General features: G+C 72.0%; 84 protein-coding genes and 1 tRNA gene (1 of these 85 running past the window's edge). 51 read left to right on the top strand and 34 right to left on the bottom strand.

Going from position 1 to position 115,343, the window contains the following annotated elements; all coding sequences use genetic code 11:
* Positions 1–121: the 5' end (the start) of a sensor histidine kinase gene (locus ACZ3KP_RS35505; RefSeq protein WP_358981945.1), read on the bottom strand. The gene continues 1,085 nt to the left of window position 1, outside the view; the window shows 121 of its 1,206 coding nt (coding positions 1–121); its start codon is at positions 119–121; its stop codon lies beyond the left edge, outside the window.
* A 118-nt stretch (positions 122–239) separates the two neighbouring features.
* On the opposite strand from ACZ3KP_RS35505, the gene ACZ3KP_RS35500 reads away from it, so the two are divergent.
* Positions 240–1,262 carry an SAM-dependent methyltransferase gene (locus tag ACZ3KP_RS35500; protein ID WP_467504660.1) on the top strand — a complete coding sequence of 341 codons (1,023 nt, stop codon included), beginning with the start codon at positions 240–242 and terminating at the stop codon, positions 1,260–1,262.
* A gap of 4 nt (positions 1,263–1,266) precedes the next feature.
* Here ACZ3KP_RS35500 and ACZ3KP_RS35495 read toward each other — a convergent pair whose 3' ends face one another.
* On the bottom strand, positions 1,267–2,418 hold the full coding sequence (locus ACZ3KP_RS35495) for an NADH-quinone oxidoreductase subunit D (RefSeq protein ID WP_467504658.1): 1,152 nt from the start codon (positions 2,416–2,418) through the stop codon (positions 1,267–1,269).
* Between the two features lie 31 nt (positions 2,419–2,449).
* Between ACZ3KP_RS35495 and ACZ3KP_RS35490 the strand changes: the two genes are divergently transcribed.
* On the top strand, positions 2,450–2,953 hold the full coding sequence (locus ACZ3KP_RS35490; protein ID WP_467504656.1) for a PH domain-containing protein: 504 nt from the start codon (positions 2,450–2,452) through the stop codon (positions 2,951–2,953).
* Entirely contained in the window at positions 2,950–4,278 is a 1,329-nt protein-coding gene (locus tag ACZ3KP_RS35485) for a PH domain-containing protein (protein WP_467504655.1), read from the top strand. The genes ACZ3KP_RS35490 and ACZ3KP_RS35485 overlap by 4 nt, the downstream gene beginning before the upstream one ends.
* A gap of 275 nt (positions 4,279–4,553) precedes the next feature.
* Here the strand turns inward: ACZ3KP_RS35485 and ACZ3KP_RS35480 are convergent, their stop codons facing one another.
* A complete protein-coding gene (locus ACZ3KP_RS35480) occupies positions 4,554–5,774 on the bottom strand; it encodes a hypothetical protein (RefSeq protein WP_467504653.1) in 1,221 nt (406 codons plus the stop codon).
* 97 nt (positions 5,775–5,871) lie between these two features.
* Positions 5,872–6,996 carry an alpha/beta hydrolase gene (locus ACZ3KP_RS35475; protein WP_467504651.1) on the bottom strand — a complete coding sequence of 375 codons (1,125 nt, stop codon included), beginning with the start codon at positions 6,994–6,996 and terminating at the stop codon, positions 5,872–5,874.
* Positions 6,997–7,220: 224 nt separating this feature from the next.
* Between ACZ3KP_RS35475 and ACZ3KP_RS35470 the strand changes: the two genes are divergently transcribed.
* The 6 genes from ACZ3KP_RS35470 to ACZ3KP_RS35445 all read left to right on the top strand — a co-directional run bounded on the left by ACZ3KP_RS35470 (position 7,221) and on the right by ACZ3KP_RS35445 (position 12,354).
* On the top strand, positions 7,221–9,032 hold the full coding sequence (locus ACZ3KP_RS35470; RefSeq protein WP_467504650.1) for a phosphatidylglycerol lysyltransferase domain-containing protein: 1,812 nt from the start codon (positions 7,221–7,223) through the stop codon (positions 9,030–9,032).
* Positions 9,033–9,150: 118 nt separating this feature from the next.
* Entirely contained in the window at positions 9,151–10,068 is a 918-nt protein-coding gene (gene folP / locus ACZ3KP_RS35465; protein ID WP_467504648.1) for a dihydropteroate synthase, read from the top strand.
* On the top strand, positions 10,065–10,568 hold the full coding sequence (locus ACZ3KP_RS35460; protein ID WP_132889409.1) for a nuclear transport factor 2 family protein: 504 nt from the start codon (positions 10,065–10,067) through the stop codon (positions 10,566–10,568). Before folP ends, ACZ3KP_RS35460 begins: the two co-directional genes overlap by 4 nt.
* A 279-nt stretch (positions 10,569–10,847) precedes the next feature.
* Positions 10,848–11,207: a dihydroneopterin aldolase gene (gene folB, locus ACZ3KP_RS35455; protein ID WP_046730900.1), complete on the top strand. Its 360-nt coding sequence runs from the start codon at positions 10,848–10,850 to the stop codon at positions 11,205–11,207.
* On the top strand, positions 11,204–11,815 hold the full coding sequence (gene folK / locus ACZ3KP_RS35450; protein WP_358981936.1) for a 2-amino-4-hydroxy-6-hydroxymethyldihydropteridine diphosphokinase: 612 nt from the start codon (positions 11,204–11,206) through the stop codon (positions 11,813–11,815). The genes folB and folK overlap by 4 nt, the downstream gene beginning before the upstream one ends.
* A gap of 50 nt (positions 11,816–11,865) precedes the next feature.
* Positions 11,866–12,354, top strand: coding sequence for a DUF3180 domain-containing protein (locus tag ACZ3KP_RS35445; RefSeq protein WP_358981935.1), 489 nt, complete (start codon positions 11,866–11,868; stop codon positions 12,352–12,354).
* Positions 12,355–12,366: 12 nt separating this feature from the next.
* Here ACZ3KP_RS35445 and folE read toward each other — a convergent pair whose 3' ends face one another.
* From folE to dacB, 6 genes are all read right to left on the bottom strand, one after another.
* Positions 12,367–12,972 (bottom strand): GTP cyclohydrolase I FolE, encoded by a 606-nt coding sequence (folE, locus tag ACZ3KP_RS35440; protein WP_132889415.1) that lies wholly within the window; start codon positions 12,970–12,972, stop codon positions 12,367–12,369.
* Positions 12,973–13,104: 132 nt separating this feature from the next.
* Entirely contained in the window at positions 13,105–15,144 is a 2,040-nt protein-coding gene (ftsH, locus tag ACZ3KP_RS35435; protein ID WP_132889417.1) for an ATP-dependent zinc metalloprotease FtsH, read from the bottom strand.
* Positions 15,145–15,353: 209 nt separating this feature from the next.
* The gene (hpt, locus tag ACZ3KP_RS35430; RefSeq protein ID WP_046730905.1) at positions 15,354–15,914 is read right to left on the bottom strand and encodes a hypoxanthine phosphoribosyltransferase; all 561 of its coding nucleotides are present in this window, start codon (positions 15,912–15,914) and stop codon (positions 15,354–15,356) included.
* Between the two features lie 65 nt (positions 15,915–15,979).
* Positions 15,980–17,074: a tRNA lysidine(34) synthetase TilS gene (gene tilS / locus ACZ3KP_RS35425; RefSeq protein WP_132889419.1), complete on the bottom strand. Its 1,095-nt coding sequence runs from the start codon at positions 17,072–17,074 to the stop codon at positions 15,980–15,982.
* Between the two features lie 184 nt (positions 17,075–17,258).
* Positions 17,259–18,392: a zinc-dependent metalloprotease gene (locus ACZ3KP_RS35420; RefSeq protein ID WP_467504645.1), complete on the bottom strand. Its 1,134-nt coding sequence runs from the start codon at positions 18,390–18,392 to the stop codon at positions 17,259–17,261.
* Between the two features lie 76 nt (positions 18,393–18,468).
* Complete coding sequence (gene dacB, locus ACZ3KP_RS35415; RefSeq protein ID WP_467504710.1) at positions 18,469–20,085, bottom strand: D-alanyl-D-alanine carboxypeptidase/D-alanyl-D-alanine endopeptidase; 1,617 nt, start codon at positions 20,083–20,085, stop codon at positions 18,469–18,471.
* Between the two features lie 124 nt (positions 20,086–20,209).
* On the opposite strand from dacB, the gene ACZ3KP_RS35410 reads away from it, so the two are divergent.
* Both ACZ3KP_RS35410 and ACZ3KP_RS35405 read left to right on the top strand, forming a co-directional pair.
* Positions 20,210–20,701: an inorganic diphosphatase gene (locus ACZ3KP_RS35410; protein WP_046730908.1), complete on the top strand. Its 492-nt coding sequence runs from the start codon at positions 20,210–20,212 to the stop codon at positions 20,699–20,701.
* A gap of 129 nt (positions 20,702–20,830) precedes the next feature.
* Complete coding sequence (locus ACZ3KP_RS35405; protein WP_467504642.1) at positions 20,831–22,486, top strand: threonine/serine exporter family protein; 1,656 nt, start codon at positions 20,831–20,833, stop codon at positions 22,484–22,486.
* A 122-nt stretch (positions 22,487–22,608) separates the two neighbouring features.
* Here ACZ3KP_RS35405 and ACZ3KP_RS35400 read toward each other — a convergent pair whose 3' ends face one another.
* Together ACZ3KP_RS35400 and ACZ3KP_RS35395 are read right to left on the bottom strand one after the other, a co-directional pair.
* Positions 22,609–23,481: a DedA family protein gene (locus tag ACZ3KP_RS35400; protein ID WP_467504640.1), complete on the bottom strand. Its 873-nt coding sequence runs from the start codon at positions 23,479–23,481 to the stop codon at positions 22,609–22,611.
* Positions 23,482–23,642: 161 nt separating this feature from the next.
* Positions 23,643–24,404, bottom strand: coding sequence for a MerR family transcriptional regulator (locus tag ACZ3KP_RS35395; RefSeq protein WP_467504638.1), 762 nt, complete (start codon positions 24,402–24,404; stop codon positions 23,643–23,645).
* 104 nt (positions 24,405–24,508) lie between these two features.
* On the opposite strand from ACZ3KP_RS35395, the gene ACZ3KP_RS35390 reads away from it, so the two are divergent.
* The gene (locus ACZ3KP_RS35390; protein ID WP_467504637.1) at positions 24,509–25,795 is read left to right on the top strand and encodes an ion channel protein; all 1,287 of its coding nucleotides are present in this window, start codon (positions 24,509–24,511) and stop codon (positions 25,793–25,795) included.
* 45 nt (positions 25,796–25,840) lie between these two features.
* The gene (locus ACZ3KP_RS35385; RefSeq protein WP_467504635.1) at positions 25,841–27,250 is read left to right on the top strand and encodes a glutamate decarboxylase; all 1,410 of its coding nucleotides are present in this window, start codon (positions 25,841–25,843) and stop codon (positions 27,248–27,250) included.
* A 10-nt stretch (positions 27,251–27,260) separates the two neighbouring features.
* On the opposite strand, the gene ACZ3KP_RS35380 is transcribed toward ACZ3KP_RS35385, so the two are convergent.
* The 3 genes from ACZ3KP_RS35380 to ACZ3KP_RS35370 form a co-directional block, all read right to left on the bottom strand.
* Positions 27,261–27,800, bottom strand: a complete 540-nt coding sequence (locus ACZ3KP_RS35380; RefSeq protein ID WP_467504634.1) for a DinB family protein — start codon at positions 27,798–27,800, stop codon at positions 27,261–27,263.
* A gap of 113 nt (positions 27,801–27,913) precedes the next feature.
* On the bottom strand, positions 27,914–29,374 hold the full coding sequence (locus ACZ3KP_RS35375; RefSeq protein ID WP_467504632.1) for an aldehyde dehydrogenase family protein: 1,461 nt from the start codon (positions 29,372–29,374) through the stop codon (positions 27,914–27,916).
* 112 nt (positions 29,375–29,486) lie between these two features.
* Complete coding sequence (locus tag ACZ3KP_RS35370) at positions 29,487–30,311, bottom strand: helix-turn-helix domain-containing protein (protein WP_467504708.1); 825 nt, start codon at positions 30,309–30,311, stop codon at positions 29,487–29,489.
* A gap of 354 nt (positions 30,312–30,665) precedes the next feature.
* Here ACZ3KP_RS35370 and ACZ3KP_RS35365 point away from each other — a divergent pair, with 354 nt between their 5' ends.
* Complete coding sequence (locus tag ACZ3KP_RS35365; RefSeq protein ID WP_467504630.1) at positions 30,666–31,148, top strand: ATP-binding protein; 483 nt, start codon at positions 30,666–30,668, stop codon at positions 31,146–31,148.
* 92 nt (positions 31,149–31,240) lie between these two features.
* Here ACZ3KP_RS35365 and ACZ3KP_RS35360 read toward each other — a convergent pair whose 3' ends face one another.
* A complete protein-coding gene (locus ACZ3KP_RS35360) occupies positions 31,241–31,510 on the bottom strand; it encodes a DUF397 domain-containing protein (protein WP_046730917.1) in 270 nt (89 codons plus the stop codon).
* A 445-nt stretch (positions 31,511–31,955) separates the two neighbouring features.
* Between ACZ3KP_RS35360 and ACZ3KP_RS35355 the strand changes: the two genes are divergently transcribed.
* Both ACZ3KP_RS35355 and ACZ3KP_RS35350 read left to right on the top strand, forming a co-directional pair.
* On the top strand, positions 31,956–32,468 hold the full coding sequence (locus tag ACZ3KP_RS35355) for a hypothetical protein (protein ID WP_467504628.1): 513 nt from the start codon (positions 31,956–31,958) through the stop codon (positions 32,466–32,468).
* A 154-nt stretch (positions 32,469–32,622) separates the two neighbouring features.
* The gene (locus ACZ3KP_RS35350; RefSeq protein ID WP_467504626.1) at positions 32,623–33,141 is read left to right on the top strand and encodes a DUF4232 domain-containing protein; all 519 of its coding nucleotides are present in this window, start codon (positions 32,623–32,625) and stop codon (positions 33,139–33,141) included.
* 157 nt (positions 33,142–33,298) lie between these two features.
* Here the strand turns inward: ACZ3KP_RS35350 and ACZ3KP_RS35345 are convergent, their stop codons facing one another.
* On the bottom strand, positions 33,299–34,432 hold the full coding sequence (locus ACZ3KP_RS35345; RefSeq protein WP_467504625.1) for a DUF2786 domain-containing protein: 1,134 nt from the start codon (positions 34,430–34,432) through the stop codon (positions 33,299–33,301).
* Between the two features lie 138 nt (positions 34,433–34,570).
* On the opposite strand from ACZ3KP_RS35345, the gene ACZ3KP_RS35340 reads away from it, so the two are divergent.
* Both ACZ3KP_RS35340 and ACZ3KP_RS35335 read left to right on the top strand, forming a co-directional pair.
* Positions 34,571–35,347 (top strand): Clp protease N-terminal domain-containing protein, encoded by a 777-nt coding sequence (locus tag ACZ3KP_RS35340; protein ID WP_467504623.1) that lies wholly within the window; start codon positions 34,571–34,573, stop codon positions 35,345–35,347.
* A 68-nt stretch (positions 35,348–35,415) separates the two neighbouring features.
* Entirely contained in the window at positions 35,416–37,107 is a 1,692-nt protein-coding gene (locus ACZ3KP_RS35335) for a bifunctional 3'-5' exonuclease/DNA polymerase (RefSeq protein ID WP_467504622.1), read from the top strand.
* Here ACZ3KP_RS35335 and ACZ3KP_RS35330 read toward each other — a convergent pair whose 3' ends face one another.
* Both ACZ3KP_RS35330 and ACZ3KP_RS35325 read right to left on the bottom strand, forming a co-directional pair.
* A complete protein-coding gene (locus tag ACZ3KP_RS35330) occupies positions 37,108–40,410 on the bottom strand; it encodes an AfsR/SARP family transcriptional regulator (RefSeq protein ID WP_467504620.1) in 3,303 nt (1,100 codons plus the stop codon).
* Between the two features lie 484 nt (positions 40,411–40,894).
* Positions 40,895–41,788, bottom strand: a complete 894-nt coding sequence (locus ACZ3KP_RS35325) for a glycosyltransferase family 2 protein (protein WP_467504619.1) — start codon at positions 41,786–41,788, stop codon at positions 40,895–40,897.
* A gap of 248 nt (positions 41,789–42,036) precedes the next feature.
* Here ACZ3KP_RS35325 and ACZ3KP_RS35320 point away from each other — a divergent pair, with 248 nt between their 5' ends.
* Positions 42,037–46,023 carry a BTAD domain-containing putative transcriptional regulator gene (locus ACZ3KP_RS35320; protein WP_467504617.1) on the top strand — a complete coding sequence of 1,329 codons (3,987 nt, stop codon included), beginning with the start codon at positions 42,037–42,039 and terminating at the stop codon, positions 46,021–46,023.
* Between the two features lie 19 nt (positions 46,024–46,042).
* On the opposite strand, the gene ACZ3KP_RS35315 is transcribed toward ACZ3KP_RS35320, so the two are convergent.
* Entirely contained in the window at positions 46,043–47,242 is a 1,200-nt protein-coding gene (locus ACZ3KP_RS35315; RefSeq protein WP_467504616.1) for a ricin-type beta-trefoil lectin domain protein, read from the bottom strand.
* 172 nt (positions 47,243–47,414) lie between these two features.
* Positions 47,415–48,047, bottom strand: coding sequence for a response regulator transcription factor (locus ACZ3KP_RS35310; protein WP_358981912.1), 633 nt, complete (start codon positions 48,045–48,047; stop codon positions 47,415–47,417).
* Positions 48,048–48,323: 276 nt separating this feature from the next.
* Here ACZ3KP_RS35310 and eccCa point away from each other — a divergent pair, with 276 nt between their 5' ends.
* From eccCa to ACZ3KP_RS35230, 16 genes are all read left to right on the top strand, one after another.
* The gene (gene eccCa, locus ACZ3KP_RS35305; RefSeq protein WP_467504614.1) at positions 48,324–52,352 is read left to right on the top strand and encodes a type VII secretion protein EccCa; all 4,029 of its coding nucleotides are present in this window, start codon (positions 48,324–48,326) and stop codon (positions 52,350–52,352) included.
* Positions 52,349–53,974 (top strand): type VII secretion integral membrane protein EccD, encoded by a 1,626-nt coding sequence (gene eccD / locus ACZ3KP_RS35300; RefSeq protein WP_467504612.1) that lies wholly within the window; start codon positions 52,349–52,351, stop codon positions 53,972–53,974. Before eccCa ends, eccD begins: the two co-directional genes overlap by 4 nt.
* A gap of 14 nt (positions 53,975–53,988) precedes the next feature.
* Positions 53,989–55,500 (top strand): type VII secretion protein EccB, encoded by a 1,512-nt coding sequence (locus tag ACZ3KP_RS35295; protein WP_467504610.1) that lies wholly within the window; start codon positions 53,989–53,991, stop codon positions 55,498–55,500.
* A 5-nt stretch (positions 55,501–55,505) separates the two neighbouring features.
* Entirely contained in the window at positions 55,506–58,172 is a 2,667-nt protein-coding gene (locus ACZ3KP_RS35290; RefSeq protein ID WP_467504609.1) for a hypothetical protein, read from the top strand.
* Positions 58,169–61,375: a right-handed parallel beta-helix repeat-containing protein gene (locus ACZ3KP_RS35285; protein WP_467504607.1), complete on the top strand. Its 3,207-nt coding sequence runs from the start codon at positions 58,169–58,171 to the stop codon at positions 61,373–61,375. The genes ACZ3KP_RS35290 and ACZ3KP_RS35285 overlap by 4 nt, the downstream gene beginning before the upstream one ends.
* Positions 61,376–61,501: 126 nt before the next feature.
* Positions 61,502–61,837, top strand: coding sequence for a WXG100 family type VII secretion target (locus ACZ3KP_RS35280; protein WP_358981906.1), 336 nt, complete (start codon positions 61,502–61,504; stop codon positions 61,835–61,837).
* Between the two features lie 37 nt (positions 61,838–61,874).
* Entirely contained in the window at positions 61,875–62,165 is a 291-nt protein-coding gene (locus tag ACZ3KP_RS35275) for a WXG100 family type VII secretion target (protein WP_132889455.1), read from the top strand.
* Between the two features lies 1 nt (position 62,166).
* Positions 62,167–62,829: a RidA family protein gene (locus tag ACZ3KP_RS35270; RefSeq protein ID WP_467504605.1), complete on the top strand. Its 663-nt coding sequence runs from the start codon at positions 62,167–62,169 to the stop codon at positions 62,827–62,829.
* Positions 62,830–62,852: 23 nt separating this feature from the next.
* A complete protein-coding gene (locus ACZ3KP_RS35265) occupies positions 62,853–65,096 on the top strand; it encodes a WXG100 family type VII secretion target (protein ID WP_467504603.1) in 2,244 nt (747 codons plus the stop codon).
* 20 nt (positions 65,097–65,116) lie between these two features.
* The gene (locus ACZ3KP_RS35260; protein ID WP_467504601.1) at positions 65,117–65,548 is read left to right on the top strand and encodes a YbaB/EbfC family nucleoid-associated protein; all 432 of its coding nucleotides are present in this window, start codon (positions 65,117–65,119) and stop codon (positions 65,546–65,548) included.
* Positions 65,541–65,924: a WXG100 family type VII secretion target gene (locus ACZ3KP_RS35255; RefSeq protein ID WP_358981902.1), complete on the top strand. Its 384-nt coding sequence runs from the start codon at positions 65,541–65,543 to the stop codon at positions 65,922–65,924. The genes ACZ3KP_RS35260 and ACZ3KP_RS35255 overlap by 8 nt, the downstream gene beginning before the upstream one ends.
* 10 nt (positions 65,925–65,934) lie before the next feature.
* On the top strand, positions 65,935–76,380 hold the full coding sequence (locus ACZ3KP_RS35250) for a WXG100 family type VII secretion target (RefSeq protein ID WP_467504599.1): 10,446 nt from the start codon (positions 65,935–65,937) through the stop codon (positions 76,378–76,380).
* A gap of 688 nt (positions 76,381–77,068) precedes the next feature.
* Entirely contained in the window at positions 77,069–77,554 is a 486-nt protein-coding gene (locus ACZ3KP_RS35245) for a hypothetical protein (protein ID WP_467504597.1), read from the top strand.
* Between the two features lie 95 nt (positions 77,555–77,649).
* Positions 77,650–80,364, top strand: coding sequence for an HD domain-containing protein (locus ACZ3KP_RS35240; RefSeq protein ID WP_467504595.1), 2,715 nt, complete (start codon positions 77,650–77,652; stop codon positions 80,362–80,364).
* 134 nt (positions 80,365–80,498) lie between these two features.
* Positions 80,499–80,960 carry a GntR family transcriptional regulator gene (locus ACZ3KP_RS35235; RefSeq protein ID WP_467504593.1) on the top strand — a complete coding sequence of 154 codons (462 nt, stop codon included), beginning with the start codon at positions 80,499–80,501 and terminating at the stop codon, positions 80,958–80,960.
* 1 nt (position 80,961) lies between these two features.
* Positions 80,962–81,528, top strand: coding sequence for an HD domain-containing protein (locus ACZ3KP_RS35230; protein ID WP_467504592.1), 567 nt, complete (start codon positions 80,962–80,964; stop codon positions 81,526–81,528).
* Here the strand turns inward: ACZ3KP_RS35230 and ACZ3KP_RS35225 are convergent.
* Together ACZ3KP_RS35225 and ACZ3KP_RS35220 are read right to left on the bottom strand one after the other, a co-directional pair.
* Positions 81,516–81,989 carry an NUDIX domain-containing protein gene (locus ACZ3KP_RS35225; RefSeq protein WP_467504590.1) on the bottom strand — a complete coding sequence of 158 codons (474 nt, stop codon included), beginning with the start codon at positions 81,987–81,989 and terminating at the stop codon, positions 81,516–81,518. The two genes, ACZ3KP_RS35230 and ACZ3KP_RS35225, sit on opposite strands and share 13 nt — an antisense overlap.
* A 2-nt stretch (positions 81,990–81,991) precedes the next feature.
* On the bottom strand, positions 81,992–82,717 hold the full coding sequence (locus ACZ3KP_RS35220; RefSeq protein ID WP_467504588.1) for an XRE family transcriptional regulator: 726 nt from the start codon (positions 82,715–82,717) through the stop codon (positions 81,992–81,994).
* Positions 82,718–83,797: 1,080 nt separating this feature from the next.
* On the opposite strand from ACZ3KP_RS35220, the gene ACZ3KP_RS35215 reads away from it, so the two are divergent.
* From ACZ3KP_RS35215 to ACZ3KP_RS35145, 15 genes are all read left to right on the top strand, one after another.
* On the top strand, positions 83,798–84,091 hold the full coding sequence (locus ACZ3KP_RS35215; RefSeq protein WP_467504586.1) for a hypothetical protein: 294 nt from the start codon (positions 83,798–83,800) through the stop codon (positions 84,089–84,091).
* Positions 84,088–84,411: a hypothetical protein gene (locus tag ACZ3KP_RS35210; RefSeq protein WP_467504585.1), complete on the top strand. Its 324-nt coding sequence runs from the start codon at positions 84,088–84,090 to the stop codon at positions 84,409–84,411. Before ACZ3KP_RS35215 ends, ACZ3KP_RS35210 begins: the two co-directional genes overlap by 4 nt.
* Positions 84,411–84,779: an RRQRL motif-containing zinc-binding protein gene (locus ACZ3KP_RS35205; protein WP_467504583.1), complete on the top strand. Its 369-nt coding sequence runs from the start codon at positions 84,411–84,413 to the stop codon at positions 84,777–84,779. The genes ACZ3KP_RS35210 and ACZ3KP_RS35205 overlap by 1 nt, the downstream gene beginning before the upstream one ends.
* A 77-nt stretch (positions 84,780–84,856) precedes the next feature.
* Entirely contained in the window at positions 84,857–85,804 is a 948-nt protein-coding gene (locus ACZ3KP_RS35200; RefSeq protein ID WP_467504581.1) for a hypothetical protein, read from the top strand.
* A gap of 191 nt (positions 85,805–85,995) precedes the next feature.
* A complete protein-coding gene (locus tag ACZ3KP_RS35195; RefSeq protein ID WP_467504579.1) occupies positions 85,996–86,238 on the top strand; it encodes a hypothetical protein in 243 nt (80 codons plus the stop codon).
* A 94-nt stretch (positions 86,239–86,332) separates the two neighbouring features.
* Positions 86,333–87,925: a hypothetical protein gene (locus ACZ3KP_RS35190; protein WP_467504577.1), complete on the top strand. Its 1,593-nt coding sequence runs from the start codon at positions 86,333–86,335 to the stop codon at positions 87,923–87,925.
* Between the two features lies 1 nt (position 87,926).
* On the top strand, positions 87,927–90,050 hold the full coding sequence (locus ACZ3KP_RS35185; protein WP_467504575.1) for a hypothetical protein: 2,124 nt from the start codon (positions 87,927–87,929) through the stop codon (positions 90,048–90,050).
* A gap of 199 nt (positions 90,051–90,249) precedes the next feature.
* Positions 90,250–90,441, top strand: a complete 192-nt coding sequence (locus ACZ3KP_RS35180; RefSeq protein WP_467504573.1) for a hypothetical protein — start codon at positions 90,250–90,252, stop codon at positions 90,439–90,441.
* Positions 90,442–90,465: 24 nt separating this feature from the next.
* Entirely contained in the window at positions 90,466–90,969 is a 504-nt protein-coding gene (locus ACZ3KP_RS35175; RefSeq protein WP_467504571.1) for a hypothetical protein, read from the top strand.
* Positions 90,970–90,980: 11 nt separating this feature from the next.
* Positions 90,981–91,151, top strand: a complete 171-nt coding sequence (locus ACZ3KP_RS35170; RefSeq protein ID WP_467504570.1) for a hypothetical protein — start codon at positions 90,981–90,983, stop codon at positions 91,149–91,151.
* 2 nt (positions 91,152–91,153) lie between these two features.
* Positions 91,154–91,603, top strand: coding sequence for a single-stranded DNA-binding protein (gene ssb / locus ACZ3KP_RS35165; protein WP_467504568.1), 450 nt, complete (start codon positions 91,154–91,156; stop codon positions 91,601–91,603).
* A gap of 89 nt (positions 91,604–91,692) precedes the next feature.
* Positions 91,693–92,661: a bifunctional DNA primase/polymerase gene (locus ACZ3KP_RS35160; RefSeq protein ID WP_467504566.1), complete on the top strand. Its 969-nt coding sequence runs from the start codon at positions 91,693–91,695 to the stop codon at positions 92,659–92,661.
* Positions 92,662–92,857: 196 nt separating this feature from the next.
* Positions 92,858–94,114, top strand: coding sequence for a DUF3631 domain-containing protein (locus ACZ3KP_RS35155; protein ID WP_467504564.1), 1,257 nt, complete (start codon positions 92,858–92,860; stop codon positions 94,112–94,114).
* Between the two features lie 161 nt (positions 94,115–94,275).
* Entirely contained in the window at positions 94,276–94,476 is a 201-nt protein-coding gene (locus ACZ3KP_RS35150; protein WP_362265377.1) for a helix-turn-helix domain-containing protein, read from the top strand.
* Positions 94,477–94,541: 65 nt separating this feature from the next.
* Positions 94,542–95,948 (top strand): tyrosine-type recombinase/integrase, encoded by a 1,407-nt coding sequence (locus tag ACZ3KP_RS35145; RefSeq protein WP_467504562.1) that lies wholly within the window; start codon positions 94,542–94,544, stop codon positions 95,946–95,948.
* Positions 95,949–95,990: 42 nt separating this feature from the next.
* On the opposite strand, the gene ACZ3KP_RS35140 is transcribed toward ACZ3KP_RS35145, so the two are convergent.
* From ACZ3KP_RS35140 to bldG, 11 genes are all read right to left on the bottom strand, one after another.
* Positions 95,991–96,067 (bottom strand) — tRNA-Thr (locus ACZ3KP_RS35140).
* A gap of 107 nt (positions 96,068–96,174) precedes the next feature.
* Positions 96,175–97,794 (bottom strand): alpha/beta hydrolase, encoded by a 1,620-nt coding sequence (locus ACZ3KP_RS35135; protein ID WP_467504560.1) that lies wholly within the window; start codon positions 97,792–97,794, stop codon positions 96,175–96,177.
* A 102-nt stretch (positions 97,795–97,896) separates the two neighbouring features.
* Positions 97,897–99,102, bottom strand: coding sequence for a DNA polymerase III subunit delta' (locus tag ACZ3KP_RS35130; protein WP_467504559.1), 1,206 nt, complete (start codon positions 99,100–99,102; stop codon positions 97,897–97,899).
* Between the two features lie 186 nt (positions 99,103–99,288).
* Positions 99,289–102,600, bottom strand: a complete 3,312-nt coding sequence (gene tmk / locus ACZ3KP_RS35125) for a dTMP kinase (protein WP_467504557.1) — start codon at positions 102,598–102,600, stop codon at positions 99,289–99,291.
* Between the two features lie 156 nt (positions 102,601–102,756).
* Complete coding sequence (gene topA / locus ACZ3KP_RS35120) at positions 102,757–105,618, bottom strand: type I DNA topoisomerase (protein WP_467504555.1); 2,862 nt, start codon at positions 105,616–105,618, stop codon at positions 102,757–102,759.
* A 254-nt stretch (positions 105,619–105,872) separates the two neighbouring features.
* Positions 105,873–106,070 (bottom strand): hypothetical protein, encoded by a 198-nt coding sequence (locus tag ACZ3KP_RS35115; RefSeq protein WP_132889465.1) that lies wholly within the window; start codon positions 106,068–106,070, stop codon positions 105,873–105,875.
* A gap of 247 nt (positions 106,071–106,317) precedes the next feature.
* Positions 106,318–107,847, bottom strand: coding sequence for a DUF7059 domain-containing protein (locus ACZ3KP_RS35110; protein ID WP_467504553.1), 1,530 nt, complete (start codon positions 107,845–107,847; stop codon positions 106,318–106,320).
* 90 nt (positions 107,848–107,937) lie between these two features.
* Positions 107,938–108,567 carry a small secreted protein gene (locus ACZ3KP_RS35105; RefSeq protein ID WP_467504551.1) on the bottom strand — a complete coding sequence of 210 codons (630 nt, stop codon included), beginning with the start codon at positions 108,565–108,567 and terminating at the stop codon, positions 107,938–107,940.
* Positions 108,568–108,844: 277 nt separating this feature from the next.
* On the bottom strand, positions 108,845–111,250 hold the full coding sequence (locus ACZ3KP_RS35100; protein WP_467504550.1) for a sodium-translocating pyrophosphatase: 2,406 nt from the start codon (positions 111,248–111,250) through the stop codon (positions 108,845–108,847).
* 330 nt (positions 111,251–111,580) lie between these two features.
* Entirely contained in the window at positions 111,581–112,015 is a 435-nt protein-coding gene (locus ACZ3KP_RS35095) for an ATP-binding protein (RefSeq protein WP_132889469.1), read from the bottom strand.
* Between the two features lie 241 nt (positions 112,016–112,256).
* Positions 112,257–112,598: an anti-sigma factor antagonist BldG gene (gene bldG, locus ACZ3KP_RS35090; RefSeq protein WP_010986038.1), complete on the bottom strand. Its 342-nt coding sequence runs from the start codon at positions 112,596–112,598 to the stop codon at positions 112,257–112,259.
* Between the two features lie 81 nt (positions 112,599–112,679).
* Between bldG and ACZ3KP_RS35085 the strand changes: the two genes are divergently transcribed.
* Positions 112,680–115,130, top strand: coding sequence for a DEAD/DEAH box helicase (locus ACZ3KP_RS35085; protein WP_467504548.1), 2,451 nt, complete (start codon positions 112,680–112,682; stop codon positions 115,128–115,130).
* Positions 115,131–115,343 lie beyond the last annotated feature (213 nt).

Here is a 115,343-nt window from a genome sequence, read left to right as displayed (position 1 = left end):
GGTGGTCCCGCCCGTGGCCGAGCCTCCAGGCGCTCACGCCGGAGATCCCGAACAGGACGACGGCCCAGAAGGTGTCGACCCATGTCGGGTGCCTGCGGAGGAAGTCATAGAGGCGCTGCACGTAACCCAGAGTAGGGAAGCGCGATAGGTGCAGGGGTCAACCGGAGGGCCGATCCCTGTTCCGCGCGCGTACTCCCCAAGGTGGAGAAGGTGATCACCTGTGCGCCTAGTCTGGCCGGGTGACGGATGAGGCGACGCGAGAGACGGCCGAGGACGCCCGTGGCTGGCGTGCGGCCACCGAGGCGGCCCTGTACGGCCCCGACGGCTTCTACCGCCGCCCGGAGGGCCCGGCCGGGCACTTCCGCACGTCGGTGCACGCGTCGGGGCTGTTCGCCGAGGCGGTGGCCGAACTGCTGTGCCGGGTCGACGAGGCCCTCGGCCGACCCGAGACACTCGACTTCGTCGACATGGGCGCGGGCCGCGGCGAACTGGTCACCGGCGTCCTCGCCGCCCTGCCGGCCGACGTGGCGGCACGCACGCGCGCGTACGCCGTCGAGATCGCCGACCGCCCGTCCCGCCTCCCCGACCGCGTCACCTGGCTGGCCGAACTCCCGCGCACGGTCACCGGCCTGCTCTTCGCCAACGAGTGGCTGGACAACGTCCCGGTCGACGTCGCCGAGGTGGACGCGGCCGGGACGCCCCGCCTCGTCCTGGTCCGGCGGGACGGCACCGAGGTGCTCGGGGAACGGGTGTCGGGTGCCGACGCCCAGTGGCTCGAACGGTGGTGGCCGCTGGGTACCGAGCCGGGGCAGCGCGCGGAGATCGGACTGCCCCGGGACCGGGCCTGGGCGTCCGCCGTGGCCAGCCTGCAGAGGGGGCTCGCGGTGGCCGTGGACTACGCGCACACCGTGCGCACCCGCCCCCCGTTCGGGACGCTCACGGGCTTTCGCGAGGGACGCGGAACGGCGCCCGTGCCGGACGGGTCCTGCGACATCACGGCGCACGTCGCGCTGGACGCGTGCGCGGCGCTCGACACGGCGCTCAGGCTGCCCGAGCCGCTGCTGTGCACCCAGCGCGACGCCCTGCGCGCCCTGGGCCTGATCACCGCACGCCCCCCGCTGACCCTCGCCTCCACCCACCCCGCCGCCTACGTGCGTGCCCTCTCGACCGCCGGTGAGGCCGCCGAACTCGTCGCCTCCGGCGGCCTCGGCGACTTCGGCTGGCTGCTCCAGCCGGTGGCCGTCGACAACCCGCTCAGGTGAGCCGCTACTTGTCGATGTCCCCCACCACGAAGAACATCGACCCCAGGATCGCGACCATGTCCGCCACCAGTGTCCCCGGCAGCAGTTCGGTCAGCGCCTGGATGTTGTTGTACGACGCGGAGCGCAGCTTCAGCCGGTACGGGGTCTTCTCGCCCTTGCTGACGAGGTAGTAGCCGTTGATGCCGAGGGGGTTCTCGGTCCAGGCGTAGGTGTGCCCCTCGGGTGCCTTGAGGACCTTGGGGAGCCGCTGGTTGATCGGTCCCGGCGGCAGTTCGGCGACCCGGTCCAGGCAGGCGTCGGCCAGGTCCAGGGCGTTGTGCGTCTGCTCCAGGAGACACTCGAAACGGGCCAGGCAGTCGCCCTCCGCGCGGGTCACCACCCTGAGGGTGTCCTGGAGTTCGCCGTAGGCCAGGTAGGGCTCGTCACGGCGCAGGTCGAAGTCGACCCCTGAGGCACGCGCGATGGGCCCGCTCACGCCGTACGCGTGCACGGCCTCCGGCGTGAGGGCGCCGACGCCCCGGGTGCGGCCGCGGAAGATCTCGTTGCCGAGGACCAGGTCGTCGAAGACGTCCAGCCGGGAGCGCACCGCGGAGACGGCCGCACGCGCGCGTGCGGTCCAGCCGGCCGGCAGGTCCTCCTTGAGGCCGCCGACACGGTTGAACATGTAGTGCATCCGCCCGCCGGAGACTTCCTCCATGACGTTCTGGAGCACCTCGCGCTCACGGAACGCGTAGAAGACCGGGGTGATCCCGCCCAGTTCCAGCGGATAGGAGCCGAGGAACATCAGGTGGTTGAGCACCCGGTTCAGCTCGGCGAGCAGGGTGCGCGTCCACACCGCGCGGACCGGCACCTCCATGCCGAGCATGCGCTCGACGGCGAGCACCACGCCCAACTCGTTCGAGAAGGCCGACAGCCAGTCGTGGCGGTTGGCGAGCATGATGATCTGCCGGTAGTCGCGCGCCTCGAAGAGCTTCTCGGCACCCCGGTGCATGTAGCCGATCACCGGCTCCGCGGAGACGATCCGCTCCCCGTCCAGCACCAGCCGCAGCCGCAGCACGCCGTGCGTGGAGGGGTGCTGGGGGCCGATGTTGAGCACCATGTCGGTGCTCTCCGTGGCGCCGCCGATCCCGACCGTCGTCTGGGTCGTAGGAGTCATGGAACCAGTCTCCCCTACGTACGCTGACCGTATGGAGACGGGGAGCCCGGCCGACGCCGGGACGAAGGGGACCGAACCGGTCTGGACGGGGCTGCCGCCCGGCCTGCTGCGGATGCGCCGGTTGCTGCTGGTGGTGTGGCTGGGGCTGACCGCCCTGGCCGTGGCGTTGCTGCTCGGCCTGCTGGCGGGCGCGGTGTGGGCGGCGTTCGCGCTGCTGCCGCTGGCCGCGCTGGCCTGGGGCTGGGTGCTGCTGGGCCGCAACTGGCGGTCCTGGCGGTACGCCGAGCGGGCCGACGACCTGCTGATCAGCCGCGGGGTGCTGTGGCACGAGGAGACCGTGGTGCCGTACGGGCGGATGCAGCTGGTGGAGGTGACCTCGGGGCCCGTGGAGCGCCACTTCGGCCTGGCCAGTGTGCAGCTGCACACCGCTGCCGCGGCCACCGACGCGACCATCCCCGGCCTCGAACCGGCCGAGGCGGAGCGGTTGCGCGACCGGCTCACCGAGCTCGGCGAGGCCCGATCGGCGGGTCTGTGAGCACGCCCGGCGCCGAGGGCGCCATACGCCCCGCGGCGGCCGTCACCGAGCGGCGGCTGCACCCCGTGACGCCGTTCCGGCGGGCGTGGGCGCCGGTCGCGGTGATCGCCGGCTGGGCGGTGCACGACCCGAACCAGGCGCAGGTCCAGCTGACGAAACTGACCACGACCATGCTGCTCGGCGGCCTCGCCGTCCTGGTCGCGGCGGGCGCCCTCTACGGCTTTCTCACCTGGTGGTTCACCTACTTCGCGGTGACCGAGAGCGAACTGCGGATACGGACCGGCCTGTTGTTCCGGCGCACCGCGCACATCCGGCTGGAGCGGATCCAGGCCGTCGACGTCTCCCAGCCGCTCCTCGCGCGCGTGGCGGGCGTCGCCAAGCTGCGCATAGACGTCGTCGGCACCGACAAGAAGGACGAACTCGCCTTCCTGGGCCAGGGGGAGGCCCGGACGCTCCGTGCGGAGCTGCTCGCGCGCGCCGCCGGGTTCGCCCCCGAGACGGCGCACGAGGTCGGCGAGGCACCGGCGCAGGAGCTGATGCGGGTCCCCCCGAACAAGCTCGCGCTCTCCCTCGTGCTGACGGGCGCCACCTGGGGCTCCCTGGCCGCCGCCCTCGTCGTACCGCCCTTCCTCTGGATCGGCACGCACAGTGTGTGGACGGTGCTCGCCACCGCCCTGCCGCTGCTCGGCGCGGCGGCCACGGCCAGCGTGGGACGGTTCGTCTCGGAGTACGACTGGACGCTCGCCGAGTCCCCGGACGGGCTGCGCATCGACCACGGGCTGCTGGACCGGACGCACGAGACGGTGCCGCCGGGGCGGGTGCAGACCGTGCGGATCGTGGAGCCGCTGCTGTGGCGGCCGTTGCGCTGGGTCCGGGTGGAGCTGGACGTGGCCGGTTCGGAGAACTCCGTGCTGGTGCCGGTCGCCCCGCGCGCGGTCGCCGAGTCGGTCGTCGCGCGCGTGCTGCCCGGGGTGACCGTGCCCGGCGGACTGCTGCGGCCGCCGGGGCGGGCCCGGTGGTGCGTCCCGCTGTGGTGGCGCGGCCACGGCCTGGCCGTCACGGACGCGGTGTTCGCCACGCGGCACGGACTGCTGCGCCGGAAGCTGTCGCTCGTCCCGCACGCCAAGGTCCAGAGCGTACGGCTGACGCAGGGGCCCTGGGGGCGGCTGTGGCGGCTCGCGGACGTCCATGTGGACACGGGAGCCAACAAGTCGGTCACGGCCCGGCTGCGGGACGCCGAGGAGGCAGGTGCGCTGCTGCGGGAGCAGGCCGAACGGTCCCGAACCGGCCGCCGAACCGCCCGCCCGGACCGCTGGATGGCCTGACGGCGCCCGGACCGCCGGCGACCTGACGGCCGCCCAGACCGCCGCACAGCCTGACGGCCGCCCGGACCGCCGCATGACCTGGAGGCCGCCCGGACCGCGGACATGGGCCCGGAGACCGCCCAGACCGCCGCATGGCCCGGAGACCGCCCAGACCACCGCATGGTCTGGCGGCCGGCCGGACCGAGGTGGGAGTGCCGAGCCCCCGGACGACGTGAGCCGGGACCCCTTGTGGGTCCCGGCTCGGTGTCGACGTGGGTTCAGGGGGCGGCGCTGCTTCAGGAGGCGGCGCTGCGCAGGCCGCCGAGGTTGATCTGCTCCGTCTCGTCGTGCGCGGTCAGGTCGATGACCTGGCCGACGCCCCGGGCCCCCGGGGCCGCGGTCTTGAACTCCGCCTCGGACTCGGCCTTGTGGAGCGCGAGCGCCTCCTGGCCGACGACGTCCGCGAGGTCCTCGTTGTGCATGGTGTCGAGGCCGCCCGCCGACGCCCCCTTCTGCGTGCCGAAGAAGTCGAAACCGCCGGTGACCAGCGGGCGCGGGATGGGCGCGGCCGGCAGCACGGCCACCGCGGTCGGCACCGTGAAGTGCCCCGAGGGCGGTACGGAGTTGGCGGACGGCGCGGGGGTGTCGGCGGCGTCCTCCTCGGCCTCGGCGTCCGCCGGGGCGATGCCCTCCGGACCCTCCGGCCCGGCCGTGGTGGCGGCGGCCGCGCGCGCGTGCCCGTCGGCCGCCCCGAGCTTCCCCTGTTCCTCGTCCTCCCGCGCGGCCTCGGCCTCCGGTGCCCCGGCTCCGGCGGCCGTCTCCGTCACGGTCCCGGTGTCCGCGCGGGCCTCGGCCGCCGGGGCGTCACCCTGGTCGAACCGGGCCAGTGCCACCTTGGCCCGCAGGAACAGCTTGGAACCCTCCGGCGAGAAGACTCCGGGAGTCGGCTCGGTGACCGCCACCTCGGCCTTCGGCCCCTCGCCCGCCGCCTCCGTCGGCAGGTCGGCAGCCTTCGCGGGCTCGTCCCCGCTCCGGGCGGCAGGCAGCGCGTTCGACGGTTCGGCCGCCTCGATCTCCAGCAGCCGGCGGCCCTCCAGGGCGCTGGCGCGCTCGGTCTCGGCCGTGGCGTAGCGGCGCAGCAGGGCCGCGTGCTCGTTGCGCAGCCCCGCCAGCTCCGCGCGCTTGGCGCGCAGCCGCTGCTCCAGCTTGGTCCGCAGCTCCCGCGACTCCTCGAGGTCGGTCTCCAGCTCGGCGATCCGCTCCTCGTGGCGCCACTCGTCGCTCGCCCGCGCGCGCGTGAGGTCGGCCACCTGCTTGCCCGCCTCGCTGTCCCAGCGCCGCATCACGGCGGCGCCGACGGCAGCGGTGGCCGCGGCTATCGCGGCCAGCGTGCGCAGCACCGTCGGCTGGGAGGACAGCCAGGGGCCGAGAGCGCAGACGAGGGAGACACCGGCGATCGCCGACGGAGGCAACAGCCTGTGCAAGGGCGGGGAATGACGGTGGCGTCCACGTGGCATGGCCAGAAACTTACCGCGCGTAGGCGAATGATGGTGCCCCGGGCCGTAAAAACACAGCGCCGACGAAGTCTTCGCAGGAAGCCGCGGAAGCCCGCGTTCAGCCTTCGCCCAATCGCCCGCTCATCCACTCCAGCGTCGCCGGGATCTCACGGCGCCAGGTATTGAAGTTGTGACCTCCGCTGTCGAGGATGATCGACGAGATCCGGGTGCGGTTGGTCGCCGCCACGCGCGCGATGAATTTCAGCGTGTCCTTGTAGTCGGTTTCTCCGATCTTGCTGCTGGTGACCAGCAGGGAGGTGTCCGGAGCCGGTTCGTGGGCGAGGAACCACCACAGGTTCGCGCGGTTCTTCAGCTTCTGGTCGCCCTGGAAGAGATCACCGGTCGTGGGATCGATGGGCGCCTTGTAGGACGGGGAGAGCCCGGCGCCGGCCGCGTACGTCCCGGGGTGGTGCATCGCGAGCTTGAGCGCGCAGTAGCCGCCCGTCGAGTCGCCGAGGATCCCCCAGCCGCCCTGCTTCCCGACCCGGTAGTGCGCGCGTACGGCGTCGGGCAGGTCCTTGGCGAAGAAGGTCTCGGTCTGCGGTCCGTGCGGCACGTCGACGCACTCGGTGTCCCGGGGCGGGGCGACCGTGGGCCGCAGCATCACCAGGATCGTCGGCCGCATCCGGCCGGCCCGCACCAGGTGCTGCTCCGTGCGCGGGTAGTGCAGCTTGTCGACCAGCGCGCTCGCGGTGCCGGGATAGCCGCTGAGGACGACGGCCACCGGGAAGGTGCGTGTGCGGTACTGCGGCTGGAAGTACTCCGGCGGCAGGTACACGTACGCGGGCGTGGCGATGTGCGTCGTACGGCCGACTATGTCGACCTGCTGGACCTGACCGGCCGTGCGGGGCAGCGAACCGCCCAGGCCGTGCACCTGGGAGGTGCCCACCAGGCGGACCGGGCTGCCCGCCTGGCCGCTCGCCGTGTGGTCGACGACGACGCCCTGGTCGGTCTCCGTGCCCATCAGGTCCGCCCAGCTGGCATAGAAACCGAAAGCCTGGTTGACGGCGATCCCCACGCACGCGAAGAGCGCCAGCTGGGTGGCCAGCAAAAGACCGACGCGGCCGCTGACCGCACGCCAGTTCCGCCGGGCGAGCCGGGGCCACAGCCATACCGTGCCGACGAACAGCAGCACGGCGCACAAGATCGTCAATGCCAGCACTTTATTGCTCGTGAGACCCATGAGGTGCTTCCTGCCTGCGCTTTCCCCCGTGCCGCCCGCTGCTTTCAGCAAGGCTTGCCCCGGGCTTTCCCTGTCCTTTGAACCGGTTTTCCGGTGGAGAGTGAACCTCTCCGCCCGAGACACCGTCCTAGAGGGCGCAATGTCGCCGGATGCCCCGATCGGCACCGGGTTCAAGGTCTCTCGCGGAACTACGGGATGCGATGTCTGTCAGGATAGATGGGGAATTGTCGGGCGAGGTTCCGAGCCGCTCGGGCCGGGCGCGGCGCATAGTCCGCGGTCCCCGCCCGGAGGCCGTCCCCGCCCTGGTCGGCAGGGCGTGTGCCGTCGTGGGCGTCCTGGACATCGCGGCGGGTGTGTTCCCGCGCTTCCGGCACAGCCGCATGCACGCCATCGCGGAGGTGCTCCCCGGCTCGCTCGGACCGTTCGCCGCCGCGCTCTCGCTCAGTGTCGGCGTGCTGTTGCTGCTGCTCGCGCACGGCCTCAAGCGGCGCAAACGCCGGGCCTGGCGGGCCGCGGTCGTCCTGCTGCCGGCCGGCGCCGTGTCGCAGTTCGTCTACCGGCACTCCGTCATCGGCGTGCTCATCTCGCTGGCGCTCTTCGTGCCCCTCGTGATCCACCGCGACGAGTTCAGGGCGCTGCCCGACCCGCGCAGCCGGTGGCGGGCGCTCGCCAACTTCGTCCTGATGAGCGCGGGCTCGCTCGCGCTCGGCCTGGTCGTCGTCAGCGCCCACCCCAAGCGCACGATCGGCGACCCGAGCCTGGCCGACCGCCTCACGCACGTCCTGTACGGCCTGTTCGGCTTCGAGGGCCCCGTCGACTACGAGGGCTCCACCTCCTGGACGGTCGCCTTCTCGCTCGGCGCGCTCGGCCTGATCACCGCGGTCACCACCATCTACCTGGCCTTCCGCCCCGAGCACCCGGCCGCACACCTCACCGAGCAGGACGAGAGCCAGCTACGCGCCCTCCTGGAGAAGCACGGCGCCCGCGACTCCCTCGGCCACTTCGCGCTCCGCCGCGACAAGGCGGTCGTCTTCTCGCCCAGTGGCAAGGCGGCGGTCACCTACCGCGTGGTCTCCGGCGTGATGCTCGCCAGTGGCGACCCGATCGGCGACGTGGAGGCCTGGCCGGGCGCCATCGAACGCTTCATGGACGAGGCCAAGGCCCACTCCTGGACCCCCGCCGTCATGGGCTGCTCGGAGACGGGCGGCGAGGTGTGGACCCGCGAGACCGGCCTGGACGCCCTCGAACTGGGCGACGAGGCGGTGGTCGACGTGGCGGATTTCTCACTCGCCGGACGCGCGATGCGCAACGTGCGCCAGATGGTCAAGCGCATCGAGCGAGCCGGCTACGAAACCCGGGTACGGCGTATCCGTGACCTCGGCGACGCCGAACTGGAGCGCATCCGCCGGGCCGCGGAGGACTGGCGGGGCACCGACACCGAACGCGGCTTCTCGATGGCCCTCGGACGCATCGGCGACCCCTCCGACGGCGACTGCCTGATCGCCACCGCCCACAAGACCGACGAGGAGCCCGGCCCCTACGGCGACCTCAAGGCGATCCTGCACTTCGTCCCCTGGGGCACCGACGGCGTCTCCCTCGACCTGATGCGCCGCGACCGCTCGGCCGACCCCGGCATGAACGAACTGCTCATCGTGGCCGCCCTCCAGGCGGCCCCGAAACTCGGCGTCACCCGGATCTCGCTCAACTTCGCCATGTTCCGCTCGGCCCTCGCACGCGGCGAGAAGATCGGCGCGGGACCCGTGCTGCGTGCCTGGCGGGGACTGCTGGTCTTCCTCTCCCGCTGGTTCCAGATCGAGTCCCTGTACAAGTTCAACGCCAAGTTCCAGCCGCGCTGGGAGCCGCGCTTCGTGGTCTACCGGGCCCCCGGCGACCTCCCGCGCATCGGCTTCGCCGCCATGCAGGCCGAGGGCTTCGTCAACCTCGCCCTCCCGCTCCCGCGTTTCCTGCGCCGCAGCCCCGCCCCGGCCCGCCCCTGCACGCACCACGCCACCGAACGCGACGTCCGCGCGGCGTGACCCCGTGACCGGCCCGACCCCATGACCGGCCCGGGCGGAGCCCCTCCCCCTCCAGCCCGGAGGGGCTCCGCCCGGGCCACCCGGGCTGGAGGGCGCGGCCTGGGCCTACGCTGAACGTATGAACAACCACAGCGGACGTGGCCAGGTGACAGGGCTTCCGGCATGGGACCGGTGCGCGGTCATGGGTGTCGTGAACGTGACTCCCGACTCCTTCTCCGACGGCGGCCGCTGGTTCGACACGACGGCCGCCGTCAAGCACGGCCTCGCCCTCGTGGACGAGGGCGCCGACCTGGTCGACGTCGGCGGCGAGTCCACCCGCCCCGGTGCCACCCGGGTCGACGAGGACGAGGAACTGCGCCGGGTCGTCCCCGTCGTCCGCGGCCTCGCCTCCGAAGGCGTCGTCGTGTCCGTCGACACCATGCGCGCCTCCGTCGCCCGGCAGGCCCTGGCCGCCGGCGCCGCCCTCGTCAACGACGTCAGCGGCGGCCTCGCCGACCCCGGCATGATCCCCGTCGTCGCCGACTCCGGCGCCCCCTTCGTCGTCATGCACTGGCGCGGCTTCCTCGCGGGCGGCAACGTCAAGGGGGTGTACGACGACGTCGTCACCGAGGTCCTCGACGAACTGCACGCGCGCGTGGACGCCGTGCTCGCCGGTGGCGTCTCCCCGGACCGGATCGTCGTCGACCCGGGTCTGGGCTTCTCCAAGGACTCCGAGCACGACCTGGTCCTGCTCGCCCACCTCGACCGGCTGCACGCCCTGGGCCGCCCCCTGCTCGTCGCCGCCTCCCGCAAGCGGTTCCTCGGCCGGGTCCTCGCCGGACCCGAGGGGGCGCCCCCGCCGGCCCGGGAGCGCGACGCGGCCACGGCCGCCGTCTCCGCGCTCGCGGCACAGGCCGGCGCGTGGGCGGTGCGCGTGCACGAGGTCCGCGCCACGGCCGACGCGGTACGCGTCACACGCGCCATAGAAGGAGCGCGCACGGCAACCTCCGCGCCCGGCGTGCAGAACCCTCCCCACCGCGCAGAGGGAGCCCGGTGAGCGCCCCCCACACCGACGTCGAGCACGTCGAGGCCGCCAACACCGCCTTCTACGAGGCACTGGAGCGCGGTGACTTCGAGACCGTCTCCGGCCTCTGGCTCACCCCCGCCGACCTGGGCGTCGACGAGGAGTACCACGACCCCGCCGACACCGGCGTGATCTCCTGCGTGCACCCCGGCTGGCCGGTGCTGACCGGCCGCGGCGAGGTGCTGCGGTCGTACGCGCTGATCATGGCGAACACCGACTACATCCAGTTCTTCCTGACCGACGTGCACGTCTCCGTCACCGGCGACACCGCCCTGGTCACCTGCACCGAGAACATCCTCAGCGGCGGCCCGGCCCCCGAGGGAAGCCACGAACTCGGACCCCTGGTCGGTCAGCTGGTCGTCGCCACGAACGTGTTCCGGCGCACCGACGACGGCTGGAAGCTCTGGTCCCACCACGCCTCCCCGGTGCTCTCCGAGACCGACGAGGACGAGGAGGAGGACACGCCCTCCTGACCCGGCGCGCCCGGCGACGCGCCCGTCGAACGACACCTGCGGCCCATCCACGCCGAAGAAGTGGCTGGAATCACGAACTCGCCGGTAGCCACGGCGACCGGCCCGTGAGCCGCCGGGTTCTCCAGGGAGAACACCCGGTGAACCCTGCCCCACCCGGCGCACGCCGCCCGCTCCGTACCCCGGTGCCGACGGTGCCCGCAGGTAGATTCATGTGTGGCCGGTCCGTCGCCCGCACGCGATACGACCTCGCCGTCACCGACGATTGCAGGAGTGATTCGCGTGGATCGTGTCGCGCTGCGCGGCCTGAGGGCCCGTGGGCACCACGGTGTCTTCCCCAAGGAGCGCGAGGAGGGCCAGACCTTCCTCGTGGACCTCGTCCTTGGCCTCGACACCCGGCCCGCGGCGGCCGACGACGACCTGGCGAAGACCGTGCACTACGGCATCGTGGCCGAGGAGGTCGTCGCCGTGGTCGAGGGGGAGCCGGTGAACCTGATCGAGACGCTCGCCGAGCGGATCGCCCAGGCCTGCCTGAAGCACGAAGGGGTAAGAGAGGTCGAGGTCTGCGTCCACAAGCCCGACGCACCCATCACCGTCCCCTTCGACGACGTCACCGTCACCATCACCCGGAGCCGAGTATGACCGCATCCTCCCTGCGCGGGCCCAGCGACCCGACCGTACAGCCGGTGCCCGCCTCCGTCGTCGAGCAGGTCGACGCCGCCGACACCACCCTGTCCAACCCCAAACGCGCCGTGGTCGCCCTCGGCTCCAACCTCGGCAACCGCCTGGAGACCCTCCAGGGCGCCGTCGACGCGCTGGAGGACACCCCGGGTGTCCGCATCAAGGCGGTCTCCCCGGTGTACGAGACGGAGCCGTGGGGCGTCGCGCCCGGCAGCCAGCCGTCGTACTACAACGCGGTCGTCATGCTGAAGACCACCCTCCCGCCGTCCTCCCTGCTGGAGCGGGCGCACGCGATCGAGGAGGCGTTCAACCGGGTGCGCGACGAGCACTGGGGTCCGCGCACCCTCGACGTCGACATCGTCGCGTACGCCGACGTCGTCTCCGACGACCCGCGGCTCACCCTCCCCCACCCGCGCGCCCACGAACGCGCCTTCGTGCTCGCACCCTGGTTCGACGTGGACCCCGAGGCCCAGCTGCCCGGCCGCGGCTCGGTCGCCGAACTCCTGACGGCGGTCACCCGGCACGGCGTGGCAGCGCGCGGGGACCTGGAACTCCGACTGCCCGAGTAGTCGTTAAGGTCGAGACGACCACATCGCTGCGGGGGAGCTGAAGGAAAACAGTGAAAGAGCTGCGGATCAGGGTGCTGGCCGGCGTCTTCGTCGTGGCGGCGGTGCTGTCCTGGGCGGGCGCCCGCCTGTGGAACTCGGTGGGGACCCTGCCCAGCGTGCCGGTGGCCGCCCCGATCGTGCTGGCGCTGATCGCGGTGGTCCTGCTCTCCACGGCGCTCTCGCTGCGCGCCCGGCTCAGGGCCCAGCGCGAGCGCCGCCCCGGCGCCAAGGGCGTCGACCCCCTGATGGCCGCCCGCGCGGTCGTCTTCGGCCAGGCCAGCGCCCTGGTGGCGGCCCTGGTCGCCGGCATGTACGGCGGCACGGGCCTCTTCCTCCTGGAACTCCTGGACATCCCCACCCGCCGCGACCAGGCCCTCTACGCCGCCTTCTCGGTCGTCGCGGGCGTCGCCGTCATAGCGTCGGCCCTCTTCCTGGAACGCGTGTGCAGGCTCCCGGAGGACGACGACAACCACCACGGCGGAGCGGAGCCGGTGGCCTGACCCGCCCGGGGGTCAGCGGGCCATGATGAGGCTCATCGCCTCGTTGCGCGTGGCCGCGTCCCGGAGCTGGCCGCGCACCGCCGACGTGATGGTCTTCGCGCCGGGCTTGCGGATCCCCCTCATCGACATGCACATGTGCTCGCACTCGATGACCACGATCACGCCCCGCGGCTCGAGGATCTTCATGAGGGAGTCGGCGATCTGCGTGGTGAGACGTTCCTGCACCTGAGGGCGGCGCGCGTAGACGTCGACCAGCCGGGCCAGCTTGGACAGTCCCGTGATCTTCCCGCTCTCCGCCGGGATGTACCCCACATGGGCGACGCCCCGGAACGGGACCAGATGATGCTCACAGGTGCTGTAGACCTCGATGTCCTTCACCAGCACCATTTCGTCGTGGCCGATGTCGAACGTGGTGGTCAGGACGTCCTCGGGCTTCTGCCACAGCCCCGCGAAGATCTCCCGGTACGCCCGCGCCACCCGCGTCGGCGTCTCCCTCAGACCCTCTCGGTCCGGGTCCTCGCCGACCGCGATCAGGAGCTCGCGTACGGCGTTCTCGGCGCGTTTCTCGTCGAACTCGCCGATGGTTCCCTCGCCGTCCAGCGTCACGGGGTCGGTCATCTGATGCCTCGTTCCTCAGCCGTACACGTGTGGATCACGCGCCTCATGTGCAGGCATTACCGAAATGCCGCGCCCCCCAGGCTAGATCCTGGGGGGCGCGGCATCCATTCCGGGCCGGGTGGGCCGGTGGGGTCAGCTCTCGGGTCGGTCCTCCGGCGCCTGCTCGGTCGCCGGGGCGGACTCGGCCGCCGTGGACTTCACCGTGCTGATCGCCGGCGTCGAGCCGTTCGCCCCGTTGGTCAGTGCGAGCTCCTTGGGGGAGAGCACCGGCGGGCGGGTGGACGGCGTACGGCGGGAGGAACCGGTCCAGGCGGGCCGGGCCGGGCGCTTGACGATGGCGGAGAAGATCTCGGCGATCTCCTCCTTGCCCAGGGTCTCCTTCTCCAGGAGCTGGAGAACGAGGTTGTCGAGGACGTCGCGGTTCTCGACCAGGATCTCCCAGGCTTCGTTGTGCGCGTTCTCGATGAGCTTCTTGACTTCCTCGTCCACCAGGGCGGCGACCTCTTCCGAGTAGTCGCGCTGGTGGGACATCTCACGGCCGAGGAAGGGCTCGGTGTTGTCGCCGCCGAACTTGATCGCGCCGAGACGCTCGGTCATGCCGTACTGGGTGACCATCGCGCGAGCGGTGGACGTGGCCTTCTCGATGTCGTTCGCGGCGCCCGTGGTCGGGTCGTGGAAGACCAGTTCCTCGGCCGCGCGGCCGCCCAGCATGTAGGCGAGCTGGTCGAGCATCTCGTTGCGCGTGGTCGAGTACTTGTCCTCGTCCGGCAGGACCATCGTGTAACCGAGGGCGCGCCCGCGGGACAGGATGGTGATCTTGTGGACCGGGTCGGAGTTGGGCGAGGCCGCCGCGACCAGGGCGTGTCCGCCCTCGTGGTACGCGGTGATCTTCTTCTCCTTGTCCGACATGATCCGGGTCCGCTTCTGCGGGCCCGCGACCACGCGGTCGATCGCCTCGTCGAGCATCTGGTTGTCGATGAGCTTGCGGTCGCTGCGGGCCGTGAGCAGGGCCGCCTCGTTCAGCACGTTCGACAGGTCCGCGCCGGTGAAGCCCGGCGTGCGGCGGGCGACCGCCGCGAGGTCGACGTCGGGCGCGACCGGCTTGCCCTTCTGGTGGACCTTGAGGATCTCCAGACGGCCCTGCAGGTCCGGCGGGTCGACCGCGATCTGGCGGTCGAAGCGGCCCGGGCGCAGCAGCGCCGGGTCGAGGATGTCGGGCCGGTTCGTCGCGGCGATGAGGATCACGCCGCCCTTGACGTCGAAGCCGTCCATCTCGACGAGCAGCTGGTTCAGCGTCTGCTCGCGCTCGTCGTGACCACCGCCGAGGCCGGCGCCACGGTGGCGGCCGACCGCGTCGATCTCGTCGACGAAGACGATCGCCGGGGCGTTCGCCTTGGCCTGCTCGAAGAGGTCACGCACCCGGGAGGCACCGACACCGACGAACATCTCGACGAAGTCGGAGCCGGAGATCGAGTAGAAGGGCACTCCGGCCTCGCCGGCGACGGCGCGCGCGAGCAGCGTCTTGCCGGTGCCGGGGCGGCCGTAGAGGAGCACACCCTTGGGGATCTTGGCGCCGACGGCCTGGAACTTGGCCGGCTCCTGGAGGAACTCCTTGATCTCGTGGAGTTCCTCGACGGCCTCGTCGCAGCCCGCGACGTCCGCGAAGGTCGTCTTCGGGGTGTCCTTGGTGATGAGCTTCGCCTTGGACTTGCCGAAGTTCATGACCCTGGAGCCGCCGCCCTGCATCTGATTCATCAGGAACAGGAAGACGACCACGATGAGGACGAAGGGGAGCAGGGAGAGCAGGACGCCGACGAAGGCGTTCTGCTTGGTCGGCGAGACGGTGTAACCGTCGGGGATCTGCTTGTCCTGGTACTTGGTCTGCAGCGTGTTGGCGATGGTCACGCCCTGGTCGCCGATGTAGCTCGCCTGGATCTTCGAGCTGCCGTCGACCTTCTCGCCGTTCTTGAGCGTGACCTTGACGGTCTGCTCGTCACCGGTGGTCAGCTTCGCCGATGCCACTCTGTTGTCGTTGATCGCCGCCACGACCTGGCCGGTGTCCACCGTCTTGTAGCCGCCGGACGAGCCGACGACCTGCATCAACACGACCACGGCAAGGACGGCCAGCACGATCCACATGACCGGCCCACGGAAGTATCGCTTCACGTCCATCCATACGGAGCGGTGTCGCCCCGTCCCTCCTGCCATAGTGAGTTTGATAAGACAGTTCTTCTGACGGTACCCCAGCATGGTGGCCCGAAGCCGCACGAAGCTGCTTCCGACGGCTGGTGAACCCGTCTCTGCATGCTCCAACGGCGCGAAACCCGCTGGGGTTCCCGATCGTCTTACGCAAGTGGACCCTCCGGCGTATCAGCCGGGGTTCAGCCGCCGTAGACGTGGGGCGCGAGCGTACCGACGAACGGGAGGTTGCGGTACTTCTCGGCGTAGTCGAGGCCGTAGCCGACGACGAACTCGTTGGGGATGTCGAAGCCGACCCACTCGACGTCGATGGCGACCTTGGCCGCGTCGGGCTTGCGCAGCAGGGTGCAGATCTTCAGGGTCTCGGGCTCGCGGGAGCCGAGGTTGTTGATCAGCCAGGAGAGGGTCAGCCCGGAGTCGATGATGTCCTCGACGATCAGGACGTGCTTGCCCTTGATGTCGGTGTCGAGGTCCTTGAGGATCCGCACCACGCCGGAGGACTGGGTGCCCGCACCGTAGGAGGACACGGCCATCCAGTCCATGGTGACGGGGGTGGACAGCGCCCGGGCGAGGTCCGCCATGACCATCACGGCGCCCTTGAGGACGCCGACGATGAGCAGGTCCTTGCCCGCGTACTCCGCGTCGATCTTCGCGGCCAGCTCGGCCAGCTTCGCGTCGATCTCTTCTTTGGTGATGAGCACCTGCTGGAGGTCGGCACCCATGTCTTTCGCGTCCACCCGCATCACTTTCGGTCGGTCGTCCCACCGGCCTACCCACCCGCCGGAGGAGCTCTCCGGGAGGTCGGGATTCAGCCTTGCCGAATCACCAGTCTGCCACCCTGCCGCCGGGCGACGACCTTGCCGGGGAGATTGATGGCCCCCTGGCCGCGCCAGCCGGTGATGAGGCGGTCGACTTCTTCGATGTGCCGGGCGAACAGGGAACCGGCCGGGGCGCCCGCCTCGATGGCCGCGCGACGCAGGATCCGGCGCCGTACGGCGGGTGGCAGGGCGTAGAGCTTCGCGCACTCCAGCATGCCCGTGGCGTCCCGTACGGAGGCCTCGGCCTGGCTGGCCCAGGTGTCGAGCGCGTCGGCGTCGTCACGGGAGAGCTGGGCGGTGCGGGCGAGGGCCTCGACGACGCCCTTGCCGAGTGCCTTCTCCAGTGCGGGAAGCCCCTCGTGGCGGAGCCGGGAGCGGGTGTACGCCGGGTCCGCGTTGTGAGGATCGTCCCAGACGGGGAGGGCCTGGACCATGCAGGCCTTGCGGGCGGTCTGCCGGTCCAGCTGGAGGAAGGGGCGCCGGTAACGGCCGTCGGCCCCCGAGACCGCGGCCATGCCGGACAGGGAGCGGATGCCGGAGCCGCGGGCGAGGCCCAGCAGGACGGTCTCGGCCTGGTCGTCCCTGGTGTGGCCGAGCAGGATCGCGGTGCCGCCGTGGCGCTCCAGGGCGGCGTCCAGGGCCGCGTAGCGGGCGTCGCGGGCGGCGGCCTCGGGTCCGCCGTCGCGGCCGACGGTCACGGTGATGGCCTCGACCGGGTCGAGGCCCAGCTCGCGCAGTCTCAGGACGACTTCCTCGGCTCGCAGGTCGGAGCCGGGCTGCAGACCGTGGTCGACGGTGATGCCGCCCGCGCGGACGCCGAGTTTGGGGGCCTCGAAGGCGAGGGCGGAGGCGAGCGCCATGGAGTCGGCGCCGCCGGAGCATGCCACGAGGACGAGCGGGGAGGGGGTCCGCTCGTTCGGTGTCTGCTCCGGGATGTCCCCGTAGGGGCGGGCCAGGCGCGCGGTGATGCGCCCGCCGGTGCGTTCGCCGGCGGTACGGCTGAGGCGGCTCTGGTCGGTGAGGATGTCGTGGAGGACGCGGCGGACCGCCAGGCGTATCGCCGCGACCGCAGGATGGGGACCCATGTCCGGTTCCCTTCATGAAGTTTTCGGGGGGTGAGCCCGAGATCGGTCACTCAGAGTGTGTAGATGGTGACAGAAACAGGGCGTTCCCCGAGCATCGCACGCCTACCCATCGCTCACGGTCCCTCGGACGGGTGATTGAAGGGGCGTTCGCCTGCCGTATCCGGCTCACCGGACGCCCCCCGGTTCACGAGTCGGCCTTGCGGTGCACCCGCGCGACCCAGTCCGCCGGTTTGGCGATCTCCGCCTTGGTCGGCAGGGTGTTCGGGGAGGTCCACACCCGGTTGAGGCCGTCCATGCCGACCTGGTCGACGACGGCTCGCACGAAGCGCTCGCCGTCCCGGTACTGGCGGAGCTTGGCGTCCAGGCCGAGCAGCTTGCGCAGGGTCATGTCGAGCCGGGAGGCGCCCTTGGCGCGCCGCTGCTGGAACTTCTCGCGGATCTCCGCGACGGTCGGCACGACGGCCGGTCCGACGCCGTCCATGACGAAGTCGGCGTGGCCTTCGAGCAGGGACATGACGGCGGTGAGCCGGCCGAGGATCTCGCGCTGGGCCGGGGTCTGCACCAGCTCGACGAACGACCGCCCGCCGTCGTCCTCCTCGGCCTCGGGGCGGCCGCCGGCCAGCGACTGGGCGGCGTCCCGGACGCGTTCGAGGACGGTCATCGGGTCGACGTCGGTCTCCGACAGGAACGCCTGGATCTCGCCCTCCAGATGGGCCCGCAGCCAGGGCACGGCCGTGAACTGGGTGCGGTGGGTCTCCTCGTGCAGGCACACCCACAGCCGGAAGTCGTGGGGCTGGACGTCGAGTTCGCGCTCCACGTGGACGATGTTCGGGGCGACGAGCAGCAGACGGCCGCCGCCGTTCTCGTCCGCCGGGAGGTCGCGGGAGGCGGGGGCGAAGGTCTCGTACTGGCCGAGGACCCGGGAGGACAGGAACGACAGCAGCATGCCGAGTTCCACGCCGGTGACCTTGCCGCCGACGGCGCCGAGGACCGCGCCGCCCGGGTTGCCGGAGCGGCGCTCCTGCATCTTGTCGAGCAGTGGTTTGAGCAGTTCGCGGAAGCCGGCGACGTTCGCCTTGACCCAGCCGGGCCGGTCCACCACCAGGACGGGGGTGTCGTGGACGTCGTCGGTCCCCATACGAGTGAAGCCCCGGACGTGTTCCTCCGAGGCTTTCGCGTGTCGTCGCAGCTCCGCGACGATGGCCCGGGCCTCGTCACGGCTCACCTCGGGTCCCGGCCGCACGAGCCGGGTCGCGGTCGCCACCGCGAGATTCCAGTCGACCATCCCAGAAGAAGCAGCGCCACCGATGCTCGTCATGCGTCAACCGTACGTTAGCGCTCCCCCTTGGGGCAGGCCGTGCGGCCGCCGGGCCGGAGCCGGCCGTGCGAGGGCCCTACAGCCCGGCCAGGGCGGTGGCCGTCCGGTCCAGCGCCGCCTGGGCCTCGTGCGGGTTCGTCGTGTCCGAGGTCAGGAAGGCGAAGGCCAGCAGCCGGCCGTCCCGGTCGACGAGGGTGCCCGCCAGGGTGTTGACGCCGGTCAGGGTGCCGGTCTTGGCGCGTACGACGCCTGCCGCGCCGTCCGTGTAGCGGCTGGCCAGGGTGCCCGTGAAGTGGGCCACGGGCAGGCCGGTGAGGACCGCGCGCAGGCCCGGCTGGTCCGCGTCGGCGGCCTTGGCGAGCAGCGCGGTGAGGAGGTCCGCGGTCAGCCGGTCGTCCCGGTTCAGGCCGCTGCCGTCGTGGAAGGAGGCGCCGGTCATCGGCAGGCCCAGCCGGGTCAGCCGGGCTTCGACGGCTGCCGCTCCGCCGTCGAAGCCGGCCGGCCTGCCGCCGGCCAGGGCGGTCTGGCGGGCCAGGGCCTCGGCGATGTCGTTGTCGCTGTAGGTGAGCATGCGCTCGACGACCGCGGACAGCGGCGGCGAGGTGACGGTGGCGAGGGTGCCGGCCCGGCGGCTCGCCTTGGCCGTGCCGGGGTCCGAGGTCCTGACGCCGGCGTCCGCCAGGAATCCGGCGAACTTCTGTGCCGCGTCGGCCGCCGGGTCGGCCGCCCGGGGCGCGGGGCCGCTGGTGGAGCCGTCGGTGCGGGCCTCGTCGGCCATGAGGGGGCTCACGCGCGCGAGGTTCTCGTTGACGCCGATGGGGTGCAGGTCGGGGCCGGTGTAGAGCGAGGTGTCGTAGGAGAGCGCGATCTGTTCGATGCCCCGCGCGGTCAGGGATTTCGCGGTCTCGGTGGCGAGGGTGCGCAGGCTGGCCCAGTCGCCGGGGTCCCGACGGGCGGTGAGCGTCGGGTCGCCGCCGCCGATCAGGACGACCTGCCTGGTGCCGGGTTCGAGGACCGCGCGGGTGGTGAAGCGGTGGTCGGGGCCGAGGGCGGAGAGGGCGGCGACCGCCGTGGCGATCTTGGTGGTGGAGGCGGGGGTCATGCCCGTGTCGGCGCCTTCGGCGTAGAGGCGTTTCCCGGTGGCCACGTCGAGGACGACGGCGGTACGGGTGCTGCCGAGCTCCGGGGCGTCCAGGAGGGGCCCCAGGACGCCCTTGAGGGCCGCCGGGGAGATCCCGGCGGGGTTCTGGGTGGAGCCCACGGTGGGCGCCGACTTCACGGTGTCGGTGCCGCCGCCCAGTCCCGTCAGGACGGGACCGGCGCTCGGGGCGGCGCCGGGGTCCGAGCCGGCGGTGCCGGATCCGGTGCCGTGATCTGCGCCACCCGGCCGCTGGAGGGCGGCCGCCCGGTCCCGCTCGGCCGTACGCTGACCGTTGGCGTCCCAGGGGCCCGCCGCGGTCGCCACACCGGCGGCCAGCGCGAGCCCGGCCGTGGTGGCGCCCGCGGTGTACTGCCAGGTCCTGAGGGTCCGAGGACGAGGGGGGCGGACCAGACCGGCCGGCCGGGGTCCGGTCGCGCGCGTGAGCCGGGCGAGCTGTGGTTCCACGGCCCGCCTCAAGCGTGTGACCTGCGGCTTCGTGGCGTCCGTCCAGCGTTGCAGACCCGGTCGCACAGCGGCCGCGAGCTTCCGCACCCGCGGTTTCGCGGCCTGCCAAGGCCTCAGCTCTGGCACGACCACCAGCCCCTTTCGCGATCACACACCAGCGTGAGGGACACTTAACCACCAGAACTATGTGTTGATCATGGAGGAGCCACCGGTGGAGTTCGACGTCACGATCGAGATCCCGAAGGGTTCGCGGAACAAGTACGAGGTGGACCACGAGACCGGTCGGATCCGCCTGGACCGTCGTCTCTTCACCTCGACCGCCTACCCGACCGACTACGGCTTCGTCGAGAACACCCTCGGCGAGGACGGCGACCCGCTGGACGCGCTGGTCATCCTGGACGAGCCCACCTTCCCGGGCTGCCTCATCAAGTGCCGCGCGATCGGCATGTTCCGGATGACGGACGAGGCCGGCGGCGACGACAAGCTGCTGTGCGTCCCGGCCACCGACCCGCGTGTGGAGCACCTGCGCGACATCCACCACGTGTCGGAGTTCGACCGCCTGGAGATCCAGCACTTCTTCGAGGTCTACAAGGACCTGGAGCCCGGCAAGTCCGTCGAGGGCGCCAACTGGGTGGGCCGCACCGACGCCGAGGTCGAGATCGAGCGGTCCTACAAGCGCTTCAAGGAGCAGGGCGGTCACTGAGACTCCCCCGCACCCCAGCTCGGAGAACGGGCCGCACACGCGCGTGTGCGGCCCGTTTTTCGTGCCTCCCGGGGGGCAGTGCGCATACTGAGGCGTAGGTAAAGATGTCGTTCAGGGAGCAATACGGCAGTGACGGAGGCGGAGGACCGCAAGCCCAGGTCGGACGAGGCACGGTACGACCCGGAGATCACGTCGGAGTTCGCCGTCCCGGCGGGCATCGCGGTCCCGGAGGCCGGCACCGAGCCGGAGACGACGTCCGAGTTCGCCGTGCCGGAGGGCTTCCAGGCGCCGCAGCCTGCGGCCGGCGAGCCGGAGGGCTCGGCGTTCAGCGTGCCGAGCACCTACAGCGCCTACGACGCCCCGGCCGCCTTCACCCCCGCCTCCGGCTTTCCCGCGGTCAGCCTGGTGAAGGACGCGCCCTGGCAGGACCGGATGCGCACGATGCTGCGCATGCCGGTGGCCGAGCGGCCGGCGCCGGAGCCGGTGCAGAAGGTCGAGGACGGCGGTCCCGCCGTCCCGCGCGTGCTCGACCTGACGCTGCGTATCGGGGAGCTGCTGCTGGCGGGCGGCGAGGGCGCGGAGGACGTGGAGGCCGCGATGTTCGCGGTCTGCCGCTCCTACGGCCTCGACCGGTGCGAGCCGAACGTCACGTTCACCCTGCTGGCGATCTCCTACCAGCCCTCGCTCGTCGACGACCCGGTGACCGCCTCCCGGACGGTACGGCGGCGCGGGACGGACTACACGCGCCTCGCGGCCGTCTTCCGGCTCGTGGACGACCTCACCGACCCCGAGACCCACGTGTCCCTGGAGGAGGCCTACCGGCGGCTCGCGGAGATCCGCCGCAACCGGCACCCGTACCCCGGCTGGGCGCTGACCGGTGCGAGCGGGCTGCTCGCCGGGGCCGCCTCCGTGCTGGTCGGCGGTGACCTCCTGGTGTTCGTGGCCGCCGCGGTGGGCGCGATGCTCGGCGACCGGCTGGCGTGGCTGTGCGCGGGGCGGGGGCTGCCGGAGTTCTACCAGTTCATGATCGCGGCGATGCCGCCGGCCGCGATCGGGATCGTGTTCTCGCTCGCCCACGTGGACGTCGCGGCGTCCGCGGTGGTCACCGGTGGGCTGTTCGCGCTGCTGCCCGGGCGGGCGCTGGTCGCGGGCGTCCAGGACGGGCTGACCGGCTTCTACATCACCGCCTCGGCGCGGCTGCTGGAGGTCATGTACTTCTTCGTCGGCATCGTCATCGGGGTGCTGACGGTGTTGTACTTCGGCGTGAAGCTGGGCGGCCGGCTCAACCCGGACGCGACGCTGATGGGCTCCGGACGGCCGTACGTGCAGATCGCCGCGTCGATGGTGCTGTCGCTGACCTTCGCCGTCCTGCTCCAGCAGGAACGGTCCACCGTGCTGGCGGTGACCCTCAACGGCGGTGTGGCCTGGTCCGTCTACGGCGCGATGCACTACACCGGCAAGATCTCGCCGGTCGCCTCCACGGCCGTCGCGGCGGGTCTCGTGGGCCTGTTCGGGCAGTTGCTGTCCCGGTACCGGTTCGCGTCCGCGCTGCCGTACACGACGGCGGCGATCGGGCCGCTGCTGCCGGGGTCGGCCACGTACTTCGGGCTGCTGTCGATGGCCCAGAACCACGTCGACGAGGGGCTGGTGTCGCTGGCCAAGGCGGCGTCGCTCGCCATGGCCATCGCCATCGGGGTCAATCTGGGGTCGGAGATCTCGCGGCTGGGGCTGCGGCTGGGGTTCGCGGGGAAGCGGCGGGCCGCCAAGCGGACCAGGGGGTTCTGAGCGCCGTCGGTGGGGGTCGATGAGGTGCGTCGGCGGGTGCGGGCGCGTCGTGGCTTGTCGCGCAGTCCTCCCCCAGCCTTCGGCCGGGGGTACCCCCAGCGCCCCTTACGGGGCGCTTCAGCTCACGGGGCCCGGTACTGCTGTTCCTCGGTGTAGGGGTACTGCTGCTGGTTGTAGTAGCCGTTCTGGTCGTAGTACTGCTGCTGGTCGTACGGGGGCTGTTGCTGCTGCGGCTGGCCGTACTGCTGTTCGTACGTCGGCTCGATCCTGCGGAGGCGGGTGGTGGCGTCGTCCATCACCGGGGCCTGCGGGTACTGCTGCTGGAAGGGCTGGAACTGCTGCTCCGGCGGAGCGGGCGGCGCCGCCGCGGCCTCCTTCTTCCCCTTGGAGCGGGCCCGCAGGAACTCGATGACGATCGGGACCACCGAGATGAGGACGATCAGGATCAGGATCGCCTCGATGTTGTTCTTGACCACGTCGATCTTGCCGAGCCAGGAGCCGAGCAGGGTGACGCCTGCGCCCCACAGGACGCCACCGATGACGTTGAACGTCAGGAACGAGCGGTACGCCATGCCGCTGACGCCGGCGATGATCGGCGTGAACGTGCGGATCACCGGCACGAAGCGGGCCAGGATCAGGGACTTCGGGCCGTGCTTCTCGAAGAACTCGTGCGCCTTCGCGACGTTCTCCTGCTTGAACAGGCGGGAGTCCGGGCGGTTGAAGAGCGACGGGCCGACCTTCTTGCCGAACATGTAGCCCGCCTGGTCACCGAGGACGGCGGCCAGGCAGATCAGCGCGATGGCACCCCACAGCGGGAAGTGCAGCTGGTGCGAGGTGATCAGCAGGCCGCAGGTGAACAGCAGGGAGTCGCCCGGCAGGAAGAAACCGATCAGCAGCCCGGACTCGGCGAAGACGACCAGGAGCAGGCCCCAGATGCCGAACGAGTCGAGCAGGGTGTTCGGATCCAGCCAACTCGGGCCGAGGGCGAGCGTCATAACGTTCCGGGCTCCTGTGGGATGAGGGCACGTCGAGATCCGTGTGCGGGCGCACAAACCTATCAACGTAATGTGTCCGCCCCAGGTTCCACCGGTGGAACCTGGATGCACTGTGCGCCAACCAGCAAGAAGCTGTGGGCCGCCGCCGGCGGCCCCCGGGATCACGCCGCGTGCCGGGCCGCGTTCGCCTCGATCGCCTCCTTCAGGTGTTCGGCGAGGCCCGGGGCCATCGAGTCGTAGAACGCCTTGAAGCGTTCGTCGGCGACGTACATCCCGGCCAGGCAGCGGTGCATGGCGTACGGGCAGTCGTAGAACCACCGCGAGATGTGCAGGCGGTGTTCCTCGGCCATGCCCATGGCCCGTTCGCCGGTCGCCGGCTCGGCCGCGGTCACCAGGGCGGCGTAACGCGCGCCCCAGTCGTCGGCCTCGGCCTTCATCCGCTGCCAGTCGGCCTTGGTGTAGCGGGCCGCGCGGCGCTGCGACTCGGCGTAGGCCTCGGTGCCGCCCCAGCGCTGTTCGGCCTCCTCGGCGTACTGCTCGGGATCCTTGTCGCCGAAGACCTCGAAGCGTTCCTCGGGGGTGAGGTTGATGCCCATCCTGCGTGCCTCCATGGCGTGTTCCACGGCCTCGGCCATCTTCTGCAGCTTCTCGATCCGGGCGGTCAGCAGGTCGTGCTGGCGGCGCAGCTGCGCGCGCGGGTCCGCGTCCGGGTCGTCGAGCAGGGCCGCGACCTCGTCGAGCGGGAAGCCGAGCTCCCGGTAGAACAGGATCCGCTGCAGCCGGTCGAGGTCGGCGTCGCCGTAGCGCCGGTGTCCGGCGGGGCTGCGTTCACCCGGGACCAGCAGGCCGATCTCGTCGTAGTGGTGCAGGGTACGCACGGTGACGCCGGTGAACCCGGCGACCTGTCCGACGGAGTAGCTCACGTCCGCTCCTTTCCGTGCTCCACCCTGGATCCTCACGCCACGTGAGGTGCAAGCCCGTTTCCGTTCCGGATGTTGGGTCGGTTTTGCCCGCTTATGGTGGGCGCGTGGCCCAGGACACCGCGCAGCAGGCGCTCCCCACCCCGCCCTCGGCCCCCGCGCGCGCCCTGCTGCCGCTGATCCTGCCCTCACTCGCCGTCGGGGTCGGCAGCAGCCTGCTGTTCCTGCTGGTGAGCTCACTGGCCGACCGGCTGCAGCACGTGCTGTGGAACAACCTCCCGGACGCGCTCGGCATCGGACGGTACTCGGTGCTGTGGGTGCTGGTGATGCTGACCGCCACCGGGATCGCGGTGGGACTGGTGGTGTGGAAGGTGCCCGGGCACGCGGGACCCGATCCGGCCACCCTCGGCCTGGAGGCGGTGGCGCTGCCGCCCGCCGTGCTGCCGGGGCTGGTGCTGGCGACCGCGCTGATGCTGGCGGGTGGGCCGAGTCTCGGTCCGGAGAACCCGCTCATCGCCGTCAACGTCGGGCTGGCGCTGTGGCTGGGGCGGCTCGCGATGCCCCGGCTGCCGGGATCCCTGTGGCCCGCGCTGGCCGACGCGGCGACGCTCGGCGCGCTGTTCGGGACGCCGGTGGGGGCGGCCCTGGTGATCTCCGAGGCGCTGGCCGGCAAGCCGTTGAAGGGCGCGCTGTGGGACAACCTCTTCGGGCCGCTGCTGGCCGCCGCGGCGGGCGCGATGACGACCGACCTGCTGGCCCGTCCGACCCTGGACCTCGGGCTGCCCGCGCTCGGCAGGACGCGCTGGCCCGATCTGCTGGCGGCCCTGGTGATCGCCCCCGCGGCGGCGCTGCTCGGCATGTGCGCCGTCCGCGCCTTCCCGTACGTCCACGGCGCCTTCCGGCGCCTCGGGCACCCCATGGTGGCGCTTCCGGTCGGCGGACTCGTGCTGGGCCTGCTGGGGGCGCTGGGCGGCCAGCTGACGCTCTTCAAGGGGCTGGACCAGGTGGCGGTGCTGGCGAAGGACCCCGAGGGCTGGTCGGCGGGACAGTTCGCCGTGATGACGGTCGTCAAGCTGGCCGCGCTGACCGTGGCCGCCTCCTGCGGTTTCCGCGGCGGCCGGATCTTCCCGTCGGTGTTCATCGGCTCGGCCTTCGGGCTGTGCGCCCACGCCCTGGTGCCCGCCGTCCAGCCGTCGGTGGGCGTGGCGGCGGGTGTCCTGGGCATGTTGTTGGCGATCACCCGGCAGGGCTGGGTGAGTCTGTTCACGGCCGCGGTACTCGTGGCCTCGCCGAGCATCATCGTGTTGCTCTGCATCGCGTCGCTGCCCGCGTGGCTGCTGGTGACCGGGCGGCCCAGAATGCAGTTGCGGGCGGACGGCACCGCCCTGCGCTGATCCCGCGCAGCGAACCCAAGTGAACTCTCCCAGGAGGCACCACTCATGCCGCTCCACAAAGGCCCCCAGAAGCACCAAGAGCGAGCGATGTCCGTCAACCCGTTCTTCGGGGAGGCGAACCCGGTCGGCGGCATGACCGAGGCCCCGCCCACACACCGGCTGCCGGACGCCCCGCTGCCGCCGAGCACGGCGTACCAGCTGGTCCACGACGAGCTGATGCTGGACGGCAACGCCCGGCTGAACCTGGCCACTTTCGTGACCACCTGGATGGAACCCCAGGCCGGCGTCCTGATGCAGGAGTGCCGGGACAAGAACATGATCGACAAGGACGAGTACCCGCGCACCGCCGAACTGGAGCGGCGCTGCGTGGCGATGCTCGCTGACCTGTGGAACGCGCCGGACCCGTCGGCCGCCGTCGGCTGTTCGACGACCGGGTCCAGCGAGGCCTGCATGCTGGCCGGGATGGCGCTCAAGCGCCGCTGGATGCAGCGCAACGCCGACCGCTACCCGGGCAGTGCCCGGCCGAACCTGATCATGGGCATCAACGTCCAGGTCTGCTGGGAGAAGTTCTGCAACTTCTGGGAGGTGGAGGCCCGGTACGTGCCCATGGACGGCGACCGCTACCACCTGGACCCGCAGGCCGCCGCCGACCTCTGCGACGAGAACACCATCGGGGTCGTCGCCATCCTCGGCTCCACCTTCGACGGGTCCTACGAGCCGGTCGCCGACCTCTGCGCCGCCCTGGACGCCCTCCAGGAGCGCACCGGGTTCGACGTCCCGGTGCACGTGGACGGCGCCTCCGGCGGGATGGTCGCGCCCTTCCTCGACGAGGACCTGGTGTGGGACTTCCGGCTCCCGCGCGTGGCCTCGATCAACACCTCGGGCCACAAGTACGGGCTGGTCTACCCGGGCGTCGGCTGGGCGCTGTGGCGGGACAAGGAGGCGCTGCCCGAGGAGCTGGTCTTCCGCGTCAACTACCTGGGCGGCGACATGCCGACCTTCGCCCTCAACTTCTCCCGCCCCGGCGCGCAGGTGGTGGCGCAGTACTACACGTTCCTGCGGCTCGGCCGGGAGGGCTACCGCGCGGTGCAACAGACCTCCCGGGACGTGGCCACGGAGCTCGCCCGGCGGATCGGGGAGCTGGGCGACTTCCGGCTGCTGACCCACGGCGACGAGCTGCCCGTGTTCGCCTTCACCACCGCCGACCACGTGACGGCGTACGACGTCTTCGACGTGTCCCGGCGGATGCGCGAGGGCGGCTGGCTGGTGCCGGCCTACACCTTCCCGGCGAACCGGGAGGACCTGTCGGTGCTGCGGGTGGTGTGCCGCAACGGCTTCTCGAAGGACCTGGCCGACCTGTTCATCGAGGACCTCTCCCGGCTGCTGCCGGAGCTGCGCCGCCAGCCGCATCCGTCGACCAGGGACAAGGACGCGGCCACCAGCTTCCACCACTAGGGAGTGTTGATCACGAGCCCTGTTCCAGCGCCACCAGTTCGAAGGCCGTCTTCCCGTCCAGGGACTCGCGGATGATGTCGGCGTGGCCCGCGTGGCGGGCGGTCTCGCGGATCAGGTGGAGGCAGACCCAGCGCATGGAGACCCGGCCCTCCGGCGGGAACCAGGGCTGCGGCGGGAGCGGGAAGGTGTCGTCGAGGCTGGGGACCGAGCGGATGAACTTCTCGGTCTCGGCGGCGACCTGCTCCCAGTGGGCGAGCTGGGAGGCCACCGTCTCGTCGCCGACCAGCTGGAAGGTCTCGTGCCAGTTGGACTGGTCGCGCTGGATCGCCGGCGGCTCCTGCCTGGCGCGGGCGATCCAGCTCTGCTCGACCTCGGCGCAGTGCTTGAGCACGCCCGCCAGGGACAGCTCGCTCGCGCTGGGTTTGCTCGACGCCTGCTCGTCCGTGAGTCCGAGCAGCGCCCGGCGGATGCCGCCGCGCTGTTCCTCGATGAAGGAGAGCAGTGCTCCGCGCTCGTCGCCCTGTGCTTCCGCGGGAACGTGGGTGACCATGTCCGGCCGCCTTTCCTCGGTGGTGTTTCCCCGACACGACCGAAGCTACGGGCCCTCTAGGACAGATCGCGTCCTAAAGGGCCCGGATGGCCGAACTCCGGGACCGGCACCGGCTAGAAGGGGAAGCCGCTGCGGCCGTGCTGCACCGAGATCCACTTCAGGGTGGTGAAGGCCTCCAGCGTCGTCTCACCGTTCAGGCGGCCGATGCCGGAGTTCTTCTCGCCGCCGAAGGGGACCAGCGGCTCGTCGTGCACGGTGCCGTCGTTGACGTGGAACATCCCGGTGTCGATCTTCCGGGCGAAGGCCACGCCCCGCTCGACGTCCCCGGTGTGCACGGCGCCGCTGAGGCCGTAGGGGGTGTCGTTGACGAGTCGTACCGCCTCCTCCTCGCCGTCGAAGGGGATGAGGAAGGCGACCGGGCCGAAGACCTCCTGGCGCAGCAGCGCGGAGTCGGCGGGCACGTCGGTGAGGACCGAGGGTTCGACCAGGTTGTCGGTGGTCGCGCCGTGCACCAGGGCGGTGGCGCCCTCCGCGATCGCCTGCTCGACGGTGGCCGAGATCGACTCCGCCTGCCGCGAGTTGATCAACGGGCCGATGACGGTCCCCGGGTCGCGCGGGTCCCCGGCCCTGAGGGACTTCACCTTGGTGACGAACTTCTCGGTGAACGCGTCCGCGATCGAGCGGTCGACCAGGACGCGGTTGGCGGCCATGCAGACCTGGCCCTGGTGGACGTACCGGCTGAAGACCGCCGCATCGACCGCGTAGTCCACGTCGGCGTCGTCGAGGACCACGATGGCGCTGTTGCCGCCCAGTTCGAGCACCGAGCGCTTGAAGAGCGCGGCGCAGACGGTGGCCACGTGCCGGCCGACCTTGTCGGAGCCGGTGAACGAGATGACCTTGGGGATCGGGTGCTCGATGAAGGCGTCGCCGATCTCGGCGATGTCGGTCACGACGACGTTGAGCAGTCCGCCCGGCAGGCCGGCGTCCTCGAAGATCTTCGCGACCAGGGTGCCGCCGACGATCGGGGTGTTCTGGTGCGGCTTGAGCACCACGCCGTTGCCCAGCGCGAGCGCCGGCGCGACCGACTTGAGGGCCAGCAGGAAGGGGAAGTTGAAGGGGCTGATCACGCCCACGACGCCGACCGGTTCGCGGTAGAGGCGGTTCTCCTTGCCGTCCGCCGGGGAGGGCAGGATCTTGCCCTCGGGGCGCAGCGCCAGGTGGACCGACTCGCGCAGGAACTCCTTGGCGAGGTGGAGTTCGAAGCCTGCCTTCAGGTGCGTGCCGCCGAGTTCGGCGATGATCGCGTCGGTGATCTCGCCCTCGCGCTCCTCGACGAGGCGCAGCGCCTTCTCGAAGACCGCGCGCCGGGCGTAGGGGTTGAGGGCGGCCCACTGCTTCTGGGCGCGGGCGGCGGCCCGGTAGGCCTGATCGATCTCGTCGACCGCGGCTATCGTGATCGAGGCGAGCTTCTCACCGTCGTACGGGTTGAAGTCGATGATGTCCCAGGAACCGGTCCCCGGGCGCCACTCACCGTCGATGTACTGCTGTGCCAGGTCGGTGAAGTACGACGACATGTGATCCCCAAATCACTAGCAGACGCATGAGCGACATCACGGTCTGATCACGCGTCATCGTACTTGCGTGACATGCCAGTTGGGGACGGAGAGCGAACTTCTGGGGAGAGCCCTAGGAGAGCTGGAGGAGCCCCCGCAGGAGGTCCCGGCTCTCGTCCGGGCCCGGGCTGTCCTGCTGGAGTTCCTTCAGGGCCAGCTCGTACTGGGCGACGTCCTCGCGTTTGTCGAGGTAGAGGGCGCTGGTGAGCTGTTCCAGGTAGACCACGTCGGACAGGTCCGACTCGGGGAAGCTCAGGATCGTGAAGGAGCCGCCCTCCCCGGAGTGCCCGCCGAAGCTGAACGGCATGATCTGGAGCCGGACGTTGGGGTGTTCGGAGATCTCGACCAGGTGCTGGAGCTGGCCGCGCATCACCTCGCGGCTGCCGTAGGGCCGGCGCAGGGCGGCCTCGTCGAGGACGATGTGGAAGTCGGGGGCGTTCTCGGCCACCAGGTACTTCTGCCGCTCCAGGCGCAGGGTGACCCGCCGTTCGACGTCCGCCTCGCTCGCGCCCTTCATGCCGCGCCGCACCACCGCGCGCGCGTACTCCTCCGTCTGCAGCAGGCCGTGGACGAACTGCACCTCGTACGCCCGGATCAGGTGGGCGGCGCCCTCCAGGCCGACATAGGTGGGGAACCAGGTCGGCAGGACGTCGGAGTAACTGTGCCACCAGCCCGCCACGTTGGCCTCCCGGGCGAGGGAGACGAGCTGCTCGCGCTCGGCCTCGTCCGTGATGCCGTACAGCGTCAGCAGGTCTTCCACGTCCCTGGTCTTGAAGCTCACCCGACCCAGCTCCATACGGCTGATCTTCGACTCGGAGGCGCGGATCGAGTAGCCCGCGGCCTCACGTGTGATCCCCCGGGCCTCGCGCAGCCGCCTGAGTTGCGAGCCGAGCAGCATTCGCCGCACCACCGATCCGGGCTCTCCCGCGCTCACGTTCGCCAGCCTCCCCAACCGTCCTCAGGGCCCGCAGTCTGCCACTAAAACACTTCGAGCAGTACTCGTCCGGTTACGGAAACGGAAAGAGTCCGCAGTCTAAGCACAGGAAGTGGCAAGCAGGTAGTGAGCCATCGACGCCAAGTTGGCGGAAAAAATGGCCAAGAAGCGGTACGGGAGGGTCCAATTCGGTCTCGTGCACGTGCATCTGCCCTTGCATCTGCTGTACGCATCCGAAACCATGGTCCCGCGCCACCGCTGCATCGCAACGACCGCGAATTCCCGGGAGTGCCTCGCATGGGGACGAATGGATCGACCATGCTCAAGCCGTTACGGCAGGGCCTTCCGCCGCTTGATCCCGCGGCCGTGTCCGACGCCGCCTCCTGCGCCCTGCCCGCCCGCTACGAAGCGGTGCGCGAGGCCCGGTCCTTCACCCGCAAAACCCTCGGTCAGTGGGACGTCGGCGACCGCTTCGACGACGTCTGCCTGGTCGTCTCGGAGCTCGTCACCAACGCGCTGCGGCACGCGGTCCCCGGCGAGAGCGAGCGGTCCGCCGGACCGCAGGCGCCGGCCGTGCGGCTGCACCTGATGCGGTGGTCCGAGCGGCTGGTGTGCGCGGTGCGCGACCCCAGTCACGCGACCCCGGTCCCCGGCGACTCCGACGACTCCTCGGCCGAGTCGGGCCGCGGGCTGTTCCTGGTCGACTCCTTCAGCGACAGCTGGGGCTGGCATCCGCTGGCCGGCACCCTGAACGGCAAGGTCGTGTGGGCGCTGTTCCGGCTCCGGGCGGCGGCCGAGTAACGGACCCGGCGTCTTCCGACGCCGGGTGTCTACGCGCGTCGCCCGCTACGGCACCCGCCCCCTGCCCGGGTGCGCCCCGGACGGGAGCGCGGTCAGCTCACGATCAGGTGGTCGAACTCGCCGTCCTTGACACCGAGGAGCATCGCCTCGATCTCCGCGCGCGTGTAGACGAGGGCCGGGCCGTCCGGGAAGCGTGAGTTGCGGACCGCCACGTCACCGCCCGGCAGCCGGGCGAACTCGACGCAGGAGCCCTGCGAGTTGCTGTGCCTGCTCTTCTGCCAGGCCACTCCGTCCAGCTGCGTCGCAGCCATGCCGTTGTACACGTCAAACCCCTCGTACACGCCGTCAACGTCGAGGTCCACAGGTCGCTCCCCGGTGGTGCACTAACTGGCTGATGTGACCAGTGATGCCGTGGTCAACTGACCCGGATCATAACCTTGTTCATGTGCAGATGCATGAGCAGATGCACGTGCACGGGGGGTGTCCCTGCGGTTACAGCTTTGACGTCCGCTTTACCCGACCCGTTCCAGCGTCTGCCCCGGAGCACGCATGACATGCGATCGTCCAAATCGAAACCATCGTGTACATGGAACAGACGCACACGGCGGCCCGGGTGTTCCAGCGTCCTTGTGAGGGTCCGGTGAGCGAGACCGGCCGCCGCGGCCACAGCGGATCCCTACCCGGCGTACACGAGTCCTCCGGGCGAGTGCTGGTAGCTTGCCGCTGTCGTCCGGGCAGCCGGGCGACCGACCCCTAGAGCTCGGGAGCGTTGCGGTGACTACGGCTACGGCTACGGCGAGTACGCCCATGACGCACACGGCCACGACGCGCACGCGGGCGGCTGCGGCCGTACGGGTCGCGGCGGCCGCCGCGGGGCTGGCGGGCGCGCTCACGCTGACCGCGTGCAGCGGCGGTGACTCCGGCGGCTCCCCCGCCACCCCTTCCGGGACGTCGTCCGCGACCGCCACCGACTCCGCCGGTTCCGGCAGCGCCACGGCCTCGTCCGACGCGCTGCAGGGCAGCTGGATCACCACGAGCGGCGGCCGGATCGTCGCCCTCGTGGTCACCGGCAAGCAGGCCGGGCTCTTCGAAACCGGCGGGGCGGTGTGCAGCGGGACCGCCGGCGCGGAGGCCGGGATGCGGATGATCCACCTCCGCTGCACGGACGGCAGCAAGGACCGGGTCACCGGAATGGTCGACACGGTCAGCAAGGGCAGCATGAAAGTCACCTGGTCAGGAAAATCCGGTGAGGAGACCTACACCAGGGCGGAGGGCGGCAAGCTGCCGTCCGGGCTGCCCACGGCGAACCTCGGGCGATAGGGCCCTGCCCGGCGGCCGGGGCCCGCTCCCGCCCGGTCGCGCGGGCCGGCGGGAGCACGCCGGGAGACGGTCGACGACGGGGCCGGGCGAGCGGCACCGGGCCGCGGGCGTGATGATGCTGGGACACCGTCACGACCTCGATGGGGATCTGCTCATGCGCGCCATTCCGCTCACCGTCACCGCCCTCGCCGCCGCCCTGGCCCTGACCGCCTGCGACAACGGCGGCTCAGGGACCAACAGCAAGAACGGCTCGGCCTGTGAGATCGGCAAGGTCTCCGTCCAGGTCGGCCCCGCGAGCGTCGCGCCGGCCGCGGGGGACACCGGCGAGGTGCCGGTGAGCCTCACCAACCAGAGCGCGCCGTGCACCCTGGACGGGTTTCCCGGCGTCACGCTGAAGGCGGGCGGCACATCCGCGACGGTCCCGGCGCAGTCCGGCGCGAAGACCGACAAGCTGAAGCTCGCCAAGGGCGACTCCGCGACCTTCTCGATCGGCTACGTGCGCGGCAAGGACGGCGACAGCGCGAGCCTCGCGGCCACCTCCGTCACGGTGTCCCTGCCGGGGAGCGACGCGACGCAGAGCTTCCCGTGGAAGTACGGCGCCGTCGCGGGCAAGGGCGGCTCCGCGGAGAAGCCGAACGCGACGGTGAGCACCTTCCAGCAGGCAGGCGACTGACCGAACGGACCGCCCGCGAGGCGGGGGGCGAGCGGCCCGGCCGCCGAATGGTCCACGGGCGGCATCCGGGGCCGCCCCGCGGCCTCCGGGGCCCGCCAAGCCGAGCGCACCGCGGTGGCGCGGCTTACGGGGGCCGCGCGGTGCGGCGGGGCCCCGTTTACTGCGGGAGTCGGGGGCGGGACCCGACCTGGGCTCGGTCGGCGGCTCTCGTGCCCTCCGTCCAGCCCGCCTCGTCGGTCACCCCACGCAGGCGGGAAGTGGTCGTCTCGGGGAACATCTGCTCCATGCGGTCGGTCACGGCCAGCTCCCTGCTCGCCAGGACCGGGAGCAGGTCCGCCGTTGCCGCGGTCCCGGTCACGGCCGACTCCGCGACGGCGGCCAGCCGGTCGCCGACCCGGTGGGCGTAGGCCGCCAGGAAGGACTGCCGGAAGGCCTTCGTGCGCCTGCGGCCACCCGCCCGCTGTGCCGCCTCCGCCTTCGTCATCGCGTGGGTGGCCTGCACCAGCAGGGAGGTGTAGAGCAGTTCGACCGCCTCCAGGTCCGCCTCGAACCCGACGACCGTGGAGAAGGCCAGCGGCTCGTTCCACACCGCACGGCAGTGGTTGGCGGTGGCGACCGCGTCCAGCAGCACCGCCTTGGCCTGCTCGTACGGCGGCTCGACCGCTATCCGGCAGGCGCCGGGCGCGTGCGGTGCGGGTGCCCCCGCGGCGAGCAGCGCCTCGTCCACGCTGTGCCGGGCCATCAGCTCCTGCGCCTTGGCGCTGAGCGCCTCCGCCTCCTCCGGGTAGCCGGTCGCCTCGGCCTTGGCGAGCAGCGCCCGGATCCGGGTGAGCATGCGGGACTCCGGCCGGTGCGGGTCCACGCGGGTGCCCGGCTCGTCGAGCGGCTCCAGGGCGGGCAGTCGCAGCAGCAGCCGGTACAGCTCCAGGACGGCGGTGGCGTGCGAGAAACGGTCGCCCACGCGCGCGGTGCCGTCGGGCAGCGCGTCGAGCTGGGCCTTCCAGCGGGGGCCGCGCGGACGGTCGTCCGGCACCTGCGCCCTGATGAGTGCGGCGGCGAGGCGGACGTGCGGGTCGTCCAGCTCGCGCCGTACCAGTCGTACGACGTCGGCGGGCTGCCAGCCGCGCCGCCAGGCCGCCGCGACGAACTCACGGCCGCGGCGCTCGAGTTCCACGTCCGCGGCGGAGTCGGCCGCGAGGAGGGACGCGCCCGTGTCGAGGCCGGAGTCGGTGCCGTCGTACAGGGCGGTCTGGAAGGCTCGGTCGACGGTGCTGGGCTCGCTGCTGGTCACGTGTCGATCGTGCCATGCGGCACGGACAGCGGGCGGCGGCCGTCCACACCCTGTGGACAACGACGGCCGTACGGTTTTCCACCCACGAGATGTCAACTTCGGGTTGACACCCCCAGACTGTCAACTTACGGTTGACACATGGCGACCAACCCGAACATCACGGCATCCGTACGCCTCGACGACCTCATCGCGGCGATCAAGAAGGTCCATCCCGAACCCCTCCACCAGCTCGAGGACGCGGTGATCGCCGCCGACCACCTGGGCGACGTGGCCGACCACCTGATCGGCCACTTCGTCGACCAGGCCCGGCGCTCGGGCGCGTCCTGGAGCGAGATCGGCAAGAGCATGGGCGTGACCCGGCAGGCGGCCCAGAAGCGCTTCGTCCCCAAGGAGTCGGCCGAGCTCGACCCCAGCCAGGGCTTCAACCGCTACACCCCGCGCGCGCGGAACGTGGTCATGGCGGCGCACAACGAGGCGCTCGCGGCCCGCAACCCGGAGGGCCGCCCCGAGCACCTGGTCCTCGGCCTGCTGGCCGAGCCGGACGGCCTCGCGGCCAAGGCGATCCTCGCGCAGGGCGTCCTGCTGGACACCGTGCGCCAGACGGCGACGGCCGCGCTCCCGCCGGCCGCGGACGAGGTCCCCGACCTCGTCCCGTACGGCCCCGAGGCCAAGAAGGCCCTCGAACTCACCTTCCGCGAGGCGCTGCGCCTCGGCCACAACTACATCGGCACCGAACACCTGCTGCTGGCCCTCCTGGAACACGAGAACGGCGACGGCGTCCTCAGCGGTCTCGGCGTCACCAAGCAGGCGACCGAGGCGTACATCGCCCAGGCGCTGGCCCTGCTGGTGGAGCAGCGCGACGGGGCGGCGGAGGCGACGGACGCGGCCGGGCCGGAGGGGGACGAAACCGGCTGAGAGCACACCGAGGACGATCGAACCCGCAGGTCAGGACCCTTGTCAGTGCCGCCTGTCACACTCTCGGCATGACCGACCGGTGGGCTCTCGCTCCGGCCGAGGACGGTGGCGTGGAGCTCGCCCCCCTCGGCCCGGACGGGCTGCCCGCCGGCCCGGTGCGGCGGGAGCCCGATCTCGCCGCGGCGGTCAGGGACCGCCCGGAGGTCACACGCTGGGTGTGGCGGTCGACCGCCGAGGTCTACCCGCGCCTGCTCGCCACGGGGGTGCGAGTGGAGCGGTGCTACGACATCGAGGACGCCGAGACACTTCTGCTGGGCCACGAGGGACGGTCCGGTGAGCCGCGCTCGGCCGCCGCCGCCCTGGCCCGCCTCCGCGGCGGTCCGGTACCGCCCGATCCGCCCCAGCGCGCGGCCGAGCCCGGCGCCCAGTCCCCGCTGTTCGAACCGCACGGCACCACGACCCCGCTGACGCTCGGCGACCTCCTCGCCGTCTACGCCGAGCAGCAGCGGCGGCACGACCGGGCCGAACACCCGGACCGGATGCGGCTGCTGACCGCCGCCGAGTCGGCGGGGATGCTGGTCGCCGCGGAGATGAACCGCGCGGGCGTGCCCTGGAGCGCCGAGGTCCACCGCGAGGTGCTGCGCGAACTGCTCGGCGAGCGGTACGCGGGCGGCGGCGAACCGCGTCGGCTCGCCGAGCTGGCGGCCGAGGTGTCGGCCGCGTTCGGCAGGCGGGTCCGCCCGGACCAGCCCGCCGATGTGATCAAGGCCTTCGCCCAGGCCGGGATCAAGGTGAGGTCGACCCGCCGCTGGGAGATCTCGTCCGTGGACCATCCGGCGGTGAAACCGCTCCTGGAGTACAAGAAGCTGTACCGGATCTGGGTGGCGCACGGCTGGTCCTGGCTGCAGGACTGGGTGCGCGACGGCCGGTTCCGCCCGGAGTTCCACGCGGGCGGCACCGTCACCGGGCGCTGGGTGACCAACGGCGGGGGCGCGTTGCAGATCCCGAAAGTGATCCGGCGGGCCGCGGTCGCCGACCCCGGCTGGCGGCTGGTCGTCGCCGACGCCGACCAGATGGAACCGCGGGTGCTGGCGGCGATCTCCCGCGACCCGGGGCTGATGGAGGTCGCGGGCCGGGAGGCCGACCTCTACCAGGCCGTCTCCGACCGCGCGTTCTCCGGCGACCGCCAGCAGGCCAAGATCGCCGTCCTCGGCGCGGTCTACGGCCAGACCTCGGGCGACGGCCTGAAGAACCTGGCCGCGCTCAGACGCCGCTTCCCCGGGGCGGTGGCCTACGTCGACGACGCGGCGCGCGCGGGCGAGGAGGGCCGGCTGGTGCGCACCTGGCTGGGCCGGACCTGCCCGCCCGCGGCCGGTGCGGGCGACGGCACGGAAGAGGGCGGTATGCCCCAGGAGGAGACGGAGGAAGCCTCGGCCGACGGCTGGGTGCCGGGCTACGCCTCCACCAACGCCCGCGCCAGGGGCCGTTTCGCGCGTAACTTCGTCGTCCAGGGCAGCGCCGCCGACTGGGCCCTGCTGATGCTGGCGGCGCTGCGCCGGACCTGCGCGGACATGGCGGCCGAGCTGGTCTTCTTCCAGCACGACGAGGTGATGGTGCACTGCCCGCAGGAGGAGGCCGAGGCGGTCGTCGCGGCCATCCGGGAGGCGGCGGACCTGGCGGGACGGCTGACGTTCGGGCCGACGCCGGTCAGGTTCCCGTTCACGACGGCGGTGGTGGAGTGCTATGCCGACGCCAAGTGATCAGTCCCGCGCGGCCAGCAGCGCCCTCAGCTCGGCGAGGACTCCGGCTTCGTCCGTGCCGTCCAGGGCCGTGAGGGCCTCGCGCCACACCTCGTACGCCTCGTCCGCACGCCCCTGCTCCCGCAGGAGCAGACCGAGTTGGTGGCGGGCGAGACCTCCGGTGTAGCGGTCGGCGCGGACGTCGGCGCGTCGCAGGAGTTCGGTGCACTCCCGGTGGGCGCGGTCCGGACGGCCCAGCCCGCGCAGCGCGCGGACCAGGCCGAGCCGGCTCTGGGACTCGCCGTGCCAGTCGCCGTGCGCGCCGAGGATCCGCAGGCTCTCCTCGAAGTGCACGGCGGCCGCGGCCGGTTCGCCGAGGGTGAGATGGGCGAAGCCGATGTTGCAGTGCGCCGAGTGCTGCACGATGACGGCGCCGATCGCGTCCCCGATCGCCAGTGAACGCCGGTGCTGCTCGATGGCGGCCCGCGGATCGGTGTGCTCGTAGAGGTTGCCGAGGTGGCTGCGGGTGACGGCCTCGCCGTAGGGGTCGTTCAGCCGCCGGGAGTGGTCGAGGCTCTGCCGCAGCGCCTCGCCCGACTCCTCGTACCGGCCCAGCCCTTCGAGGAGCAGGCCCCGGTTGTTCAGGCAGCGGCGGATCCAGGACGTCTCGTCCAGCCGCCGCCAGATGGCGAGCGCCCGGTCGGTCAGGGCCAGGGCCTCCCGATGGCGGCCGGTCAGGAAGCGCAGCCCGGCGAGGTCGCCCAGGGCGTAGGCCTCGGCGGGTTCGTCACCGAGGCGGCGGGCGGCGGCCAGGGCGGCCGTGCCGAGCACCTCCGTCTCGGCGACCCGGCCGCTGCGCAGGACGTACGGGAAGAGCAGCCGCACGAGCGTGGAGAGATGGGCGCTGATCCGCGGGTCCGGCGTGTCGGCGTACCGGGCCACCAGGGCGACGATGTTCTCCAGCTCCAGATCGCCCCAGGCGAAGGCGTGCTCGGCGCGTTCGAAGGGCGGCAGGGAGGCGGCGTACGGCTGGTGTTCGGGCGGCTGGGCGGTGGTGGGGCGGCGGCGGTCGCCCAGGTCGAGGCCGGGTTCGAGGATGGCGACGAGGACGAGTTCGGCGACGGCGGCGAACCAGCGCAGGGCGCGGAGCGCGGTCTCGGTGCGGTCGGTGTCCTCGGCCAGCTCCCTGGCGAAGTCCCGCACCAGGTCGTGCGGGGTGTACCGGCCGTACGCGGTCTCCTCCAGGAGGGCCACGTCGACCAGCCGGTCCAGGGCGGCCTCGGCCCGGCGCTCGTCGGTGCCGGTGAGCTGGGCGATCAGGGGGGCGCCGTAGGTGGGCAGGTCGAGGGCGCCGATGTGGCGCAGGGCGTCGGCGGCGTCCCCGTCGGACACCCGGTCGGCGGCGGCGAGGGCGTCATGGGCGACGGCGAGGGACCGCCGGACGCTCAGGTCGTCGTACTCCAGGTGGTGCAACCTGTCCTCGGTGGCCGCCAGTTGCCCGGCGAGCACGTCGGGGGTGAGGGCCCTGCGGGCGGCCAGCCGGGCGGCGACCACCCGCAGGGCGAGCGGCAGCCGGCCGGTCAGTCCGACGAGCGGGTGACCGGCGCCGATCTCGTCCCGTCCGCTGACCGCGCGCAGCAGCGCCGCACTGTCCTCGCCGGTCAGCGGCCCGAGCGGGAAACGGCGGGCGCCGTCCAGCGTGGTGAGCGGCGACCGGCTGGTGACGATCACCGCACAGCCGGGACCGCCCGGCAGCAGCGGCCGTACCTGTGCGGCGCTCGCGGCGTCGTCGAGCAGCAACAGGGTGCGGGTGGGCGCCAGCAGGGAGCGCAGCAAGGCGGCGGCCGCGTCGGGGTGCTCGGGGATGTGCCGGGGGTCGGCGCCGAGGTCCCGCAGCAGCGCGGCGAGCGCCTGACCGGGGGTGAGCGGGGGCACGCCCGGGGTGGCGCCGTGCAGGTGGAGGTGGAGCTGGCCGTCGGGGAAACGTTCCCTCAGCTGATGGGCCACGTACAGGGCGAGCGCGCTCTTCCCGACCCCGGCCATACCGCTGACGACGGCGAGGGCGGGACCGGGCGGCGAGGCGAGGGCGGCGCACAGCTCCGTACGGATGTCGGTGCGTCCGGTGAAGTGAGCGGGAGATGGCGGGAGCTGGGCGGGCCGGGGCGCCGGGGAGTCGCCGCGCGTAGAACCGGGACCGGAGTCCGCGGGGGCATCGAGGTCCGCGCCCTCGGGCCGACTGTTCCCGGACGCGTCCCAGGGGGGTGCGGGGGACCGTCCGGTCGGCCACGACACATCCGCGCCCGCGCCCTCGCGTTCGGCACCCGCGCCACGTTCGGCACCAGCACCCGCGCCACCGTCGGCACCGGCACGGCCACCGGCGCCTGCACGGGCGTCACCGTCACCACGGCCACGGTCGCCGCGGCTGCCGTCACCACGGTCACCATCGCCGCGGTCACTGTCACCACGGCCGCCGTCACCACGGCCGCCGTGGCGGCGGTCACCGTCGCTGCGGCTGCCGTCGCCGGTGGCGGGCTTCGGTGCGCCGCCGTAGGACGCGTGCTCCCCCACCACCCCGCTCCCCCGCAACACCTCCACGTGGGCCTCCCGGACCGCCGCCCCCGGCTCGATGCCCAGCTCGTCCCTCAGACGGTTGCGCAGGTCCCGGTGGACGGCGAGCGCCTCCGCCTGCCGACCCGTCCGGTGCAGGGCGAGCATCAGCTGACGGTGGTAGGCCTCCCGGAGCGGATACTCGGCGACGAGCGCCGCCAACTCGGGCACCAGGCCCGCCGGTCGGTCCTCGCCGAGGGCGAGCTCCGCGTCGTAGCGCCACTCCAGCAGGAGCAGCCGGGCCGCCTCCAGACGCTGCACGAAGGCGTAGCCGCCGAAGTCCGCGGGAAGTCCGCTGAGCGGGGTGCCGCGCCAGAGCGCGAGCGCGTCGGCGCAGGCGCGCAGCACCGGCGCCCACTCCTGTCGCCCGTGCGCCGCACGCGCCTGTACGACCAGGGCGTCGAACACGTCGACGTCCAGCTCCCCCTCGTCCAGCCGCAGCAGGTACCCGGGCGGTACGGCACGCAGCCGCTCCGGGTCGTCGAGGAGCCGGCGCAACCGGGTGACGTGGTTGTGCAGCGAGGCCTGAGCGGACACCGGGGGTGCCCCGCCCCACAGCGCCTCCTTGAGCGACTCGACGGAGACCACCCGCCCGGCGTCGAGGAGCAGCGCGGCGAGCAGCGTACGCACCTTGGGACTGCCGATGGGCCGGACGCCGTCCGCGTCGACGAGAACAGGAGACCCCAGCAGTCCGAACCGCAGCTCGTACCGCCGCATCACTCCGCCCCATCGCCTTCCCGCGCGGTCATGGGGGACCGCGCCGCACGGCGGAACCGCCCGCCGGTCCCTGGATCCTGCCCGTGGATCGTGGCGGAATCCCATCCAGGTGGGGTCGGATTCCCGCCATCTTCTCTGGGCCGGTCGGAGCCGGAATCCGCTGGGATTCCGGCTTGGCCGCCGGAGTTCCACGGCGGCTTCGCGCCAACCGGCCGGCGACCTCCGGGAGAACCGCTGGCCACATGTTAGCGATCCGTTGGCGAGCCTTGATGTGATCTTCGTATCGGATCGGGCCCGACGGCGCGAGCGCATGGCGCGCTGACTCGGGGGAGTGTCGCCGCAGGCCTGGATCCGGGGACGCGAGAGGGTTCCGGTCGGCGGAGGTGAACGACCGGGGCCCTCGTCCCGTTTTCCGATTCCGTTGTCCGACCCCGTTGTCCGACCCCGATGTCCGATCCCGTTGTCCGTTTTCCGGAAGCGTTTGTCAGATGATCGGTGGGCGTCCGAGTCGCGTGAGGTGCCAGACCGTGCGCCAGCGCATCGGGCGTCGCTCCCCTGCGGGCTCGCGCAGGCCCTCCGCGAAACCCGCGAACCAGGCCTTCAGCCCGCCGACGGAACGGGTGCGCAGCAGAGTGATGAGTGTCCAGACCCCCAGGTGGACCGGGATCAATGGCAGCGGCAGCCGACGGCGGGTCAGCCAGACCCGGTTGCGAGCGGTCACCCGGAAGTAGACGGCGTGCCGGGCGGGCGACGTACGGGGGTGCTGGAGCAACAGTTCGGGCGCGTAGAGGATCCGCCAGCCGCCGTCGGCGGCCCGCCACGCGAGGTCGGTCTCCTCGTGCGCGAAGAAGAACTCCGCGGGCCAGTCGCCGATTTCGGCCAGCATGACCATGCTCAGGGCATGACCGCCGCCGAGGAAGCCGGTGACGTACCCGCCGCGCAAGGGGTCGGCGTTGCCGACGCGCGGCACGTGCCGCCGTTGGGTGGCGCCGTGTTCGTCGGCGATCCGGAAACCCACGATGCCGAGGCGGGGGTCGGCCGCGAACAGGTCGCGGACGTGCCGGAACACCTCGACGTCGACGAGCAGCCCGTCGTCGTCCAGTTCGACGACGACGTCCACGTCGCCGAAGGCGCGCAGCCGGGCGAGGGCGACGTTGCGGCCGCCCGGGCAGCCGAGGTTGTCCTCGACCTCGATGAGGGTCACCTCGCCGGGCAGGTCGAGGCGCCGGGCGAGATCGGGGAGCCGGCAGCCGTTGCCGACGATCACGATCCGGGCGGGTGCGAGATCCTGCTTGGCGACGGACCTGAGCAGGGCGTCGAGTTCGTCGGGCCGGTTCCCCATGGTCACCACGGTCACCCCGAGCCTCGGCTCCTGCATGCCCTTCACCCCATCCGGCCGACAGCTGCAGCCACACCTGTCCTCAGGATGGCCATCGTTCACCACGATGTCACCACGGGTAGGTCGATACTCCACAAACGGCGCCGTGTTGTGGCGCCACGCGGATGTCCGCCCGCACCGGCCGCGAAAGAGGGCCGTCCGCGCTCCCGAGCAGGGCCGCGGAAGGTCGTGGACACGCCAGGGAGCGCCTCGGAGGGGGGTGAAGTGCCGCTGTAGGTTTTCGAGTCATGCTCTGTGTTCAGGTCCTGGGGCCGATCGGTGCCGACATCGACGGTGCGCCGGTCCACCTGGGAAGCCCCCGGCAACGCGCGGTCCTCGCCCTGTTGCTGGCCGGCCGCGGCCGGGTGGTGTCCGTCGACCGGCTCGTCGACCGCCTGTGGCGGGGCCGGCCCCCGCGGAAGGCGGCGGCCTCCCTGCACGTCTACGTGTCCAACCTGCGCCGGGTGCTCGAACCGGGCCGGGCGCCCCGCACCCCCGCAGGTGTCCTGGTCAGCGTCGCGCCCGGGTACGCGCTGCGGCTGCCCGAGGAGGCGGTCGACGCCTGGCGGTTCGAGGCGGCCGTGCGGCGGGCCCGTACCGCCCCTCCGGCCGAGGCCCGGCGCCTGCTGGAGGAGGCCATGGGGTGGTGGCACGGGACTGCCTACGGCGAGTGGGCCGACGAGGAGTGGGCGGCCGAGGAGGCGGCCCGGCTGGACGACCTGCACCTCACGGCGCGGGAACTGGCGATCGGCGCGGCCCTCGCGTCCGGGGCGCCCGCGGAGGCGGTGCCGGCGGCCGAGGCGCTGGTGCGGGAGCAGCCGCTGCGCGAGGAGGGCTGGCGGCTGCTGGCCCTCGGGCTGTGGGCCGGCGGACGCCGCGCCGAAGCACTGGCCGAGCTGCGGCGCGCCGCCACCGTGATGGCCGACGAACTCGGCCTGGGTCTGGGAGAGGCCCTGACCGAGCTGGAGCGTGCCCTGCTGGCGGGGCGGACCGAGGTTCTGCGCGCGTCGGTGCCGTCGGCTGCCGCGCCGGTACCGGTCGTCCTTCCGCCCCCGTCTTCGGCCGGGCTCTCGTCTTCGGCGTTGCGGTGCGCGGGGGCCGGATCGGTGGATGCGGTGGATCCCGTGGCGCCGGTGGCTGCGCCCGGCCCGTCCGGCGCGCCTGTCCCGCCCGTCGCGCCCGGCCTACCCGTCACGGGCGCCGGAGCGGAGGTGGCCGAGGCCGGGGACGGCGGGACGGCCGAGGCCGGGGGCGGCGAGCCGGTCGCAGTCGGGGGCGGCGGGCCGGTCGAGGAGCTGTTCGTCGGCCGGGACGAGGAGTTGCGGGCTCTGGCCGAGGTCGCGCGCGAGGCCCGGCGGGGCGGCGGGGTCGTCCTGGTGACCGGGGAGGCCGGGGCCGGCAAGTCGGCGCTGCTCGGCCGGTACCGGCAGTGGTTGCGGGAGCAGGGCTGGACCGTGGTGGTCGGCCGCTGCCCCGAGTTCGACGGCGCCCCCTCCGCCTGGGCCTGGGTGGAAGCGCTCGGCGAGCTCGCCCGTCGCGTGCCGCCCACCGACCCGGACGCACTCGGCGCCCTGCTCCAGGAGGCGGGGTACGGCGGACCGGGAGCGGGCGGCCAGGGCGGCACCGGGGTTCCGGTCCCCGACGGCGGGGCGGCCTCCGCCGGGCGGTTCCGGCTGCACCGGGCGTTCGGCGCCTGGCTGCGGGAGGCCGCCGCCGACGCCCCGCTGGCCGTCCTCGTCGACGACCTGCACCGGGCGGACGGCGAGACCCTGGCCCTGCTGGAGCGCGCCGCCGAACTGGTCGGCGCACCGGTGCTGCTGATCGTCGCGTACCGCCCGGCCGACGCGGCGGACCGGCTGACCAAGACGCTCGCCGAACTCGCCCACCGCTCGCCGTACCGGCTGGCGCTCGGCGGCCTGCCGTTGCCGGACGTGGCGACCCTGGTCGGCGCGGTGTGCGGGGAGCCGGTCGACGCGCCCATCGTCGGCGCGCTCGCCGAACGCACCGGCGGCAACCCCTTCTACGTGCGCGAGAGCGCCCGGCTGCTCGCCAGCGAGGGCGCCCTGGTGGCGGTCTCCGAGGTGCCGCAGGGCGTCCGGGACGTGCTGCGGCGACGGCTGCGGCAGCTGCCCGAGGGGGCGCCTGCCGTCCTCCAGCTCGCCTCCGTGGTGGGCCGCGAGACCGAGGTCGGTGTCCTCGTGGAGGCCGCGGACCCGGCGCGGCACGGCGAACCCGAGGTGCTCGACGCCATCGAGGCGGCCGTCGTCGCCGGGCTGCTGACCGAACCAGCGCCGGGCGTGGTCCGGTTCGCGCACGCACTGGTCCGCGACACCCTCTACACCGACCTGGTCGGCGTACGTCGTGCCCGCCTGCACGCCCGCCTGGCGGAGGTCCTGCGGCGGCGCCGGCCGGACGATCTCGCGGCTCTCGCCCACCATTTCGCGCGGGCGGCGAACGCGCGGACGGCGGCCCTCGCCGTCGAGTACTCGCTGGGCGCCGCCGACCTGGCCGAACGGCGCTACGCCCACGACACGGCCGTCGAACTACTCACCCAGGCGATCGAGTCCTTCGCCCTGATACCGGCCGACGCGCACAGCCACCTGGACGCGGGCGGCCACGGCGGCGCGGGCAGCCATCTGGGCGCGGGCGGGCACGGCGGCGCGGGCAGCCATCTGGGCGCGGGCGGCCACGGCGGTGCCGGCGGGCACGGCGGCGCGGGCAGCCACAGCGGCGAGCGCGGCCACGGCGGCGCGGGCAGCCACAGCGGCGCGGGCAGCCACAGCGGCGAGCGCGGCCACGGCGGCGCGGGCAGCCACGGCGGCGCGGGCAGCCACAGCGGCGCGGGCGGCCACAGCGGCGAGCGCGGGCACGGCGGCGAGCGCGGGCACGGCGGTGCGGGCGGGCGTGCAGGTGTCGAGGGTTGCGGTGGCGTCGGTGGGGGGCGGGCCGGGCGGCTGGTCGCGTTGCTCGGGCGGTTGTTGCGGGCCGAGATACGGGCCGGGGCGATCGTGGCGGCGCGGCACACCCGGCAGCGCGCGCTCGCCGCGGCGGAGGGCGTCGGGCACGAGGAACTGGCGGCGGCGGCACTCGGCGCGTGGATCAGCCCGGAGCCGGTCCTGAGCGGGTCCCTCAGCGGATCCCTCAGCGGGCCGTGGGGGCTCGTCGAACCGGCGGCGCTCGACGCGTTCGTGGACCGGCTGATCGCCCGCGCCGACCTGGACCCGGCCGTCCTGGGCGCCCTGCCGCCCGCCCCCGGCGGCGGAACGGCCGGCGCGGGCGCCGCCCTGCGGCCGGAGCGGGCGGCGGAGGCGGCGCGGCGACTGGCCGTCGCCCGCGCGGTCGGGGACCCGCTGCTGCTCTCCTGCGCCCTGACCGTCGCGTCCGGCATCACGCCCGACGGCTTCCCGGACCGTCGCGAGGCGCTGGCGACCGAACTGCGGGTGCTCGGGTACGCACACGACCTGCCCGCCAACAGCTGGGTGCGCGAGCACATCGGGGCGATGGCCGCCGGTGCCCGCAACGACGTCGCGCAGGTCCGCCGGCACACCGGCGAGGGACGGGTCGTCGCCCGGCGGTACCGGCTGGTGGAGGCCGAGACCATCAACCAGACCACCCTCGCCATGCTGGCCCACGTCGAGGGCCGCTTCGCCGAGTCCGAGGCCGGCTACGCACAGGTGCGGGAGCGGCTGCGGTCCCGCGGCTCGCCGTCCGCCGACTTCGTGCACGTCCTGGGGCTGACGACCGTACGGCTCGGGCAGGGCCGCCCGCGGGAGGCCGAACCGCTGCTGCGGGGCCTCCTCGCCGTTCCCGAACCCCCCGAACCCACCGCCGAACTCGCCCTCGGGGTGGTGCTCGCCCGGCTGGGCGAGCACGAAGAGGCGTACGCGCTCGGCCGGCGCACCGAGGCGGCCGTCCCCCTCGTGCCCGACCACCTGTACGGCATCGCCCTGTCCCTCCGGGCCGAACTGGCTTTCCTGCTGGGTGACGTGACCACCGCGCTGGAACTGGTCCCGCTGCTGCTGCCGCTGCGCGGTCAGCTCGCCGGTGCCGCCAGTGTCTCCTTCGCCACCCGCCCGTTCGCCCACTCACTGGGCGAGTTGCACCGGCTGCTGGGCGACGAGGCACAGGCGCGACGGCAGTTCGGCCTCGCCGAGGACGTGGCGCGGCAGTGGGGTTCCCGGCACCTGGTCGAGGCGGCCCGCGCCGCCGCGGAGGACCGGCCCCGCCGGGTCTGAGGTGCGGCGACGACCGGGTTCAGGCCAGGTGCCACTTCTGGTTGGACGTCCCGGCGCAGTCCCACAGCTGCAGACGGGTGCCGTTGGCGGTGCCGGCGTCCTTGGCGTCCACGCACTTGCCGATCACGGAGTTGACCAGGTCGTGGGAGCTGTTCAGGTTGAACTTCTGGGCCCAGCCGCCGTTGCAGGCCGCCAGCTGGATGGTCGCGCCGTTGTCCTGGGAGGCGTTGGCGATGTCGAGGCACAGGCCCATGGAGCGCACGCTGCCGTCGGACGCGAAGACCCACTTCTGCCAGGCGTCGTCGTCGCAGCCCCACAGCCGCAGCGGGGAGCCGTCCTTGCGGGCGTGCGCGGACACCTCGATGCACTTGGAGGAGGCGTAGCCGGCGATCGCACGACCGGGCACGGTGGCCGGGGCGGCGGCGTGGGGGGCGGCCGGCTGGGACGCGGTCTTGCCCGTCGTCGTGCCGCCGCCGCTGCTGCCGGTGCCGGCGGACTGGCTGGTGGGCCTGGTGCCGGACGCCTTGTCCGGGTGGGCGGGGTCCGCCGCCGTGACCGCGTCCCCCGTGGTGTGCGCGCCGTCGCCCTTGCCGGGCTTGCCGCCCTTCGGGTCGTGCGCCGGGCGGCCGGTGCCGGATGCGGACGCGGACCCGGTGCCGGTGGGCGGCGCGGAGAGGCCGGCGGTGAGCCGGGGGACGGTGCCGTCCCCGACGGCGGCGGCGTGCGGGGCGGGGTCGTCGTGGTGCGGCAGTGCCATGAACGCGACGCTGCCGAGGCCGAGGACCAGCAGGACGCAGGTGGCGACCACGGCCCCGACGACACGCACGCCACGTTCCGGCCGGTTTTCCGCGGCGCCCTGCTCGCCCCGTGCGCCGGGCTGCTCCGGCCGCGGCACGGGCGACCGGAACAACTGCCCCGCCCCCTCGGAAACCTGGCCACCAGCACCCCCGCCGCCGCTGCCGGTACCGCTCCCGGCGTCGCCGCCGCTGCCGGTACCGCTCCCGCTGCCGTCGCCGTCGGCAGGGTGGGCCGCGGGTTCCGCGGCCGGTGGTGCGGCGGTGGGCTCCGTCCCCGCCGTGGACGCGGCCGCGGACGGAGCCGTGGACGCGGAGGCGGACGCCGTCCCGGACTCGTTCTCGGCTTCCCGGACCCACGGCAGCGGCCGTTCCCAGACGGCCGGTTCCTCCGGCGTCTCCGGCTGCCCTGCGGTGTGCTCCATGTCTGCCGCCCGTCTCCGCGTCTGGCGCGTCTCTGCGTGGATGTTCCCGGCGCGCGAATCTAGGGCCGTGGCGGCGAACGCCCGTGCAACCGAACCGAGTTCTGCCCCGCAGGACCGAAAACCCTTCCCCTCCGCGCGGCTTCCCCGCCGAAGCCCGGTCCGGCGGGCGGGCCTACAGCGTTCCCGAGCGCAGGGCGAAGGCGACCGCGTGGGTGCGGTTGCGCAGGCCGAGGCGGTTCATCATGACGCTGACGATGCTCTTGATGGTGCGCTCGGAGTAGTTCAGCTTCTGGGCGATCTCCGTGGTCTCCAGGCCCTCGGCCAGCAGCCGCAGCACGTCGACCTCCCGGGTCTCCAGGCCGGACGCGGTCAGCCCGAGCGGCCCCAGTACGTCGCGCTGCACCGTCCGCAGGTGGTCGACGAGCCGGCCCTGGACCGGCAGCGGCAGGGCGGCCCCGCCGTCGGCCACCGCGCGGACCGCCTCCACCACCTTGTCGTACGTGGTGTCCTGACGCCACATCACCCCACGCAGGCCATGGCGCATCGCCCGCAGCAGGTGGGCGTCCCCGATGTGCCCGGTGACCAGCACGATCCCCATGCCCGGCCGGGTCGAGCGGGCGGCCACCGACTCCATCAGCAGGACCGTCTCCTCGGTGACGTCCGGCATGATCATGAGGACCACGTCCGCGTGCCGGTGCTCCTCCTGGGGCACCACCCTCAGCCCCGGGTACCGGCGCAGGCACGAGACGGCCCCCTCGCCGGTCATCGGGTCGCCGGCGAGGACTGCGATCGAGATCGTTCCCAACGTTCTTGCTTTCCTTCCGGGTGTGGACCGTCGTGGCCGTGCGGGGCACACGGATCCTCACCGGACCGGCTTAACACCGACTTGGCGTGTACTTGGCGAAGCTGCCCCTCCGGCCAGGCTTCGCTGTCCGCGGGGGCGGACATCGGCGCCCGCCGGGCGGACGGCGGCGGCCGCCTGCCTACTGTCCGCGGAGCGGGAGCAGCGCGGGATCACGCGCGGAACCGGCACCGCTCCCGCTCCGCGGACGCCAGGAACTGCAGAAGAGAAGAGAGCACGTTGAGCACCGTCGTCGCCAAGCGCTCGCCGCGTGCCGAGGGCCCTCCGATGCCGGAGGGCCAGGTGGAACTGGCCGAGCCCCCGGTCCTCGGCGAACCGGCCACCGCCGACTTCGGCTCGGTGATGACGTACCTCCCGATGGGCCTGGGTGCCGGGGCCATGGTGCTGATGTACTCGGTCGGCAGCGGCGGTACGTCCATGTACGTGATGACCGGGATGATGGGCATCGCCATGGTCAGCATGACGCTGACCCAGATCGGCCGGCCCGGCGCCGAGCGGCGCCGCCGGATGCGCGCCGAACGCCGGGACTACCTGCGGTACCTGGCCCAGAAGCGCGTACAGGCCCGGCAGGCGGCCGACGGGCAGCGGGCCGCGCTGTTGTGGGACAACCCCGAGGCGTCCGAGCTGTGGGCGCTCGCCGGTGGCCCCCGGCTGTGGGAACGGCGGCCCGGACACGAGGACTTCGCCCGGGTCCGCATCGGCCTCGCGACCCGGCGGGCCGCGCTGGAGTTCCTGCCGCCGCAGACCCGGCCGGTGGAGGACCTGGAGCCGCTGTGCGCGATCTCGCTGCGCCGGTTCACCAAGGCCCACCAGACCGTGCCCCTGCTGCCCGTGCCGGTCTCGCTGCGGCGCTTCACCAGCGTCGAGTTCACCGGGGAGACCGAGGAGGCGGTGGCCCTCGCGCGGGCGGTGCTCGGGCAGCTGGCGGTCTTCCACTCCCCGGACGAGCTGCGGGTGGCGGTGCTGGGCGACGAGGCCGCGCGCCGCGCATGGGACTGGCTCAAGTGGCTGCCGCACAACGCCCATCCGGTGGCCGAGGACGCGGCGGGCGCGGTGCGGCTGGCCGCCGGGGACCACGACGAACTGATGGACCTGTTCGGGCCGGACCTCCGCGACCGCCCCGACCACGACACCGCCTCCTCCCCCAGCGTGGCCGAGCCGTTCACGGTGATCGTCGCCCAGGGCGTCCGGATCCCCGCCGGTTCCCGGCTGCTGGGAGCCGGGATCCGCGGGGTGGTGCTGCTGGACCTCACCGGTGCGGTGCCCGGCGGCCCCAAGGTGCTGCGGCTCACGGTGCGCGACGGCCGGGTCGACTTCCCGAGCGGCGCCGAGCACGTCAGCGGCCGGGCCGACCGGCTGGGCCCCGTCGAGGCCGAGCACCTGGCACGCGCGCTCGCCCCCCTGCGCACCGGCGGCGGCGTCGACCTGGTGGACCAGCCGCTGGAGTCCGACTTCGACCTGGCCACCATGCTCGGCATCCGCGACGTGCGCGGCTTCGACGTCGCGGCCAAGTGGCGGCCCCGGCTGGCCCAGGAGGCCCGGCTCAAGGTGCCGATCGGGGTCACCGAGGACGGCGAGATCGTCGAGCTGGACCTGAAGGAGTCCGCGCAGGGCGGCATGGGCCCGCACGGACTGCTGATCGGCGCCACCGGATCCGGCAAGAGCGAACTGCTGCGCACCCTGGTGACCGGCCTGGCCGCCACCCACTCCTCCGAGATCCTCAACCTGGTCCTGGTGGACTTCAAGGGCGGCGCCACCTTCCTCAACATGGACCGGCTGCCGCACACCTCGGCCGTCATCACCAACCTCGCCGACGAGCTCCACCTCGTGGACCGCATGCGGGACTCCATCAACGGCGAGATGATCCGCCGTCAGGAGCTGCTGCGGGAGGCCGGTCACGCCTCGCTCTACGAGTACGAGAAGGCGCGCGCCGCCGGGGCGACCACCCTGGCGCCGCTGCCCTCGCTGCTGGTCATCGTGGACGAGTTCTCCGAACTGCTCGCCAGCAAGCCGGAGTTCGTGGAGCTGTTCGTCTCCATCGGGCGGCTCGGGCGCAGCCTGGGCGTCCATCTGCTGCTGGCCTCCCAGCGGCTGGACGAGTCCCGTATCCACCGGGTCGAGGGCCATCTGTCGTACCGGCTCGCGCTGCGCACCTTCTCCTCGATGGAGTCGCGCAGCGTGATCGGCACCTCCAGCGCCTACGAGCTGCCGTCCGCGCCCGGCAACGGCTACCTCAAGGTCGACACCACCAACCTGGTCCGCTTCAAGGCCGCGTACGTCTCCGGCCCCGCGCCCGCCGCGCCGGGCCCGGAGGAGACGGGCGGCGGGCAGGGCGTCGTACGGGAGGTGACTGCGTTCGGGCTGGACCGGCACGGGCCGCCCGCCGGGGCCCCGGAGGCCGCGGAGGCCGCCCGGCTGGTTTCGCTCGCCGAGGAGAACCTGCGCGACCAGGAGGAGCCGGGGGCGGCGGCCGAGGAGCCGGAGGGCGGCGAGGACAGCCTGCTGGAGGTGTTCGTCGGACGGCTGGAGGACAGCGGTCCGCCCGCCCGGCAGGTCTGGCTCTCCCCGCTGGCGGAGTCGCCCGGCCTGGACCAGCTGCTGCCGGGCATCGTCCCCGACCCGGAGCGGGGCATGGGCGCCGCCGACCCGGGCGTGCAGGGCGCGCTGCGCGTCCCGCTGGGCATGGTGGACCGTCCGTTCGAGCAGCTGCGCGAACTGCTGACCGCCGACCTGTCCGGCGCCGACGGCCACCTCGGGCTGGTGGGCGCGCCGCAGACCGGCAAGTCGACCCTGCTGCGCACCCTGATGCTGTCCCTCGCCCTGACCCACACGCCCCGCGAGGTGCAGTTCTACTGCCTGGACTTCGGCGGCGGCGGTCTGGTCTCCACCGCCGGGCTGCCGCACGTGGGGTCGGTGGCCACCCGGCTGGAACGTGACCGGGTGCTGCGCACGGTCGAGGAGGTGAGCCAACTCCTGGAGCAGCGTGAGCAGTTGTTCACGTCCCGGGGACTGGAGTCGATGGCCGCCTACCGGGCGCTGCGCGCGGACGGCTCGGTCGACGACCCGTTCGGGGACGTCTTCCTGGTGGTCGACGGCTGGGCCACGCTCCGCCAGGACTTCGACGACCTGGAACAGCGGATCATGGAACTCGCCGCGCGCGGCCTGTCGTTCGGTCTGCACGTGGTCGCCTCGGCGGTCCGCTGGTCCGAAGTACGGCCCCGGCTGCGGGACATGCTCGGCACCAAGCTCGAACTGCGGCTCGGCGACGCGATGGAGTCCGAGGTCGGCTCCCGCGCGGCGGCCGGTGTCCCGCACCGGCCGGGGCGCGGTCTGACCAGCTCCGGACACCACTTCCTGTCCGCGTTGCCCCGGCTCGACAGCTCCTCGCGCACCGACGACCTGACGGCCGCCACCAAGGCCGCCGTCGCCGAGATCGACACGTTCTGGACGGGCCCCCGGGCCCCGGGCGTACGGCTGCTGCCGACCCGCCTCGACGCCCGCCGGCTGCCCGCCCCCGCCGACACCCGCGACCTCCGGTTCTGCCTCGGCTGGGACGAGCAGCGGCTCGCCCCCGTCTGGCACGACTTCGGCGCCACCCCGCACCTGCTGGTCTACGGCGACGGCGAGACCGGCAAGACCAACGCGCTGCGCCTCGCCATCCGCGCCATCACCGCCCGCTACCGCCCGGAGGAGGCCCGGATCCTGCTGGCCGACCCTGGTCGCGGGCTCCTCAAGGACGTGCCCGAGGAGTACCGGGTCGGCTACGTCGTCGACGGCGACGCGCTCGGCAAGCTGGCCGACAGCGCCGCCGTGTCGGTGGCCAAGCGGGCCCCCGGCGCCGACGTCACCCCGGAGCAGTTGGAGAAGCGGGACTGGTGGACCGGCCCGCTGCTGTTCGTCCTCGTCGACGACTACGACCTCTTCGCCGGCGCCCCCGGCACGCCCTCGCCGATGACACCGCTGGTGCCGCTGCTCGCGCAGGGCGCCCACATCGGGCTGCACCTGGTGGTGGCGCGCTCCACCTCCGGCGCCATGCGGTCCGTGATGGACCCGCTGATCCGCCGGATGTGGGAGCTCGGCAACCCGGCGCTGCTGTTCTCCTACCCGAAGGAGGAGGGCAAGTTCATCGGCGAGGCCAAGCCCCGCACCCTCCCCGCCGGCCGCGCCCAGCTCGTCACCCGGCGCACCGTCCAGCTCGTCCAGACCGGCCTGGTGTCGGCGGCGCCCGTCCCCACAGGAGCACGATGACCACCGCACCGGCCACGCCCGCCGCCCCGGCGGGACCGTCCGCCGCACCGACCTCGCCCGCCACTTCCGCCACTCCCGCCGCACCCGTCACTCCGGCCGGCGCCGACCTCGCCGGCGCGCTGCCGTCCGGCCGGGCCACCGAGGTCTGCCGACTCACCGTCGAGGCACCGGCCGGCCGGGCCGACCTCGCCGTCCCGGTCACCACCCCGGTCTCCGCCCTGCTGCCGGTGCTGCTGCGGCAGGCCGTCGGCCCCGACCTCCAGGGCACGCCCTGGATCCTGCAACGACTCGGCGCCGCCCCCCTCGACGCGGAGGCGACGCCCGAGAGCGCGGGACTGCTGGACGGTGACGTGCTGCACCTGCGGCCGGCCGACGCGGCCCTTCCCGCCGTCCACTTCGACGACGTCTCCGACGGTGTCGCGCACACCGTCGGCGCCGGGTCCGGCCGCTGGCGCCCCGGACTCACCCGCGACCTCGGTCTCGCGCTGTCCTGCCTGGCGCTCGCCGCGCTCGCCGCCACGCTGCTCCAGGCGGGTCCCGGCCCGCTCACCGCCGCGGCGGCGGGGGCGGTCGCCCTGGTGCTGGCCGCGGGCTGCGCGGTGGCGGCCCGTGCCCGGACGGGCGGTGCACAGGCGGGTCGCGCCCAGGCGGGCGGTGCACTGGCGGGGCGCTCTCATGCGGGCCGTGCGCAGGCAGCGGGCCACGGGCAGGCCGGACGCGGGCAGGCCGGACACGGAGAGGGGGACCGGGGCGGCGTCCTGGTCGCCGGGATCGGCGCGTTCGGCTTCGCCGCGCTGGCCGGGGCGGCCCTGCGAGAGGGGCCGTCCGGCGGGTTCGCCCCCGGCCCGACGGGCGTGCTGCTGGCCGCCGGATACGTGGTGGCGCTGGCCGGTGCGCTGCTCGCGCTGGGCGCGCTGCCCCTCGTGGTACCCGGCACCGTGCTGCTCACGGCGGTCGCCGCCGCGACCGGCGCGGCCCTCGCCGAAACCACCGGGCTGCACGGCGTCCAGGCCGCCGCGCTGGTCGCGGTGGGCCTGTTCGTGCTGGGGCACCTGGCCCCGCGGCTGGCCCTGCGCACCGCCCGGCTCCGGGTGCCCCAGCTCCCGCACGACGCCGAGGAACTCCAGCTCGACATCGAGCCCGAGTCCGGCGAGACCGTGGCGCACCGGGTCGCCGTCGCCACCGCCTGCCTGGACGCGATCAGCATCTCCTCGGCGCTGGTGTGGGCGGTCGCGCTCTGGCTGCTCGCCGACCGCGAGCACGGCTGGGCCGGCTGGCTGCTCCCGCTCTCCCTCAGCCTGGCCGTCCTGCTCCGCGCGCGCGGCACCAACGGCACCCTGCAGCGGGTCCCCGCCGTACTGGCCGGCGCCTACGGTCTCGGCCTCGTCCTCATCGTCCGGGTCGCGCCCACCGGACCGGGCGGCCGGGCCGCCGTGCTCGCGGTGCTGCTGGCCGCGGCCCTGCTGCTGCTCGTCGGCGCCCAGCGGCTGCCACGGGCCCGGCTGCTGCCGGTGTGGGGGCATCTCGGCGACCTGCTGGAGACCGTCACAGCCGTCGCGCTGCTGCCGCTGCTGCTCCAGGTGCTGGACGCGTACGGCTACGTCCGCGGTCTCGCGGGCTAGGGGCGGCGGCAGCCATGCAGACGCGACGCGATCACGTACAGGCCTACCAGTTCGCCATGGGCCGCCTCGCCTCCGCCCTGGTCAGCGGCGACCCCGGGCGCGGCGACAGCCCGACCCGGCGGTCCGCGCTCGGCTCGGTCTTCGGGGTGGGCGTGGCCGTGCTGCTGTGCGCCGGGTTCGGCGTGTACGGGTTGATCTCGCCCGCCGCGAAGGACGACTGGCGCAAGAACGGGACGATCGTCCTGGAGGAGGACACCGGCAACCGGTACGTGTACGCGAACGGCGAGCTGCGCCCCGTACGCAATTACGCGTCCGCGCTGCTCATCGCGGGCGAGCGCACCGCGCCGGAGACGGTGACCGCGAAGTCCCTGGCCGGCACCCCGCACGGCACCCCGGTCGGCATCCCGGGCGCCCCGGACACCGTGCCGACCGCGTCGGCCCTGGCGACGGGCTCATGGGCACGCTGCCTGCCGGGGCAGGGAGTGCCGGGCGCGGGCGCGGGGACCGCGGCGTCAGCCGCCGAGAAGTCGGGCGGCGGTACGTCGGGCGGCGGTACGTCGGGCGGCGGTACGTCGGGCGGCGGTACGTCGGGCGGCGGTACGTCGGGCGGCGGTACGTCGGGCGGCGGGAAGTCGACCGGTGACACGTCGGGCGGCAAGGGGACGGCCGGCGAGGAGGCCGGCGGCAAGGGGCAGGCGCTGGTCTTCGGGGCACCCGCCGCCGCGCTCGCCGACCTGCCCGCCGACCGTCAGGTGCTGCTCGGCGGGCCCGGGGGCGCCCGGTACCTGCTGCTGCGCGGCGTCAAGTACCCGGTCCCCGGCGACGCCACGCTGATCGCCCTCGGCCTGGACGACCAGGCGGCCCTGCCCGCCACCGCCGACTGGCTGGCCGCCGTGCCCACGGGCGCCGCCCTCGCCGCGCCCGTGCCGGCCGGCGCCGGGAAGCCGGCCGCCCCGGTCGCCGCCCGGAGCACCCAGGTCGGACAGGTCTTCCGCACCGGCGCCGACGGCACCACCGGGGCGGTGCACTACTACGTGATGCGGTCCGACGGAGTCGCCCGCGTCAACGCCACCGAGTACGCCCTGCTCGCCGCCCGCCCCGGCGCTCCGGCACCGCGGCAGGTCGGCCAGTCGGACATCGCGGCCGCCCCGGTCTCGGCGGACGACGCCACGACCGGCCGCGTACCCGACCTGACCGGTGTGCGCGCCCTGGCCGCCGCCGGCACCATCTGCCTGACGGAACCGGCGGCCGGGCCGGCCCGGATCACCGTGGGCACCCCCGGTGCCGGTGGGATCGTCCTGCCGGCCGGCGGTGGCGTGCTGGCCGTACCGGACGGTTCCTCGACCGGTGACCGGACCGAGTACCTGCTCACCGAACAGGGGTTGAAGTACCGGATCGCCGACACCGACGCCGAGCGGGCCCTCGGATTCGGCGACGGCAAGCACCGGCTCACGCTGCCCGCGGGCGTCCTCGCCCTCGTCCCCGACGGTCCGGTGCTCAGCCGCGCCGCCGCGGCGAAGGGCTGAGCCCGGTGGCCCGGCTGCGCCTGCGCTCGACCCCGGTGGGCGAGGCCCTGCTGATCCATCCCAGGGGCCGGTTCGACGACCGGGCGGCCGCGTTCGCCGGGGGCATCGCCGGGGACCCGCTGCACACCCTTGCCGTGGTGGATCTGCCCGCCGACGCCCTCGCCACGGAGTGGGAGGCGGTGGCCCGGCTGCTGTCGGCCGCCCGGTACGGCAGCCCGCGGCTGATCTTCGGCCGGGGCAGGCCGGAGGACGTCCGTACGGCGTGCCGGCACATCGCCGACCGGCTGGGACGCGAGGTGCTCGCGCCCGACGGCGACCTGGTGCCGACCGTCGGCGGTGGCCTGTTCGTACCCGGCGACGACGGCGCCGCCTGGCTGCGCTTCCGGCCGGGCCACGACCCCGAGCCCGTTGCGCACCGCTTCCCCAAGCCGCACTGGGAGTTCTCCGCGCCGTCCGCCACCCGCCCGGCCGGGCCCCGCACCGTCGCCCAGCCCCTGCCCGCGGGCGTGTGGCTGCGCCACACCGACCGGGATCCCCTGGCCGCGCACCACCGGCGCGCGGTCGAGGCCACGCCCATCGACCCGCACCGCTACCTGGTCGTCCTCGGCAGCCCCGGCACCCCGCCGCTGCCCCCCGAGGACGTGGTCCGCTTCTGGGACACCGTGCTCCCCGGCGCCCGCCCGGCGGTCCGCTTCGTCCGGTACGGCACCCTGGACGTCCCCGACGGCCGGGCCCCCGGCCAGGTACTCGCCGACGCCCTGTCCCACCCGGTCGTCCTGTACGACGGCCTGCCCGCCACCGACGGGACCGCCGCGGCCGAGACGACGTACCTCCCCACCGGCCCGCTGCCGCCGGCACCGGCACCGGACTCCGGCGACACCTCCGTACCGCCCCTACCCGCCGCGCCCCCCGTCCGCACGGAGTCCGGCACCGCCGCCGTGTGGGCGGCACCCCCGGAATCGGCCGCCGGACATGACACCGGGGACGCGACGGACCTCTCGGAGGCACCGACCGTACGCAACGAGACCAGCGCCGACACCGACTCCGTCAGCGACGGGGGCGACGGCAGCGGTGACGACGATCCGGTTGCGGAGCCCCGTCCCGGCGCCAGCGGCGGTGCGGCGAACATCGGCGAGGCGCCCACCGTGCGCAGCAGATCCCGCGCCGCACGGCAGGCCACCGCCCACGCCCCGGAGGCGCAAGCGGCGGCGGACCCGGCGTCACGAGCGGCGCCCGTCCGCCCCCAGCCCCCGACCGGCACCGTGCCTCCGACCGACCCCCATCCCTCGCCCGGACCCCAGCCCCCGACCGGACCCGTACCTCCGGCCGCCCCTCATCCCTCGCCCGAACCCGTACCTCCGGCCGAACCCCAGCCGCCGACCTCACCCGTACCTCCGGCCGAACCCCAGCCCCCGACCGGACCCGTACCTCCAACCGAACCCCAGCCCCCGACCGGACCCGAGCCCCCGGCCAACCCCCACCCCCCGGCCGAGCCGACGCCCCGCGCGGAGCCCACGGCGGACGCCGAGGGCGTCGTCTCCGTCGATCCCGTCGCGGCCACTCCTTCCCCCGTCCGCACACAGCCGCCCCCGCCGCCCGCCTCGCCACGGTTCCGTCTGGAGTCCGCCGCACCCGAGCCGGAGCCGGAGATCGGCGCCCTTCACGCCGTGGACGGCACGGAGGGCGTGGAGGGCCTGGACGGCACGGGAGGTGCCGGTCACCTCGACGTCACCCCGACGCCCGCCGACCGGACCTCTGCCGTCGGCCCCGCCCATGGCCCCGCCGGTGTACCGTCGGCCTCCGCGCGAGCGGCTGCCGTACGGGTGCAGCCGGTGCCGCGGGCCGCGGCCCGCGCGCTGCCGCCGGAGCGGGGGGTCGCGCAGGAGCGGGACTGGCTGCGCCGGACCTTCAGCGAGCAGTACAACGCCCTGGCCGGCTCGGTCTCCCGCGTGATGTCGGAGTCGCCCGGACTGCGCGGCCGGTCCCGGACGGAGGCGGCGGACGCGCTGACCGACCTGGTGGCCGTACGCCTGTACCTGTCCGGGGATCCCCGTCTGGCCGACGCCGCCGTGCGCGAGGCCGTACCGGGACCGCACGTGCCGCTGGCGCGCTGTGTGACGGCCGGGCTGCGGCGGCTGCCCTCCTACCGGGGCCCGGCGCTGCTGCGCACCCTCCTCGGTGACGCGGAACGCGCCTGGTACCGCGAGGGCGGGCTGGTCACCGAGTGGGCGTTCTGTCACGCCCGTACGACGCTGCACCCCGGCCCGCGCGGCAGCGGCGCCACCGATGTCCTGATCTGGTCGATGACGGCCCGGCGGACCACTTCGCTGGACGCGGCCGTCCCCGACCGGGTGGTGTTCCTGCCCGGCACCGTCTTCAAGGTGCTGCGCGCCGAGGGTTCCGCCGTGCTGATGCGGGAGCTGTCTCCTTCGGAAGCCACCCAGAACGGCCAGGACGGCCAGAACAGCCAGAACAGCCGGATCGGCCGGCCCGGCCAGGAAGACCGGGACGACGGCGTGGCGGCGAAGCTCGACGAGATCGCCGTCAAGGGCCTGGAGAAGATCCTGGACGCGCTGGAGCGGACCGGCACCGACGCCGCGGCCGAGAGCGCCGATCCGCCCGGCCTGATCGTGACCCCCCGTGCGGTCCGCACAGAAGGAGCCCAGCCGTGAGCAGGCAGGTGTTGCCGGTCGCCCCGGACCGTCCGGGCGCCCACCGTACGATCGGCCAGGCGCTGGCCGAGGCGGCGGAGGGAGCGCTGATCACGGTCGCGCCGGGCCGGTACGAGGAGCAGTTGGACATCGTCCGCGCGGTGACCCTGGCGGCGGAGGGCGGCGCCGGGACCGTACAGGTGCACGCCCCCGCCGGGAGCACGGTCGTGGTGCGGGCCGAGGCGGTGCAGCTGTCCGGGCTCGTCCTGTCGGGCGCCGACCGGGAGGCCCCGGTCCTCGACCTGCGGCGCGGGCAGTCGGCGCTGGACGGCTGCCGGATCGAGGGCGCGGCATGGACGGCCGTACTGGCCTGGGACGAGGGCACGCTGGCCGCCCGCGGCTGCCGGGTGACCAATCCGCACGGCGCGGGCGTGGTGGTCACCTCGCGCGGCGACAACGTGCTGGCCGACACCGAGATCGCCGAGGTGGGCTCGTCGGCGGTGGTGGTCGCCGAACACGGCCGCCTCGACGTGCGGGACTGCCGGCTGGACCGCCCGCGGGGCAACGGTGTCTGCGTCAACGGCAACGCCTCCGCGACCGTCGAGGCCACCGTGGTCAGCGGCAGCGGCAAGCCCGCCGTCGCCGTCGAGCAGCAGGCGCGCGCCACGCTGGTCCGGGTCACCGTGACCGGCAGCACCGCACTGGACGCGTACCTGACCAGCCGGGGTGAGACCACGCTCACCGACTGCGCCTTCTCCGGTTCGGCCGGCCAGTCCGTGCACATCGCCGACGGCGCCGCGCCGCACCTGCGGGGCTGTGCGGTCAACGGCGCGGCCCGCAGCGGGGTCCAGGTCACCGGGGGCGCCCGGCCCCGCCTGGAGGACTGCGAGATCACCGGGACGCCGGTCGGCCTCCACGTCACCGGCGCGGCGACCGCCGTCACGGCGACGGGGCTCGTCGTCCGGGACGCCGCGACGGCCGCCGTGCAGGCCACCGACGCGGGCACCGTCGAGCTGGAACGGCTCTCCGTCACCGGCGGTGCGGGTACCGGAGTCCGGGCGCAGGGCGGTGCCCGGGTGACGCTGCGGGGCGCCGAGATCGCGATGAGCGGCGGCGGCCAGGGGGTGACGGGGCTGGGGCTCGCCGGGTCGGCGAGCGCCTTCCTGGCCGGGTCCGTGCTGCGCGGGTGCGGTGCGGTGGTCGGGGAGGGCGCCGAACTGACCGCACACGACACCGAGTTCACCGGTGCGCCGGGCGACGCGGTGCGGGTCCTCGCGGGCGGTTCGTTCACCGCCGTGGGGTGCCGGATGACCGGTGCGCGCGGCCAGGGCGTCAACGCCCATGCGGACGCCCGTACCGACCTCGGCAACTGCGCGGTGGAGGACAACGCCGGCGACGGACCTGCCGACCGGGCGGGCGACGGCCCCGGCGGTGGCCGTGCGGGGAGCGGCGGCTCGGAACCGTCCGGCTCCGAAGGCCCCGTCCCACCGCCGACGGCGGGCTCGGACGTGTCCCGTTCGGCCACCGGCCCGCTGGCCGAACTGGACGCGCTGGTGGGCCTGGAGAGCGTCAAGCTCGAGGTCACCGGTCTGATCAATCTCAACAAGATGACCAAGCGGCGTACCGAGATGGGCCTGCCCATGCCGCCGATGAGCCGCCACCTCGTCTTCGCCGGGCCGCCCGGCACCGGCAAGACGACCGTGGCCCGGCTGTACGGGGCGGTCCTCGCCGAACTCGGCATCCTGGGGCAGGGCCACATCGTCGAGGTGGCCCGCGCCGACCTGGTCGCCCAGATCATCGGCGGCACCGCGATCAAGACCACGGAGGTCTTCAACCGGGCGCTGGGCGGGGTGCTCTTCATCGACGAGGCGTACACCCTGACCAACCAGTCCCGGGGCACCGGCCCCGACTTCGGGCAGGAGGCCGTCGAGACGCTGATGAAGCTGATGGAGGACCACCGCGACGAGATCGTCGTCATCGCGGCCGGCTACTCCGAGCACATGGACCGGTTCCTCGCCTCCAACCCCGGTATGGCCTCCCGGTTCGCCCGGACGATCGAGTTCCCCAACTACTCACCGGCGGAACTGGTCACCATCGTCCGCGGCCTGTGCGGCAAGCACCTCTACGAACTCTCCGACGACGCCCTGGACGCGCTGTCCCGCTATTTCGAGGACGTCCCCAAGGGCCCGACCTTCGGCAACGGCCGGGTCGCCCGTCAGGTCTTCGAAACGATGATCGGCTCCCAGGCGTCCCGACTGGCCATCCACCCCCCGGTCCACGACAGCGAACTCAGCCTCCTGACCGCCGCCGACACCCCGACCACCCCCACACGAGCAGCCACCGCTCCCCCCACACCGAGCGACACCCCCACCCCCACCCCCAGCCCCACCCCCGCACCCGCACCCGCACCCGAAACCACCACGGGTGGCGCGAGGGGGAGCACGGCGGCCGAAGGCGGAGCCGAGATCACGGCCCCCGGTGACACCGCCGCCCGCCACCTCACCGCCCTCACCGGCCTCACCCCCGTCACCGACGCGCTGACCGCCCGCCTGGACACGCTCGTCACGCTCGGGCAGGGCACCGCGGGCCTCGCGGACGTCGTGCTGGAGGGCCCTCCGGGCAGCGGGCGCCGGGCCGTGGCAGCCGCCTACGGGCGGGCCCTCGGCGAGCTCGGGGTCGTACCGTCCGGCGCGTTCACGCACGTACCGCTGTCGGACGTCCCCACCCGCTGGGCCTCGCAGCCGCGCGCGTTCCTCGCCGACGTGTTCCGGCGTGCCGCCGGCGGCCTGCTGGCGGTCACGGCGGACCCCGCCTTCGAGTCCCGGCCGGAACCCGAACAGCAGGCGGTCGTCGACGCGTTGACCGCGGAGACTGCGGCCCGTGGCCCGTACGGCGCGGTGCTGGTGCTCTGCGGCGGTGCCCCGCGCCTGATGGAGCTGCTGCGCACCCGGATCGATCTGGCCGGGGCGTTCGCCGAGTACCTGCGGCTGCCCGCCTGGACCGGTGAGGCCCTCGCCGAGCTGACCCGGCGGCGGCTCACGGTGCTGGGTCTGGACGTACCCGAGGACGTCCTCGCGGCGCTCGCCGCCCAGGACCCGGCGCACGGCGCGTACGGCGCCCACCGGCTGGCGGACCGGATCGCCGCCCGCGCGGCCGCCCCCGCACTGGTCCTCGCCGATCTGGCGGACGAACTCCCGCTCACCGACGCCCTGGTGGCCGGCTGACGGGTCGCAGGGACAGAAAATCACGGCCGGTGGGGCAGCGAGCCCGGCATCCGGCCCCTGACCGGTGCCGAACCGGACCACCATCACGAACGACGACTCCCACGTCCCCGTACGAGAGGAGCGGCCATGGCCGCCAACACGAGCACCTCGGTCGACACGTCGGGCATGCGGACCGCCCAGGGCAGTTTCCAGACCGCCCTGGACGAGGCCAACAGCACGTACACCCAGATGCAGAGCCAGATCGAGGCGCTGCGCTCCAGCTGGACCGGTGACGCCTCGACCACCTTCCAGACCGCCATGGACACCTGGCTCACCGACTTCGGGACGGTGAAGCAGCAGCTGGAGCTGATGCTGCAGAAGCTCCAGGCCAACACCGGCAGCTACGACACCACGCACCACAGCACCAGCGACATGGCGAACCAGCTGCACAAGAGCATGTCCACGCCGCTGCCCGGATTCTGACCGAGCGTCATCACCGCACACACACGAGGAGCGATCCATGCCTACGTACACCGTCAACATGAATCAGGTCGAGTACGTGATCGGCGAGATGACCGCGATCAGCGGGAAGATCCAGGCGGCGCTGACCGATCTCGACGACAGCGCCAAGGTGCACCTGAGCGAGTGGACCAGCGACGCCCGCGCCACCTACGACGCCGCCAAGGCCAAGTGGGACGCCGCCGCCGCCGACATGGTGACCCAGGCCCAGAACGCCACCAACGCCCTCGGCCAGATCAACGAGTCCTACTACGCGGGTGAGCGGCACGGCGTGAGCCTCTGGGACCAGTGACATGACCGACGGCATCAGCGCCAGCAGCAACAGCGGCGGCAACAACAGCAGCAGCAGCACCAGCACCGGGTCCACCGGCGACCACCACTACCACGGCGGCACCGACGTCCTGCACGTCCCGGGGATCCTCTCCGACCTGCACCCCTTCGTGCCCCCGCCGGTGCCGGGCGGCGACGGCCACAACGGGACCTCGGTCAGCACACCCTCGCTGGACCTGTTCGCCCACAACATCGACCTGCTGATCCAGCCGGTGCGCGACGTCGCCACCGCTCTGAGCGACGTCTCGATCGCGCCGGGCGCCTTCTACCACGCCAACGTGATGCGGACCACGGTCAACGGTCCGAACGCGGACGCCGGCCTCAAGAAGAGCTACGGCGACGCGCTGTCGGCACTGGTGCGGGGTCTGACGGACCTGCGGGACGGCGTGCAGGGGCTGAGCCGGAGGTACACCACGACCGAGGACGCCAACACCATGTCGGCCCAGGACCTCGCGGACGCCTTCACGACCACCACCGCCGACTTCAACACGATGATGACGGCCAACGGCGGCAGCGGCATGACCACCGGCACGGGCACGGGCACGGGCAATTCGAACAGCAACAGCGGCCACGGCAACACCGGTCACGGCAACACCGGCAGCGGCAACTCGAACACCACCACCTAGGCGCGCTCCGCGGGAGGGCGAAAGTGCCGGACTACAACAGCGGCGGCTTCCACCAGGGCGACGACGGGACGATCTTCGGGAATCCCGACGGCTCGTCCAACGGAAGCATCACGGACTACGACAACTGGGACTGGAAGCAGATCAAGGCCGCCGTCTACGGCATGTCGTCCGGTGTCTCCACCGACGCCAACCTGGCCCACGCCCGCGCCGTCGCGAACCCGCAGTCACTGCTGGACGCGGCCAACGCCTTCTTCCACGTCCAGCGGACCCTGGAGGGCGTCACCAAGAGCCTGGTCGACCAGGCCAAGGCGCTGGCCGGCGACAACGGTCCGTGGGGCGGCAGCGCCGCCGACTCGTTCCTCGACATGATGACCAACTTCTCCCGGCAGGTGAAGGCCAACGCCGACGTCCTGTCCGGGGGGTCGACGGGTGACCACTCCATCCCGCACCAGCTCGCCAACAACGCGATCGCCTTCCAGAGCGCGCAGAACATACTCGCGGACATCGACAGCTGGTACGCGGACCAGGCCGTCGCGATGGGCGTCACACCGATGTCCGACGGGCTGATCCCGATCAGCCAGAAGCCCGACCTCGTCAGGATGATGACCGACGACATGCGGGCGGTCCTGAAGAGCCTCGCGCACTCCTACCAGGTCACCACCGACGCCATCGTGAACCCGACCCCGGTGACCTCACCGACCGGCGACCCGAACGACTCCGGCGGCGACAACGGCCTCCCGGACCCGAACGCCGGCCTGAACACCGACCCGGGCGGCGGGCCCGACAGCGGCATCGGCGGCCTCGGCGACACGGGGAACCTGTCGGACCTCTCCGGCTACCCCGGCCTCGGTACCGGCCTGGACAGCGGTCTCGGCACCGGTGACGGCATCGGCGGCGTCGGGGACCTGGCCGGTCTGGACGGTTCCGGCGGCGATCCCGCCTCCTTCCCCGGCGACCTGGGCCTGGACGGCTCGGGCCTCGGCGGCGCCGACGGCCTGGGCGGCCTTGGTGACCTGGGCAGTCCGGGTGATCCGAGTGGCCTGAGCGGCCTCGACCCGTCGGCCATCGACAACGCGCTCAACCCGCTCTCCTTCCCCGGTCTCGGCAGTCTGGCGGGACTGGGCGGCCGTGGCCTCGGGGCCGAGGGGGAGAGCTCGCTGGGCGGCCTGTCCACGGCCGACCCGGCCGCCTTCGGTGACACCGGTCTGGACAACGGTCTGGGCGACGGCCTCACCGGCGGCCTGGGCGGTGACCTCGCCGACGGCCTGGCCTCCGACGCCCTCGCCCCGTCCCAGCTGGCCACGTCCTCCGGGATGCCGTACATGCCGGGAATGGGCGGCACGGGGGCGAACGGCGCCGGGCTCACCTCCGAGCCCACCGACGCCTCGGGGCTGCTCGACTCCAGCGCGGACCCCTGGGAGGGCGAGGAGGCCCCCGGCGACGAGGTCGGCTCCGAGTCGGGCACGGCGGCCGGCGGCGAGGGCCTCGGCACGGGCGGGATGCCGTACCTGCCGGGAATGGGCGGGATGGGCGGCGCATCCGGCGCGGGCCGGGACGGTGCCGGCGAACGCACCGACGCCTCCGGGCTGCTCGACGGGAGCGCCGAGCCCTGGGAGGGAGCGGAGGAGTCCGGCGACGACGAGGCCGGATCCCCCACGGGCGCCCTTCCGGGGGTGCCGTACCTGCCCGGCTTCGGTACGACCGCCCGCTCCCGCACGAGCCGTGCGGAGGCCGAAGGGGCCGAAGAAGGCGCTGCCGAGTCGACGGCACCGGCGGCGGAGGGTGTGACTCCGGCGGAAACGGCCTCCGTCCCCGAGACCGCCTCCGCCTCCGCCCCGCTCGCGGCACCGGTCGCCGTCGGATCCGACGGAGTGCCTCTGTCCACGGACCAGGAAGGGGACGACGGCGAGGAGGACTTCTCGGCCTGGGAGGCCGGAGCCGGGGCGGGCGCGTTCGTCCCCCTGCTGTGGGCGCTGCGCGGCGACGGCGAGCGGGATACGGACCCCGGACCGGCCGAGTCCACCGAACCGCGCACCACCTGGCAGCCGGAGCGCACCGCCGCCATGGCACCGGCCGGTGCCTCCACCGCCGGCCTCGGCCCGGCGATGTGCGGGGACGGCGGCCCCGAAGCGGAGGAACCCGAGGAGCCGGCGGAGGCCGAGGCGGAGCCCGCCGAGGAACCACCCGCCCAGGGCATCGCGGACCTGCTGGTCCAGCACCAGAGCACCTGGGGCGCCCTGCCCGACGACTCCACCGCCGCCTACTGAAGCACCCGAGAGGACTGTCCGTGCCCAGCCCGTACGACCAGCAGATCGAGGATCTGCTGGACCAGTACCGCCGTCAGCGCGACGAGGCGGCCGAGACCCGGCGCCGGATCAACGAGACGACGGCGACCGTGACCGCCCCGCGGCAGACGGTGAAGATCACCGTCGGCGCCCAGGGGGACGTCACCGCCATCGAGTTCCCCACCGGCGCCTACCGCCGGATGGCACCCAAGGAACTGGCCGACGTCCTGCTCACCACCCTGCGGCAGGCCAGGGCCGAGGCGCTGGAGAGCGTCACGGGCGTGCTCGCGGAGCAGTTGCCGCCCGGGGTGACCGTGCCCGACCTGCTCCAGGGCCGGGTCGACCCGGCCGCCGTACTGCCCGAGGACCCGGCGATGCCGGACTCCGTACGCGACTACGTGGACCACGGCTTCCGGGGAGAGACCCATGAGTGACGGCACCTTCTCCGTCGACACCGCCGCGCTCGACCGGTCCGCTCCCCAGATGCTGGAGCTGGCCGGGCGGATCCGGTCCATCGCCACCAAGCTGGACGGCCGGCTGGAGGCGCTCGGCGCGTGCTGGGGCGACGACGAGAGCGGACGGCAGTTCCTGGAGCAGTACGCCGAGCCCAGGCGGCAGCTCAGCGAGGGCATCACGGGCGTGGGCAACGTGCTCGACAGCACGGTCGACGGCATCCGCACCATGGCCAGGGGGTTCGCCCGGACCGAGGAGGGGAACGTGGAGGCGCTGCGTGCCATCACCCCGTCCACGGCCGCGGGCTCCGGCGCGGCGGGCGACGGCCACGCCACACCGCACGGTACCCGGCGGTGAACGTCCCGGTATGAGCGTCGACATGCCCCCTGAGCTGGCCTGGGTCGCCCGGCTGGCGGTCGGTCAGGCCTGGCCCAAGGGCAACGAGGACCACCTGCACGCCCTCGGCCAGGCGTGGCAGGACGCCGCCCAGGAGCTCAAGGGCATCAGCGGGCAGATCGGCGCGACCGGCAATGGGGTCCTGGAGAGTGTGGGCGGCCAGGTCGCCGACGAGTTCCAGTCCTTCGTCACCCAGCTGGAGTCGAGCCTGCCGGAGATGGCGGAGTCCGCGAGCCAACTGGGCAAGCTCGGCAAGCACACCGCCGTCCAGGTCGAGTACTCCAAGTACATGATCCTCGGTCAGCTCATCCTGCTGGCCGCGCAGATCGCGGAGTGGATCTTCTTCGCGCCCGAGGTCGTCCCGGTGGCCATCACCGCGGCCCGGGTCGCGGTGAAGATGATCCTGCGCCGGCTGCTCATCTCGGTCGCGACCGGTGTGGCCATGAACGTCGGCCTCGACGTCGCCGTCCAGACCATCCAGTTCCTCAAGGGCGACCGCACCGAGTGGTCCACGGACAACACCGTCTCCGCCGTGGTCTCGGGTGCCATCGGCGGAGCCGTGGGCGGCCTCTTCTTCGGCGCGGGCAGCGTCCTCGCGCCGAGGTTCGCGCACTCGCTGCTCGGCAAGGGCATCCTCGGCGCGGCCACCGGCATCGGCACCGCCGGGATCATGTACGGCATCTACCACAGCGGGGAGGACGAGTTCGGCTCGTCCATCAGCGCGGGGGCGCTGGGCGCGCTGGGCGGCGGCGGCAAGCGGCGGTTCGGCGGCAAGGGCGACACGGTCAAGGTGGACCCCGTGCACGTGAACGTCCCGGGGGCGCTCACGTTCGATCCGGCAACCCTGCCCGCCACGGTCTCCGCCGAGAAACCGGAACTGTCCGGTACGAACATCTTCAAGGAGACGGGGGGCGGCACGACGCCGGCCGTCACGAACGGGTCCGCGCACACGACCGGTACGGCGACCACGGCCCAACCGGGCACCACCACCGCCACGAGCACCACCGAGGCGGGGCACGGAGCCTCCCGCACCGGGAACTCCGCCGTCGTGCACGAGACGACCCACGGCGTGTCCTCTCCCGGCACCGCCGAGCACGAGACCGGGCTGCCCGGATTCACGACCACCGTCACCACCGCGTCGCACACCACCGCCTCGCACACCGCGGCGTCCGCCACCGGCGCTCCGTCCACGGCCGGCGCTCCGTCCACGGCCGGCGCTCCGTCCGCCGCCCGCGCCGGGGCGGCGGCCACCGCACCCCCGCCGACCCGCGGCACGACGGGCGGCGGCACCGCCGGCACCGGGCCCACCACCACGAGCGTGAGCCGCCCCGCGACCACCGCCGGCCCCGGTACGACCGGTACGACCGCCACCTCCGCTTCGACCGCCACGGGCGCCGCGCGTCCGTCCACGGTGAGCACGGGCCCGGCGAGCACGGCCACCGACCGCGGCAGCACAGCCGCCACCACCGGCCCGGCGCCGTCGCCCGTCCGCGCGGAGTCCACCGCCGGCGTGACGGAGACCGGAGCGCGCGTCACGGAGACCGGCACCGAGGCCGGGATCACCCCGCACGAGACGGCTGCCGCACCCGAGCCGGGAACCGCGGCCACCTCGGCCACCGCGGCCACCGCGGCCACCGCGGCCACCGCGCACGGAACCGGCGCCGCACCGGAGCGGGGAACCGGAACAGTCGTGGGCCGACCCCGTGACGAGGCCGCCGCGCCCGTCCCGGACCCCCCTCCACCCCCCGGCGGGCACCCCGCCGGATCGACCCCGCCCCCTCGTATGCGGCTCGACCGCACGCCGCGCATCGTCGTCCGGTCCGCTTTCGAGGCCCGGCGGTTCACGTACCGCGACGAAGGGGTCACCGACCTGACCGTCAAGGTGGCGTTCCGCGACGGCGGCCGGGGGCACGACACGGATGCCGTCTGGGCCAAGGTGACGGCCGGCGTCGAGACGTACCTCAACGACCCCGGGTACCGCCTGCCAGGCCCGGACCACACCCCCGGTGCCGGTGACCGGCTGCACGTCACCGTGGTGCGGGCGAGACCCGGTGAGGAGGCGCACCTGACGGTCGATCTCGTCGGCCGTGACGGGGTCATGGACCAGCGGAGATGGCGGGCGAACGCGGAACCCGTCGAATACGCCCATGAGCTGACGCACCAGGTGCTCAACCTGCGTGACGAGTACCGTGACGACGCCGTTCCGCACCGCCCCCAGGTCGAGGGCAGCCTGCTGGGCGACTTCCACACCGACTCGCCCGACGGACTGAGCAGGGGCGGTCTGCGCGAGCGTCATCTGCAACTGGTCGCGGCTGTCGTCGGCGACCTGCACCGCGAGGAGCCGGGGCTCGGGCACGACGCCGAGTGGGAGCAGACGCGCCTCGCGGCGACACCCCACGAGCGCAGTCACACCTGGGTCGACCCGGTCTCCGATCCGTCGCGCTACGAGCCGCTCGACGGCTCCGGGCTGAAGGCGTCGGCGGTCACGGAGCCCCGCATGCATGGGACCTTGCTGGCACGCCGGCGGCAGATGGCCGCCGACTCCGACGAGGAGCCGGACGCGGACGAGGAGTGGGACGACACGCCGAGTGCCCCTGCCACCGGGCACGCCACCACCGCCGCGCCGGGCCCGGCGCGTTACATGGGGCCCGCGCCCACCCCTGTCACGGCACAGCACGACCACGGAACGGGTGCCGGGGAACAGAACCCGGACCGTCCAGGGACGCCGGAGAGCGGGGACCGTACCGGGCACACCGCCGCCGCCGACCACCGTACGGTCGTGGAAGAGGCGGCCGTGCCCCCGCCGGTGTCGTTGCCGGACGGGCCGTTCACGGCGCACACCCTGTGGGGCGAGGAAACCCCCGTGCAGTTCGGTCTTGTCGTCACCAAGGGCCGCTACGGCCGCAGCGACGAGCTGACCCCGGTCGCGTACTCCGACGGCCCGGAGACGGAAGCTCTCCCGGTGGAGGACGCGGACGGCCTCTACAACCTCTGGGTCGGCAGGAGCCTGGCGTACGAGGGCATGGCGGAAGCGGCCGCGCACCGGCTGCGACTGATCACCGAGCGGGCACAGCAGACCGTCGACACGAAGCAGGCGGGCGATCCGGAACGGCGACGCGCCGAACGATTGCTGCGTACGAATACGTCGATGGAGAGGGACGGCTGGCGGCCCGAGTACCGCAGTGAGTTCCTGCGCATGCAGATGCTGATGGGAGACAGCGACTTCCTGAAGGATCTGCCGGCGGAGTTGGTCGTGAACAACCGTTGGAGAAGCGGGACCGGGAGCGGTGCGCACCCGGAGACGCCGTGGGCTCTGGTCTCCCCCGACGATCCGGACGGACCGATCGGCGGTTCGCTGCACGGACCCGACGGCGTCTCGGAGCGGTTCCACGCCTGGCTGGACCAGAACGGCGGCCAGAGCGAACATCTGGCGAACTGGGGTGCGGACCAGTCAGCCGGCTCCACCACCGGCCTGGCGCTGCGCTTCAAGATGATGACGAGCCACTTCCGTCCGGCGAGACATGAGGACGGCTTCCACCTGCCGCGTCTCGAGGACTCGGATCTCCACGACGACACCTTCCCGCCCATGGGCCATGACGATGCCAAGCTGGTGACGCGCTTCGACCCGGTGTACATGCGGAGCATGGTGGCCCAGCACGTCTTCACCCACGAGATCCTGACCCGGGTGAAGATGCCCAACGTGGACGCCGGGAGGGGTGTCGTCCAGCTCCTGCGTCTGGACAAGCGGGATCTGGTGAAAGAGGCCAACGACGGCATAACCCCTGGCATCGGCGACCGGGTACGCATGCGGCGCGGGCCCGCGGACTCGTTCAGTCTGCTGACGCAGTACAAGGACGCGACGCAAGAGGACCACACTCTGGGGCCGTTCTGGGTCACCGCGCAGGAGATCCCGCTGCACCAGGTCTTCGGAACGTACCTGCAGAGCAGACCCGGGGACCCTGAGCACACCCTCTTCCTTTACCACTCCGAGAACGAGTTCCTCGCGCTGTCCGACGGCGTGGAATCCGTCTTCCACGGCACGGACACACCCCCGGTGCTTTCCGTGGTCCGGGAAAGCTCCGCAACGCACCCCGACGAGTACGCCCCCCGCGCCCCCGTCAGCAGCGGAGACAACCGGCGTACCGCCTCCTCGGACGACGCCTCTGCGCACCAGGCGTCGTCCGCCGCGCAGGAGCAGCCGGACACGGAAGTTCCCGCCGAGTCCTCGTCCTCCCGGGTGGTGACCCCGGCTGTGGCACGGTCGCGCTACGGGATCCCGGAGAAGAACTTCGACAAGTTCAACCGGCTGGCGCGGGCGCGCGAGCTCGTGATCGACGTCCGCCCGACCAACCCGACCTCCGTCCACTGGCTCGAAGCGGGGAGGCTGCCCAAGCCCAAGGACATCAAGGCCAAGTCCATCAACGACCTGGACGTCCAGCTGGGGGCCAAGCCCGAGAAACGCGGTCTGGTCGGTTACTTCGATCCGGTGCTGCCGGAGCGCGGCGACCTCGACGAGCCGACCTGGAACCGGATCGAAGCGCGGTACGCGCAGCGCGCCGAGGAGTTCAAGGCCCTGGCGCCGGTCATGGCCCGGCTCCGCTCCGAGGACCGGTTCCGGGTCGAGGACGGGGTGGTGCTCGGCCGGGACGACCAGGGTGAGTGGCGGGAGATCACCGGCGACCACGACGTGTTCGACATCAGCACGCCGGGCGGCACCCGGCTGAGGGGCGAGCGGTACGACGAGGTCGTCGGCGCCATGCTGACCAACGACATGGGCGTCATGCACGGGGCGCACATGGCCTGGGAGCCGGCCACGCCCTTCAGCAAGGGCATCTTCAGCAAGATCGTGGACTCCCACCGGGAAGGCGGCGAACCCCTCCTCCGCTTCGGCCCCGGACACGCCGACCCAGAACTCGTCCACGTTCCCCCGGAGCTCCTCACCAAGGACGGGCAGCGGGCACCAGCACCCACAGGCCACGAGCAGCACCTCTCACCCCCAGAGCCGGAGCCACAGCCGAAGCCCCGAGACCCGGAGCCGCAGCCGGGACCGGAGCCGCAGCCGAAGCCGCAGCCTGAACCGAAGTCGGCCGGAGGCTCCCTGCGTTCCTCGTCGGCGTCCGAGGACGTGGCGGTCGGGGCGCGGCCCGAGGAACCCCGGGTGTCACCGGTGACGGCGCCCGAGGCGGCCGTCGGGGAGGTGGTCGGGGGCACCGAGCCGGAGCCCGTGACTCCGGCGCCGGAGGGCCACCCCGCGCCCCCGCGACCGCCGGGCGACGCCCCCCACCTGGCGGAGGCACCCGCCGGCGACCACCCCGCGCCGGCCCCCGAACCCCCCGAAGCCGCCGAACCCCCCGCCCCCGCCGATTCACCCGCCCGGCTCGGCGGCCGGCACCTGCGGTCGCTGGCCGGTATCCGGATCACCGACGCCCCCGGCCCGGAGGCGCTGCGCGCCCGGGTGCTGGCCACCCTGCCCGGGGCGCACCGCGCCGACCGCCGACTCGTCCAGCGGCTGGACACGGAGTTCGACCCGGCCACCTTCCGCACCCGGCACGAGCAGATGGTCAACGGCGGCTGGCGCTTCCAGATCCGGGTGGCCGGCGCCCCGCACGAGGTGCTGCTCACGGCGACCCCCGAGAACTGGACGCGGCGCGCGGAACAGGCGACGGCCGAGGAGAGGGACGGCAAGAGCTACGACCGGTCCGCCGAGGCCAAGCGCGCGGCCGATCCCAAGAAGACCTCGCTCACCACCACGGAGGCCGGGCTGGACCTGGCCCCGAACCTGATCGTCCAGGCCGGTGGCCGGGGAGACCGGATGGGTCTGATCACCCCGTCGGTCAAGGCGGGCGGCGCCACCCACGCGACCGACACCTCGGTGAGGACCGGCGCCGAGACGGGCACCAAGACCTCGCTCACCGGCCCCACCGACACCTACGTCTCCCGCTTCCACTACGAGGCGACCGTCACCGGCCCCGACGGCCACCCCCTCCCCCGGGCCGCCGGCGACCCGGTCACCGGCGACGTGACCGCGGAGATCACCCGCACGGCACCGGACCCGGCGGACGACCGCGCCGCCGAGTGGAACGGCTGGGAGAGCGACCGCCCAGGCCCGCCGGAAGGCCGTCCGCTCGACGTCACCGGCCTGAGCGCGCTGCACGAGGACATCTTCCGGCGCCTTCCGCGCGAGGGCCGTCCCGACGGCGTCGCGCACCAGGCCATCCTGGAGTTCCTGTCCCCGAAGAACGTCGTCGACGGCTTCGAGCACGCCGCCGGCTGGGGACTGACCTCCGAACGGCTCGACCTCACCGACGGCGGCCACGCCTGGCTCCGGCTCACCCTGGAACCCGAGACATCGGTGCGCGAGGGAACCGTCGCGGGCAAGTCCACCGTGACCAGCAAGGAGACCGGCGAGCACGCGACGGGCCGCAGCGACACCTCCACCTGGGGCGCAGGCCTGAACGGCGGCGGCGCGCAGCGGCTGTGGAAGAGCGGCACGACGAAGGAGTCGTCCTGGCTGTCGGTGACAGGCGGCTACACCTACGCGGCCAGCCACGCGCACCAGGAGAAAGGCAAACAGACCTTCTCGCTGGAGCGGAGCCTGGAGCGCAAGGACACCGGTGACCTGGTCAGGACCGGTGTGCGGTTCCGGCTGGAGGTGCTGCGCGAGCGGCTGTCCCCCGGCCCGGACGGCCTGCACGCGGTGCGCGCCGAGCCCGAGCCCGCTCCCGCGCGCGGCGCGCCCGGACACGACGAGGAGAACCCGGCCGCCGTGCGCACCGGCGAGGTGATCCGTGTCAGTGACCGCCCGGCCGCACCGCCCACGGGTTCCGACGCCGGCGCCGGCGCCGTGCCCCGTGACCTCCGCGCGCCGCTGGTCGCCCAGCGCACCGCCTTCGTCGACGTGCCCGGCTCCCGCGAGTTGGAGCGGCACATCACCGAGCGGCTGCGCGAGCTGGCCCCCGGCATCCTGCCGCCGCCCGACGGCACCGCCGGCCGGGTCACCCCGCAGGCCATGGAGAACCAGCGCCTGCTGCGCGAACGCGTGTCGCGGTCCGGGCTGCGCGCCGACGGCGAGGATCTCCTCGACGGCACCTTCCGGATCACCCTGGACGCCTCCCATCTGCCAGGGCTGCCGGGTCGTACGTACGAGGTGGTGGTCCGGGCCGACACCGGGGCGGGCCGCCACGACGGGGCGGCGGCGGGCACCGCGAAGACGACGGTGGCCCGCGGGCACGCCGCCGACAAGGGGGTGACCCGGGGCAGCAAGCACACCCTCGGTGTCAGCGGCTTCCTGCGCAGGGCGCTGAACCCGCCGGACACCGTCAGGGCGTTCGGGAACGCCGGTGTCGACGGCTCCTACGGCCCGTCCCGGGCGACCGTGGCGTCCAGCGAGACGCAGGCCAAGCGGACGTTCCAGTACAAGGGCCCCGGGGACGCGTTCAGTTACCCGGTGACGTATCGCGTCCTGGTCGCCCCGCACCGGGAGGGGGCGCCACCGAGCCGCCTGCCGGCCGCACGCGCCGCCGACGGGCACGGGCCGGACGGGGTGCGGGAGGTGGCCCTCGCGGCCGACGACCGGCTGCGGGTCGAGGTGCGCCGGGCGGAGCGCTCCCCGTCCGCGCCCGCGTATCTGCCGAACCCCCGGCTGCCGCTGGCACACGCCGTCCTGCGCGTCACCGACGAGGCGGGTTTCCAGCGGCAGGCGCGGTCCGCGCTGGAGGCGGCGTACCGGTCCCGCGAGCCCGACGTCGAACCGCCACGCATCCCCGACGATCTCGACGAGGCGGTGGCGGCCCTGGCCGGCCGCGCCCAGCTGCCCGGTCTGGTGTCCGCCTCGCACACCGGCTGGGCCAACACCCTGGACCGGCACGTCGGCGACGGCCGGGCCCCCGACACCGTGGGCCTGTCCGTGCGTACCCGGCTGATCGGCCTGCGGTACCAGGAGACGCTGTCCGGGGACGCCACGCTCGACCTGGAGCTGAAGGCGAGCGGCGCCACCTCCCTCGCCGACCAGTCGTCGTGGTCCGTCAAGGGCAGCCTCGGCCCGGACTTCGGGCTGTTCCCCGAGACCGCGACCGGCGCGCTGACCACCACGTTCCAGGTGCGCGGCGGCGGCAAGGCCAAGGTCGGCGGCCAGTGGGACGACGTGGACACGCTCAAGCAGCAGACCGGCACCACCCGCAAGGTCAGCCACACCGGCACCTGGCACGTCTACCGCGCCACGGCCGAGGTGCGGGTGGCCGGCCGCCTCACCGAGGCGTCCGGTGCCCCGCACGTGGGCCGCCCGGTCCCGTACTTCCACGACATCGACGTCCTCCTCTCCGACGAGGACGTGGTCCGCATGGGGAGCGCCGTCGCCACGGTCCCGCCCCGGGAACTCCGCGCCACCCTGCTGGACCAGGGCATCTCAGGGGGTGCCCTGGTCCACCTGCCCGACACCGACCCCGTGCTGCACGAGATCGACCGGCAGCTGCGCGGGCCGGACGCCGGCGCCCACCCGGTGGCGGCCCTCCCGTTCGCCGACACCTACTCGGCAGACGCCCTCGCCGCCCGCTACGACGAGCTCGTCGGCCCAGGCGTCCTGGACCGGCACGTCGAGATGACGCGGGCCGGACACGTCGTCACCGAGGTGCTGGTACGCGGGATCAGCGACGGCTGGCACGACGACGGCTCCCGCTCGGACCGCCCCCTGACCCGTGAGGTCACCGCCGCGCACACCGTCAAGGGCAAGGCGGGCGCCAAGGGGACCTTCGGCGTCGAAGGCAATCTCCGGGGTTCCGTCGATCCTCCGGTGCCACACGTCAACGCGTTGTCCGCGGCACCCGCCGGCACCCTCGAAGGCGGCCGGGGCAGCAGCGCCGAGTCCGGCGTGACCACCACCGTCGGTCACAAGACGTCCGGGTTCGGCGACACGAACGCCCGCTTCACCACGGACCTGCGGTACGAGGTGACGGTCACCCGGCGCACCGAGATCGGCCGCTTCGTGCGCCTGCCGGCCGAGCCGGATCCGGTGGGCCCGCACCAGGCCACCGCCTGGGTGCCGCTGTCCCTCACCGAAGACGCGGCCGCCGCTCCCCATCCCGGCGCACCGGCCGCCCACGACGGCCCCGCCCACCCGGCCGCCCAGCCGTTCGGCATCGAACTCGGCCGGGTCCGCGACCCCGCCCAGTGGGCCGCCTGGCAGAACACCCTGCACGAGGCGCACGACCTGGTGGGCTTCGACAACACCAAGGCCCTGCACGACACCGCCGTCCAGCTCCAGGCGGCCCCGCGTCCCTGGGGCGACGGCGTGCTGGGGCAGACCGGCGCGTACTACTCCTGGGCCCTCGCCAAGGGCGCCGAAGCGGCCGGCTGGGCGGCCCACACCGTGCTGCCCTCGTCCGTGACCGAACACGCCTCCCGGTTCCTGGCCACCTTCACCGCCGACTCCCGGCTCGGCGCGGGCCACGACCTGAGCCAGGAACAACGTCTCACGCTGGAGGAGCAGTTCGCGATCCGTCAGATGTTCTCCGGCCAGTCGCTGCCCGCCCTCTTCCACGAACTGGCCTCCCCGGCGCTCCCCTACCGGGTGCCGGGCACCTCGCTCGTCGTGTCGATGGAGGCCATCGGCCCCGCCGAGGAGCTGAGCCGTCGCACCGCCGCCGACGACGAACTCTCCGTCGCCGTCAAGGACGAGTCGGCCACGGCCGCCACCCACTCCTACAACTGGAGCGTCTCCCCCGCCGACCTGGCGGTCCTCACCCAGGACCCGGTCCTCGGCATCCCCCTCAACACCACCCGCCTCACCCGCGACCGGGCCTTCGACTCCGACCGCCCCGTCACCCGCTCCCCCGGCACCCCGAGCCGCCCCACCCCGGCCCCCGCCCCGGCCCTCCCGCACGACCTGCCCCCCACCGAACCGGGCAAGGCCGAGCGCAGCGGCGCCACCGCCCTGATGCGCCAGCCCGTCCGCATCACCCTGCACCCCCATGACGACACCGGCCCCCACAGCACTCCCCGCTCGGTGACCGGCCACGTCTTCCACTGGACCACACCCGCTGAGCCGGCCCCGGCCGCCCCTGCGCACACCCACGACATCACCTTCACCGCCGAGGAGACCCCCACCCTCGACCCCGCCCAGACCGCCCACCTCGACGCGCTGGCAGGCGACGTCGCCCGGCACGCCGGCCCCTCGGCGACCCGCCCCACCGTCCTGATCACCGGACACGCCTCCGTGACCGTCTCCGGCCAGCCCCACTTCGGCAGATCGATCCAGCTGGCCGCGGCACGCGCCGCCCACGTCCGCGCACTCTTCACCGCCCGTCTCGACACCCACCTGCGCGCCCTCGGCTCCCCCCTCACCTCGGACGCCTTCACCATCACCACCGCCCCCCAGGAGGCACCGCAGCACACCACGACCATCACCATCACCCGCCCGTGAACGAGAAAACCCAGCTCAGACACCGTCTGAGCTGGGTTCCAGTGGAGCCGCTTTCGGGATTCGAACCCGAGACCTACGCATTACGAGTTGTCCGATCTTGGTCCGAGGGTGTCCACTCACGTCCCCGGAGCAGCATGATGGCCTGGTCAGGAGGGGGAACGGACCTAGACGGACCACGGCGGACGATTGTGGATCGGACGCCGAATGAGACCGCCATTGAGACCACCAGCAGCGTCGACGATCTTGAACACCGACGTAGCACAAGTTACTCGTGGGCTAACCACGCCCGTACCGCGCAGAGCTACACCTCTGCCCAGGATAATCGGACCGGATCCGGATGCCTCGAACCGCGCTCGCTCGTCTCTGCCTGGGGCTACGGGAGACGGATGGGAGCGCTCCGCGCTCGTGCCACTACTCCGGTCGACCCTCGCGCCCGGGGCTGCCTCATCTCGGCGCCTGAGGCGGCCCCGTCAGAGCCATGCCTTCGCCCCTCCGTGCAGGGGCGCGGGTGGGCCCTGAGGGAGTACTGCCATCGGTGCGAGCTGCCGCGTCTACATGCCTGAGAGGGTGTCATTGCGTTGACTGCCCGCCAGCTCATGGCTAGCGCCTTCAATGTGGAGTTCCCGCAAGTAGCCCTACTGGAACGACTCTTCATCCTATGCTGGCAGAGAGTACAGAAGGTGGGGGCATGACTGCATCGGAGCCGAACACGCCGGAATCGGGTGCGCTTCGCGACCAGTTCGCTTTGGAGCGGTACCGGTACATACTGCAGCAGATCCAAGCTGTGAACGAGAATACCCATCGGTTCCTGGCCATTTACCAGACGCTCGCTACAGCATTGGTCGGAGCGGCGTTGGCGCTCTTCGTCGGTTATCGAAAGTGGGAAGTGGCCCCAGACGTAGCTCGCTCCGGAGTGGTCGGATTGCTAGCACTGACCACAATGGTTGCCGCATTCACAGTAGCTTTGATCGCGGCAGGGGCAGCCGCTTGGCTTGACTATCGAAACGAAGAATGCGACATAACGGACGAAATGATAGGGCCTGGATTCCGCAAGCGACCTCGCCCTGGCAACCTATTTCGCTGGTATGAAACCTACGTCCTGCTCTTTATTATCTTCTCCGTAATCTTGATGTGGGTGCTTTCTGGGCTTCTCGTGATACCTGCAATTAAATAGGACAGCGGGCGACTGTATGTCGATCGCGCTTATTCTGCTCCTGCGCCGCCCGTGAAGGTGACGGAGAGTCAACGATCGGTCAATCGGAGGCATCGATGGACTACGAAGAAACGCGATTTTGGAGACTCTTCAGCGAGCAGACTGGACTGCAAGCGCAGAGCGAGGCGCAGCGGCTTGCAGAGCAGTTTAAGAGTAGCCGCAAACGGGCTGCACTGATCGCTGCTGAAATTAGTCGAGACTCTGCAGATCTAACACAGCACGATATTTCACACATCGACGCCTTGTGGGAGTATGCCGAGCTGATTTGTGGGCCAGAGTACACACTAAACCCCGCCGAGATTTACGTCCTGGGCATCGCCTTCCTTGCCCATGATCTAGCCAATGGCATGGCGGCAATTCCTGGAGGGATGGAAAATGTAAAGCAAGACGCAAGATGGCTGGATATTGTGACGTCGGAATATCGAGCGGAGAACGGCGTATATCCTTCGCCCGAGAAACTTGCCCAACCAGATCTGGAGATAAAATCCCGAGCGATCTCGCGTTACCTGCGCGAGACGCACGCTGACTTCGCGGCAAATGTTCCCTTGCAGCCATATGAGGACACAGCTACGGGCGAACCATTCTACTTGCTCGAAGACGCCGAACTGCGCAACCAATATGGACACCTTGCCGGCCGCATCGCAGCGAGCCATTGGTGGCCATCAAGGGTGCTGCGCGAAGAGTTCAGTGTGCGAATTGGTGCCCGTGCCAGCATGCCCAGTTCGTGGGAAGTGGACCCACTGGCACTTGCCTTAATTCTCCGATGTGCAGATGCCAGTCATCTGGATTCCCGTAGGGCACCTGCCTTCTTGCGCGCTGTACGGAACCCAGGAGGAGCATCAATGCCGCACTGGGTCTTTCAGGACAAGCTTCAGAAGCCTCGCATTCATGATGATCGATTGTCTTACACCAGCTTGAGCCCCTTTGGGCGGACCGAATCCGAAGCTTGGTGGGTCTGTCACGACGCCCTCCTAACTCTCCATCACGAACTTACAGCGGCCGATAACATCCTATCTGATACAGGGAGAAATCGATTTGCTGCGCGCGGCGTAGTAGGTATTAGCGACCTGGAAGAGCTCTCTCGGAACATTCGGACCGACGGCTGGCACCCGATAGACGCCACGATCAAGGCTACCGATGTAATCACTCTCGTCCGCCGACTGGGGGGCGCAGAACTATACGGCAATGATTCATCGGTCCCCATTCGCGAATTGATCAGTAACGCTGCTGACGCCGTGCGGGCTAAGAAATCCCTCCTCGGTGCATCCGGAGCGCGCCCCTGGGAAATCACAGGGGATGTTACCGTTTCACTAAATGACGAGGTAGACGGGACCTGGCTCTGTATCCACGACACAGGTCTCGGTATGTCAAAGAATGTCCTGACGAATGCACTGTTGAACTTCGGCACATCTTATTGGGATTCACCCAACTCTCGGCGAGACCTCCCGGGCCTACTTTCTTCTGGATTTCGCCCTACGGGGCAATACGGTATCGGTTTCTTTTCCGTATTTATGATTGGCCGCTCAGTTCGGGTAACCTCCCGGCGCTACGATGCTGCCGCGAGCGAGACGATGGTACTTGAGTTCGCAAAGGGCCTGACGGGGCGCCCGTTGCTGAGGAATGCCGAGTATCATGAGCAGCTAGTGACTGGTGGCACCGAAGTCAGGGTGCTACTAAATACGGACCTATCCAAACTACTGACTATCGATGATGGTCGCGGAATTCTAGAGAGTCACACACTAACTTTGGCGCAGTATTGCGCCTGGCTCTGCCCTGCGCTGGATGTAAATCTGTATGTGGTAACCGAAGATGGGGGGCGCGTTCTTGCTGTAGAAGCAGATGACTGGAAACGCCTCGACCGTGACTCACTTATTGATCGGCTACACGCAGATACTCATCCAAGTGAGCGCGAGCAATTCAAGCAGGTAATCAGCGGCGACCTCGAGCCTGTCTATACGTCTCTCGGGGAAATGGTGGCCAGGATAGCAATTGCACCTATGATCAGCGATGCTAAAATCCGCGCGCGTCCCGACTCCGATGACAGTCATGGAGCGGACTGGACTTCCATCACTGCTCCACTCGTAGTCGGCGGAGTGCGCGCCAAATCAGGCATGCAAAACTGTGCAGGTCTAATCGTTGGCAGAACACTGCGTGCAGCGCGCGATGTTGCCATCCCCGTTATCTCTGCACAGGACTTCTCTGCTTGGGCCACCAGTCAGGCAAAATTGTGGAATCCGACATGGGACAATTACTTGCAAAATATCACCCATCAGCTGGTGGCCCTTTACGCAGACCCAGAGGAACTGCCAGTGGGTGAAACGTCGGCCGGCTCGGTGACATATGCGCAACTAGTCGAGCATTGCAAAAGGCTGCCTCGTATCATCCTATTGCAGGATGCCGCATGGTCTAACTATTGCAGAAGAGCCACCGGTCAACATGAGCTTCAAGAAAACGTGATTCTTATGTATCCAGGGTACTCGTCGGTATTGAATGGAGGTAGCGACTCATACGGCGGGCGAGATATTGGCTTTTACGATTGGGTGGAACACTTTTCTGTCGGCGATAACTCGGTGCCGCCGAACTCGATGCCAGGCATCATCATTCGGGCCGTAGCCCAAGCATGGAACATCGATGAATCAGAACTTCAGTCATCATATGCCCGTCGAGAAAGAGAAAAAAGAAGGCCAATTGAGGTTGTCGGAGTGAGTAAAGAGGGCGGCGCCGTGAAGAGCGTGCGACTCACGGTAGTGGCTGTTTTTTCAAGAAATTAACTGGCGACATGACAGGGAGTGCGACCGTTAATTCTGGTGCCAATGGTAGGGAGCCACTGCACGACAGCCTCCTGCCGCACCGGAAGCCATGGGAAGCTTGAAACGCACGGTAAGCAGGCTGGGGAAGGAGAATGGTGTCTCAGCAGGTCAGCCCCCGGGGGACCTACCTGAAGGTCGCGGATGCACTCAAGGCCCTGATCGCGGCCGACCCCGACATGACGGAGCTCCCGTCCCTGGCTGAGGTCATGCGCGACCACAAGGTCTCGCGCGGAGTCGCCCTCCGCGCGTTCGGCGTGCTGCGCCAGGAAGGTACGGCTGAGCCAGCGCCCGGGGGCCGGTGGCGTGTCGTGCGCCCGGGTACACGAGTCGACCGGCGCTCCCTCGATGAGCGCATAGCCGACATCATCACGGTTGAGGCACTCGAAGTTGGTGCGCCCTTTCCGAGCGCTTCCGTGTTGGCCGACCGATTCGGGGTCTCACGGCCCACAGTGACCAAAGCACTGGAGAAGTTGGAGACCGCCGGCGTGCTGGCGGGTGGCGGACAGGGCAGGGTGCGGACGGTCCGCGCCGTGCCGACGCGAGAGGAGCGTTCGTAGCTTGCCGACGTTGACCGAGTGGGCCTATCCCCTGGCTGAGTCCCTGCTCGCCGAGCCGCTTCCACGGCGCTGGAAGCACTGCCTCGGCGTGGCCGAGAGGGCGCGCACGATCGCGCTCGTCCTGGGTCAGGATGCAGACCTGTTGGAGGCGGCGGCAGTCCTGCACGACATCGGTTACGCGCCGGACCTGGCCAAGACAGGCTTTCACCCGCTGGACGGCGCACGCTATCTCCGGGATGTGGCAGACGCCGACCACCGTGTCATCAACCTGGTCGCTCATCACTCCTGCTCATGGCTGGAGGCGGAAGCACGTGGCATGCGCGAGGAACTGGAAGGCGAGTTCCCCCGCGAGCACGAGCCCCTGAACGACGCGCTCTGCTACTGCGACATGAACACCACCCCCGACGGCACCCCGACGAACCCGATCGACCGGATCAACGAGATCACCGGGCGCTACGGGCCCGACAGCCTGATCGGAAAGTTCATCCGCCGGGCGGAACCCGAGATCCTCGGCTGTACGTCCCGCGTCCTGGCTCGCGTCGCCGCCGCCAAGCGTCAACCGATGTAGGGAACCTTGCGCGTACGGTCCATGGCGTGCTCTATGCGGAGCCGCATCGTGGGGTGGATGTCGAGTTGCGACAGGTCCGCCGGGGTGACCCAGCGGACTTCTGTTGTCTCGTTGCTCGTACGCACCTCACCGCCGACCGGTCGGGCCCGGAAGCAGATGCTGAACTGCTGCCTGACTTCGCCGTCGTCGTACTGCATCACGTGACCGGGGTCGGTGTAGATCCCGGACATGTCGAGGACTTCGGCCTTGATCCCCGTCTCTTCCCAGACCTCCCGCGCGACGGTGTCGCTGATGGACTCCCCCACGTCGTGACCACCGCCGGGCAGTGCCCAACGGCCGTTGTCGGACCGCCGGATCATTAGCACCTCCCCCGCGTCGTTCTGCACGAACGCGACGACGGACGGCACAACCGAGTTGGCCGGCGGCGCGTCGGGGTCGTGAAGGTAGTCGATCCGCCCCATGGTCAGGCTCCCGTTTTGCTCTCAAAGTCCGCGTCGGTGATCTGGCGCGCGTTCTCCCAGGTGTGTTCGATGCTATTCGCGTACGTGTCGAACAGCCCCCCGTCGGCCAGGCGGCGCAGGTGTAGCACGGGGGCCATGTAGGCACCGATACCGTAGACGTGGGGGTTGACGAGCATCTCGTCATCAGCGCGGTAGATCGAGTTGTAGAGAGTCGAGTCATGCAGCCGGAACCCGATTTCCGGGTGACTCCGCATGAGCGGGCGGTAGAGCACCATCGCGTTGCGAATCTTGCCGTCCATGATCCGGTGACCTTCGTCTATCCCACGCTGTCGGACGGCCGCGCTATCAGGGTCTCCGAGCAGGATCCGCACGCGAACGCCGGCCGCCACCTTCGCCTTGAGTAGGTCATGGAACAGCGGATCCTCCGAGAGGAACAGACCGGAGTAGACGAGCACGTCAAGCGTCTTCTGTGCCCTGCCGTAGATCTCGCGCCACAGCCCGGACGGCACGGTGTGCCGGTGAGGGTAGACCGTGCCAATCTCAGCTTTGGACAGGTCGGTTGCGCTGTCGATCGTACGGCCGTCGTCCCACAGTGACGTGACGTCGACCTTGAGCAGTGCGGCCGTCGCGTACTGGTGACGCCGGTACGGCACCTTACCCTGCGTGATCCAGCGCTCCACGGTCTTCGGGTTGACCTCGATCGCTTCAGCCAGCCCCTGAACCGTCATGCCTCGAGCTAACAGAGCCGACCGCAAGCGTTCGTTAGACATCTGGACCCCCGTTGGGACGTCTAGGGACGTCTTGACGGTAGCCAGAACTCCCGAAGCTGTCCACGCACGGGGTGAACAACTCCCCCGACCTGCAGCGATTCTGAGTGAGCGCCAAGAAGTCCCGGCGCGAAAACCAAGAGGTTCCGTCGGCAGACTTGACGGACCACTATGCAGTACCTGTAAAACAGGTACTGCATCCGCTGGACGGAACTACTCAGCGGAAGCGGCTCATGCAGCACGAGCAAAGGGCGGGGACGCTGCAATCCCGCTAAAGGCCAGAGGACAGGGCTTCGGCCCGACTGGCGAGGTGGCCCGGTGACCGCGAGCAACGGCCGGCGAGTGGGGACAAGGTCCCCCTTGCAGTGTGTTTCCCCTGTTCAGCGGCCTGAAGGAGTGGCAGTGAGTCGACGAAAGCGATGGGCGCGGCCGTGATCGACCGGCACGGCGGCGCCGTTCCATCCCCGGTCCGTGGGCACCTCGTAATGCTGCGGACGACCGGTCACCTTCCACCGATTCGCGGCGGCTAGCGCCGCGCCGGTTGCCTCTTCCCGCCCGTGTGGAGCGCGTCTAGTGCGCAGGTCCGTCCGGGCGGGGCGGGGGGAGCCGGAATCCCCTGGCCCAGCACACAAGAGCGGTCCCCGGGTCGCACCCCGGGGACCGCGTACAGGCACCTGGTTGGAGGCACCTGTGATCACCAGTCTGACAGACGCGGAGCGGGCCGAACTGGCCCGGAAGAACGCCGCCGTGAACAAGCGCAGCGAGGGCAACGCCCGGGTTCGGGGCGGCCGTTGATGGCCGGGTCGGAGCATGAGAAGACGAAGGACCCGCTCCCGCCGCGTCCGCGCGGTCCGCACCCGTACGCGGTCTGACCGGCCGCTGAATTCAACCGCCCCGATGGTCGCAGGCCGGGTTCGACTCCCGGTCGGGGCGCTGTGGCCCGCCGCGCTCGCGGTGGTGCCCGCCTTGCCGGCCTTCTGTCTCGCCGCTGAGTTGCTCACGGTCGCCGGCCTCCTTCATCTCTTCGAGCTGGGAGTTCTCATGCGTTCCTTCGTGTCGGGCCATCGGGCCGACAATCCTGGGGATTTCCTCGAACTCGCCCTCGGCACGCCTGTTGAGCTGTGGCTCGGTGTCGACGGCGAGTCGCAGGAGGAGCGGGCGGCGCGTCTGGACGCGGCCCGCGACATCCTGACCGACACCGACTACGGCAGCCTGCCGGACGACCTGATCCGGCTGGCCGCGCAGGTGGTCGACGGCCACCCGGAGCTCTTCGACGTGGTCCCGCTGACCCGACCGGCCCGCCGCCGTCCGGTGCGCCGGGGGGCCGCGGCATGAGCCAGGACCTGCCCTTGGACGGTCTGGCCGTGCCGCTCCGGGTGCTGCGCCTGCTTGCTGTGGACTTCGGGCACCTGCCCGCGCCGGACGTCGACGTGTCGCCCGTGTTCCCGGACCTGTTGCGGCTGAGGTTCCATGACGACCTGGCCGGCTTCGAGGCGTGGCGGGACGCGCTGGGCATCGTCCCGGACGACGTCGTCTACAGCGAGCAGAGCGGGGGCCGCACGCGGGTGTTGAAGGCGTCCGTCGACTACGCGGGCGCCGCGTTGGAGCTGGCCGGCTTCGGCGACGTACCCGCGCCGGTCGGGTCCGCGGTCTGATGGCCGCGTGGGGCAAGTGCTTCGACCCGAACGGCGCCCGGTTCGGCATTCCCACCTACCCCTGGCGCTGCGCCCCGGACGGGCTGGCGACCAGGCGGCAGTTACGGGCCCGCGGGCTGCGACCCGGCGGTCAGCCGGTTGTCGGGCAGATCCTGCGCCCGCGCTACCGGCGTGGGCCGCTGGTCGCCTACCTCTACCGGCTCGACAAGGCCCTGCCGGTCCGGCCGATGACCCCAGCCAAGCGCCGGGCACTGGAGTGCGCGATGCGCGCCCGCCGGACCTGCCCGAAGTGCCGCACGGACGCCGGATACGTCATCCCCGCCTCACTCGGGGTGTGCGTCCCGTGCGCCTATCCCGACGATCAATGAACGGAGTGAAGTACATGAATGCGAAGGCAGTAGCGCGGAAGGCGGCTCATTGGAGTCTGCCGGTTGCGCTGACCGGCATGTCGCTGGGGTGGACCGTCTACGCCGTGGGGGAGATCCTCTCCCGCCAGGCGCCGGCGCCGCTCGCGTACACCGTGGCCGGGATCTACGACGCTGTGTGGCTGTACGCGCTGGCCATGGAGACCGCGCACCGCCGCCAGGGCTCGAAGGGAACCCTGCCCGCAGTTCTCGGCTGGGTGTTCCTCGTGACCTCGGTCGGCGTGCTCTTCACCCACGGTCTGATGTACGCCACCGCGGCCGTCGCGGTCATCGGTACGGTGGTCCCAGCCGCCGCGAAGGCCACGCTCATCATGGCCGTGGAACGGGAGTCCACCCGGATCTCCTCCGGAGCGCAGCAGCAGATCGACGCGGTCCGCTGTGCCACCCGGGACCAGGTGGCGATCGGCCGCGCGGTCACCCGGGCCAAGGTCGACCGGCACAAGACCGCGGCCGTGCTGGAACGCGAGGAGCGCAAGGCCCGGGGGAAGGCACAGAAGGTACGCCACGAGGCAGCCGAGGAACTCGCGAAGCTCACCGCCGAACACCCCGTCGATGACGACGTACGGGAGGTTCCGGCGCTGTTCTCGGACGACGACCTGGCGCAGGTGCTAGGACAGTGGTCGGGCGAGGGTGTGTCCCCGGGTGCGTCCCCCGTGTCCCCGCAGGTCGGTGCCGTGTCCCCGATCGGCGAACTGACCGGCCCGCAGGGTCCGGGACGCGCCCCGGTCGACCTGTCCGGGCTTGCCGAAGTGGCGGCCGTGGCCGGTGTCCAGACCCCGGCGCCGGGCGAGCCCCTGACCGAGGAGCAACTCACGGTCGTCCTGCGGTGGCTGCGCCACTCCGACAACCCCCCGCTGTCCTACCGCAAGGCCCTGGCCGCCTACCGCGCGGCGGGGTTCTCCGCGAAGGAGGAGCGGGTGCGCAAGGCGTACGCCGCGCTGATCGACGCGGAAGACGCACAACCGTAGAGCGTCCGGCACACACCAATGAAGGCCAGCCCAGGGCAATTGGGCTGGCCTTCGTTGCGACTGCCGGAAGCAGTCGACCGCACCAGTGAAGCAGACCCGGTGAGCCCCGGCGAGCGGCACTCTCGCAGACCCGGCGCGCAGACCCGGCAAGCGGCACCACCCACCTCTGACCGACGCGTAGGAGTTTGACCGTGACGACGCAGACCACCCCCGCCGCCGACAACGCCGCGCAGGCGCAGGGCTCGCACCACTGGATCCTCACCCTGGAGAAGCCGGGCCGGTTCTCGATGACGCAGGAGGGCACCTTCACGCCCCCGCCCGGCAGCACCCGCCAGGACGTCTACCACTTCATCTACCAGGCCGTCACCGAGCAGGACGCCAACCTCCGCGGCGCCTCGGTCGGCTACTTCGAGCTGGCACCGAACCAGCTCTGACCCGTGCCTCCCGCACCGCGAAGGCCCGGACGCGCGCTTTGGACGGCAGAGCATCCGGGCCTTCGCTCTACTCCACAAAGGGAGTGCTCACAGCATGACGGAACTCAGCACCGAGCCGGTAGCCGTCGAGGCTGCCCCGGCCACTGCGTCCCCTCCGCCCGACACCGCGCCCACCCCGGCGCAGAGCGGGACCGAGGTGGAGCACACGCCCGGCGGCTGGCCGGTCGTCCCGCTCGCCCTGTCCGGGGCGAACAGCACCATCGGCGCAGTCGCCGCCGCCTCCCTGGCCGGCGGGCCGATCGCCGCGGCCGTCGCCGCGACCGGCCTGGTCGTCCTCGGCACGGTCGCCGCCACCCGCGCCCGCACCCCCAACTCCCGCCGCGCCGCACGCCGGAACGCGGCCCGCACCGCCGGCCGTACCGCGGCCCTGCGCCACGGCAGCACCGGCGGAACGAGCAGGACCGGAACCGGCCCGACCGGCTCCCGCACTGGTCGCGCCGGGGGCAGGTCGGGCAGTACACCGGGCCGGCACCGCAGCGGCGTCGGCCCGGCGTCCCGCCACAACAGCACCGGCACCACCCTGAGCGGGAAGACCAGCAGTACGACCGGCCGCGGCGCCTCCCCGCGTGTGGGCGGCATCGGGAACGGCAAGGACTCGGGTCGGATCCGGCAGATACGGGCCCTGCGCGCCGCGCAGCAGCAAGCGGCCGGGTCGCGCGCGGGGCAGCGGGCACAGAGCACTGCGGCCCGCCGCGCGGTCGCCGACGCCCGCCGCAAACCCAACACCCTTTCGAACAGGGCCCCTTCGGGCAAGCGGTCTAGTCTGACTGGCCGCCTGGCCGACGGCACCGCCCGTAAGGCCCGTGCCGCACGGGATGCGGCCGTCGCCAAACAGCGCGCGAAACTCGACGCCAAGAACGACGGGACCGTCGACGCGCAGCGCGCCCAGATCCGCAAGGCCCCCGCCCGCAAGGCTGCACGTCAGGCATTGCGCAGGTCCGCGGCCCGGTTCCACCGGCGACGCCTGCTCGCCGCCCTGCTCGCCCTGCCCACCGGCCTACTCGGGATGCTCACCACCCCCATCGGCCGGAAGTTCGACATCCCGGCCCTGATGTACCCCGGCCGCCGCCTCTACCGGCGCATGACCCGGACGGCGGCCGAGCAACGCGCGGAACGCGACGAAGCCACCCGCCAGCACCTGCGCAAGCAGGAGGACGCCGCCGACGCGCAGGCCGACCACGACGGCACGGAAGGCATCGCAGACCGTGTCGAGCGGCCCGCCGCCAAGGTCCTCACCCAAACCCCCGCCCCCAGCACGGTCCAGGTCAGTGGAGGAGAGCACGTGACCGGTTTCCGGTTCGAAGAGGCCGCTTCCGAGATGGAGGAGGCCGCCAACGCCTACCAGCCCGACGACTGCATGGAGATCCTCGCCATGGTCGAAGGGCTCCCGGCCGCCCTGGCCAGCGTGGCGAACGTGATGAAGATCCTCGCGGAGCGCTCCGACAACGAGTTCCCGCTGGAAAAGGAAGTCGCCAACGGCTTCAGCGACATCTACGGCGCGCTGATGAGCGCCGTCGCGGTCGCCGAGGACATGGGCCCGCTGTTCCGCAAGGTCCACGCGCAGGACATCGCCCGCCACGAAGACCCCCGCAACGGCACCGAGGCAGAGAAGGGCTGGAACGTCTGAGATGAGCAGCACCGCCACCGCCAAGAAGCAGCAGAGCAGTGGCCCGGTGCTGGACTGGGCGGCCGGTCACGGACCCGTGACCGGCGCCCTGTCCGCGACCACCGGAGCCTTCGCCGTCGCCACCACCGGCGCCGCCACCGCCATGCCCCCCGGCTGGGCCCTGGCCGTCGGCGCCGCCGGCGCCCTCGGCCACACCGTGATCGGCCTGCGGGTACGCAACGCCGGCCGCACCCTGGCCACCCGCGCCGCATCCTGGCTCATCGGGGCCGGCTGGACCACCTGGGCCATGACCCACGGCCCCCTCACCTGGGCAGCCCTCGGCTCCCTGGCCACCCTCGGTGTCGGGATCGGCGCCGCTGCCCGTTCCAGCGCGCTGTTCGAGGAGGCCCGCGAAGAGGAGGCGATCGCCGCGCATGAGCGGCAGATCGCCGCGGAGCTCTCCGCGGAGCGCCGGGCCATCGCCGCGGAATGGGTCGACCGCATCCAGCGGGTGTGCTCCCTGACCGTGCGCGTCCTCGGGGTCGAGATGTGGCCCACCGGGACCGGGTTCTCCATCGACGCGGAACTCCCGCGCGGCGGCGCCACCTACGCCAAAATCGCCTCCGAGTCGGCCCGCCTGTCCGCGGACGCCCACCTCCCGCACGGCTGCACCGCGGTCGCCTCCCCAGGTATCCACCAGGGCCGGGTCATCATCGACGTGACCACGGTCAACGTCCTGGAGGAGGAGCGCACCTACCCGACCGACTACGCCCCGCTGTCCGTGCACACGGGCATCCCGTGGGGCTATCGCACCAACGCGGAGAACATCCTCGCCTACCTGCGCGAACAGTGCGCCCTGGTCGTCGGCCCCACCGGATCGGGCAAGACCAACATGGTCCACGCGATCCTCGCCGGGTTCGCCCGCGCCGAAGACGTCCTCACGTGGGTGATCGACCTCAACGCCGGATCGGCCGGCCTGCCCTGGGTCCTGCCCGCGCTCAACGGGCAGATCGACACCGGGGACGGCAAGCCGGTACGGCCGGGCGTCGACTGGCTTGCCGGGACGTTCGATGAGGCCGTGTTGATGCTGGAGACCGCGGTCAAGGTCGCCAAGCAGCGCAAGATGGGCTATCAGGACCTGCTGGCCAAGGCCAACACTGACCTTCTGCCGATCAGTGCGCAGATTCCTCAGATCATGCTGGTCATCGATGAGGGTGCGGAGATCCTGGCCAGCCCGGACCGGCAGATGCGCAAGCTCGCGGAGAAGATCCTCGAAGTCATCCGGATCGCCCGCGCCATGGGCCTGCGCACCGTCCTGACCGCCCTCGGGGCGACCGGCAGTGTGCTGGGGAACCTGATGATCCGCCGCGAGGCCAAGGTCCGTGTCGCGCTCACGGGGGGCGAGACCGAGGGCATGGACCTGAGCAAGATGTTCCCCGGCACCCGCGGCCTGCGCGTCGACCAGGCCCCCTACAAGGGCGCCGGGTTCATGGCCACCCCGGAATCGGCGGCCGGGCTGTTCAAGACGTGGCGGATCCTGCCCAACCAGATCCGCGACATCATCGCCGCCACCTCCGACCGGCACCCCCTGCTCGATGACGTGTCGGCGAAGGCCGCCGGATCCGCCTACGCCCGGCGGTGGGACGCGGAGCGCACCGCATGGATGCGCGACCACGCCCCCACCGACGACAGCACAACCACGGAGTACGGGCCCGCGTTGGGGCTGCAGCTGTCCGCCCTGGACCGCCGGGGAACCGGGCAGGTATCGCCGGAAGACGAGATGCTGGCCCGCTTCCGCGCGGAGATCGACGCGGAGTTCGCGACCGCACCCGACCCGCAAGCCCCGACCGAGCAGGCGCCGCCGCCGGCTGCGGCGCCGGGGCTGAATCTGTCGGCGCTGCGGGGCGAGCAGGACAACTCGGCTCAACAGGCCGCGCTCGCCCTGCTGCTCGCTGCCGGCACCAAGGGCACCGGCGCGTCCGCGATCGCGCGTGCGCTCGCGGAGGAGTACGGCACGACCCGTCAGACGGTCGTCGGCTGGCTCAAGGCATGGGTGAGCGACGGCACCGCCGTCCGTGTCGGGGAGGGCACCAAAGCCCGCTACGTCCACCACCGCCACGCCCCCGAACCGCCCACCGAGCAGTGATCACTTGTCGCCTGTCGCCTACCGAAAACACATGCCGCCACCGCCGCCCTGAGGGCGCGGAAACGGCTTGTGACCTGGGAAGCGACAAGCGACAAGACAAGACAAGCGACAAGCCGCACGACAAGCACACACGACAAGCCATCACGCGGGCAGCACCCGACACACGGGTGCTGCCCGCCCTGTTTCCGGGAGGCCGCTCGTGATCGTTTCCCTGTCCGCCGTCGCCCTCTTCGGGGTGCTCGCCTTCGTCCTGCTGCGCGGCCGCTACCTCGGACCGTTCAGCGCTCTCGTGCTCTTCCTGTTCGGGTTCTTCACCGCCGGAACCGGCGCAGCCGGACCCGTCCGCGCCATGTGCCTCGCGCTCGCCGAGGCCGCCCGCCACCTCACCTGACCGACCCTGCCGGGAGATCCCGTCATGCCCGAGTACGACCCTCGTGCGGCCTGGCAGCCGCGGATGACCGACGCCGAAGCCACCGCCGAAGCCCGCCGGATCATCGCCGACGCCTACCGGCCCACCCCTCAGACGCCGACCGCCTACCGCGACACCAGCCCCCTGCCCGCCTACGGCCCCACCCCGCCCGTCCCGCAGCCGGACCACCGAATGGTTCCCGCGTGGGCCGCGGGCACCGCCGTGGCCGGCATCGGCGTCGGCGCCACCTGCGTGGGCATCGGGTGCGGGATCTGGCTCGCCTGCCAGGGCTTCGCCGCCGTCACCCTCACCTCGGTTCTGTTCGTCACCCTCCCCATCGCCGGTGTGGCCGCGGTCGTCGCCGCCGTCGGATCGGCCCTGCGCTCCCTGCGGGGTGTCCGCACGGAAACCCACCACCACTACAGCGGGCCCGTCCGGCAGGAGACCAACACCATCACCGCGCCCGCGTACGGGCTGATCGCCCGCAACCGCAACGAGCTCAACCGCTGACCAGGAGCGCAGTGTTCGAGATCCGCGTCATCTGCGAGCCGGCCGACGCCGACCGCATCAGCCAGGCCCTGGCCGCCGTGTTCGACACCGGACCGGCACGCCAGTACCCCACGCGCGACAGCAAGCGTGTGCGCCTGTACTTCACCGCCGACCACCAGCCCACCAGCTTTGAGAGCGAGTGACCATGTCGTTCGGAGAGACCCCGATCACCCTCGTCGGCAACCTGACCGACGACCCCGAGCTGAAGTTCACCGAAGGTGGCGCCGCCCTCGCCAAGTTCACCATCGCCGTCACCCCGCGCAGCTTCGACCGCACCGCCAACCAGTGGAAGGACGGCACCACCGCCTTCTACCGCTGCGCCGCCTGGCGCACCCTCGCAGAACACGTCGCCGAATCCATGAGCAAGGGCTCGCGGGTCGTGGCCACCGGCCGGATGCGTCAGCACGACTGGACCACCGACCAGGGCGAGAAGCGCTCCATGCTCGCCGTCGAGGTGGACGACATCGGCGCGTCCGTCCGCTTCACCACCGTCACGGTCAACGCCAAGCGCACCAACAGCGGCGCCGCCCCGGCCGGTGACCCGTGGAACACCCCGGGCAACCCCGCCGCCGCGGACGCCGAACCGCCGTTCTAGCCGCGCCCGGGGCGGCCGCCCGATCTCGCCAAAGACACGCGACCGCCCCGGCCAACCAGTCCACAACAGACCTGTTGGAGGCATCCAGCATGACTCACCTCACCGTCGTCCCGAAAGCGGACGACCGCAGCACAGACCAGCCGGTGACCGTGGCCCTGGAAAGCCTGCACCTGCTGGCCGCCGCCCTGCTATCCGCTGAGCGCGGCTGGCCCGTCATCCCTCTACACCCGGGCGCCAAACGCCCCTCCGGGCACCCCGAACGCGACTGCCCCCGCACCGGGCGGTGTGCGAGCGGGCACCGCACCCCGGAACAGCGTGCCACCACCGATCCCAAGCTGATCCACACCGCGTGGGCCAACCGCCCGTACAACGTCGGGATCGCGACCGGCCCGGCCGGTCTGCTCGTGGTCGACCTGGACGTGCCGAAACCGCAAGAGCAGGAAGGAGCGCCTGACGGCGCCACTTCTTTCAAGGCGCTCTGCGAGCGCGCCGGTCAGCCCTTCCCGCTCACGTACCGGGTGCGGACTCCCAGCGGGGGCCAACACCTGTACTTCACCGCCCCGCCCAGCGCCCGGCTGAAGTGCACGGTGAAGAAGCTCGGGCCACGCATCGACACCCGGGCCTGGGGCGGCTACGTCGTCGCCGCGGGCAGCACCACCCCGCAGGGCGCCTACGAAGTCGCCGAGGCTGCTGTTGTGGCGCCTTTGCCCGGATGGCTGGCCTCTCTGCTGACCGAACCCGCGAAATCGGCCGGGGCGCCCGTCCTGGCCCCGGTGCGGGACGGCACGAAGGCCGCCCGGACCGCGTTGGAGCGGGAATGCGCGGTTGTGGCCGCGGCGGTCGAGGGCGGCCCCGGCGGGCGCAACAACACGCTGTACCGCAGTGCCTGCAAGCTGGCCCGGTTCGTGGCCTGGGGACACATCCCCCGGCACACGGTCGAAGAGGCAATCCAGGCGGCGGGGGAGTCGACGGGCCTGTCGGCTGCCGAGTGCCGCACGACGATCCGCAGCGCCATGGAGTGGATCCTCGCCCACGCCACCCCGCGGGAAACCGCATGACCACCTCCCGCTCCCCCCGCCTGGATTGCCTGCCCCTGCCCCTGCCCCGGTACGGGCCGAAGGACGCCCCGCCTACGTGCGGCGGGCAGATCGTGGGCGGCCGAGAGAAGGTCGCCCGAAGGGCGTCCTTTCAGCTCGTTCCCACAGCTCACTGCACCCTGCTCCTGCCCCGTCACCTCGAAGGGAGGAACGCCGTATGACCCGGCCCAATGCCCCCATCGACGGCGCCGCGCTGCTGGATGAGGTGGAAGCCTTCCACCGCCGCTTCAACGTCTTCCCCACCGAACACGCCTACGTCGCCGTCGCGTTGTGGGACGCGCACGCCCACCTCATCGACGCCTACGACGGCACCGCCCGCCTCGCCTTCCTCTCCCCGGAACCCGGGTCGGGCAAGTCCCGCGCGCTGGAGATCGTGGAGACCCTCACCCCGCGGGCGGCCACCACCGTCAACGCGTCCGCCAACGCCCTGTTCCGCCTCGTGGAAGCCGATGGCGGAACGCCCACCCTGCTCTTCGATGAGATCGACACCGTGTTCGGCCCCAAAGCCGGCGGCAACGAAGAAGTCCGCGGGTTCCTCAACTCCGGCTACCGGCGCGGCGCCAAGTCCCTGCGCTGCGTCGGGGACGGCTCCAACCAGAGCACGGAGTGGTTCTCCTCGTTCTGCGCGGTCGCCATGGCCGGACTCGGCTCGCTCCCGGACACGATCCTGACCCGCTCCGTCATCATCCGCATGCGCAAGAAAGCCCCGAACGAAAAGGTCGAACCGTACCGCCGGCGCGTCCACGAGAAGCAGGGGCACGCGCTGCGCGACCGGCTCGCCGACTGGGCCACCACCGTGCACGACGAGATCGCAGGCGCCTGGCCCGAGATGCCCGAGGGCGTCTCCGACCGGCCCGCGGACGTGTGGGAACCCCTGCTCGCGGTGGCGGACGCGGCCGGCGGGCACTGGCCCGACCGGGCCCGCGCCGCCTGCGTCGCGCTCATCAAGGCCGCCACGCAGGGAGACGAAGCCTCCCTCGGGGTACGCCTGCTGACCGACTTGCGCGACCGGGTGTTCTGCGGTGCCGACCGGATGCCCACCGCCGCCATCCTCGAAGTCCTGCTCGCGCTGGACGACGCGCCGTGGGCCGACCTGAGCGAGGACGGACAGAGCGTCAAGCCGCTCACCGCACGCGCCCTGTCCAAGCTCCTGAGCCAGTACGTGCGCCCCGACAACACCCCCATCAAGCCCCGCGGGATCCGGGTCGGCAGCGGTACCCCCAAGGGCTACTACGCGGACGACCTCAGCGATGCGTGGATGCGCTACTGCCCCCCTCCCCCTGAGAAGTCCGCAACATCCGCAACGTCCGCAACATCGCAGGTCAGCGGGGGTGAATCTGTGGCGGAAGGCCCTTCCGAGAGCCGCCACATGTCCGCGGAAACCGACACACGACAGCTCCGCATCGCTGGCTGACCAGCCGCACCCCACGGGTGCCGCCGCGTGCCCCGCGCGGCGGCACCTATCCGCAACAGAAACGGCATCCGCCACAGATTCAAGCCGCTGACCAGCAATGTTGCGGCGTGGCGGATGTTGCGGATCCCCAGAACCCCAGAGCGCCCGAGGAGTACGCCCCGATGAGTACCCCCGCACTCGCCCACACCCAGTTGCTCTACACCCCGGAGGAAGCCGCCAAGGTTCTCCGCTTCGGCCGTTCCACCGTCTACGAGCTGATGGCCGCGGGCGAGCTCAAGTACGTCAAGCGCGGACGTTCCCGCCGCATCCGCTGGGACGTCCTTGAGGACTACGCGAACAGCCTCGAACTGCTCCCCAACTGAACCGGCCCACCCGCGAAGCCGTCCCGGACACCTGCTCCGGGGCGGCTTCCTGCATGGAGGAGTGCATGAGCACCCGCAACCCGAACATGGAGTCGTCCATCTACGAGGGCAGCGACGGCTGGTGGCACGGACGCGTCACCATGGGCGTCAAAGACGACGGCAGTCCCGACCGGCGCCACCGTCGGGCCCGGACGGAAGCCGAGGTCAAGCGCAAGGTCCGCGAGCTGGAAGACCTGCGCGACAAGGGACGCGCGCCCAAGGCTGGCCGCAAGCCGACCGTGGAACAGTGGATGACCACTTACCTCACCGACATCGCGTCCCTGAAGCTCAAACCGCGGTCGCTTGACGACTACTGGTCCAAGACCAGGAACGACATCATCCCCGGGGTCGGACAGCACCGCATCGACAAGCTGCAACCGGAGCACCTGGAACGGATGTACCGCGTCATGCTCAACGAGGGACACGCGGCCTCCCACGTGCTCAAAGTGCACCGCATCCTGTCGCGCGCCCTGAAGATCGCGCACCGTCGCCGCCTGATCGTTGAGAACATCGCCACCCTCGTTGACCCTCCGACGGTTGACGAGACCGAGGCGAACCCGTTCACGACCGAAGAGGCAAAGGCCTTCCTGGAAGCCGCCGCCAAACGCCCCACCTTCATGCGGTGGTGCGTCGGTGTCGGCATGGGCTTCCGTCAGGGCGAGACCCTCGGCCTCAGATGGCCGTACGTCGACTTCGACAACGAGCTATTCCGCCCCCAGTGGCAGCTTCAGCGCCTCACCTGGCGGCACGGCTGCAAGGCCCCTCACGCGTGCGGTGCGAAGTTCCACCGGTTCGAGCCGTGCCCAGACGACTGCACCACCCACAAGGGCTACAAGCGCGGCTGCCCGAAGCCGTGCCCGAAGGGCTGCACGGGGCACGCACGCGCCTGCCCTGACCGGAAGGACGGCGGGTTGGTCTTCACCCGCCCGAAGACCAAGAAGAGTCGGAACGCCGTGCCGATCCCGCCGCCGTTCATCCCATACCTGCGCGAGCACAAGGTGCAGCAGGAAGAGGCACGCGCCGAAGCCGGGGACGGGTGGGAGGATCACAAGCTGGTCTTCAGCCGGCCGGACGGGCGCCCGCTCGATCCCCGCCAGGACTGGGAGGAGTTCAAGGAACTGTTGGCGGAAGCTGGGATCGACGACCGCCGTCTGTATGACGGGAGTCGCCACACCGCCGGCACGATCCTGAACGAACTCGGAGTGGACATGCCCACGATCATGGAGATCCTGCGGCACACCCAGATCAGTCAGACCCGGCGGTATGTACAGGGTCGGTCGCATCTCTCGAAGGACGCGATGCGCCGCATGGGGGACCACTTCATGCCCCGGCCGGCCAGTGCGGATCCGGCGCCGGAACCTACAACTGAGACCAGAACTGAGACCGCCGACAGCCGCGCGGCCCGCGCCCAGCGTCGCCGCCGCATCCGCTGAACGAGAAAACCCAGCTCAGACACCGTCTGAGCTGGGTTTCAGTGGAGCCGCTTTCGGGATTCGAACCCGAGACCTACGCATTACGAGTGCGTTGCTCTGGCCATCTGAGCTAAAGCGGCGCGTCGCCCGCACTATGGTGCGATCAGCGACGTCGGTAAGTCTACACAGTTTCCGGGGGTGCTCCGCACACACCCCGGAGCGGGCGCTCCGGGGCCGACGGTGGCCGCTATGAGCAGCGCTTTCCCTTCGTCGGCGGGGTGCCCCTGAGGAGGTAGGTGTCGATCGCCGAGTCGATGCAGGCGCTGCCCCGGCCGTAGGCGGTGTGACCGTCGCCGACGTAGGTGAGGAGGTGGGCCGAGGCCAGCTGGCCGGCCAGGGACCGGGCCCAGGGGTAAGGGGTCGCCGGGTCCCGGGTGGTGCCGACCACGACGATCGGCGCGGCGCCCTTCGCCTCGATCCGGTGCGGCTCCCCCGTGGCCTTCACCGGCCAGTACGAGCAGTTCAGCGAGGCCCACGCCAGGTTCGGCCCGAACACCGGGGAGGCCTTCTCGAACTCGGGCAGCGCCTTCTCGACCTGCTCGGGGGTGGTGAAGGCGGGCGGCAGGTCCAGGCAGTTCACCGCGGCGTTGGCGGACATCAGGTTCGAGTAGTGGCCGTCGGAGTCCCGCTCGTAGTAGCTGTCGGAGAGGGCGAGCAGACCCGCGCCGTCGTTCTCCTTCATCGCCGCGTGCAGCGCGTCCCGCAGCTGCTCCCACTCCGCCTGGTCGTACATCGCCGCGATCACACCGGTCGTGGCGAGGGACTCGGTGAGCTTGCGGCCGTCCGCGTCGCCGGTCGGGACGGGGTGCGCGTCGAGCTTCTGGAAGAACGTCCTCATGGTGTCGGCGATCTGCTCCGGCGTACTGCCCTTGGCGCCGAGCGGGCAGTCGGTGCGCTTGGCGCAGTCCTTCGCGAAGGACTGGAACGCCGTCTCGAACCCCGCCGTCTGCTCCAGGTTCAGCCGGCGCGCGGTCAGCGAGGGGTCCATCGCACCGTCCAGCACCATCCGGCCCACCCGGTCCGGGAAGAGCCCCGCGTAGGTGGCGCCGAGGAACGTGCCGTAGGACGCCCCCACGTAGTTCAGCTTCTGGTCGCCCAGGACCGCCCGCAGGATGTCCATGTCGCGTGCCGAGTCGACGGTGGAGACGTGCCGCAGCAGCTGCGCCGCATGCGTCCCGCAGGCCTCCGCGAACTTCTTGTACGCCCCGACCAGCTGGTTCGTCTCCTGCTGGTCGTCGGGCGTCATGTCGGTCTCGGTGAACGCGTCCATCTGCCGCCCGTTCAGGCACTGCACGGGCTCGCTGCGGGCGACTCCCCGCGGGTCGACCGCGACCATGTCGTAGCGGGCCCGGACCTCGGCGGGGTAGCCGATGCCGGCGTACTGCTGGAGGTAGTCGACCGCCGAGCCCCCCGGCCCGCCCGGGTTGACCAGCAGCGAACCGAGCGGCTTCGCCCTGCCGGTCGCCTTCTTCCGGGCCACCGCCAGCCGGACGTCGCCCGCGCCGGGCCTGGCGTAGTCCAGCGGGGCCTTCATCGTGGCGCACTGGAAGCCGGGGACACCGCAGTCGCGCCAGCTGAGCTTCTGGTCGTAGTACTGCGCCAGCGCGGACGGCGTCGCACGGGGCAGCGCGGCCAGCTCGGCGGTACCGGCCGAGGTCGCCGCCGACGACGCCGTCGCCGCGCTCCCCGGGGAGGAGCACCCGGAGACGAGCAGGGCGGCGGCCGAGAGCAGGGCGGCCGCCATGGTCCGGGTGCGGGGGGTCCGGGGCCGATTTCGGTTCTGGCGGGGCATTCGCCTGATGTGCATCAATCGAGCGTAACGCCGAGGAATGATCTCCGTGCAGTGCGAGCCGCGCGTGGCTCGTACGGGTGACCCCGGTCAACGACGGACCAGAGGTGCGTACGGCGTTCAGCCCGCTCTCAGGGCCATCGTCATCGCCTCCACCGCCAGCAGCGGCGCCACGTTGCGGTCCAGGGCGTCCCGGCAGGCGGCGATCGCCTCGATCCGGCGCAGCGTCGCCTCGGGCGAGCCGGCCCGTGCCAGCCGTTCCAAGGCGTCCTCGGCGTCCACGTTGGCGATCGCGACCCGGGAGCCGAGCTGGAGGGCGAGGACGTCCCGGTAGAAGCCGGTCAGGTCGGTGAGGGCGACGTCGAGGCTGTCGCGCTGGGTCCTGGTGCGGCGGCGTTTCTGCATGTCCTCCAGGTCTTTCAGCACACCAGCCGTGCCGCGCGGCAGCCGACCGCCCTGGGCCGCGCCGAGCGCCGCCTTCAGCTCCTCGGTCTCCTTGCCGTCCATCTCCTCCGCGAGCTGCTTGGCGGCCTCGGCCGCCGCGTCCACCAGCTCCTGGGCGGCCTTCAGACACGCGCCGACCTCGTCCAGCCGCAACGGCAGCTTCAGCACGGCCGCGCGGCGCTCACGGGCCGCCGGGTCGGTGGCCAGGCGGCGGGCCCGGTCGACGTGTCCCTGGGTGGCGCGGGCCGCGTTCGCCGCGGTCGCCGGGTCGACGCCCTCGCGCCGGACGAGCATGTCGGCGACCGCCTGGACCGACGGCGTGCTCAGGTTCAGGTGGCGGCAGCGGGAGCGGATCGTGGGCAGCACGTCCTCGATCGAGGGAGCGCACAGCAGCCAGACCGTGCGGGGGGCCGGCTCCTCGACGGCCTTGAGGACGGCGTTGGCGGATTTCTCGTTCAGCCGCTCGGCGTCCTCGACCAGGATGATCTGCCAGCGGCCGGTCGCCGGGGACGTGTAGGACTTGCGGACCGTGTCACGCATGTCCTTGACCAGGATCTCGGTGCCGACGGCGGCGACGGTCGTGACGTCCGCGTGGGTGCCGACCAGCGCGGTGTGGCAGCCGTCGCAGAAGCCGCAGCCGGGGGCGCCGCCGAGGGCGCGGTCGGGGCTGACGCACTGCAGGGCGGCGGCGAAGGCCCGCGCCGTCTGGTTGCGGCCGGCGCCGGGCGGCCCCGTGAACAGCCAGGCGTGGGTCATCTTCGACGCCTCCGGCAGCGGCTGGTCGGCCGCCGCGGCGGTGACGAGGGCGTCGGCGTCCCGGGCGGCGGCGGTGAGCACCTCGCTCACCCGCTCCTGCCCGACGATGTCGTCCCATACGGTCATGGGTCACGCCGCCCTTTCCCCACACATTCCCGGCACGGCCGGTACACACGTCCCGGCCCGGCACCCGCGTCCCGGTCCGGCTTCCATTGTGCGGGCGCCCACTGACAACGGGGGCGGCACCGGTCGGCGCCGCCCCCGCACGCTCGCGTCATGCCCGCGCGGCCCGCGGCCGCGCCCGCCCGCGTTTCAGCCGCGTCGCCCGCGACCCCGGCGGCCACGCTCGTCGTCGGGCCCCTGCTCCTCGTACGAGCCGAGCAGCTCGTCCGCCAGCGACGGCAGGTCGTCCAGCGGGGTCTCCTCCGCCCAGTCGGGCCGGGGGCGCCGCCGGGCCGGACCGTCGGCACCGGCACCCGTTTCGGCGTCGGCGTCGATCTGCGGCAGCTCGCGCGTGCGGTCCTCGGAACCGTCGGGGCTCCCGCCCGTCCGCTCGTCCCGGAAGAAGCCGCGCGGCATCCGGTCCGCCGGGCCGTCCCCGGCCGCCGAGGCGTCGTCGCGCACCGGAGGCAGCACGGCGGTCTCGTCGGCCGCGCCGGACCGCACCGGCGGCAGCACCGCCGTCTCGTCGGCAGCACCTCCCGGCGTCACAGGGGGCAGCACAGCCGTCTCGTCAGCCGCGCCCGGCGGCACCGGCGGCAGCACCGCCGTCTCGTCGGCGGCACCCCGGGGCTCCTTGCCCGGCACCGGCGGCTGCGGCAGCTTCGCCGTGACCTCGGACTCCGACTCGGACTGCCGGGCCGCCGACGCCGGCTCGTCCCGTACCGGACGCAGCACCTTCGTCTCGTCGTCCCGGCCCGCCGGCTGCACCACCGGCGTCGGCATGGTCGTCGCCTCCGGGGTGACGCCGGGCGCCTTCGGCTGCGGGACCGCCGGCCGGTGGGCGGCCGCGTCCGCCGCTGCCGCCGCCTCCGCCGCGGCGCGCCGCGCCTGCTCGGCCTTGACGAGGGCCTCCTCGGCCTTGCGCTGCTTCTCCAGGCGCCGCTCCTCGGCCTCGGCGCGCAGCCGGGCCTCCTCCTCGGCCTGCTTGCGGCGCCGCTCCTCCTCGGCCTTGCGGCGGGCCTCGGCCTCCGCGCGGGCCTTCTCCTCGGCGAGCAGCCTGGCCTGCTCCTCCTCGGCACGCTTGCGCGCCTCCTCGGCCCGCAGCCGGGCCTCCTCCGCCTGCCGTTCGGCCTCGCGGCGCTGCGCCTCCTCCAGCTCGCGGCGCTTGCGCTCCTCCTCCTCGGCGCGCAGCTTGGCGAGCTGCTCCTGGCGCTCCCGCTCCAGGCGCTCCTCCTCGGCCTTGCGGGCGGCCTCCTCCTCGGCCTTGCGGCGGGCTTCTTCCTCGGCCTTCCGGCGCGCCTCCTCGGCGGCCTTGATCTCGGCCTCCGACATCGGCAGCACGGTGTCCAGGCGCGCCCGGACGACGGTGGTGACGGCCTCGGCCTCCTGGCCGGCGTCGACCACCAGGTAGCGGCCGGGATCGGAGGCGGCCAGGGTGAGGAAACCGGCCCGCACGCGCGCGTGGAACTCGGCGGGTTCCGACTCCAGCCGGTCGGGCGCCTCGGTGAACCGCTCGCGGGCGGTCTCCGGGTCCACGTCCAGCAGGACGGTCAGGTGCGGCACGAGGCCGTCGGTCGCCCAGCGGTTGATGCGGGCCACCTCGGTCGGGGACAGGTCGCGGCCCGCGCCCTGGTAGGCGACGGACGAGTCGATGTACCGGTCGGAGATGACGACCGCGCCGCGCTCCAGGGCGGGCCGGACGACGGTGTCGACGTGCTCCGCGCGGTCGGCGGCGTACAGCAGCGCCTCCGCGCGGTGCGACAGACCGGCCGACGACACGTCGAGGAGGATCGAGCGCAGCCGCTTGCCGACCGGGGTGGCGCCCGGCTCGCGGGTGAGGACGACCTCGTGGCCCTTGGCTCGGATCCACTCGGCGAGGGCCTCGGCCTGGGTGGACTTGCCGGCGCCGTCGCCGCCCTCCAGGGCGATGAAGAAACCGTTGGCGGTGGGCGCCTCGTCCGGGTCGTCGCCGCCGAGCAGCGCGTCCCGCAGGTCGTGGCGCAGTGGTACGCCCGCGCGGTCGTCGACCTTGGCCAGCACGAGCGCGGCCACCGGCAGCAGCAGCGCGCCGACCAGCATCAGGGTGAACGCGGCGCCGCCGTGCGCGAACACGAACTTGCCGTTCTCCAGCCGGTGCGGGCCGATCAGCGCGGCCACCAGGGGCGCGATCAGCGCGCCGAGCGCTATGGCGACCCGGACCACCGCGTGCAGGTGCTCGGTCGTGCGCGCCCGCCGGAAGTCCTCGGTCTCCTGGTCGAGCAGGGTGTGCCCGGTGTTGGCGGCGACGCCGGCGCCGATCCCGGCCAGCGCGACGACCAGGACCACGGTGGTGACGTCCGGGACCAGGCCCGCGGCCAGCAGCGCGACGCCGGTGAAGGCGATGGCCAGCGACAGCAGCCGGCGGCGCGAGAGCGTCGGCAGCAGCTGGGGCGCGGTGCGGATGCCGACCGCGACGCCACCGGTCAGGGCGAGCACCAGCAGGCCGTACAGGACCGGGCCGCCGCCCAGGTCCTTGGCGTGCAGCACGGAGACGGCGACGGCCGCGGAGATCGCCCCGGCGACGGCCGCGCAGGCCAGCACGAGCAGCGGGATGGCGCCGGTGCGGCCCGTGTCGGTGCCGGTGCCGGTCCTGGGGCGGCGCAGGCCCTCCAGCGGGGACCGCGGGCGCGGGGTGCGGGTGCCGGGCACCTCCAGGTAGACCAGCACGGAGAGCGACCCGGCGAACAGGCCGGCCGCCACGTACGAGCCGAGGGCCGCCTGGTGCTGGGCGAACCAGGCGATGCCCGTGCCCAGGAGGTTGTTGACCAGCGAGGCGGCGACGAGCGTGGCCGCGGCGAGCGGGACGGCGAGGAAGGTGGTGCGCAGCGACAGCCGGCGCAGGGCGTCCAGGTGGTCGGGCAGCGGTCGTACCGTCGCGCCCTCCAGGGGCGGGGCGGGCAGCAGCGCGGGGGCCGCGCTCTCCCGGCAGACGGTCCAGAAGCGCTCGGCGATCCCGGTGACGAAGGCGGTCACCAGGAGCAGGGCCGGGGCGTTGCCGGGTGTCCAGTCGATCCACAGGGGGGCGATGATCAGCAGGACGGCGCGCAGACCGTCGGCGCCGACCATGGTCCAGCGGCGGTCGAGCGGGCCGTCGGTCGCGGTCAGGGTGGTGAGCGGGCCCAGCAGGACCGCGCCGAAGAGGAGAGTGGCGAGAATGCGCACCCCGAAGACGATCGCCACCGCGAACGCCACGCCCCGGTAGCCGCCGCCGAACGACCCTTCGGCGACGGCCGCCTGGAGCGTCAGCACGACCAGCACGAGCAGTGCCAGGCTGTCGCCCACTCCGCTCACCAGCTGGGCGCTCCACAACCGCCTCAGCTCGGGTCGGCGCAGCAGCGAGCGGACGGCGCGCTCGCGGGAATCCGCTACCAGCGCGTCGTCCGGGTCTGTCTGGGGGGCCGTTGGCTGATCGGCTCGCGTCATGCTTTCAGCCTATCGGCAGCCACCGACAGCCCGCGGCGACCGTCCCGACGTACGCGCGCCCCGACACCAAGTTGATGCCGGGGCGTTCGCAATGCGAAGCCGATGTGACGGATGTGACCGTTGTGAGCCGACGGTTCACGACGGCTCGGTGCCGGGCTAGTCCTCCGCGGTCGCCGTCCGGGAGGCGGCCGTCGTCTTCTTCGCCGCGGCGGTCGTCTTCTTGGCGGCCGCGGCGGTCGTGGTCTTCTTCGCCGCGGTCTTCTTGGCGGCCGTCTTCTTCGCGGGTGCGGCCTTCTTGGCGGTCGTGGTCTTCTTGGCGGTCGTGGTCTTCTTCGCGGGCGCCTTCTTCGCCGTCTTCTTGGCGGGCCCCTTCGCCCGCTTCTCGGCGAGCAGTTCGAAGCCGCGCTCGGGGGTGATCGTCTCGACGCTGTCGCCGGAGCGCAGGGTCGCGTTGGTCTCCCCGTCGGTGACGTACGGACCGAAACGGCCGTCCTTCACCACGACCGGCTTCTCGCTGACCGGGTCGGTGCCCAGCTCCTTCAGCGGCGGCTTGGCGGCGGCCCGGCCGCGCTGCTTGGGCTGGGAGTAGATCCCCAGCGCCTCTTCGAGGGTGATCGTGAAGAGCTGGTCCTCGGAGGTGAGCGAACGCGAGTCCGTGCCCTTCTTCAGGTACGGCCCGTACCGCCCGTTCTGCGCGGTGATCTCCTGGCCCTCGGCGTCGGTGCCGACGACGCGCGGCAGCGACATCAGCTTCAACGCGTCCGCCAGCGTGACCGTGTCCAGGGACATGGTCTTGAAGAGCGACGCGGTGCGCGGCTTGACCGCGTTCTTGCCGGTCTTCGGGGTGCCCTCGGGGAGCACCTCGGTGACGTACGGGCCGTAGCGGCCGTCGCGGGCGATGATCTGGTGGCCCGTCTCCGGGTCGGTGCCCAGCTCGAAGTCGCCGCTCGGCTTGGCGAGCAGTTCCTCCGCGAGCTCGACGGACAGCTCGTCCGGCGCCAGGTCCTCCGGAACGTCCGCGCGCTGGTGACCCTCGGCGTCCTTCTCGCCGCGCTCGATGTACGGGCCGTAGCGCCCGACCCGCAGCACGATGCCGTTGCCCACCGGGAACGAGGACACCTCGCGCGCGTCGATCGCACCGAGGTCGGTGACCAGCTCCTTGAGGCCGCCGAGGTGGTCCCCGTCGCCGTTGCCGGCGTCGGCCGCGCCGCCGACGGCGGTGCCCTCGCCGAAGTAGAAGCGCTTGAGCCACGGCACGGCCTGGGCCTGGCCGGCGGCGATGCGGTCGAGGTCGTCCTCCATGCGGGCGGTGAAGTCGTAGTCGACCAGCCGGCCGAAGTGCTTCTCCAGGAGGTTGACCACGGCGAAGGACAGGAAGGACGGCACGAGGGCCGTGCCCTTCTTGAAGACGTAGCCGCGGTCGAGGATGGTGCCGATGATCGACGCGTACGTCGACGGGCGGCCGATCTCGCGCTCTTCCAGCTCCTTGACCAGCGAGGCCTCGGTGTAGCGGGCCGGGGGCTTGGTGGCGTGCCCGTCGACCGTGATCTCCTCGGCGGACAGCGCGTCGCCCTCGCTGACCTGGGGCAGCCGGCGCTCGCGGTCGTCCAGCTCGGCGTTCGGGTCGTCGGCGCCCTCCACGTAGGCCTTGAGGAAGCCGTGGAAGGTGATGGTCTTGCCGGAGGCGCTGAACTCGGCGTCCCGGCCGTCGGAGGCGGTGCCGCCGATCTTCACGGTGACGGAGTTACCGGTCGCGTCCTTCATCTGGGAGGCGACGGTCCGCTTCCAGATCAGTTCGTAGAGCTTGAACTGGTCGCCGGTCAGGCCGGTCTCCGCCGGGGTGCGGAAACGATCACCCGAGGGGCGGATCGCCTCGTGCGCCTCCTGCGCGTTCTTGACCTTGGCGGCGTACGTCCGCGGGGCCGGAGGCAGGTAGTCGGCACCGTACAGCTGCGTGACCTGGGCGCGGGCGGCCGCGATCGCGGTGTCGCTCAGCGTCGTGGAGTCGGTACGCATGTAGGTGATGTAGCCGTTCTCGTACAGCTTCTGGGCCACCTGCATGGTGGCCTTCGCGCCGAAACCGAGCTTGCGCGAGGCCTCCTGCTGGAGGGTCGTCGTACGGAACGGGGCGTACGGCGAGCGGCGGTACGGCTTGGACTCGACCGAGCGGACCGCGAACCGGGTGTTCTCCAGCGCGGCGGCGAGGGCGCGGGCGTTCGCCTCGTCCAGGTGGAGGGTGTTCGCGCTCTTGAGCTGCCCGAGCGAGTCGAAGTCACGGCCCTGGGCGACGCGCCTGCCGTCGACGGCCTGGAGGCGGGCGACCAGCGAGGACGGGTCGGACGGATCGCCCGCGCGGCCGGTCGCGAAGGTGCCCGTCAGGTCCCAGTACTCGGCGGACCGGAACGCGATGCGCTCGCGTTCCCGCTCGACGACGAGCCGGGTGGCCACGGACTGGACGCGGCCGGCCGACAGTCGCGGCATGACCTTCTTCCACAGGACCGGCGAGACCTCGTAGCCGTAGAGGCGGTCGAGGATGCGGCGGGTCTCCTGGGCGTCGACGAGCTTCTGGTTGAGCTGGCGCGGGTTGGCGACGGCGGCCCGGATCGCGTCCTTGGTGATCTCGTGGAAGACCATCCGCTTGACGGGGATCTTCGGCTTGAGGACCTCCTGGAGGTGCCAGGCGATCGCCTCGCCCTCGCGGTCCTCATCGGTGGCGAGGTAGAGCTCGTCGGAGTCCTTCAGCAGGTCCTTGAGCTTCTTGACCTGGGCCCGCTTGTCGGCGTTGACCACATAGATCGGCTCGAAGTCGTGCTCGACGTCCACGCCGAGGCGCCGGACCTCGCCGGTGTACTTCTCGGGCACCTCCGCGGCGCCGTTGGGAAGGTCACGGATGTGCCCGACGCTCGCTTCGACGACGTATCCGGGGCCCAGATAGCCCTTGATCGTCTTCGCCTTGGCAGGCGACTCGACGATGACGAGTCGGCGGCCGCCCTGTGCGGTCTCGCTGGTCGGGGACAACTTCGCTCTTCTCTCCGGTCGACGCTGGGGCCTCCCCAGGCCTTGCTCCCGGGGTCGTGGCACGGACACGGATGCCCGCTCACTTGGTGACGCTGCGGAGTGTGACGGTACATCCCGCCCCCGTGTCAAACGGGAAAAGCCCACAACGGCCACTCGAACGGTAACCCGACTACCGCCATTCCTGCCGCCCGGAGTCCCCGCCCGACCCCCGGCGCCACCCGGAGCGTGACGCTCCCCTTACTCCCGCGGCATCCTCACGGACGGGTCAGGCAGTACGCCCCGAGGACCAGCGCGACCACCGCGACGAGGCTCGCGAGGGCCGCCGACGCGACCTGCCCCACCCCCTGGGCGACGGGTTCGCCGCGCCGGACCCGGGTGCCCGTCCACCCCAGCAGTGCACCTCCGAACAGGGCGAACACCACCCCCGCGAAGATCGCCGGTCCGCTCTCCATGACCCGTGCGCCCCTTCCCTGCCGTCCGTGCGTGTCCAGCCTGCGGAGACTGGCACGCGGGGACGGCGGGCGGACGGCGGGCAGAAGAAATCGAGGTGAACGAGGAGGCGTAACTCACTCGAACATGCGATCGGCTGGCTACCCGGCGAACGCGGGGGCCACATTTTTCCGGCCCTTTTCCATTCCCGGCGTGTCCGGATCCCGCCCCGGCCGGTACCGGACGCCCCGGGCGGCGCGGGGGCCGCCGTCAGCCGGCCGGCTCCAGGAACCCCTGTTCCACCAGCAGCCGGATCTGCGCGGGGGTGCGGTCGCGCAGCAGCACCGGGTCCTCGCCGACCAGCTGGGCGATGGCGTCGAGAATCCGCCCCGCGCTCAGCGTGCCGTCGCACACCCCTGCGAACCCGGCGCCCACCGTGTCCACCTTGGTCGCGCGGCGCATCCCGCGGTGCTGGCGCAGCACCACGTGCTCCGGGTCCTCGGCACCGGGCAGCCCGACCTGCTCCTGGACCACCTCGACGGCGAGCTTGAAGTGCCCTTCGAGGAGACCGGCGTCGTCGTGATCACGGAGATAGTCGAGCCGTTCGAAGTGGGCGCGGATCGTGTCGCCGAGCGGTTGTTCGATCGAATGCGGCCACTCCTCGACGGTCACGGAGGGCACGGCGGCGCCCGTCCTGCGCAGCGTGATCCAGCCGAATCCCACCCCCTTCACCTTGAGCGCCTCGAACTCGTCGAGCCACGCGTCGTACCGCGCCTGGTACTGCGCCGGGTCGCCGCGGTGGTCGCCGGAGTCCCTGAGCCACAGCTCGGCGTACTGGTTGACGTCCTGCACCTCGCGCTGCACGATCCACGCGTCGCAGCCACGCGGCACCCACGACCTGACCCTGTCCTGCCAGTCCTCCCCCTCGACGTGCTGCCAGTTGGCGAGGAACTGCGCGAACCCGCCCTCGGCCAGCCGCTCCCCGGCCTGTTGAACGACCGAGCGGCACAGATCGTCCCCGCTCATCCCGCCGTCCCGGTAGGTGAGCCGGGCTCCGGGCGAGATCACGAACGGCGGGTTGGAGACGATGAGGTCGTACGTCTCCCCCTCCTTCACCGGCTCGTAGAGCGAGCCCTCGCGCAGGTCGGCCGCGGGCGCGCCGGACAGCGCCAGGGTGAGCGCCGTGATGTGCAGCGCGCGCGGGTTGAGGTCGGTCGCCGTCACGCGCGTGGCGTGCCGGGCGGCGTGCAGGGCCTGGATCCCGGAGCCCGTGCCGAGGTCGAGGGCGGCGGAGACGGGCGTACGGACGGTGATGCCGGCGAGCGTCGTGGACGCGCCGCCGACCCCGAGAACGACCTCCTCGTTCCGCTGCCCGACACCGCCGGCGCCGCCGACCGCGCAGCCGAGGTCGGACACGATGAACCAGTCCTCGCCGTCGGGTCCGCCGTACGGCCGGACGTCCACGGTGGCGGCGACCTCGGCACCGCCCACGGCGGTCAGCCAGCCGGCCTCCAGGAGGTCGTCGACAGGCAGGAAGCGGGCCACGCGCGCGTGCGGCACGGGTTGCTGGAGCAGGAACAGCCGCACGAGCGTCTCCAGCGGCGTGTCCCCGCGGGTCGCCCGGAGTGCGGGCACGGTCTCACTGCGGGCCAGCGCCGCGTACGCGGGCGCGCCGAGCAGTTCCAGGAGCCCGTCGGCGGTGAAGGAGGCGCCCAGCAGGGCGGTGCGCAGCCGGGCGGCGACGTCGGGGCGGTCGGAGGCGGGCAGGGTGGCGAGGCCGGAGTCAGTCACGCCCTCCATTGTGGCCCGCGCGCCCCATGGCACGCGGGCCCAGCGCACCCGCACGAATCCGCCGGCCGGCCCACAGCCGACCGGAGTGCCACGCCCGCGTCAGCCCGCCGTCGACGAGGCCGACGCCGAGGCCCCCGACGTCGTGGTGACCTTCTTGCAGCTGGCCTGTTCGGCGATCGCGTTCTTGACGTCGCCCTGCTCCAGGGCCTCCAGGGCCTGGGTGCCGCTCTTGTTCTGCGTCTCCAGGTCGGCCATCTGGGAGGCGACGTCGTGCAGCCCGGAGGCGAACTTCGCCTGGTCCTTGGTGTTCAGCGCGTCGACCTTCTTCTTCAGGTCGGCGTAGGAGGCGGAGAGGCTGTCGAGGTTCTTGACGACGTCCTGCTGGCGCTTGGCGCCGTCGTCGACCCCGGGGGGCGCCCCCGCACCGCTGATGGCCGCCGCGAGCGCCTTGTAGCCGTCGGACATGTCCTGGAAGGCCTGGGAGTCGGTCTTCTGGATGGTCTCGGGCGAACTCGTGGTGTTCGAGGCCGTCTGCGCGATCGCCTCGTTGGCCGCCTTGATCTTCGCGTCCTGCGCCGGCACCGCGTCGCACACGGTCTTGGCCCAGGCGATCAGCTTCGGGTCGGGGCCCTTGTCACCGCTGCTGCACCCGGACAGCGCACCTACCAGTACCGCACCGCCGGACAGTGCGGCCGCGAGCTTCTTGTTCACCGGATCGGTCCCTTCCATGGCTCTCGGCCCCCGGAATCTACACGGCGGACGGCCGCCACCCTCACGATCGGCGCCTTTTGATCCGCTTTTATGCCGATTCACTGAGGGGAGAGAAGGCTCACGACGAAACCACGCACACAGGTCTGTTTCTCCACTAATCGGGCGCGTAGCCGGAGGGAGGGGGCCGCACTGGCGCGGGAGAGCGAAACGGGCGGACGGCGCGTCAACACGCGCCGTCCGCCCGCTCCTTGGCCGGGACCCTTCGCGAGCGCCCCGGTGGGCGTCGTAGGACCGCCTACGAAACCACCGCCGGATCGGCCGACTTGGCCACCCGTTCGGAGCTCTCGTCGTCACCGACGGCGATACCGCGCCGCTTGGAGACGTACACCGCGCCGACGATCACGAGCAGTGCGAGCACCGCGATGAGGATCCGGACGCCGATGCTCTTGTCATGACCGTAGGAGAACTTGATCACCGCGGGCGCGATGAGCAGCGACACCAGGTTCATGACCTTGAGCAGCGGGTTGATCGCGGGACCCGCGGTGTCCTTGAAGGGGTCGCCGACCGTGTCACCGATCACCGTGGCGGCGTGGGCCTCACTGCCCTTGCCGCCGTGGTGGCCGTCCTCGACGAGCTTCTTCGCGTTGTCCCAGGCGCCACCGGAGTTGGCCAGGAAGACGGCCATCAGGGTGCCCGCGCCGATCGCGCCCGCGAGGTAGGAGCCGAGCGCGCCGACGCCGAGCGTGAACCCGACGAAGATGGGCGCCATCACGGCGAGCAGTCCCGGCGTGGCCAGCTCCCGCAGGGCGTCCTTGGTGCAGATGTCGACGACCTTGCCGTACTCGGGCGTCTCCGTGTAGTCCATGATCCCGGGGTGCTCGCGGAACTGCCGCCGCACCTCGAAGACCACCGAACCGGCCGATCGTGACACCGCGTTGATGGCGAGTCCGGAGAAGAGGAAGACGACCGCCGCGCCCGCGATGAGGCCGACGAGGTTGTTGGGCTGCGAGATGTCCATCGACAGGCTGAGCGGCGAGCCCGCACCGGTCAGTCTCGCCCCCACGTCCTGCACGTTGGTGGTGATCGCGTCCCGGTACGACCCGAAGAGCGCCGACGCCGCGAGGACGGCGGTGGCGATCGCGATGCCCTTGGTGATGGCCTTGGTCGTGTTGCCGACGGCGTCCAGGTTGGTGAGCACCTGCGCGCCCGCGCCCACGACGTCGCCGGACATCTCGGCGATGCCCTGGGCGTTGTCGGAGACCGGACCGAAGGTGTCCATGGCGACGATCACACCCACCGTGGTGAGCAGACCGGTGCCGGCCAGCGCCACCGCGAACAGCGCCAGCATGATCGACGTACCGCCGAGCAGGAACGCGCCGTAGACGCTCAGGCCGATCAGCAGCGCGGTGTAGACGGCCGATTCGAGGCCGACCGAGATGCCGGCGAGGACCACGGTGGCCGGGCCGGTCAGCGAGGTCTTGCCGATGTCCCTGACGGGACGCCGGTTGGTCTCGGTGAAGTAGCCGGTCAGCTGCTGGATGACGGCCGCCAGCAGGATGCCGATGGCGACCGCGACGAGCGCGAGGATCCGTGGATCGCCGCCCTTGCCCCTGATGGCCGCGTCCGTGATGCCGTTGAGGTCGGAGTACTTCCCGGGCAGATAGACGAAGACCGCGATCGCGACGAGCACGAGCGAGATCGCCGCGGAGATGAAGAAGCCGCGGTTGATGGCGGTCATGCCGCTGCGGTCGCTGCGGCGCGGCGCCACCGCGAAGATGCCGATCATCGCGGTGAGCACACCGATGGCCGGCACCAGGAGCGGGAAGGCGAGCCCGGAGTCGCCGAAGGCCGCCTTGCCGAGGATCAGCGCGGCGACCAGGGTCACCGCGTACGACTCGAAGAGGTCGGCCGCCATGCCCGCGCAGTCGCCGACGTTGTCGCCCACGTTGTCGGCGATGGTCGCGGCATTGCGCGGGTCGTCCTCCGGAATGCCCTGTTCGACCTTGCCGACCAGGTCGGCGCCGACGTCGGCGGCCTTGGTGAAGATGCCACCGCCGACACGCATGAACATGGCGATGAGGGCGGCGCCGAGGCCGAAGCCCTCGAGCACCTTCGGCGCGTCGGCCGCGTAGACCAGCACCACGCAGGAGGCGCCGAGCAGGCCGAGCCCCACCGTGAACATGCCGACGACGCCGCCCGTGCGGAAAGCGATCTTCATGGCTTTGTGCGAGACGGCGGTGAGATCCTTTTCCGGTTCGCCTTCCGCCGGGGTTGCTTCGCGGGCCGCCGCGGCGACCCGCACATTGCTGCGCACGGCGAGCCACATGCCGATATAACCGGTGGTCGCCGAGAAGGCCGCGCCGATCAGGAAGAAGATCGACCGGCCCGCGCGCTGATTCCAGTCGTCCGCGGGCAGCAGCAGAAGCAGGAAGAACACCACGACGGCGAATACGCCGAGCGTGCGCAACTGCCGGCCCAGATAGGCGTTCGCGCCTTCCTGGACCGCCGCCGCGATCTTCTTCATGCTGTCGGTGCCCTCGCCCGCCGCGAGTACCTGACGGACCAGGATCCAGGCGACCACGAGCGCGGCCAGCGCCACGGCGGCGATGACCGCCACCAGGACCCGGTTGTCGTCGGTCAGGACCGCGGCCGCGAGGGGTGTGGGGTGGCCCAACTGATGAGGGGTAGAAAGCCCCGCCATTCGTCCTCCTTGACGCTTGGGCTGAGCTCAAGATGTGGACGGATTCTAGGTACCCGGGAGTGATCTAAACAGGGGCCGGTAAACGGAATTGGCCTTCTCGTGCTCTTCAGCAAATGATCGAGGTCAGGCCACCGAACCCGAAAGTGGTAACGGCCTAAAAGCATTGACGATCACCGGTGGAGCAATCGGCGCTTGATCGAATTATCCGGCGATCTGCCGGACATCGATCGTGAATTGGTTCACGAATTCGGGCGACCGGGTGACATCCGACGGAAAATAACAAGAAGGGCCCTGCTCGCAGGGCCCTTCTTGTCGTCGATCAGGTGGCTCTCAGGTGAGCGCGACCCCCGGCGGGACGGTCGGCCAGGTCATGCGGATCAACCCGCCGTTCTCCCCGGCGGTGACCTCCACGTCGTCGACGAGACCGCTGATGACCGCGAGGCCCATCTCGTCCTCCTCGGCCTCCACGTCCGCCTCCGCCGAGGCACCGGATGCCCGGTCACCGGGAGCGGAGCGGGGCGCGTCGTCGCCGACCTCGATGGAGAACTGTTTCTCCTCCTCGATCAGCGCGACCCTTACGGGCTCGGTTATGCCGGAGCTCTGGTGCAGACCCACCGCTCGGGAACAGGCCTCGCCGACGGCCAGCCGGACCTCGTCAAGGACGGCCTCGTCCACCCCGGCCCTGCGAGCCACCGCCGCCGCCACCAGTCGGGCGGTGCGGACGTGCTCGGGCAGCGCGCTGAAGCGGAGTTCAACGGTGGCCATACGTCCCCCTCGGAACGGAACTACGGGCGTGCGGTGGGGGGCCGGGCCGCCGAGAACCCGGACCCCGATGAATTGCGTCCGCCGTGGGCACTGCGGCCCGTGAACGGCTGCCGGCACGGGCACGCGGGCCCGAACGGGCTGGGGTGGCAGGCGGGCGCGTACCGGATGTACGCGCTCGTGCCGGAGACCGGCCGGACGCCGGGGACCGATGGGCGGTCCGGGGCGCGTCGGCCGGTCCGGGTCAGTCGGTGGCCGCCACCGCTTCCTCGACCGAGGTGTGGATCGGGAACACCTTGGTGAGGCCGGTGATGCGGAAGATCTTCAGAATGCGCTCCTGGTTGCACACCAGGCGCAGCGAACCCTCATGGGCACGCACCCGCTTCAGGCCGCCGACCAGCACGCCGAGCCCGGTGGAGTCGAGGAAGTCGACGCCCTCCATGTCAACGACGAGGTGGAAATTCCCGTCGTTCACCAGCTCGACCAGCTGCTCGCGCAACTTGGGCGCGGTATATACGTCGATTTCGCCACCGACCTCGACGACCGTACGATCGCCGACTGTACGGGTCGACAGGGACAGGTCCACGGATCCTCCAGCACCTTGCTATCGAGCGGTCGCCCCTCGGGACACCTCGGCTTGCGGCCCCTGGGACGTTCGCCAGCCGCGATGGCATTCAATCACTTACCGGCAGGCGTGCACGACGCCTTGGCCCCATTGTCCGTCAAGCCGGTGACACACTCGGTCCCGATGGCCATAAATCACCGATCCGATCGACCGCCGGTTCCGGCCGTGTCCGGGTTCTCTCCGGGCACGGTCCTGGACCGGCTCGCCTCCGGGCCGAGCCGGGCTTCGCGCATCACTCATACGGAGCACTTGCCCCCGCGCGCGGGTCGGCATGCCGTCTGGCCTGACCGGATTCGCGCGGAGGTGATCGCGGCCGTGCGGGAGTGCGGCATCGAGCACCCCTGGGAGCACCAGGCACTGGCCGCCGAGCACGCCCTGGACGGCGACTCCGTGGTGGTCGCCACCGGCACCGCCTCCGGCAAGTCCCTGGCGTACCTCGTGCCCGTCCTGTCCACCCTCCTGGAGGGGTCCGAGGCACCGAACGGCCGCGGGGCCACCGCCCTCTACCTGGCGCCCACCAAGGCTCTCGCGGCCGATCAGTGCAGAGCGGTGAAGGAACTTTCACAACCGCTCGGCCACGCCGTGCGCCCCGCGGTGTACGACGGCGACACGCCGTACGAGGAACGCGAGTGGGTCCGCCAGTACGCGAACTACGTCCTCACCAACCCGGACATGCTGCACCGCGGGATTCTCCCCGGGCACCCGCGCTGGTCCTCCTTCCTGAAGTCGCTGAAGTACGTCGTCATCGACGAGTGCCACACCTACCGGGGCGTCTTCGGCTCGCACGTCGCCCAGGTACTGCGCCGGCTGCGCCGTCTTTGCGCCCGCTACGGCGCCTCCCCGGTCTTCCTGCTGGCCTCCGCGACCGCCGCCGAACCGGCCGTCGCCGCCCGCCGGCTCACCGGTCTGCCGGTGGTGGAGGTCGCCGACGACGCGTCTCCGCGGGGCGAACTGGTCTTCGCCCTGTGGGAGCCGCCGCTGACCGAGCTGCACGGCGAGAAGGGGGCCCCCGTCCGCCGTACCGCCACCGCGGAGACCGCCGACCTGCTGACCGACCTCGCCGTGCAGGGCGTGCGCTCCGTCGCCTTCGTGCGCTCCAGACGCGGCGCGGAGCTGATCTCCGTCATCACCCAGGAGCGGCTGGCCGAGGTAGACCGTTCCCTCGCCCGGCGTGTCGCGGCCTATCGCGGCGGCTACCTCCCCGAGGAGCGGCGCGCCCTGGAACGCGCGCTGCACTCCGGGGAGCTGCTCGGACTTGCCGCCACGACGGCCCTGGAGCTGGGTGTGGACGTCTCCGGCCTGGACGCCGTACTGATCGCCGGGTACCCGGGTACGAGGGCCTCTGTGTGGCAGCAGGCGGGTCGCGCGGGCCGCTCCGGCCAGGGTGCCCTCGCCGTGCTGGTCGCCCGCGACGACCCGCTGGACACCTTCCTCGTCCATCATCCCGAGGCGCTGTTCGACCAACCGGTGGAATCGACGGTCCTCGACCCCGACAACCCCTATGTCCTCGCCCCGCACCTGTGCGCCGCCGCGGCCGAGATCCCCCTCACCGACGACGATCTCGACCTCTTCGGGCCGGCCTGCGCGGAACTGCTGCCGCAGCTGGAGGCCGCGAAGCTGCTGCGCCGGCGCACCAGGGCCTGGCACTGGACCCGGCGGGAGCGGGCCGCCGACCTCACCGACATCCGCGGCGAGGGCGGCCGCCCGGTGCAGATCGTCGAGGCGGGCACCGGACGCCTGCTCGGCACGGTCGACGCGAGCGCCGCGCACTCCACCGTCCACGAGGGCGCCGTCCACCTCCACCAGGGCCGCACGTACCTCGTGCGGTCCCTGGACCTGGAGGACTCGGTGGCCCTGGTCGAACAGGCCGACCCGCCGTACTCCACGGTCGCCCGCGACACCACGGCCATCTCCGTCCTGGAGACCGACGTCGAGGTCCCCTGGGGCGACGGCCGTCTCTGCTACGGCTCCGTCGAGGTCACCAACCAGGTGGTCTCCTTCCTCCGGCGCCGGCTCATCACCGGCGAAGTCCTGGGCGAGACGAAACTCGACCTCCCTCCTCGTACGCTGCGCACCCGGGCGGTGTGGTGGACCGTCACCGAGGACCAGCTCGACGAGGCCCGGATCGCCCCGGAGATCCTCGGCGGCGCCCTGCACGCCGCCGAGCACGCCTCCATCGGCCTGCTCCCGCTCTTCGCGACCTGCGACCGCTGGGACATCGGCGGCGTGTCGATCCCGCTGCACCCGGACACACTCCTGCCGACGGTCTTCGTCTACGACGGCCACCCGGGCGGCGCGGGCTTCGCGGAGCGCGCCTTCCACACGGCCCGCACCTGGCTCACGGCCACCCGGGAGGCGATCGCCGCGTGCGAGTGCGACGCCGGCTGCCCCTCCTGCATCCAGTCCCCCAAGTGCGGCAACGGGAACGAGCCCTTGCACAAGCGGGGGGCGGTACGGCTCCTCACGGTGCTGCTGAAGGGGGCGCCGGACTAGGGGCTGTCCGGCGGATCATGCCGCAGACGCGGGGTCTGGCACGCCCTCCCCCACTGCCCGAAAGGCGTGGGGGGACCCCCAGCGGCGTTGTCGTCGGTCGCCGACGTCCCCCAGCCTGCGGCCGGGAGGTGCCCCCACCGCGTCGCCCGCCGCGGCAGCGGCTGATCGGCCACGGCTCCTCCGCCGTGCAGCCGGACGCACCAGACCCCGCTC

The sequence above is a fragment of the Streptomyces sp. NPDC020958 genome (assembly GCF_055562175.1).
Note: the sequence above shows the minus strand (reverse complement) of the source record. Positions and strands in the feature narration are given on the sequence as shown.

Coding starts and splice junctions, on each gene's coding strand:
- ACZ3KP_RS35370 (WP_467504708.1), bottom strand. CDS start 30,311: ATGCTGCTCGGCTCGCAACTCAGGCGGCTGCGCGAGGCCCGGGGGATC.
- ACZ3KP_RS35190 (WP_467504577.1), top strand. CDS start 86,333: ATGACGGAACTCAGCACCGAGCCGGTAGCCGTCGAGGCTGCCCCGGCC.
- ACZ3KP_RS35105 (WP_467504551.1), bottom strand. CDS start 108,567: ATGGAAGGGACCGATCCGGTGAACAAGAAGCTCGCGGCCGCACTGTCC.
- ACZ3KP_RS35215 (WP_467504586.1), top strand. CDS start 83,798: ATGCGTTCCTTCGTGTCGGGCCATCGGGCCGACAATCCTGGGGATTTC.
- ACZ3KP_RS35325 (WP_467504619.1), bottom strand. CDS start 41,788: ATGCAGGAGCCGAGGCTCGGGGTGACCGTGGTGACCATGGGGAACCGG.
- tilS (WP_132889419.1), bottom strand. CDS start 17,074: ATGGGTCCCCATCCTGCGGTCGCGGCGATACGCCTGGCGGTCCGCCGC.
- ACZ3KP_RS35275 (WP_132889455.1), top strand. CDS start 61,875: ATGCCTACGTACACCGTCAACATGAATCAGGTCGAGTACGTGATCGGC.
- ACZ3KP_RS35225 (WP_467504590.1), bottom strand. CDS start 81,989: ATGGGGCGGATCGACTACCTTCACGACCCCGACGCGCCGCCGGCCAAC.
- ACZ3KP_RS35110 (WP_467504553.1), bottom strand. CDS start 107,847: ATGGAGGGCGTGACTGACTCCGGCCTCGCCACCCTGCCCGCCTCCGAC.
- ftsH (WP_132889417.1), bottom strand. CDS start 15,144: ATGGACGTGAAGCGATACTTCCGTGGGCCGGTCATGTGGATCGTGCTG.
- ACZ3KP_RS35365 (WP_467504630.1), top strand. CDS start 30,666: ATGCTCAAGCCGTTACGGCAGGGCCTTCCGCCGCTTGATCCCGCGGCC.
- ACZ3KP_RS35400 (WP_467504640.1), bottom strand. CDS start 23,481: ATGACGCTCGCCCTCGGCCCGAGTTGGCTGGATCCGAACACCCTGCTC.
- ACZ3KP_RS35280 (WP_358981906.1), top strand. CDS start 61,502: ATGGCCGCCAACACGAGCACCTCGGTCGACACGTCGGGCATGCGGACC.
- ACZ3KP_RS35200 (WP_467504581.1), top strand. CDS start 84,857: ATGTCGCTGGGGTGGACCGTCTACGCCGTGGGGGAGATCCTCTCCCGC.
- ACZ3KP_RS35250 (WP_467504599.1), top strand. CDS start 65,935: ATGAGCGTCGACATGCCCCCTGAGCTGGCCTGGGTCGCCCGGCTGGCG.
- ACZ3KP_RS35160 (WP_467504566.1), top strand. CDS start 91,693: ATGACTCACCTCACCGTCGTCCCGAAAGCGGACGACCGCAGCACAGAC.
- folP (WP_467504648.1), top strand. CDS start 9,151: ATGAACAACCACAGCGGACGTGGCCAGGTGACAGGGCTTCCGGCATGG.
- ACZ3KP_RS35240 (WP_467504595.1), top strand. CDS start 77,650: ATGGACTACGAAGAAACGCGATTTTGGAGACTCTTCAGCGAGCAGACT.
- eccD (WP_467504612.1), top strand. CDS start 52,349: ATGACCACCGCACCGGCCACGCCCGCCGCCCCGGCGGGACCGTCCGCC.
- ACZ3KP_RS35115 (WP_132889465.1), bottom strand. CDS start 106,070: ATGGAGAGCGGACCGGCGATCTTCGCGGGGGTGGTGTTCGCCCTGTTC.
- ACZ3KP_RS35320 (WP_467504617.1), top strand. CDS start 42,037: ATGCTCTGTGTTCAGGTCCTGGGGCCGATCGGTGCCGACATCGACGGT.
- ACZ3KP_RS35255 (WP_358981902.1), top strand. CDS start 65,541: ATGAGTGACGGCACCTTCTCCGTCGACACCGCCGCGCTCGACCGGTCC.
- ACZ3KP_RS35145 (WP_467504562.1), top strand. CDS start 94,542: ATGAGCACCCGCAACCCGAACATGGAGTCGTCCATCTACGAGGGCAGC.
- ACZ3KP_RS35350 (WP_467504626.1), top strand. CDS start 32,623: ATGCGCGCCATTCCGCTCACCGTCACCGCCCTCGCCGCCGCCCTGGCC.
- ACZ3KP_RS35335 (WP_467504622.1), top strand. CDS start 35,416: ATGACCGACCGGTGGGCTCTCGCTCCGGCCGAGGACGGTGGCGTGGAG.
- ACZ3KP_RS35480 (WP_467504653.1), bottom strand. CDS start 5,774: ATGCCACGTGGACGCCACCGTCATTCCCCGCCCTTGCACAGGCTGTTG.
- ACZ3KP_RS35355 (WP_467504628.1), top strand. CDS start 31,956: ATGACGCACACGGCCACGACGCGCACGCGGGCGGCTGCGGCCGTACGG.
- ACZ3KP_RS35270 (WP_467504605.1), top strand. CDS start 62,167: ATGACCGACGGCATCAGCGCCAGCAGCAACAGCGGCGGCAACAACAGC.
- ACZ3KP_RS35375 (WP_467504632.1), bottom strand. CDS start 29,374: ATGTCGTCGTACTTCACCGACCTGGCACAGCAGTACATCGACGGTGAG.
- ACZ3KP_RS35185 (WP_467504575.1), top strand. CDS start 87,927: ATGAGCAGCACCGCCACCGCCAAGAAGCAGCAGAGCAGTGGCCCGGTG.
- ACZ3KP_RS35085 (WP_467504548.1), top strand. CDS start 112,680: ATGGCATTCAATCACTTACCGGCAGGCGTGCACGACGCCTTGGCCCCA.
- ACZ3KP_RS35380 (WP_467504634.1), bottom strand. CDS start 27,800: ATGGTCACCCACGTTCCCGCGGAAGCACAGGGCGACGAGCGCGGAGCA.
- ACZ3KP_RS35205 (WP_467504583.1), top strand. CDS start 84,411: ATGGCCGCGTGGGGCAAGTGCTTCGACCCGAACGGCGCCCGGTTCGGC.
- ACZ3KP_RS35295 (WP_467504610.1), top strand. CDS start 53,989: ATGCAGACGCGACGCGATCACGTACAGGCCTACCAGTTCGCCATGGGC.
- ACZ3KP_RS35135 (WP_467504560.1), bottom strand. CDS start 97,794: ATGCACATCAGGCGAATGCCCCGCCAGAACCGAAATCGGCCCCGGACC.
- ACZ3KP_RS35315 (WP_467504616.1), bottom strand. CDS start 47,242: ATGGAGCACACCGCAGGGCAGCCGGAGACGCCGGAGGAACCGGCCGTC.
- ACZ3KP_RS35210 (WP_467504585.1), top strand. CDS start 84,088: ATGAGCCAGGACCTGCCCTTGGACGGTCTGGCCGTGCCGCTCCGGGTG.
- ACZ3KP_RS35095 (WP_132889469.1), bottom strand. CDS start 112,015: ATGGCCACCGTTGAACTCCGCTTCAGCGCGCTGCCCGAGCACGTCCGC.
- hpt (WP_046730905.1), bottom strand. CDS start 15,914: ATGCGGGTGGACGCGAAAGACATGGGTGCCGACCTCCAGCAGGTGCTC.
- ACZ3KP_RS35420 (WP_467504645.1), bottom strand. CDS start 18,392: ATGACGAGCATCGGTGGCGCTGCTTCTTCTGGGATGGTCGACTGGAAT.
- ACZ3KP_RS35490 (WP_467504656.1), top strand. CDS start 2,450: ATGGAGACGGGGAGCCCGGCCGACGCCGGGACGAAGGGGACCGAACCG.
- tmk (WP_467504557.1), bottom strand. CDS start 102,600: ATGACGCGAGCCGATCAGCCAACGGCCCCCCAGACAGACCCGGACGAC.
- ACZ3KP_RS35475 (WP_467504651.1), bottom strand. CDS start 6,996: ATGGGTCTCACGAGCAATAAAGTGCTGGCATTGACGATCTTGTGCGCC.
- ACZ3KP_RS35155 (WP_467504564.1), top strand. CDS start 92,858: ATGACCCGGCCCAATGCCCCCATCGACGGCGCCGCGCTGCTGGATGAG.
- ACZ3KP_RS35330 (WP_467504620.1), bottom strand. CDS start 40,410: ATGCGGCGGTACGAGCTGCGGTTCGGACTGCTGGGGTCTCCTGTTCTC.
- folE (WP_132889415.1), bottom strand. CDS start 12,972: ATGACCGACCCCGTGACGCTGGACGGCGAGGGAACCATCGGCGAGTTC.
- folK (WP_358981936.1), top strand. CDS start 11,204: ATGACCGCATCCTCCCTGCGCGGGCCCAGCGACCCGACCGTACAGCCG.
- ACZ3KP_RS35340 (WP_467504623.1), top strand. CDS start 34,571: ATGGCGACCAACCCGAACATCACGGCATCCGTACGCCTCGACGACCTC.
- ACZ3KP_RS35495 (WP_467504658.1), bottom strand. CDS start 2,418: ATGACTCCTACGACCCAGACGACGGTCGGGATCGGCGGCGCCACGGAG.
- ACZ3KP_RS35220 (WP_467504588.1), bottom strand. CDS start 82,717: ATGACGGTTCAGGGGCTGGCTGAAGCGATCGAGGTCAACCCGAAGACC.
- ACZ3KP_RS35100 (WP_467504550.1), bottom strand. CDS start 111,250: ATGGCGGGGCTTTCTACCCCTCATCAGTTGGGCCACCCCACACCCCTC.
- ACZ3KP_RS35245 (WP_467504597.1), top strand. CDS start 77,069: ATGACTGCATCGGAGCCGAACACGCCGGAATCGGGTGCGCTTCGCGAC.
- ssb (WP_467504568.1), top strand. CDS start 91,154: ATGTCGTTCGGAGAGACCCCGATCACCCTCGTCGGCAACCTGACCGAC.
- ACZ3KP_RS35175 (WP_467504571.1), top strand. CDS start 90,466: ATGCCCGAGTACGACCCTCGTGCGGCCTGGCAGCCGCGGATGACCGAC.
- ACZ3KP_RS35385 (WP_467504635.1), top strand. CDS start 25,841: ATGCCGCTCCACAAAGGCCCCCAGAAGCACCAAGAGCGAGCGATGTCC.
- ACZ3KP_RS35130 (WP_467504559.1), bottom strand. CDS start 99,102: ATGACCGTATGGGACGACATCGTCGGGCAGGAGCGGGTGAGCGAGGTG.
- ACZ3KP_RS35150 (WP_362265377.1), top strand. CDS start 94,276: ATGAGTACCCCCGCACTCGCCCACACCCAGTTGCTCTACACCCCGGAG.